This window comes from Desulfosporosinus acidiphilus SJ4, from assembly GCF_000255115.2.
Lineage (GTDB): Bacteria > Bacillota > Desulfitobacteriia > Desulfitobacteriales > Desulfitobacteriaceae > Desulfosporosinus > Desulfosporosinus acidiphilus.
This window is the reverse complement of the sequence record NC_018068.1, coordinates 3974765-4090107: the sequence shown is the minus strand read 5'-3', so window position 1 is coordinate 4090107 and position 115343 is coordinate 3974765. Positions and strand designations below refer to the sequence as shown.

The following is a 115343-nucleotide window of genomic DNA, read 5'->3' as shown; positions in this document are numbered from 1 at the left end:
TGGCGAAATTCACCGCTGCATGTTGTACACCAGGTGTGCCTTTGAGCTTTTTCTCAATCGTTAAGGCACAGTTGGCGCAGGTCATACCGCTGACTTTAAACTGTTGCTTTCCTTCATTGCCATCAGTAGAAGCACCGTAACCTAGGTCCTTAATTTTGGCGAGGATTTCTTCTTCTTTCACAACACTAGGATCAATATCTATAGAAAGTTTTTCTGAGGCAAAGTTTACAGCTGCTGTTTTAACCCCAGGCATTTTCTTAAGTCCCTTTTCGATCGTTAAGGCACAGTTAGCACACGTCATACCTGAAATCTTAAACAGTTGTTGTTGTTTAGAAGATACAGTTGTTACAGCACTTTCAATTTCTTTATCCACAGGAGCAGTACTGCTTGAATCCTTGTTTGCTGGCACATTTTCCGCATTATCCATAGAATATCCCGCGTCCTCGATCACTGCCCGAATATCTGCTAGCGTAACTTGGGACGGGTTATAATTAAACGTGGCTTGGGAATTTTCTAGGGACACTTGGACTCGTTCGACACTCGGGAGTTTTTCCAAGGCTTTCGTCACATGCTTGACGCAGTGTTCACACGTCATGCCTTGGACGTTAATGATCTTATCCTCCCGACTTACTTTTTCAGCCATCATTAATCCTCCTCCTAAATCGAGAGGTTTTATCGAATCATTCGAAAAATAGTTTGAAGTACCTCGTCGATCACCTGCTCGTCCCCTGTCTCAAGTTGTTCTTTGATGCAGGATTTCATATGTTTTTCCAAAAGTAGACGTGATACGCCGTCTAGAGCCGATTGTGCGGAAGAGATCTGGTTAAGAACATCGTCACAATAAGCGTGACGCTCGATCATTCCCTTGATCCCCCGAATTTGTCCTTCAATTTTGTTCATTCGGGTCACTAGTGCTTTAATCGTTTTATCATCATGTGGGCTCGTTCGGTTTTCCGGGTTTCCTCCTTGATGTTGGCAGACAGCGCACGATGGAGTTCCCGCTGTGGTTCCAGCAGTAGTACCTGTTGTTGCTGGAGCAGGTGTTTGTGAAGGGGCTGACGCATTTGGTTGTTGGGTATTACAACCAATTAAAACAAACACTGTAAGAATACATACAATTATGATGATTGTTTTATTACTTTGCCTCATAATAAAACATACTTTAAACTTTATTTTTTGTATAAATCATCTAATTATTCTCAAATGAAAATATTTTCGATTATCCATGAAGCATTAACAATTAACTTGGAAATTAACTTCTAGTTGGTCATTAGTATAAGAAAAGCGGAAGTTAGGATAAGGTGCAAACGTCAAGACTTCCTATGAGGATACCTAAATACCTAAGTTTAGAAGAATCCGTTAGAGTTTTCATTCAAAGTGAAAAGTCACCTAGAGATCACTGAATCATTACAATTTTTCTCAATTGTTCTTTGCGTTTATCCTAGCTTTCAAGTCAAAATGATCTCACTTTCAGCGAAATATAAACACAAGTTAATTCTGGCGAGTTGAATACCAGATACAAAAGTTAAGTTGACATAAAAAGGAGGCTTATTTGTGTTTTCCACAAATAAGCCTCCTTCGGCGAAAACACTGAATTTTCTTCACATAGCCAACATAATAGCAGTAATTATTCCTATGAAAATTCCACCTACTACTTCTGATGGGTTATGATCAAGAACCTCTTTTAGCGGAATATCACTTGTTTTTAGCTTATTCCCTATGTTCCCACGACTATTTTGTAACGTCGAGGTAAGTTTATTTAAAACAATCGCATGTTGACCAGATTGTCTACGAACACCTGCGGTATCATACATTACAATTAGCGTTATTGAAAAACTAATTGCAAAATATGGATCACCCCAACCATATTCGAATAAACAACCAGTAGTTAAACCTACCATAAGGGCGGTGTGTGAACTAGGCATTCCTCTGGGTTGAAAAACTGCCTTCCAATCCCAAATTCTATTACGCCAATAATTTATTGGTACTTTTATGATTTGAGCGAATATCGCTGAAAACAAAGCGGAAAATAGTAAAACATTGCTGTGCAACAAGCTCTAATTCTCCCATCTGAAAATAAATAATTAAGTGAGTTCACTTGAGCGCTAAGCCTTGATAGGTATGAGATAAGCATAAAAATCTTTGACGTTTCACAGTTCGATCTAAAATAGTCTCTACAGATTCGTCGATCCCTTCTTCTATTATCCTGCAAGAAGGTCTGAAGTATTGTTTTTGCTAAATATAGCTACTTCATCTTATAAGAAAAACGAAATTCGTATAGGAAAAGACATACTAACGTCAAAAGTCCGCTTACAGTTAGACTCATGACCATGGTGCTCGGGGGATGAAGGCGCAGATAAATTGGGCTAAGGGCCAAGAGAATTAAAAGGAAAAACTCAGCGATGCCTATTAAAAGCTGACTCTTTTTACTCTTATTTTTCCCTATGATGTAACCAAGCACCGCATAAAAAGATAGTGCTGCAATGAGAAATCCTTGGCTTGGTGCTTGAAAGGGAGTGAGATTTTCAAAAATACTGATACTATAACCTCTAAAAATAAGTCGAAACAAAGAGTCTATAATTGTCCCCCCCAACCAAGCCAGTGCTAAAGGAAATACATGGGTCCATTGTTTGGTCGTGAACCGAAGTAGCCCTCCTGCAATGATAAAAACTCCTACGATAAAGAGGTGCGTCCCAAGAGCATTGATCATTTGCATCACAGAGACTAGAAAATAAGGTGAAGAACCGGCTAACCAATTCACCACAAGGTTATCAGACGGACCCACCTCATAAGCCACAAAATCTTGTATTAACCCCATAAAGACTATAAATAGGATTAAGAAGATAAGACCACCGATCGTGACGATGAGGCGCCGTTTGCCAAGCGACAAATAACGTTCAGGTAATCGTTGCATCTGGGTATATAACCAATTTCCCATCCTCTCATGATTATTGTATAAAAGATAGAAAGCAAGGACTAATACAGCAGCTATAACTCCTAAAAGAAGAGCATAGCGGTGAATGATGGGGAGAAGAGTTTCCCAACGACTCCCTAGTAATCTTCCAACCGTAACCCATACTGACACCCATATAACAGCTCCAAGATAAGCAAAGAATGCAAAACTCTTGTAACTTAAACGGGTTAATCCAGCGATATAACCCGACAAATGGCGAACTCCCGGGATAAAATAACCAATGGTTAAGAGCTTGCCACCGTGTCGATGATACCAATCGAATGCTTTTTCTAAGCGCTGGCTCCCGGCGTGTTTTTTGAGGTGATGCATAACTTTTTGCTGGAACAATCTTCCCAGAAAATAGGCAATTGTAATCCCAGTAATACTTCCACTTGCCGCAGATAACACGGCTAAAATAGGATTTAGTTTTCCTTCATAGGTCAAAAAACCAATAAATACCATTAACGTTTCATCGGGAATCGGTATTCCTAAAATCGAAATTCCCAAAATGAAATAAAGACCTAGATATCCGTAGTGCGCAACATAAGACATGAGAATTGCAGAACTCATAATCGCTCCTTTATTTTAGGTTTTATTTCGGGTTTGTTTTCGGTGACTACGTTCTTTGAGATAGACCCAACAGGTTACCGTCGCAACTCCTAAACCCATAAAAACGATTCCAAGAAGAATAATAATACCCACTAGAGGAAGATTCAAAACCGAAACAAGGAGTAGAGCGAATATAAACCACTGACTTAAAGCGGGATATTCTAGTAATTGTGCTGAAAAGATATCTTTTCCGATATAGTCTAGTACGGGTAGTATTCCCAATAGGGTGGCTCCTGTTGCAATTATTAAAACTAAAATAGCAAACGGAATGCCAATGACCGTCAAAGAAAGAGTAATGATTAGCCCGAGAATAATAAGGGATGCAGCTATTCCGATACTCAACAGTCTTAAAGGTGAGACTGTTAATAGGTTTTCCCCTTGTTTTAAACGGTTTCGGAATAAAAATCCTAGTCCGGTAAGAAGAACGATACCTAAAATGCTGATTATCAATCGGGCGAACCAAAGTCCTAAAATCATAGCTAAGCCTATAAATAACTCATTCATAAACTTTGTGTTAAAGTTGAGTCGAACGATACCAGTTTTCACAATAACATTGGAAGGGTTAATAACCTGTCCTCCTAAGTCGATCACCAGATCAGTCTGAGCCGTAGGTTCGAGATAGACATCCCCATTGATGACTAAAACGATATCTTTGACGGACCCAGCTATATGGGCGTCTGTACTTAGAGCGAAAACTGATTCAACAGTATGTCCAGCCGGAACCATTAACGGGGTACTACCACCAAATTGTGACGATATTTCATCAGCCAGCACATTACCGGGAAAGAGAAGAAGCAAAGCGATGATTAAAACGATACTGAATCTATATTTAGTCTTCATTGGAACACCTCGTTGAATTCAAAGTCGCTGATTAAATTTTTTATGACGAGCGTACCCATAGTTATTCCGATCACTGAGAGAATTCCTAAAGAAAGCATGAGCCAAGGGGATACAACGGTAAGCAAGGTCATTAAAGATCGCCAGAATACGGTACCAGTGGCGTAAATTAGATAAAAAACACTGAAAAAAGTATGTGTAAGAACTATTAGAAGCGGACTTGCAAGAAGAATTAAAAGGATACTTGTAAACCATTGATTTTTAGCAGTTCTATGCTTTTCTGCTAGAATACTCATGATTATCTTATCTGTTAAATCCAGCGGAACGGGAATACTTTCAATACTCAGTTTTGTCGCTTCACGTAAAAGAGTCAGCTCATTCATTGTGTTTCGGCAATCCGTGCACTCATCTAAATGTGCTTGCATATCTTGGTATTCGCTCGTTGAAAGCTCCCTGTCCAAGTATTCTGATATCCTTTCCATACATTGCAGGCATTCCATGGTAGCCCCTCCTTCTTTACTCCTCAGACACGATTCTTTTCAGATGTATTCTTGCAGTATGGATTCGTGATTTAACGGTTCCAAGCGGAATTTTTAGGATAGTGGCAATTTCTTGGTAGTTATAGCCTTGCCAATCGACCAGAAGGATGAGTTCGCGTTCTACCGGACTTAACTTACGGAGAGCTTCCCGAAGATCAATGTCACGATCCCAGTGGTTACATGAGGGCGGCATAATCGATTCAATCTGAGAATCAGGTACAGTATCTAATTTTTTGGTTTTGATTCGATCCAGGCAAACAGACGTTATAACTTTCTTAAACCAAACCGGAAACGTATGGGCATCCTTTAAATGATGGATTGATCGGTATACCTTTAAAAAGATTTCTTGAGATGCATCCTCCGCCTCCGACTTATCATGGAGAAAAGCAAATGCGGTACGGTACACGTAAGCACTGTAGTTCATGACAAGTCGGTTAAAAGCTTCTGGATTACTAGCCAGAACCTGCTCAATCAGTAAAATGTCGAGTCCCGCCACAGCATTTTTTTCTCTCCTATCTTCAAAAATAACTTATTAGAAGTTTACCATTTTTTTTGCTAAGCTGTATTTAGAGATTCATATACAGTACGAGACCTTGCAAAGAATCCATGTTGTATAAATTTTCCACTCTCTACTGCTTTAATAGCAGAGCTCTCTTTTCTTGAAGAAAACTGATGATAGCCGGTAGAATCGAGATTAAAATAATGGCTAGAATAACAAAACTAAAATTGTTTCTAACCACGGGTAGGTTACCGAACAGATAGCCACACATGAGAATAATAGCAACCCATCCTATTCCGCCAATCAAGTTATATGAGAGAAAACGCAAATACTTCATCTTTCCTATACCGGCAACAAAAGGCGCAAATGTACGGATTACCGGGATAAACCTCGCGATGATTATGGTTTTACCCCCATGTTTATGATAGAACTGTTGAGTTCGTTCTAAATTTTCCTTCTTAAAGAGGCGAGTATTGCTTTGGCTAAACGCCTTAGGACCAACCCAATGACCAATTTGATAATTTACGGTATCTCCCAAGATTGCTGCGGAGCCAAGAATTATAAAAAGTAAGACAAGATTAAAGGAACCACTGGCAGCAAAGGCACCCGCAACAAATAGTAACGAATCTCCAGGGAGAAATGGTGTAACAACCAACCCAGTTTCAAGAAAAACTAGGGCGAAGAGTATCAAATATGTCCACAGGCCATAACTTTGAATGACCGCACCTAAATTCTTGTCTAAGTGTAAAAAGAGATCGACCAACACTTTGATGAAATCCATGATATTCCTCCTTAAAACCCTTATGATTAAACTCTCTAATTATAAAGACGACTTTCTAAGGAAAAAGTTCATGGAATAAATAACGATTTTTTATGGGCGTGAACTTTTTTGGCATTCCCTCGTCCTATCAATGTAGACAGTTTTTATCACGATAATGACAGGAGGAAAATAACCCAATGAATTCATTTGATCTTTTTGGCTACCATTTAATCAATCAGTGGGCAGGCCATCATCCAGTGTTGGATAAACTGATGGCTTTCTTTGCCCAATATGCTTTAGAGCTTTATGCAGTGTTATTTTTACTTGCATGGTTTACTTTGCCCAAGTCAGATTCAAATAAGCGTCACGCCCTAGTTGTTGCAGGTTTTTCCGGTGTATTAGCTTTGGTCATTAATGTGATTATCGGTCAGTTTTTCTTTCGACCTCGCCCCTTTGTAATACTACAAAAAGGAACCTTTACCCAACTAATTCCCCACTCCCTAGATACTTCATTTCCTAGTGATCATACTTCAGGGAGTTTCGGCTTTGCTGCTGGATCATGGAGAGAAGCATCCACATGGGTAAGATGGACTTTTACGATCTTAGCAATTATTGTTCCTATTGCACGAGTTTATACAGGAGTGCATTGGCCCACCGATGTCCTTGCGAGTGTTGTGATTGGTATTGTGAGCGCTAAGATCATGTGGCTTATGAATTACTATTTAAAACCAATAACAAACCTTGGACTAAGGATTTTCCATTATGGAAACTATGTTAAAGCGTCAGAATAACACATGCTAACACGGCATCCAGAAAGACCCCTGACTAATTCACCGAATTATCAGGGGTCTTTCTCTCATTAAGTTGAACTATTACTTATTTATTGCGGACAATTTCTTTGTACTTTAGAATAGAAAGTTTTGCTACTTCATAAATCCAGCGACCTAATTTTTTAAGGAACGGCCACCATTTAAGGCGCAATACCCAAAGTATCCAGCCTAAGATCAATACTAGAAATAGGCCAATAGCTAAGACAAGCGAAGAATATTCTTTATAGGTTGAACTAAGGAATAACTGTGCCGCAGCCCAATATCGATCGATTATTTGATTAGGCGGAGACGGCAATTCAACGATCTCTAAATAATTCTCATCATCTGTTATATGAACACGAATATAATGGTATTCGCTGCCTTCACTTAGAAGTTCAGCTCCGGCTCCTCCAGTAATAATGTACCTAACGTTTCCTCTTACAAAGCTGAAAAAGCTATGAATGTGCGACAAGAAAACAGTATCAACCTTATACTTAGTCATCAAGTCTTCAAACTTTTTGGCTTCGGCTTTGTCGTTGAATGCATGGTCTATATCACTTGTACCACTTAATTTGTTCATCAATTTTTGCAATACGCCAGTTTTTTGTGACTCTGGATAGGTATTCGGCGTAACATTGGCTCGGGGATCAGTGGGAGGAATGTGGGAAACAACGAAAATGCGTTTATCCTGCGCATTTTGAAGGTCTGCTTCAAGCCAACGATATTGTTCAGGAGAGATAGCCGTTTTTTCTGTCCACCCTCTTGAACTGTCCAAAAAGATAAAGTGATTCTTCAAATAGTCAAAGGAATAGTAAGCAGGGCCAAAAAGCTCTGTATATATTGGCAGACCGTTCTCACGGATGTCGTGATTTCCTAACGTTGTATAGAGTGGAACTTGAAGCTTGGAAACAGTTTCGTAAAAAAGCCTATACCTATTCGGTTCTCCTCCGTAGACGAGATCGCCGTTGTCTACAACAAAGGCAGGTTTAATAGCGTTTACTTGGTCGATAATGTTAGAAAACGTACCATAGCCGTTTCTATTATCCCCTAGCATGATCACTTCAGGATTCTCTTGAGCACTAAGTTCAAATTTAATGGTTTTGAGCTGGTTCGCCTGAAGGTCTACCGTAAATGAAATCGTGTGCGGGTCAATAGCCTTAAGGTTTCCGATTTGGTCACGGGTCTTTATCATAGCAGGGTTCACGTTTTCTAATCTGATGCCATATGACTTTTTTATTCCACTCTTAAATGAAACGACTGGGGTTGGCGAAAGAGATCGAAGCAGTAAACTTTCTTGGTTAGAGTTATCTGCGATTTTCCCTTTTACAAACCCTCCCTCGATGCTAACCATATTACCATTCCAGTCATAAGTGGAAACAGACGTATAGGGATCGAAGGACAACGGTAAGGGTACGAAACCCTGCTGTACCTTGAAATTCTTGTAGCTATGTAAGATAAAGGCACTTGTAACCCCTAACCCTATTACAAGCAATATTAGGACCAACCATTTCTTTCGCATTTATCCACCTTCCACGGTTTTGCATTTAGGTAATTATAACCATTTTGTTTAACAATTACCCTGAAATGGGAATTACCCCTTGAAAACATAACGTTTTTCATTCAGCAAATATAGATTAATATCTTTAAATAATATTAAAATGTTTCTCTGTAACTCAAAGACGTTGGGCAGGCGTTAAGCGTTTACTATTCACCGTGCTAGCCCAGCATAACTGCTCATTCTGCGCTAAACCTATGCTATTTTGAGTTTTCCACTCCAGAACTGAACCCCTTAGATCAATGTCTAAGGGGCTCAGTTTTGGAGTGGAAAATCAAAAATCGCATTAAGAATCGCAGAAATTTAGCAGATTTCTAGCATAGTAATTCGCACGATTTTAACACAAAAATAGCCAGATTTCATGTTTCCTGGCTATTTTTTTATCTTTTAACCTGTTTGTTTTTTATGGCTCCCCTTTCTGGAGCCAGTCAAGTAGATTGAGATGGCGGATACCTGCAAAATTTCTTCCGGGACCAATATCGTCAAGCGTCAAGAGAATCTTTGGATAATTGTCCGCAATTTTCTCCAAAGGTTCCAGTTCGCGATTCAAAGTGCTTTCATCGAGTACCGTGGCAGCTACCTGGTAGTAGGTTCTTCCATTCATGTCGCTGGCAACAAAGTCAACCTCTTTTTCGTAAAGTTTGCCGATATTGACCTTGGACCCGCGCCTGAGTAGCTCTAGGTATACCACGTTTTCAATCATGTGACCAAGGTCGGATGATGAAGTCGAAAGTAACAAGTTACGGATACCGGAGTCTACAAGATAGTATTTGCCCAGTGTTTTCAGATGCTGCTTGCCCTTGATGTCGTAACGCTCAACTTTATAGAAAATATAGCTGTCCGTCAGGGCACGCAGGTAATGTTCTACAGTGTTGACCGAAATCTTCCGTCCACTTGAGTTAATAGTATCACTGATTTTTTTAGTAGAGATAGGGCTTCCGACGCTTGCAGCGACAAATTTTATTATGTTTTCCAAAAGAGAAACATCGGTTATACCTTCTCGTTTAGCGACATCCTTTAACAAAATCGTGCTGTAGATACCGTCTAAATACGGTATAACGACCTTATCACTGCGTTCTATTATGGCAACATAAGGGAAAGAGCCGAATCGTAGATAATCGTTAAAGTTTTCCCGTATAGTTTTTCCAGCACTACTAGTGGATTCACAATACTCTTTAAAAGACAAGGGAAGCATATCAATAGTAACGTAGCGTCCAGAAAGCAGCGTCGCTAGCTCACCTGAAAGCATGTAAGCGTTTGATCCGGTAATATAGACATCCACATTTGGTTTAATGAAAAGGCTGTTTACAGCCTTCTCAAAGGATTTACAGTTTTGCACCTCATCAATAAAAACATAAGTATTTTTATCCTTGCACAGACGCTCCTTCACGTAGTCGTATAACGCTTTGTAATTCAATAGTTCTTCATGTTCGACGTCTTCAAGATTAATCGAAACAATCTGCTCTTCGGAAACGCCTGTAGATTTTAGATAGTCAATATACAAGGTAAATAGAGTGGATTTTCCGCAGCGCCGAACGCCGGTTACCACCTTGATTATTTGCTTCTCGCGTCCGGAGATAAGCTGATTTAGATACTCTTGGCGTTGAATCACGTTAAACACCTCGTTTCATAACCTGAGTATATACCAAATACTTACAATAGTCAAACTTTTTTCTACATACAGAAAAAAGTTTGACTATTGATATAGTTTTTTCTCTTTAGACAAATAATGTCCTATTTTTACAAACTTCCAGCATCTCCGAGTCCTTTGAAAGCGAAAACATGAATAGGTAGATTTTAGCAATATTTCAGCATAGAAAGAGTAGATTTTTAGCACTGTGAATCGCAAAATTTTAGCAAAAATACTTTCTAGAAATAAATAATTCCACTGCTAATTCTCTGCTGAATCGATGTTAAAAATCTGCTATTTTAAACTGCAACTCGCTAATTGCAAGGGATTTAGCCTTTTAGTTTGTGCTAATTTAATGCTGATTTTCTGCTAAAACTAGTGCTAAAACTAAATTTCCACTCCAGAACTGAACCCCTTAGATCAATGTCAGAGTCCTTTAATTTATTGTTGCCCACAGTGTTGTGTTGCGATTACGTTATTCTTTAACTCAATATCCTAGGTTTTTCCCCCAGAAACGACTGATATTTGGCTTCCATGGCCTTACTCATACGAACGTGAACATTTAACCAGAGTAAACCACTACTGGCGTAGTGTAAAGAAAACAGCACGATTAATTGTAAGAGTTTTAGCCCATATTGTAGAGATCAAGACCATTGACGCCGGGTGTGTATCTGCACAGGGGTGAGAACTTTTTTTTCAGCCATCGTACCTAGAGAACTTATTCAACATAATAAGACTCATAGTTAGAGATAATACGTAGGGTAGTATCTTAGAAACGTGACCACAAATTTCCAATTTGGGTGTCGAAAGAGAGGCATCGCTTAAAGTGTGATCCTAAACACCGAAAAAGGAGGGCAAAGGAAATTCACAAATGGTGGAAAATAATTGCGTCGCTTGTTGGCTTTGTTGTCTTAATTAGCTTACCGTTCCTCTATAATATAAGGAAATCAGGCACAGGACCTGTCATAAATCTGAATACTCCAGCTATCCAGAAATTAGCGGTTAAGCAGTGTGTCGAGCCTGCGAATTGGATGTTGGCAAATCATATGATTCTGTTGAACCAATGGAGAGATGAAGCCGTGCGCAAGGGTAAAACGGTTTATATTAATAGTCAAGGGAAGTCATTCGAAAATAGTCTTCAAACGTGCTTGAACTGTCATTATAATCCGGCCTTAAAAACGTCTGATCAATTCTGTGTTTCGTGCCATGATCATACAGCCGTAAATCCTAACTGTTGGATTTGCCATATTTTGCCGAAGGGCGCTACATAATAATTAGACTGGGCTGACGAATTAGAGGCAGCCCAGTCATTTTTTTGTCTTTCATTGTAGTGATCAGAATTTATAACGCCCAAATCTGGGTGTTAACCTTACAAACGGTGAAGTCGCGACATCGGATCAGGCCGTAGCTATTGCCAAAGCTTATACGCAAAAACTTAACCAGGATGTTGTTTTCCAATGGGTATGAAGCAGAGTTCAAGGATGCTAAGACAGGGGCCAAAGCCTATGAGGTCATGATTTAAGAATGGAGGACAAATTATCGCTGAAATGGGTCCGAATATTATGTGAAATACCAAATGCGGAGCTATGAATTGGGGCAACACTGGAGCTGCCACGGTCAGTGAGGATCAGGCCACAAAGAGCGCTCAAGAGTTCGTTACAGAAATGGGTCAAGGATATTGGATTGGACAACCGGAACTAGCCCTTGGGTACTATGAATATATGGTTCAAAAAGATGGCAAAGATTATGCAGAACTTGACGTTAATGGATATACAGGCCAAGTGTGGTTTGAAAACTGGCACGGTCCGATACTAAATACAGTTGAAGTGAAGTAAAAGAAAGACTGCCAGCAGAAACAAGACAAGGGCAGAGGCTCCTTAGAGAGTCACTGCCCCTTTTATTTTTTGCTGTTCTTAAGTATCGAACATTTCATTTGTTATTATTACCTATAAAGAACGGTTGTCATCATCCCTCCTCCCGATTTGGACATGTTGTTGGTCATATGGTGCGGTATGTGGCAGTGTAAAGGCCATTGACCGGGGTTGTTGGCTAAGAACTCAATATCCCAAGTATCCCCTGAAGCGACTAGTATATTGTTTTTCAATAGTCGTTGACCGGGAGAAATTGTGTTTCCATCAGAAGCGGTGACATAGAATTGATGGCCGTGGAGATGGATGGGGTGGGCGGTTTCCATGGCATTACTCAAACGAATGCGAACATTCTCACCTGTACAGACTTCTAGTGGCTTGGTGTTTGGAAAACATCGCCCATTAATTGTGAAAAAATTGTAGTCCATATTGTGGGGATCGAGATCATAGACGCCGGGTGTGTATCCACGCATGGGCTGTTTGTCGACATGGAACTCTTGAAACATTAGGAAGTAATCACGATGAATCCTGCCTAGTTCGTTTGGTTCTAAAATAATCAGCCCGCCTTGAAGACCCATCATTTCTTGACGCATCGCATCCATATGAGCGTGATACATGTGAGTACCGGGAGGGTTAGTAACCTGGAATTGATAATCGAAATAGTTTCCGGGTCCAATCTCAGGGCTACTTGTCATACCAGGGGCGCCATCCATGACGTTTGGAACATCTAAACCATGCCAATGCACGCTAGTGGATTCGGGAAGCCTGTTGTAGACACGAATATTGACATAGTCTCCTGTATGAACATGGATGGTTGGTCCAGGAGTACTACCATTATATCCCCAAGCGTTGATGTAGAGCCCTGGAAGAATCTCCCGTTGTACGGGTTGGGCGATTAGTTCAAAGTATTTTACTCCGTTTTTCATGATAAAGGGTATGCTTGGTAGATCTGGCGAGATCACCATTTCGCTTCACATCCTTTGCATTTTGGAAAGTATATGCTTGCAGATGAGAATAGGTTAACGTGAAGTGATCACCAATTTGGTCCTCATTCATGGAATTTTATACTTGTGGAGTATATCTAAGGTGAATGCTAGAGATTTGAGATTGTTCCTTGCAAGTGACAGAAAGAAAGGAGGATTTTATTCAGATGTCAATTGCAGGGTTTTGTATTCTTAAATTATCCTCTCCTGAAATTATAAGACATTGTAATTGAAGTGCTGAATCTGAGCTCTGGATGCTCAGAACGGGGACTTCATATGGGGTGAATCATGTTTAGAACATGTAGGGCTTACACCTTTTGCCCGAATCCGTTGTTTTCCAAAGTGAATACTACAATGTCCCCTTAGTAGTTTGCACCTTTGAAGCGAGCCGACTAATTTTTTAATTGGGTCCTTTATTCATGAGAAATTCACAACTTTTTCATGAGAAGATCGTATCGCAGAGATAGACTAAGGACATAGAAAATCAGCAAAATCAAAAGAAGCAAAGCAAAAAAATAAAAAATTAAATTAGGGGGATTAAACAATGAAAAAAATTAGTAAAAAAATTACAGCAATCGTCGGAACCGCAACGTTAGCCGTAGGGCTTATGGCTTTACCAGCTCTAGCTGGAACGACTCAGCAACAAGGCAGTGGATGGGTTGGTCAAATGCAAGGATTCATGCAGCAAACCTTTACGCCAGGACAACATCAAGCTTTAATGAATTCAACGGCCATGCAAAATCTCCATAATTCAGCGGGGATGCAAAAGGCAATGCAAACGGGAGATGTTAAGGCGATGCAAGATCTTATGAATTCAGATCCGAATGTTAAGGCTCAAATTGGGCAAGAAAATATTGATAAGATGAATCAATTCATGAGCAATTCCGGAGGGAACATGATGACCAACGGAAGTGGGAATTCTAATTTTGGAAGCTCGACGATGAACGGAAGTGGGTCAGTAAATATAGGTAGCAACATGATGAATTTCTAACATTGGAAATAGGTGAATCTTAGATGGGATTTGTCATTGCCTTAGTTAAGTCAAAGTCCTAAAGATCATATTCAAGTATAAAAGGGAGGGATTATATGTTTGGTTGTTGTGGACATTCGAATAAAAGCCACTCTGAGGGAAAGACCTTAAATCCTCAAGATGGGATTGTATTAAAGATTGAGGGAATGACTTGTGGCCACTGCAAGAGTTCTGTTGAGAAGGCGTTATTGAAAGTTCCTGGAGTTACTCAAGCAGAAGTGGATTTAGCTCACAAACAAGCGGTGGTGATTGGAAACGCAGACAGCTCATTGCTGGCAAAGTCCGTTCATGAGGCTGGTTACAAGGTCATCAATAATTAGCAAGAAAGTATTTTTCAGAGAGCGTTGCTGAATTGAGGGGATCCAGACATTGTGCAACTAACTAGGGTTAATTGCAGGTTAATTGTAGTTTTGGTTGATAAATTAAGGGGGAATAAATTTAAATGATCAACTAAAGTGCTGAGGATAGTCCTCAGCACTTTTTGCAGAACGATTCTTTAGCATTCTCTTAAATTAGACATGGACATCTTCTTGGATTAAGAAATATCTTTGAATTATTTCCTTGATCAAACAATTACGATAAAGATTATTTTCTTTATTCATAAGAAATTCATAAGAAATTCATAGCTAAGTCGCATTAATCTAATATCATCTGAGATGTAATGTAAGATATTAGCTTGTGAAGAGGGGTATTTAGAGAAAAACTCTAGATATAGAAAAGAGGAGGGAATTAGGTGTCAAGATTTTATTCTAATAGGTTTGTTGCTTCGCTAGCAATTACTGCACTCACAGTAGCTTCGGGATTAACACCTTCAGTAGTTATGGCAAGCGAGGGGAATGCAAAACCTACATACAATGTACTGACAACCCAAAGCTTAGTAAATACTCTTACACGTCTTGGAGGGTTTGACAGGTATGACACAGCAGTTGAGATTGCAGATTATGGTTGGCAGTCAGCAAGCACAGCCGTGTTAGCGCCATCTGGAGACAGGAACATGGTGGACGCTCTCGCCTCGTCAAGTCTAGCTAAAGCTGTTGATGGACCAATCCTACTTACCGATCAAAACTCTGTCCCTTCTGCCACAATGACAGAATTGAAAAAACTGGGAGTAACAAAGGTTTATATGGTTAGCGGTACAGCAGTCATCTCGACGAAAGTGGAAAGTTCCCTATCCGCAGCGGGTATTCAATCCATTCGACTGGGTGGAAACGATCGCTATGAAACGGCCGTAAATATCGCCAAGGAAATCCAAAAAATCAAACCCTATCAAGAAATGGTCGTTACAAACTCTTATTCCAATGCCGATGCCATTTCAATTGCTCCAATCGCGGCAGCCAAAGGTATCCCGATTCTATTGGTTGACAAAGATTCTGTTCCGACAGTTGTGTCTGATTTCATTAAGTCATCAGGAATAACCAAGACTTATGTCATAGGTGGTACGGCAGTTGTATCTGACTCAGTAAAGGATGCCCTTCCTAATGCCATGAGGCTCGGTGGGAATGATCGATTTGAGACAAACACAGAAGTGTTGAAACAATTCGAAAACCTTATAGTCGGCGGTACCATGTTCTTCGCTAATGGGAGTGATACAAGCCTCATAGACTCGCTGACAGGTGCTCCTATGGCGGCTAAATTGGGCGGTGCGATTGTGCTGGCAAATAAAGAAGCCGTTCCAGACGGTACTAAAGGGTTTATCCAGACAGACATAGTTCTAAAGAATCCTGGAATTCTTGGAGGAACATCTGTAATGTCGGACTCGCCTGTTCAAAGTTTAGGATATGCTCAGCCCGATCAGTCGGTCATTCTCAACGGGGCCGTTGAATTGACTACTCCCGATGCAACCTATAAAGATGAAGCAGTAAACGGAAACATTCTTGTCGATGCAGATAACGAAACATTGCAAAATGTCCATGTCAAGGGGACGGTTTTTGTCGATCCGGGCAAGGGCGGCACGGCGACTCTAGAGGGTGTGCAAGCAGATAGAATTGTCATCTTATCGGGCGCAGACCACAGTATTTACTTAAAGGGAACTCAATCAGATAACCTAGTTGTATCAAGTTCCTCCGACGCCCATGTCGTGGCTGAAACTGGAACGACTATCGGATCGACCTTAGTTCAATCCGATGCCATCGTTGAATCAGAGAGTGGGTCGAACGTAGGTTTATTATCTGCACAGTCACGCTTAGCCGAACAAATTAACGTACAACTTCAAGGAACATTTTCAAACGATGTTGATCTTAGCGGGAGTGTAAAACTTATTGCAGCAACCGACGCAGTTATTCCTACTGTTAGAGTGGCTGGAGCAATGACTCCCGATTCAATTCAGTTAGCAGGTCAGTTCCCAAGTGTATCAATTAGTGATAACTCGTCTATCACCGTGCTCTCAGGCAAAGTTGGAAAATTAGAGACAAAGGGAACATCGAGCATTGTCGTGAAAAGTGGTGCAGAAATCACAAATTTAGTTTCTAACGGAGGGACTATTAATGTAAGTGGCGGTGGTACTGTTAACGGTAAAACTACTACGAATACTCCTACTGAATTAGGTTCTATCCCATCTACACCATTTGCAACTTCAGGGGGAAGTGGAACGTCTGTTGGCCGGGATAGAGATACTCCTCAAACAGTCCAACCCGTTATCACCGGACCTCTCAGAGCAGGGGACACCACGATTTCGGGAACTGCTGAAGCTGGGGCAACGGTAAGCATCGAGAGAAACGGAACTGAAATTGGCACAGCGACAGCTGATGGAACCACAGGTGCTTACACCGTAACCTTAAACGATGGAGTAACTTTGTCCACAAACGACACGCTTTCAATAACAGCTACAGCGCCTGGCAAGACCGAGAGTAACGTAACGAGTGTCACAGTATCTGCAGTACCAGCCCTAACCCAAACAACGCCACCGGCAATCACTGGAACCGTTAGAGCCGGAGATACTACCATTACAGGAACGGCTGAAGTTGGGGCAGTTGTGAGTGTCAAGAGAAGTGGAGTCGAAATTGGCACAGCGACAGTCGATGGAACCACAGGCGCTTACACAGTGACCTTAAACGATGGAGTAACCTTGTCCACAAACGACACGCTTTCGATAACAGCCACAGCGCCCGGCAAGACCGAGAGTAACGTAACGAGTGTCACAGTATCTGCAGTACCAGCCCTAACCCAAACAACGCCACCGGCAATCACTGGAACCGTTAGAGCCGGAGATACTACCATTACCGGAACGGCTGAAGTTTGGGCAGTTGTGAACGTCAAGAGAAGTGGAATCGAAATTGGCGCAGCGACAGCCGATGGAACCACAGGCGCTTACACAGTGACCTTAAACGATGGAGTAACCTTGTCCACAAACGACACGCTTTCGATAACAGCCACAGCGCCCAGCAAGACCGAGAGTAACACAACGAGTGTCACGGTAGCAGCAGCGTTAGTCCAGACAACAGCACCGGCAGTGACGGGAACGGTGGGCGCAGGAGAAACTATGATCTCGGGAACTGCTGAAACCGGGGCAACCGTGAGCGTCAAGAGAAGCGGTATCGAAATTGGCGCAGCGATAGCTGATGGAACTACGGGCGACTACATGTTGAAGTTAAACAATGGGGTAACTCTGGTCGAAAACGACGTACTTTCTATCACTGCCACAGCACCAGGTAAAGTCGAGAGCAGTGCAACGAGTGTCACTGTAGCCGCTGCTCTTTACCCAACAACAACACCGACAGTAACGGGAATGGTCAGGGCTGGAGACATTATGATTTCCGGAACGACTGATCCAGAAGCAAAGGTATGCATCATGCGAGGTGAAACGGTAATCGGTACGGCTACAGCCGCTGGAACAGGCGTCTATACAGTGACCTTAGACGGCGGAGTAAACCTAGCGGAAGATGACGTGCTTTCGATAATTGCCAAAGCACCAGACAAGGCTATGAGTGAGGTTGTGAGTGTCACAGTAGCCGAATCCCTGATCCAAACACAAACAACGCCACCAGCAATCACCGGAACGGTCAGAGTAACAGATACCACCATTGCAGGAACTGCTGAAGCTGGGTCAACGGTGAGCGTCAAGAGAGGTGGGATCGAAATTGGCACAGCGACAGCTGATGGAACCACAGGTGCTTACACATTATCCTTAAACAATGGAGTAACCTTGTCTGCAAACGACGAACTTTCGATAACAGCTACAGCACCCGGTAAGACCGATAGTAACGCGCTGATTATAACTGTAGAGTCATAAGGAAGATATTGAATTGGGTCAGCTTTCAAAGGCTGGCCCTTTTGTGTAACGGGCAGTTCTAAAGGCCTTCTTCATGAGAAATTCATAACTTTTTCATGAGTTAATCGTATCTGATTTATAAACTAAACATAGAGATTTACCCCACATTGATAATGATAGTTTCTTATGGTCTTAAGGGAAGACCTTAAACCGCCCTTCCAAATCAAAATTAATTACAGGGGCGCGGTAGATGAAAAAGAGTAAGCAATGCAAAAAAGATAACTTGGATTTAGTTTGTACAGAGACATAATTGTCTTGCAGGGTTCAGGATGTGTAATAGTGAGTTCGGTAAAAGAAGAAAAGCTAAGGAAAAAAATGATAGTTAATTTAAGATGTAAAGGGGATAGACGATTGAAGGTAAAAGTACTTGTTATTGCTCTAATTATTATTTTAGGGGCTGGTGTTTGGTGGGGCCTCAAATCGGCTGTGGCCACACAAAATCAAGGAAAGCAAGGTGCCAATGCGACCGGTACCAATACACCAGATTCCCCCAATTCTTCGACTGGAAGCTCGTGGAGTGCGCCTCGGCTTGATAATCAAGGTGGGGTTGAGGTCGCTGTAACTTGGGAAAAAGAAGGTTCCGATTCCTCAATGCTTAAATTTGCAGTAACGATGAACAATCATATGATTGATTTAAGCGATTTTGATTATTCAAGGAACACCGAACTAAAAATTAGTGGTACCACTGTTCCAGCTGTTGTTAAAGTCTTAAACAACGGTGGGGGAGGGCACCATGTTACGGCTGAATTGGGAGTACAAAGTACAGATTTAAGCAAATTGAAATCTGGCAGTCAGTTTGAACTTGGCATTAAGAATTTAGCCAATGTTCCAATGCGTAACTTCACCTGGGCTTACTAAAACCGAGAGAGGGGTGAAATATTGACCATATCGCTATTGGCAATTGCTTTTGCTGCGGGAATTCTTTCTTTTCTCTCACCTTGCATCATTCCTATGTTAGGAGTCTATTTTTCTTTAATTACAGGACTGAGTTCCGATCAACTTAAAGAGACGGCTATGGACGCTCTCATGCACCGTCGAGTAGTAAAGAATACTCTAGCTTTTATCGGCGGTTTTGCTCTGGTGTTTACCGCCGCCGGAGCCGCAGCGGGAGAGCTAGGTGCAATTCTCAGCAAGTGGCAGTTTGTGCTTAATATTTTAGGTGGTACGGTTGTCCTTATATTAGCGCTTAAGCTTTTAGGTGTTTTTAAGTTGTCGTTCCTCGCCAAATTACATTGGGAACCAGCTTTTTACGAAAAGCTGAGGAATAAGGCCAAACACAACGCTTGGTCATCCTTTATCGTCGGTTTATTGTTTGCCGTTGCTTGTTCCCATTGCATTGGGCCGACACTTTACTCTATTCTGGCGTTAGCAGGAACCACCCAAAATCCTTTCAGCGGAATGCTTGTTATGTTTGTTTTTTCCTTAGGGCTGGCTATTCCATATATGATCGCAGGGTTATCATTTAACTGGATTATGAAGAGTCTGCAGAAGATTCGTCATTGGCAATTTGCAGTCGAACGTCTAGCAGGCCTCCTAATGCTCTATATTTCTTACGTAATTTATGCGGACAAGTTGACTCAATTGACGGGTTATTTAGCCAAAGTCTTGCCTCGACTGCCTCTAGGCATGTGAAGTTTTTATCGTTTAGCGGGTTTGGTAAAAAAAATAAATTGCGTTGGGAGGAACCTTAAATGTTACAATTTATTAGTCAATATTGGTGGATAGTCTTGTTAGTTGCGATAATGTTCTTTATGCATCGGCCAGGAGGAGCTGGTTGTTGTGGCGGTGGAAAGAAACACGGGCACCGGCACGATAGTCTTGAGAAAGATCCACAGAATAAAAACATTGGGCATACGGGTTGTTGCGGCGGCCATAAAAGCAAATAGGCTTAAAAGTATGTTATAAAAAAGAGATTTTTTCTTATGGATAATGTATAGGGTAGGGGACTATCATACCTTGCTCAGGCTTTTGCTTTATCTTCACATCGGGGCTCCAGTATAGAGCATTAAAGAAATGCAAACTTCACAGTATGAGGGAGATAAACAAGTGATTGCCAAAACGGAGGTCTTAATTTCTATCTTGTTGTTTTTTGCCATTGCCATCTTAGTCGGTATCCTAATTGTTGGCCTAAAAAGGAATAAGCAGTTCGCAAGAGCGGTTCACAATAGATCTGAATCCAGGAAAAGAGGAAAAACATGTAAAAATCTTTCTCATGTGCAGGCCATAAATCAGGAAAAACGACGACTTCGTCAGATGCTGCTAGAGGGCGAGATCCGAGTGGATACATATAGACGGCTTTTGGCTGAAATTAAATAGATTACGTAAAGTGTGTTTTAGTGAGAAACAAGAATGTTAAAAAACTGCCAGGTTATTTTTATAGGGGCAGTTGTAGTTCTGCGTGATATTTTCGGTGTTTAGCACTACAAGTGCGGTTTAAGCTGAATACAGGGACTTCAGGTAAGGACTCTCACCAACATGACATTACAAGAAACCAACTTTTCAAGAAGTGGGCGTGCAATTAGTATTATGTATATTGATTCTGAGAGTATTCAGTAAGGGACAAATGCTTACAAGAACCTCAATTAAGAAGAAGGACCCTGATTCTCAATTCAGGGTCCTTCTTTACCGCGTAGGGCGATTACAACCATTAGCCAAGAGCAAGGGTGTCCACCGGAGATAGAATCTTAACCATTATAAGGGGAGACTATGCTGCCCATTGAGGAATGGAAATTACCGGATTCTAGCAATCAGATTTACCTCGCCGCTTGGGATTGGGATGCCATCTTGCGGCATTCATCGGCACACTTACGGCACATATCTGCACATTTCTGACAATGGGTGTCTTTCATTTTGGCGCATTCGGTAGCACAAGCATCACAGATTGTGGCACAAGTTGCACACAATTGAGCGGAAAAATCACTGTTTCTGGACATGTATTGGGATGACATGGAACAGATATCAGCACAATCCCTAAGTGTTCGGATACACCGGATGCGGGCTTCCACATCAGGTTCGTTAAAACAGGCAGTGTAACATTCCTCACATGCTTGCATACAGGCGTTACATGCATCAATACAAGCTTGAATTGATGCAGTGGCATTAGTCACAATAGGCATTTAATGATCCTCCATTTCTAACTATAATTTTAATCTTATTTATCTTCTTCAATCATAGGGAAAATATACAGAATCAGTAGTTACTTACGGCACATATCTGTACATTTTTGGCAATGGTGTCTTTCATTTTAGCATATTCGGTAGCACAGGCATCGTAGATTTTGCACCACGAATTGTAAAAATTTTAAGTGAAGGGAACATTGGCAATTCAGGGAGCTTTGGTGGGGGCTTTTATTGAAATCAGGTGCCTGCAGATAATAAGTTAAGGCAAATTATTAGAGTGAAAAGTCTCTTCATAGGAAATTCATAAATTTTTCATAGGTCCTTCATAAGAGAGTTCTAAACTATAAATAGATTCGAAATACAAGAACTTAAATTTCTTAGAAGGAGGATTTATCATGGGAATATTTGTTCGCTTAAAACAGCTATTCGAGGCAAAAGTAGATAAGAGCCTTGATCGGGCTGAAGACCCTGGGGAGATGCTTGATTTCAGTTTGCGAAAAATGGAGGATGCTCTTCAAAGAATAGTTCAAAATACCGTTCAGTTAACGACTTCTAAGAAAAGAGTTGAGATGCAAAGAGATGAACAAATTCAAATGGCTACAAATTATCAGAAACATGCGGAAAAAGCACTAGCATTGGGACAAGAGGATTTAGCCAGAGAAGCTCTTAACCGCAAGGCTGAAGCAGAAGAGCGGATTCAGGAATTAGAGAACCAGCTTTCTGAGATGGATCATCAGCTTACGGCCACTATTAATAACCAAGAAGAATTGAAACATAAAATATCAAACTTTCGTAGTAAAAAGGAAGAACTAAAAGCAGTTTATAACGCGTCTCAAGTGCAGCTTAAGGTCAAAGAAATGATGACATCTGTCGGTTCTGAAGCGGATGAAGTAGGAAAAACCATCGAGCGAGCAGAAAGTAAAATATATGATATGCAGGCTAGAGTGAAGGCTATCGATGAGTTAACTGAGCAAGGGGTAATTTCCGAGGCCTTTGACTCGAAAACCGATGATATGGAACGTAGATTCAGAAAGTTAAGCAAAGATTCCAAAGTTGAAGAAGAATTAACTCTATTGAGAAAGAAATTGGCTTCAAACAATTAAGTAAAAGGGAGGAATATTATGTGTGGCGGTGGTCGTAATTGGATGTACGGGTTTGGTGGCGGATGTGGTGGAGGTACTTTTGGCATACCACACCAACGTTCATATAATACTGAAGGATATAGTGACAGAGAGCTAATTCGACGTGAAGTAAATATACTTTATGCTCAGGGAACGATTGGCAGAGACCAGTATTATACTGTATTGGATCAAATGGAGCGAGGGCTATTTACTTTAGATGATTTGGCACATTTGAGGGAAACAACTAGGCAACGAGAATCCATCAAAGAAACACCAAAAATAGAACACTCAACGACAGTGGATTTATCAGAAATTAAAAATCTAGAATCAAAAAAGGCGGAACTATCAACAGCTAAACAACAAATTAACACATTAATTACAGAAATTAAACAAAGCTATGACCAACTAGCGAATCAGATGAAGCTTGAGGAGAGATTCGCTGAAGAATCTATTGCTCTTGATGAACAAAAAGCAAGAGATCACCTGATGCATCGCCAAGAACTAATGGAACAATCAAGTCATTTAGAGATACGAATTAAGGAACTGGCATCCGATCTGAAACAGCTCGAAGCTCTTGAAATTAAAGTGGAAGCAAAGATATTGGAACGCAAGGCGCTAGCGCAGCGAGAAAAAATAAAGAATCTTGAGTCTGAACTTAGTTAATAGAAAATTTCAAGAGTATTAAGGCCTGGATGCTGAGCTAATTCTGCTCAGGGAAGTAACGTCTATGATGGTGGTAATGAAATGATGGGAGGCTAGAGTAGTAAAAGGTAATGTGTGGTAAACAGACTGCAAAAGTTCAGGTATTTAATGCTTGTCGGAAGGTTACTGATCCAAACATTATTTAGCGTTCGCCCATAAAAAGTATTTCCGTTCAAAGGCTCAAAACCATAATTGGTTTGAGCCTTTCATTATACTAGGCTGTACTCGACAAGAATGGAAGTAAATAGATGAAAGGGGGATTATTATGGATAAGGAAACGATATTGACACGTAAACGGTATAATAGAACAGCACTTTTCTATGACTGGATGGATAGTATGATTAAGTCGGATTTGCGTCGCGAGTTGTTAAGTGGTGTAAAAGGAAAGGTACTAGAAGTTGGAGTGGGAACCGGCAAGAATCTTGAATTCTATCCTTCAGAATGTGAAGTCACGGGTATTGACATAAGCCCGGGGATGTTGGATAAGGCAAAACCACGTGCTAGAGAGGCAAAGGCGTACGTTGAGCTTAAGGAGATGGATGCGCAGCAGCTAAGCTTTCGTGACAATAGTTTCGACACAGTAATAGCTACGTGTGTCTTTTGCTCTGTGCCGGATCCAATTAAAGGTTTGCGAGAAATCAGACGGGTTTGTAAACTTGGAGGTAAGATTATTCTTTTAGAACATGTCCGAAGTGATCATCAATTGTTGGGGAAACTAATGGATTTGATGGATCCTTTGATGGTGAGAATGATGGGGCCACACATTAATCGTCGGACTGTAGAAAATGTAAAAGCTGCTGGGTTGCATATCGGCGACGTTATTGATCAGAAACCAAAGATCCTTAAACTGATCCTAGCTACACCATAAAGCGTCAACACAATGATGGATCTACTGGAAGAATGGGTAGTAAATTTAGTTTATCCGGTAGAGATCAAAATTAGGTTGTATTTATAAATTAAGGGACATTGATTTCTTTATCAGTGTCCCTTAATTTATAGTTGCCCACAGCGTTGTTTAACAATATTCCAGGCATACCCATAAGCGACTAATACTTGGTTACCAATAGCTTTACTTAAACGAATGCCAAACATTCCATGGTGTAAACCACTACCGACAGAGTGTAATGAAAACAAAGTCATTAATTGTAAAAGTTATAGTCCGTTATTGTGGAGATCAAGATCACAGAAGGCAGGTGCGTATCCGTACAGAGGCTGAGAACTTATTTGTAGGCCATCGCATCTAGAAAGCTAATTCCACATAATAGGCCTCATAGTCAGAGATAATATGTAAAGTAAGGAAATATAAGCGCTGAGACATTAATTTCTATTGTGGGTTTAGAAAGAGAGGCATCGACTAATGACTAAGTGTGAACCTAAATACGAGGAGGCTAATGGATAATGCACAAATGGGGAAAAATCATTGCGTCACTTGTTGTCTTTGTTGCTATAGTCAGCTTACCGTTCCTCTATAACATAAGGAAATCAGGCAAGGGACCTGTAATAAATCTGAATACTCCAGCTATCCAGAAATTAGCGGTTAAGCAGTGTGTTGAGCCTGCAGAGTGGATGAAGGCTAATCATATGATTCTGCTGAACCAATGGAGAGATGAAGCCGTACGCAAAGGCAAAAGGGTATATATTAATAGTCAAGGCAAGTCATTCGAAAATAATCTTCAAACGTGCTTAAATTGTCATTATGATCCGGCTTTAAAAACATCTGATCAGTTCTGTGTTTCATGCCATGATCATACAGCCGTGAATCCTAACTGTTGGATTTGCCATATTTTACCGAAGGGCGCTACATAATAAAAATGACTGGGCTAACGAATGAGAGTCAGCCCAGTCATTTTTTTGTCTTTCATTGTGGTGAACAGTAGCCTGAACGAATTCAAACCTTCAAAGAAAAAGGTAAATTCATGAGAAATTCATAACTCATTCACAGCATAGTCGTATTGATTCAATATACTTTGACCATAGACAAGGTTGCATCATTAAAATCTAAAATGACATAAGAAAATAGAGGTTATCTTGGTGTTCTTGTCGAAAAGCAAACCATAAATCATAAATGGCAAGAATTACATAGCAGTAGCTGTTATTTCGGCACTGGGCGGAGTATGGTAGTGTAGACCGGAGAATTGAACTTATTAAGGAAATGGAGTGTTGCTAAGACATGGATAAAAAGATAGATACCTCAAAGTCTGTCATAAGTTACGGGATAAGAATTAAATTACTCTTAGGCTTTTTGGTTGTACTGCTACTAACGTTGCTTGTTGGGGGTGTGGGCTATTTCGGCGTTTATAAGATCAATGCGGGAGCGGAAGATCTAGGCGGGCATTGGTTAAAAGCAACAACGTCCTTGGCGCAAGTGGTTGAGGATACAGAAGACACTCGGCGTACTCTTTTGATAGGATTTACGATGCGTGCCAATGCAAAAATGTTACAGGACGAAAAAGCTCAATTCATGAACTTTAAAACCAAATGGGAAAGTGATTTTGCCCAGTATAATAAATATGTAACAAGTGGAGATGGAAAAGCACGAAGTCAAACCATGCAGAAATCCTTTAGCATGTATATGACAGATGCTGATGAAGTATGGAAACTGATAGCGGAAGGTAAGGATGATGAGGCCCGTTCCATAATAATGGATAAGAGCAAAGCAAGTTTTGACCAGGTGATCAAAGATATGAATGCTCAAATGAATTTTCAGGATCAAGGAGGGGCTCAAGCCGTTGTAGATGCGCGGACTACAGATAGTTCTGTTTTGAGGTTCCTGATTATATTTGTTTTAATGGCCTTGATTGTGGGGGCGGGTTTGGCAATTATGCTGGCACGACATATTAGCCGTCCTCTAACTGAGGTGACGAAGGTTGCTCAGTCAGTGGCTGATGGGGACTTAAACGTTAAAATGCCTGATATTAAAAATAAAGACGAAATTGGTGTTTTAGCCCAAGCGGTTAGTGCGATGGTCCATTCGTTGCGAGAGGTTATTAGAGAAGTATTAACTCAGTCTGAGAGTATTGCGGCAACTAGCCAAGAATTATCGGCTGCTTCAGAGGAAGCGACAGCTGCCAGTGGACAAATATCTGAAACTCTAGCTCAACTTGCGTCCGGGGCAACGGATCAAGCAATATCAGTCAGAGATACCAGTAGGGTCATTGAACAGCTGTCAGCTAATGCGCTGCAGGTGGCGGAAAATGCTGGGGTGGTTAACCAAAGGAGTGGAAAGGCAGCGCAGGCTGCTAACCTAGGAGCGCTTCAAGCCGAAAATGCCGTGAACAAAATCGAACAAATCCGACAAGCGTCTGTTCATACAGCCGAAGCCGTTTTCCAGTTGGGAGATCAATCCAAACAGATCGGGCAAATTGTGGATGTCATCAAAGGAATCGCAGAGCAAACCAATTTACTGGCTCTTAATGCAGCGATTGAGGCTGCACGGGCGGGCGAACAAGGGAGAGGATTTGCTGTAGTTGCTGAAGAGGTCCGTAAGTTGGCGGAGCAATCATCGATTTCCACAGTTCAGATCGCAACCCTAATTGATAATATCCAGCGTGAGACGGAACGTGCGGTAGGACTGATGGAGAATAGTAAAGGTGATGTGGTTGCGGGAGTAGAAGCTGTGAATTTGGCAGGTCATTCCTTCCGAACCATAGTAGAAGAAGTTAACACTGTCGTAGAGCAAATTCATCAGGTTTCGGAAGCATCTCACCAAATGGCCACAGGTACAACCCATGCGGTCCAATCAGTGGAAAGTATTGGTGTGATAGCTGAGCAGACTGCAGCAAGTGCAGAAGAGGTTTCCGCTGTGTCGGAGGAACAAGCCGCCACAATGGAAACGGTGAGCCAATCAGCTGAAGCCCTGGCAAAGCTTGGCGAAAGTTTATTACATCTTGTCTCAAAATTTAGGCTGTAGATTTTTCAATTAAAGCGGGCTCCTTAAGTAAAATATTGATAGTGCTAGAAAGCAAATGTTTAGATGATTTTCCATTCTTCAAAGTGTTAATTTGAATTATTTAATTAGATATCTCTACAAGGATGAATAAAGATAGTCAAAATAGTGAGAGAGGGAAGAGGTATGAACATATTCATGGACATTAACGTGTGGTACTTAAAAGGAACCATGAAACTGATTCTCTGCATACGATCATGAAGGGTTTCTCAACTCGCCCAAGGGGAGATTTATCCTCGCTTAGAAAGTTGATACGACAGAATTTAATGTTTATTTTAGTCCTTCTCCTTTTACTGATTGTTTTTGGAATCTCATTATATCTTGGTTCAAGACAAGTATATAATGAAGAAGAACAATGGAGAGGTCAAAAAACAATGGCTGAAGTGAATTCCGGGAAAACGAATATAAGCAATTATTTTTCTGATCTTCAGCGGGATTTGGACTTTACCATAGCGTTGCCTGAACTAAAAGATTATTACTCACAAAATTTTGCCCCATCAAAGAAAATGGAGGCAGAGCATGTACTAACGGGTTTCTTGGAGGGTAAACAATTTTATCAGATGACGGTGATGAATGCTTCGGAGCTTGAGATGCTACAAGTAAACAGTAAAACGGAAAATTTACTTTCCTGGACTAATGGTTTAAGTAACAGTGATGTACATAGGAATCTATTCCAAAAGTCCATGAAATTGCAGAAAGGTCAAGCATCTCTTTCTCCAGTATATTTTGCAACAGAAAAAGAAGGATCTGATTTAAGGAAAAGGGTTGTAATGACCTTAGCTATGCCGTTAATGGATGATCAAGCATTAAAAGGTGTATTGTTCATTGATCTTGATTTATCAAACGTTTTTAAGATTCTCCCTAATACTCAATTATTTATTCAAACGAATGATGGATTGGACATATTTGTGAATCAAACAGATGGGAGCTTGGATATTAAGAAAATTAGCTATCCATTAAACGACAGTTCTAATTGGTATCCGGTAAATGAAATGGAAAGGATTCATTATTCAAGGGTTAATATCTTTGACCAACAACCATTTATCCTCGCGGAATACCATCAGTTACCTTTATTGAAAGTAACCTTAGGTAAATTAGTATATATGTTCGAAGCTTTACTCCTCTTATTTTTGAGCTTAGTTATGTATAGCATCTTCATGAATTTTTCAATTTTCAAAAAGTTATTTAGTACACAAAAGGCGATTGTTTTTTCTCTCGCAACACTTGCAGAAGGACGCGATCCAGAGACTGGGATGCATTTAGAAAGGTCAAGAGATTATGCCATAATTTTAGCTCAGCAATTAAGGACACATAAGCAGTACGAAAAAATCATAACTAGCGAGTTTATAGATAATCTCTATTATGCAGCCACACTCCATGACATAGGAAAAGTTGCTATACCTGATGCTATTTTGCTGAAAAATGGTAAATTGACAGATGAAGAGTATACCGAAATGAAGAAACATGTTCTAACGGGTAAAAATATCCTTAAAGAAACGATTGATAAATATGATCTGACAGAGTCTTTCCTCGAAATGGGGATGAATATTTGTGCTTATCACCATGAAAAGTTTAATGGGAAAGGATATCCTGAAGGGTTAAAAGGTCAAGAGATCCCCATAGAAGCTAGGATATTTGCTCTCTGCGATGCGTACGATGCAATTCGTTCTAAAAGGTCTTATAAAGAAGGTCTATCTCATCAAGAGGCTAAAGATAGAATTGTAGCGGATAAAAATCAGCATTTTGATCCGGAAGTTGTTGAAGCATTTTTAGAATGTGAGGAAAAACTTGTAGTCATCACATAACAAGAGAGTGTGATTTTAAAAAATGATTATATCGTGGCTGTTTTTAGCATTGGTGTTTGTTGGAATAATTTGTGTAGCTTCATTACATTTCTTAGCTACGCCACTTTTTAATAATATACTTGTGCATTGTATCACTCTGGGAGCTTTGATTGGGACAGTAAACTTTATTGCGGTCGATTTGTTTTACAGAAGGATTGAAAAATTAAAAGATATCAATCGGCAATTAAGATCAAAGCTTATGACTGATTCTTTGACGGGCCTCTTCAATCGCAGGGCGTTCGATATCGATATGAAAAATGTAGAACACAATGGTGTATTGTCACTAATATTCATTGACATTGATAATTTTAGGAATTTTAACAATCAGTTTGGACATGATGTTGGAGATGCGATTCTCATAAAAGTAGGTCAGACTATTCAATCTTGTGTCCGTGCGACTGATCGAGTTTATAGATACGGTGGAGAGGAAATAGTTTTGCTGCTAATAGACTGTGATAAAAAGGACGCCATAACGTTGGCCGAAAAGATCAGAACTGAAATTAGTCGATTGGCTAACACTCCATATCCCCAAATTACAGTATCCCTTGGGGTTTCGAGTTATCCCGACGATGCGAGTAATATTCACGATGTTGTAGTGGCCTCCGATAAAGCACTCTTAATGGCTAAACAAAGCGGTAAGAATTGTGCTATCGCTTATTAATATTTTTTGAAAATAAGATTTTTCTGATGATCCAGTAGGCTCTTTAATAATTCTATTATTTCCTAATTGAAAAAGGGCTCCAGATCAAATATCTAAGCCCGAATTCATGAGAAATTCATATTAAAGAGGTACACTAAAGATATAACAATACAGCATAAAACAAATTGATGCTGTTAAACAATATTTAGGGAGGAATGAATTAAAGAAAAATGAAAGTGGTATTGCTGTTCCCGAAGTAATATGAGGAATGGTAGCAAAACAAAGACATTGCCAATGATTGATTTCGTGAACATATTTTTAGTTGATTCTAAACTACTTATACTTAGACAAAATTTAAAGAAAAAGCTAATTTGAATGTAGGAGAATGAGGGTTATGAATAAGAAAATAAGATCAGTTCTAATTGTAGGTTTAATCTCGACTGCTACATTAGTCCTTGCCGGTTGTAGCAGTCAAAGCAATGGTATGATGAATACCAGCAATATGACCCAATATATGACCAGCAATCCCTCGGCTATGGTTGATATTTTAAGCTCACCTGATACGCGTCAGTCTATGGTGAAAATCATGGGGTCATCTCAAATGTTACCTGTGATGACAGATGTGATGAAGGACAGCAATGTCCAAAAGAATATGATTGGTTTCATGGGGAGCAGCCAAAACCAGGATGCAATGGTAAGTATTATGTCTAATCCGTCTATGTATAAGCCTATGGTACAGATCATGGCTGATCCTCGGATGAAAACGACCTTTGAAACCATGCTAAAAGATCCAGCCCTACAACCTCTTGTTAAGGAAGCACTTGGTTCAAAATAAGTTTTTGGGGATATGATAAGATCAATTGTTATTAATTTTATTATTCTAACTGCAGGCTAAAGTCTAACGTCAGGCTAAAGCAATACTTGAAAATAAAAGTGGCCGAGGATCTATTCCTCTGCCACTTTTATCTCTTTAGGAAGTTGGACAATAAATTCAGTATCTTGACCGACTTTACTTTGCACAGTGATGGTGCCTTTATGGAGGTTTGTAATCTGCTGGACTAGGGCTAGACCAATTCCTGTTCCTCCGGTTTCCCGGGTACGGGATTTATCGGCGCGGTAGAATCGCTCGAAGATATAAGGCAGATCTTTTTCCGGAATGCCGGGGCCTGTGTTTTTAATAGCGATTACCGCAGAATCCGGTGTTGATGTAAGCCTAACGATCACTTTACCGCTATCATTTGAGTACCGATAGGCGTTGTGAATGAGATTGTAAAAGAGCCTGGTTAAAAGCCGCCCGTCTCCCGATATAGTCGCAGGCTCCGGCGAAGCGTTCCAATTCAGGGCTAATTGCTTTTCTTGGATCAGCGGATAAAGGCTATTAATCACTTTTTCTAGCAAATGATTCAAGTCTACTGGTTCGAAGATGGGTGTTAAAGTACCCATTTCCGCCACATTTAAGTCTTTTAGGTCACTGGATAAGTCAACTAAACGGTCAATTTCCTCATGAATGGAGGTGAGGTTCTCCGGGCTGGCCGGCAGAACGTTATCCTGAAAGGCTTCAATAAAACTCTTGATGGAAGTTAAAGGAGTACGGAGCTCATGGGCGATGTCGGCTGTGAATTGTTTGCGCAGGGTTTCTTGCCGCTCCAAGCTGTCGGCCATGATATTAAAGGCATTCGCTAATTGTCCAACTTCATCACGTGATCGTGTCGAAACTCGTTCTTTGAGATGTCCTTGTCCTATTCGTTCCGCAGCTCGGGTTAAGCTCTGAAGAGGAGCAACAAGGCGGCGGCTTGTGAAGTAACTGAGGATCATCCCCAATAATAGGGCCAAGCCTCCGGCAAATAAAAGCGAACGAAATACTGAGGATTGGAAGAGGACATCTTGAGGATTTAGAATTTGAGCTGTGGACGGGTAGCGAACTAGAGCTGTTGCTATAACTCCATTTGCTCCGGAAATTGGGAGAGTTTTCGTTTTCCAACTCATAATGCCCGATGAGCCCATCATACCCATCATTCCCGCATTACCTTGTCCCTGCATCATTGATCCCATAGAATCATTTAAGGTGGCAATGAGTCGGCCATTGGGATCGCTCAATGTTACCGTCGTGCCAGCCGGAAGGGTATTGCTGATTTCTTCTAAAGAGGCAGAATCCCAAGAACCCTTACTCAGATAGAGGGCGCTTAGGCGTGAAGGCAGCTGCTCTATAGTATTCTCATTCGTCGTAGTCAGATAGTTACTAAATTGTTGCTGAAAGACAAATTCAACGGCTAGCATGCTAAGGGTAACGGTAATCAGCGCGATGATGATTGTGGACAAAAATAGTTTTTTGCGCATCTTACAGCTCCGGATTGGGATTGAACTTATAGCCCACTCCGTAAACAGTGAGAATAATACGCGGGTCACTTGGGGAAAGCTCGATTTTTTGCCGGATTTTTTTAATATGAGCATCAATCACGCGATCATCTCCTTCAAAGTCATGTCCTTGAACAATTTCAACCAGCTGTCCACGGGAGTATACCCGTCCAGGATGCTTAGCCAAGGCCCCCAGAATCTTAAACTCGGTTGGAGTGAGTGGAACTACTTGATCATGAAGGCGAACCTCATGTTGAATATTGTCTATAGTCAGACCGTTGTTATAGGAAATCATGTCTGCAAGTGGAGTGGTTTCGTTATTCACCCGACGTAAAACAGCACGAACCCGAGCGACTACTTCGCGTGGGCTGAAGGGTTTGGTAATGTAATCATCTGCACCGATGCCCAAGCCTTGAATACGGTCTTCTTCTTCGACTTTTGCCGTGAGCATTATGATAGGGACGGAGGATATTTTACGGATTTCACGACAAATCTCTATACCGGACATACCGGGAAGCATCAAATCGAGGATAATTAGATCGTAAGTGTTCTCCTTAAATAGCGTCAGAGCAATTAGCCCGTTAAGGGCGGTAGTTACTTGGAAGCCTTCTTGTTGTAGGTAGGCTTTAAGAACTGTGATGATTTTCTTTTCATCATCAACGAGTAAGATTCTCATCAAGAAACAAACTCCTTTTCTGTTTATTGGGAATATGGTACATGGTACATCATTGTAACAAAGAAACCAACAGTGAATGTATCGTACTTGAGTAATTACTTATTACCGTTTCCATTAGAACCATAACCGCCCATCATGCCATATCCTCCGCCGTATCCACTAGAACCGTAACCGCCCATCATACCATAACCTCCACCGTTTCCGTTAGCGCCGTAGCCACCCATCATTCCGTAGCCTCCACCGTTTACGTTAGCACCGTAGCCGCCCATCATACCGTTGCCTCCACCATTTCCATTAGTACCGTAACCACCCATTCCATAACCTCCGGCGAATCCATTAGAACCTGGCGTAATTACGTTATTTGGCCTACTGTCACTTGAAGATGGTGATGTGCTTGTGGCTTGTCTTGTTGTTGGCGAACTATTATTAATCGCGCTGCTTCCGTCGGTATCAGTGCCAGTGCCTGTTCCTAGATTGGCGGTTTTATTAACGGAATTTGATAAAACGGTATTTTGTCCGACAGGTTTGGTGGCATATGACCCAGAGTTCATAGCGAACACAGTACCTGAAAGGGCAATTATACTAGCTATTGAGAGTCCTACAATCCATTTTGTCTTATTCATCATTTTTCCTCCTCTAATTATAACCTTGCTTCATGTCTCAAGTATAGAAAATCAATTCGATTTTGCTGTGAATGAGTTATGAATTTCTGATGAATTTCAAGAGTCTTTCACTATTTGTGTGTAAAAGACTCTTGTATGAATTTAAGGCATCATATTATGACTCTCGGAGCCTGAGCTAGCAGGCATATTATCTTGCTTGGGTATGGGGAACGAGGGTGTAATGTTCTTTGGAGAACTGCTGGGCATTGGGTAACCGGTAGGTGGCGAGGTGTTAGTCATATTGGGTGAACTCGGATTATGACTTGTACTTGGACTAGAACTTTGACTTTGACCCGAACTCGGAGTCGGACTTGGATTCAAACTCGCTTTTTGGGTACCATTAGAAGGCATATTTTGGCCAGTCATCGGAGTTTCCATCGCGTTGGGTGTCTCTTGAGGTGTCTCGCTTTGAGGATTTATTGTTACACATTCTTTAGGGAAAAGTGAGTTTAAGGTAGTATTTGCCTCTGTCAACATATGAAGAGTGTTGTTATTACCTGAACCTTTTGGATTGACAACGAACCCTTTAGCCATTAAACCCTTATACACTAGATAATTGTTCACACTCATTCCTAGGTTTTGAGCGGTTTTTTGTGTGGTTTCATCTGTCGTGCTTACCATCAAGTCGGAAGAAATATTTTTCTCAATCATGAGGCGTCTAATAGAGTCACGGAGTTTGGCTTGATCAACGATATCTGCCTGACGGTTGTTAAGGGGGATAATGCTTGCCATGACCGGTTTTTTGCCTTGTTTAAAGCCTCCCTGAGTATTGGCCTGATCTACCATTAGGGCAACAGATGTATAAATGTCTTTTCCTTGAAGCTCAAGCTCAGATGGTGAAATTTGAGTTCCTTGATTTAAATCAATCACCTTAAGAACTTTGGCATCAGAGTTAACCAAAAGTTCCTTACTATTATTTATATCCATTACAACAGCTGCTACGGCGGTATTGACGCCGGAGACAATGTTAAATACACTTACACCCAAAACGAGAAGCAGCATAGCTGCAATCGAAGCTATTTTTAGGAAGCTTGGACTAATAGCTTTCCGTATAGGCAGATCCACTTCCATAACTTGTCCGAGAAGGGGAGCAGCAAGCGGTGTTTTGATATTCAGATAGTCCCCGTATTCAGTGTAAAGAATAGTGTTTTTTTTGGAGGTCTTCATGACAATGCCTCTAGTTTTGGCCATTACGCTAACCCCTTTCGCGTAGTTATCGAGTCTATTTGTGTAAAGTTTTTTAAAGATCTGAATTCAGGATCGGATAGGATTAGAACTGTGGCAATCAGATATTTGCGCCCTCTTTCCAGGACTTTGCGTTTTACTCCGGTAAGAAGCTCTAACTCTTTGAGAGGCAAGCACTTATTCTTGGTTAGGTATTGCAGCAAATCGGGTTGAGAACATAGTTTTTGGGCCACTTTATATAGTGTTGCTTTACTGTCACGGTGTTTAGGGGAGACTTCCACTAAATTTTCTAAGGTTATTCCATATTCGGCTAAAACGATTATATAGCTCTTAACCGTCTCGGCAAAATCATTATGCTGTTCTTTCTCTTTATATATATCCAAAGACGCTTCGGAAGCATAATGGTGATCGATGTCGTTGTCAGACTCTGAAGGGGTAAGCGAGAGTAATTGATGTTTTGACTCTTTGCGAAAGTAATCGATTAATCGTCGTGTTATGATAGTTTTAGCAAACCCGTAGAACGAGGCACCCTGGACAGGGTCATAGTCATCAATTGCTTCATTAAAAGCTACTAAGGCGATGCTTAGTTCTTCATCATGTCCCCAAGTTAGATACCGCTTACATAAATTTGAGCTGATTTTCAAGATCAATGGTTTGTGATTTTCAATAAATTCTTCTCTAGCAAGTTTGTTTCCCTTTTTAGCTGCTTGTAAAGTCTGCTGAATTGTTTGTTCTTGCACTTCAACCCCTCCACCTAGTAGAAAGTTTCGTAAAGATATCTTGGATTTTAGGGGGTACCTTAAAAAAATTTAGTTTAAAAAAGATGTAAACCTACCCCCCGAGAATCGGAAGGGACTGCGAATACTATGGTGACAACAGGAGGTGAGAGACAAACGGAAAATTAAACTGGATTTCAAGGGCGTTGAATTTTAATATTATCTAAATCTTGTTAAGAAAGGATTGAATTGTAGCATGCAAAAGAAAGCATTAGTGGCGACTTTATCAATGGCTTTAGTATTAGGGGTGGCGGGGATCGTGAATGCTGCTACCACGGGGAGCAATTCCCACAACACATTGTCGCAACCTTCCAGCGCAACTTCATATATGACTCCTAGCAATGTCACAAGTCCAGGAGATTTGCAGGGAACAACTCCGAAGACTAACCAGACAAACCCTAGTAATCCAACGAGTGCTAACGAACCCAATAATCAGCTACAAAACATGCCGGGGTATACTCAAATGCAGACGATGCCTATGAGTACTCCAATCGCTACCAACGAACCCAATAATCAAATACAAAACATGCCCGGTTATACTCAAATGCAGACAAAGTCTGTGAGTACTCCCATGAATGGACCAATGAATAATTCACAAAGCCAGCAAGTAATGAGTGGAACATACAGGTCTAATAAGGTGAATGCTTCTAGCACAACTCAACAATCGGGTCAATATTCAAGAGTCAGAACCATGATGGGTTCCACTGGAAGAATGGGAAGGTAAATAAGATTACAGAAGCACAAAAGGGAACTGAAGTATTGCACTTAGTTCCCTTTTGTGTTTTTCGAAAAATGATAGATTAAACCTTTGGTTCTTAATCTTGTTAACTTACAAGTAGTCTTTATCGATTCTGAGCTTGTTTAATCAGGGACTTAAGTTGAGCAGAGTTGGGTCCATTGGGATCTTGGTTCAGGGCAGTTTGCCACATTCGGATGGCTGAAGCATTGTCTTTTTTATACTCATACAGAAATACGCCATAATTATTCAAAGCGGGAGTGAAATTTGGATTTATGCTTAAGGCCTTTTGGTAACTTTGTTCAGCTAGATCAAATTGTTGACTATAATAGGCAGCTGTCGCCATATCGGTTATGACATTGAGGTCTTGTTTATTCTTGAGAACAACTTGATAATTTTTTACTGCCTGACTATAATCCTCTTTTGCTTCGTTCGGAGCATTATTTCGGGCAGCGGTTCCTAAATCATAATAAGCATCTCCCAAATCTTGCTGCAAACCGATATCATTAGGGCTTGATTTCAGTTGTTGGGTTAGAGTATCTACACGGTTCCTGGCATTAGTGTAGTCACTGTTGCTAGAAGTCGACGAAAGGGGTGTTGAACTACTATTATTGGAAAAGAATCCATAGGCCCCAGCCCCAATTAAACATGCGGCGAGCAAGACTACTATAATAACGGTTTTTAATTTTTGGGTTTTCTTTGTGTCATTCATGGCACGCCCTCCCGAAAAAAATCTTTTAGGAGATATACATATAATCTCCTAAAACTGCAATTTTATTTAAATTAATTAACGTGTTGATCTGTAACTGATTCGCGCACTCGATTTCGCGAGTGCGCAAAGCTGTTAAAAATAAATTATCTAATAACCTCTGGCCGCTAACCTCTGACATCCGAATTTTACATCCGCATTACCATACGGACAGTAAAGCTGAGGGAGTTTAAAATACCGAAGAGCAAAATGACACCCATATGCGGTAATGAAACTGATAAGGTTTTACTTACACCATAGTTCTTTTGGCGTTTCAATAAGTTGTATACATGGAGCTAAGAGTTCCGGCAATTACTAAGATATACTGCATAATTTGAGTCGTCAGGTCGGCAACGAATGATGTTGATCCTTTAATATGCACCCCGAAAGGCCCCATAAAAGTATTGTAGGTAGCTTTTCCTTCCACCAGAAGATGCTTAGATTATCTAGGAATTTTCCTAAAGTCATAATATCTTCCATAGTAAGAGTAAGAGTAAGAGAACCGCGAATCTATAAATAAACCCTCAAGCAAATAACCAATTCCGCCAAAGTCTAGATTTTGTACTTTTAACCAATAATAATTTTCCCGTACATACCTTTTGCAGCATGACCTGGGTATTGGCATAAATAGTAAAACTCACCGTTATTACTCGCCGTAAACGAAACCTGGGCCGACGGATATTGATTAGTAGCGGCTTCCGGAATCGGAGGGATAAAGCTACCCGGGTAAACCCCTCCTTGCATCATCGACATATAAGCATAAGGAGGGGGTGCGGCTGTTAACTCGACTCCATGAGGCATACCGGTATCCTCATTGATTAGCTCCATCGTTACTTTTGCTCCTTGAGGGATTTTTAGGGTTGGATTTATTAATCCGCCAATAACGAATTTACCATCGGCTTCTTCTGGTCCGCCAAACATAACAATGTTCACAGCTGTGCCAGTATAGGTTATTGTATTCGCGCTTTTGTCGACTGTGGCGTTGGTTAAGGAGGTCTCCATATCCTTTGCCGCACTATTATCATCTTTAATGTTTTGACCGTAATTACTGCCATTGCCGTAGCCAAAACCGCCCATCATACCGTAACCCCCCATCATGCCATAGCCTCCGCTGTATCCATTAGCCCCGTAACCGCCCATCATGCCATAGCCTCCGCTGTATCCATTAGCCCCGTAACCGCCCATCATGCCATAGCCTCCGCTGTATCCATTAGCCCCGTAACCGCCCATCATGCCATAGCCTCCGCTGTATCCATTAGCCCCGTAACCGCCCATCATGCCATAGCCTCCGCTGTATCCATTAGCCCCGTAACCGCCCATCATGCCGTAACCTCCGCCGTATCCGTTAGCCCCGTAACCCCCCATCATGCCATACTCTCCATCGTAACCATAAGAACCCGGATTAGTAACGTCATTTGAATTGTTGTCAACTGTAGATTGTGATGTATTAGCAGCTGTTTCTGGATTGGGAGTTTTATAAACGGCGAGTGATATACCAGGAGTTTGTCCGACTGATTGGGTGGCAACTGACCCAGAGTTCATCGCGAATACCGTACCTGAAAGCGCAATCACGCTTGCTAATGAGAGTCCTACAATCCATTTTGTCTTCATTATGTTTCCTCCTTGAAATTCAATTTTGAATATGTTTAACTCCAAATCTGTCTTTATGTCTCAAAGTATAAAGAATCAATACGATTTTGCTGTGAATGAGTTGTGAATTTCTGATGAATTTCTTAAAGATATCTTGATAACAACCAAAACCTTCCGTTGACATCAGTTGGCAAGGAAGGTTTTTGGTTGTTATCAATGTGATTTTGTACTAAGGGCTTGCTTAACCAAGAGCTGAAAAGGGTTTAATATTTTTCTAAAAGTATTTCTTATATCTTAGTCAGGATAAATCTCTTCTGATTGGAAAAAATGAAATAAGCACTTGATAGATATCAGAGGATGTCCCTTTAACTCAAAATTAGCCCAATATTTCAAATAAAGCTTGATGAATTAAAAAAGGAAGGTGATTAGTAATGTTTAAAAATCGAAGGATTATAGCTGCAATTATTATTTTTGTTGGCATCCTTACTATACCTTTCCTTTATAATTGGGGGAAAAGCAATAAAGGGCCGGAAATAAATACTGGGACTATCCATCAACTTGCTACTAAGCAATGTATCGAACCAGCAGAGTGGATGAGGGCTAATCATATGAAATTACTCGATCAATGGAGGAATGAATACGTACGTGAGGGTAAGACAGTTTATGTAAATAGTCAGGGAAAATCATTTAAAATTGGTATTGATACGTGCTTGAACTGTCATTATAACCCGGCCTTAAGTCCCTCTGATCAATTTTGTGTTAAATGTCATGATTATGCATCAGTAAAGCCGACTTGTTGGAGTTGTCATCCTTGGCCAAATGGGTCAACGAAGTGAACTGACCCTGCAGATAATCACATCGATTATTCAGTAAAATCCGAGTCTAGAGACGTACCAAATAAAATGCCTCCTTCTCTGGTGCATTATTTGGTACGTTAATTAGGCGAGCGAGGTTGTCTTCATTTGAAGGCAGCCTATTTATTTTGACTTAAGTCCGAATATGCCTCGTCTGACCATGCTCGGATTATAGAAGTAATTTGTAAACCAAAATTACCCTTTTTGTAAAACTGCTATAAAAAAGCAGGGCACACTTACCCTGCTGGCTGAAAATATTATATATTTGGCAGTTATTACAATGCTTGCGCTATAAGTTAATTATTGTTTGGGTATTGAGATAGTCATAACTGCTACGGTCTTAGCGTTACTATCCTTAAGAGGAATATAGACATTCTGATACCCACTGCTTAAGGTGCTGGTGGTGGTACCACTTTTCAGAACGTCGCCAACAGCGGCAGGGGTGGCATACCCTCCTAGAACTCTTTGACCGGTGTTTTGTTGGATTACGCTGGAAGAGATTCTCTGATTGCCGACGAAAATGGACACACCCATTGTATTTGGGAACAACGCAGCGACATCATCAACCATCTTAAATTTTCCGTTTTCAGTATAAGCACCTTTACTCAATGTGTTTCCGGATAATTTCCAGTCACCGGGATACTTTTTGTTAAGTATATCATTGGTTTTAGTTTCCACGTTAGCCTGACTTACTTTGTCTCTTGGTTGAGCAGGAGTTTCAGCTGGATGATCTTGCGGATTTAAAGATGTGCCCGTCTGAGGTGTCGTTGGAATTACAGGTTTATTGGCACAACCGGCAAGAGAGAACATTAACAACATAATGGTTACGAAGATATAAAATTTCTTCAACACTTTCTCTTTCAACATATTCCCACCTTTGTTCGTAAAATTATACTGATACATTCGTTAATATTGCCAAAAAGATCTAACAATAGTTACATTTCAACATGAAACAAGTGACCAATTTGGATGATTATGAGGAGTATACTACACTATCTATTATTAAAATGCTGAAAATTGTTTATAGTATTTTTTGAACCTTACCAAATAGTATAAGTTTCGGGTGGTAAGCCGACACAATATTCCGAACCCAATCATCAGATAATCGCCGATCTTGGAAAGCAGTGCCCCATAGGGAACTAATTTCCGTACTGAGCTCAGCGTAAACGCCAAAACAAAGAAAGGAATTGAAAACCCGGCAATGTAGGCCAGAATCAAAGCCAACCTTACGGAGGGCTGGTTAGCACTCATGACCAAAACCGACGCCAGTATGGGCCTTATACACGGCGTCCACCCGGCAGCGAAACTAATACCAACTAAAACGGAACAGCCATAGCCCACTCTCGTTTGGCGGTATTCCCACTTCTTCTCCATCATCAGCCATTTGGGGTTTAGTAATCCGCTCAGGGACAGTCCCATGAGAATGACAATTCCGCCTCCAATAATTCGTAACAAAGTTCGATGGGTGATAAAGACTTGCCCGAGCACGGTCGCCGACAACCCAAGCGCTAAAAAGACCATCGAAAACCCAATCACGAAGAAAAGCGTGTGGGTCAACGCCTTTAACCGGTGAGCCAAGAGCTGTTTTTCGTTCCTAGAAAAAGTAATTCAGGAAATATAGGAAATATACGATGGATACAGTGGTAGACAACACGGGGAAACAAAAGAAAGCAACCCCGCAATAAAAGCCAGCCAAAGAGTCGGGTGGATACCTGTGTTGATTCCGGACGCATACCGAGCAGCAAACCAAACGTACACCATAACGATTGCAAACACGCCCACTGCACCTACGATGGTCCAGAGGCGTCGCCCTTGCATGAAAATCCTCCTCATTTGAGCACATAGTTAGATTTCAGCCTAGTATCGTTGTGAAAACATACTTCCGCAATAACTTAGCACTTACTTTAGGAAGCATAAGAATGAAGACCAGGCAAGAAATAATTTACTCCAAAGAAAGTAAATAACACGGCCAAAAATCCGAAGACAGCCATCCAAGCAGCTCTTTTTCCTTTCCAGCCATACATTAAGCGCGCGTGCAAATATCCCGCGTAAATAATCCAAGTAATTAGTGACCAAGTCTCTTTAGGGTCCCAAGACCAATAGGTACCCCAAGCGTAATTTGCCCAAATTGCTCCCGTGATGATACAAAGCGTCAGAAGTGGGAAAGCAAACCCGACTATTTTATAGGATAATTCATCAAGAACTTGCAAGGAAGGAATTCTTGATGAGTTATGGGAGGACTTTGCGAGCGTTTGACATTTTAGCAAGTACATTAACCCTAATCCAAAAGAGATTGCAAAAGCCCCATAGGCAAACATAGCAGTAACTACATGGAACGTTAACCACTGGCTCTTGAGAGCAGGAGGAATCGCTTGGACAAGACGTTCCTCTGGTCCCATTGACATTATGATAAACATTATCAACAAGAAAGGTACTGGCATCACAAATGATCCTAAATACTTAATCTTAAATCGTAATTCCGTGAACAAATAGACAGCGACTATCCCCCAACAAAACGTTAAGATAAATTCATACCCATTTGAAAGGGGTGGGCGTTGTGCGATAATCATTCTTACAACAATCGCCGCAGTGTTACCGATTAGCCCTATAAACGTAATAATAGTAGCAAAATACCCGAACATTTCGTCTTTGCTGCCTAAATAAACCCAATACAACACCATGCTAATAATATAAGCTGCTAACATAAGGTAAAACATGGATGTTTCCAATCCTTGCAAGCCCATAAACGACCTCCTTGTACTTTAGAGCGCAAATGATATGCGCAAAAAGCTGAACTACTTTGAATGATTGATATTTTCCTTAACCATACTTACTAAATTCTCGAACTCATCTTTAACTCTAGAAACGTATTTGCCGGAAGCAGCCCCAAAAAATAATTTACCCCGAGCCCCGTTCTGGGTTATTATTCCTGAAACCACCATCGGCTGCCAATGGAAAGCTAGTAGCAAACCGCCTACCAAAAGAAAACAACCAAGCCAAATTAGCCATACCCCTGGGTCTTTCTTAACTTGCAGTCCTGTAAAACCGGAGTTCCCCTCAAAAGTTACCTTATATGAACCCTGAATATCCGCTGTCTGCCCAGTGGTCAGTTGTCCGCTTTGGATCGGTTGTAGTCCAGTACCTTTATACACCTGATAATGAATGCCAGGATTACGACTGTCCTTACTCATGTCAGCAACAATCAAATACAGATCCGTACCAGGAGCCTGAAAGTAGTTTTGCCCCTGGTTCTGTAAGATGACTTTACTTTTCTGCCCCTTAATGTCAGCGGTGAGGCGTGCACCATTAGTAAAATTAGATTGATAGAATGTCACGCCTTGGTAACTAAAAGGATGATTAACCGAAAGTGTTTGTCTAGCTACTTCTTTACCTTTAACTATGATGCTTAAATCTGTGTACCAATTATCCCTGTCTCCGTTAGGCAAAGTGCGATCCTGTGCTGAGTTAATAAAAATATTAAAATCCTGGGTGATCCGACCTTTACTGACCTGAATTGATTGGATGGGAACCATAGTTCCCTCGCCGGCCATAAAATAGCCTATAAAACCAAAGGCGCTCCCTAATAATGCCCCAATTACTAAAACAACAAAAGCAAGATGGGTAATAAAAGAGCCCCAATAACCCCAACGATGTTTTACACCATGAAAGCCCCAACCCTCATCGCTTTCCTGGGTTTTTAATAGATAGCCCTTACCTTCAAGAACCTTTTCAACTGAATGGCGAAGGGAAGCTGTTTCTCCCATAATTTCTACTCCGATTTTTTGTGGAACATTGGTGGTCTTAAAAGGGATCTGTGGTTTAAACGTAAGATTCCAGATCCCACTAAATCTTTGAATACTACAAACGATCAAATTCAGGCAAAGCAATCCCAAAATTAACCGAAACCAAGGAGTACTAAAAAGATGGGTAAATCCTAGGGTTTGCCATATCCTACCTACAGCCTTGGCCTTTTCGGGATCTTGAGCTTCTTGTGGGATAAGGGTACCAATTCCTGAGATAATTGCAATTGACCCTAAAAGAGCCAGTCCAGTTTTCATAGAACTAAAAAATGTCCAGAGCTTGTCCGTCACATTTGGCGACTCTTCCGTCATTATTTGAACCTCCATGCCTTTTAAAGATGCATTGTATTCCTTAAACAAAAAATATCAATCAATTCAAATTTCTTTGATATATGAAGCCACCCCAAAAAGGGTGTCCTTTTGTTTCCCCGTTTTAAAGGTTTCCTAAGTAAGCCGCCCATATTTAAAATGAACGCACCCGATTTCGCGAGTGCGCTTAAATTTAACCTAAAATTGCTATTAGTCGTACCTAATCTGGCCTGGCCTCCGACTTCTGATTTCCGAATCTACATACGCATTGCCATTCTTACTGTAAAGGTAAGGAAGTTTAGGATACCGAAGAGCAAGATGACAAGTAAATACGGCATGGAGACGGATAAGGCTTTACTTACACCATAGTTCCGTTTGGCAATTCTATAAGCCGCGTACATGGAACCGAGAGTTCCGACGATGACTAAGAAGTATTGCATTATTTGAATTGTTGGGTCAGCAATGAATGAGGTTGACCCTTCAACATGCACCCCGAACAGCCCCATAAAAGTATAGTAAGTTGCTTTCCCTTCAGCCAGAAGATGGAACAAGTTATGGGCCATGTGGGAAGCAAGGTCAAGTGGAATGACTGCATAGCCAAAACGCGCAAAGGCATTACGTAGAGTCTCACCGGTTGAACGCTTAGAAACTGCGGTGGCTGCGAACAGTAATAATACCGGAGTAGTCATAGCAAAGATAAAGAGGATCGTAAAGGCGATATTTTCATTACCAATACCCAAGGTCAGCTCTACCCACTTGAGGAAGGACGGGTATAAGTCTAACATAGTAATGTTTTGGACAAACACAATTCCGACGATGACAATCGCTAAGAAAGACTCTTCAAAATGTGCCTTAGTCATCGACCAAAATTCACTGGTCGGTTTACGGGGGGTTAAGCGGATCGAATCATTTGGGCAGCTTTTAATGCAGCTACCACAGAGATTACAATTGGCGTTGTTTTCCATAGTCATCGGAAACTCAAACATCGGACAACCAGGGGCTTTAGCACTTCCCTTATAACAATCTTTCGTTTTGCAGGTTTTACAGGTTTCTTTGTCAGCCCGGAGTTCTAACATACCAGCCCGGGAATAGTTGCCGGACAAACTACCAAGAAAACATAGATAACGACACCAGGTGCGGCGTTCAAAGAGCAAAGCGGTTACCATTACGCCACCTAAGATAAGTAGTAAGAGGGTTCCAGATCCTCGGGGAGATTCTACAATCCCCCAAATGTGATCCGACCAGGTGATAAAGATGAAAGTAATATCGATGATCCAGAGACCGTTCTTGCGGATAAAGTTCGGAACCTTAAGGTTAGCCCCAAATAACTTTTGGGTGAGATCGCTCACCCAGGCAAAAGGGCAAATTCCACACCAAAACCGACCCAGCAGAAAGAAGAAAAAAGGGATTAATGGCCACCAAAGAACCCAAGTGGCGGCGGAACCAAAGTTTTCGCCGACGCTGGTTGGACCTGCTAAAGTTTCGAACATGATTAATCCAAAAACTAAAACAGTAATCCATTGGAAGATTCTTGGATATAAAGGACTTTTAAAAAAGCGTTTGAGTATAGGAATATTGAGTAAGTTTATGGGCTGTTTTTTAGAAGACATTACAATGAACCTCAACTTTCTTGCTTAGTTTTTCTTTTTCTTTAAGATTGCAGCGAGTATTCCAGCGATCACAACAACACCGGCGACACTACCAATAAGAACGAAATTCGGTCCGGATTTACCGACCGTTATTGGGAAATTAACAGTGCTTTCACCCAAAGGAGAAGTAATAGTAATAGCTTGGTTCCATTGCCCGGGTTGGTTAAACATCATCCCTTCCATCATGTAAGAACCAGAGGCCATAGCCATGCCACCCATGTTAGATTGTTCTTGCATAGGCGTGCCACCCTGCTTGTTCATTCCGGAAGACATGTCCATCCCAGCCATGTTACCGCCATTACCAGCATTACTACCCATCATTGTTGATGGCATCATCATTACTTTGGCACCAGTCACTGGTTGTCCGGTAGCCTTATTTGTAATGATCATAGTCATGGTTCCTGCTTGATTAGCCATAAGGTTTTCTGGGTTGGTTTGCATAGTTACATGGTAAGGGCCAGTGTCTTGTTCAAGTCCTGCAGATGCTGCTAGAGCATTTGTAGCAAACAAGAAAGTTAAGAGTATAAGGGATAGGGAAAGAAGGATTTTCTTCATTTGTTTTGTTGGGTAATTCATTTAACACACTCCTGTAAAAATTATTGACGAACAATCAGCTTGCAAAAGCAATGCCAAGTTGCGATTAGTTTGTGATTATGATGTAATAAAGAAAAAGTCGAGAAGTGATTAGTCAGGATACAAGTGCACTTCCGACGTTTATGAAAAAATTTATTGATGCTCTTCAAAAGTCTTGAAAGGGTACTTCGAAATTTTCTTAAGAGGTCGATAATTGACAATGGTGTGGGATAAAACACAGTGTAGTGTGTCTTATCCCACACCAGCTTCTAATACCAAAGTTCCTTAGACGTAGAAGTGAGACTGAAATTTTTTGGGATGTTACTCTCGCAAGCGTTGAGAATGCTCTTTCTGTGTTTGATCACGGCTAAAGACCGAACATCCTTAATATGTAACATTTCAAGGGAGTGGGGAAAGTGCGTCGGATTTTAGTGGCTGATGACGAAGCAAATATGCGCTGGGTTCTAGAACGGGCCTTGACAAAAGCTGGTTACGAAGTGGAAACAGTGGAGGATGGACAACTCGCCATAGATTGTGCATTGGCTGAACGTCCGGATCTTGTCCTTGTGGATTTGAAAATGCCGAAGATTGACGGCTTAAGCGTCCTGCACACGTTGAAAGAGTATTATCCAGATTTACTATTGGTAATGATGACTGCACACGGAAACACCTCCACAGCAGTTGAAGCCATGAAGGCTGGAGCTCAGGATTATTTGATGAAACCGTTTGATATAGATGAACTGTTGATTACGGTTGCCAAGGCCTTTGAAGTAGAAAGCTTGCGTGAGCAAGTGGATTATTTGAAAGGAGAAGCTCAAAATGGTGGTTGGCAGTTGGTGGGGAATAGTGTGAAGATGCAAACCGTTAAACATCTAGTTGAACGTGTTGCTCCAACGCCTGCAACTGTACTTATTCAAGGTGAGTCGGGCACGGGAAAAGAACTGGTGGCCAACGCCATTCATACCCTAAGCCCGCGTGTTGGTGGACCTTTTATTCGGGTGAATTGTGCAGCATTGACAGAGACCCTATTGGAAAGTGAACTGTTTGGACACGAGAAAGGAGCTTTTACGGGGGCCAATGCCCGCAAGACAGGTCGGTTTGAACTAGCCGACAGTGGGACGCTCTTCCTTGATGAGATCGGCGAGTTGTCATTCAACGTTCAAGCCAAATTGTTGCGGGTACTCCAGGAGCGGACGTTCGAGCGAGTGGGTGGAGAAAAAACCATTAAGGTGGACGTGAGGATTATTGCGGCGACGAATCGAGATTTACTCAAGGAGGCTCAAGAAGGACGCTTTCGAGAGGATTTATATTACAGGCTTAATGTGTTTCCAATCTTCGTGCCCCCCCTACGGGAACGTCGGGAGGATATTCCTGGCTTGTCCGAATATTTCTTGGAAAAACTTAGGACTTATGGGGGAAGCAAGACCCTTACCCCAGAAGTCTTATCTCAGCTCATGACCTATACTTGGCCGGGAAATGTACGCGAACTGGAAAATGTCGTGGAACGTATGGTCATAATTTCTCTAGGGGCAGTGATTGGGATGGATAGTTTACCCCTCTTGGACACTTCTTCAAAGTCGGCAAAGAACCCTGAATCTTTTGTATTACCGCCAGAAGGGGTTTCCCTCGAAGAGATTGAGAAATCCTTCCTTCAGCAAGCCATGGAACAAACGGGGGGAAACCAAAGTCAGGCGGCAAAACGCTTAGGGCTTTCTCGGCATGCCTTTTTTTACCGTCTGGAAAAATACGGAATAGATTCTCACTGGGGTATTTAGAAAGGAGGTTAGCTTATGTTGAATCACGAATTCCCCAATCAAAATCAAGCTCGAACGCTGTTTGACCTCATCGCGATCGGACTTATTGTGGCGATTTTGACGGCAATTCATTATACGAATTACCATTATGAAACCAATTACCACATTCTATTGCAATTCGCGTACTACCTTCCGGTGATCTATGCAGCCATGCGTTTTGGTCCAACTGGGGGAATCCTATCAGGCTTGCTAATTACTCTCCTCATCTTACCGTTTATGACGCATTTTCATGCCATGAATCCATCCGCCATTTATACGCAATGGGTAGAAATCTGCTTAATCAATGTCATCGGCTGGTTGACAGGATTTTTAACTGGACAGGAACGAAGGGCAAAACGCAAATATCATATCGCCTTAACTGTTCAAAAGGAACTAGTAGAGAAGTTAAAGCAAGAAGGTTCGGAACGCGAACGATTAGAGGGCGAAATCCGACAAACTGAGCGATTAACGGCGCTGGGGCATATGAGTGCCGGGCTAGCTCATGAAATACGCAATCCCTTGGGGATTATGAAAGTGAGTATTCAACTCCTAGCTCAGGAAAAAAGCGACGATGGAGTCGTTTCGGAATACTGCAGGGTGATGCTGGAAGAGTGTGAACGGCTAAATCGCTTGGTGAGCGAGTTTCTGACCTTTGCCCGTCCGAGGGAACCAGTACGAGAGCTGGTCACTTTAGGAAAACTCTTGGACGAAGGAGTTACCTTGATCCAACCCGCCCTGCGGCAACACAATATTGAGTTAATGCAAGCACGTAGCCAGGTTAACGATCAAGAGGTTGAAGTGGACCCAGATCAGATGAAGCAAGTGATCCTGAATATCTTGCTTAATGCCATTGATGCTCAGAGAGAAGGTGGTGTTATCCGACTAGAGGGAGTTCAACAGAAAGGTTTTGTAGGTTTCGTCGTCAGTGACGAGGGACCCGGTATTTTGCCAGACGCCATGCCCTATATTTATGACCCGTTTTTTACGACAAAGGAAAAAGGGACCGGATTGGGCTTATCCGTTGTGCATCGCATTCTTGATCAGCATGGGGGGAAGATATCCGCTGAGAATCGGAGAGAACGAGGGGTTCAGCTAGAGATATTGCTGCCTTTAAGTTCTGAACGAGGAATGCATGAGGCCATCACAATTAGCGGCTTACGTAGCCGTTAAAAAGTGGGGTATAAGTCGCATCTATGATGGTAAGTAACGAAGGCAGTAGAGGTCTGGGCTTGCGAAAAGGGGTTTGAGAAAGTTGAGGTTTATGAGTCAAAATTTACTTTGGAAAAAGTGGAGCAGCCGTTGCGGTATTTGAAATTTGCTCTCGAACATAAGAACAAACTGTTCACTCAGATTATGATCGTAACGACATATATGGATATGGCGCTCAAGACATTGTTTAGAATAACCGCTTAGTTACAAAGTAATATCCAAGCCATGTTTTAAAATAGAGTTTAAAAATAGCATATAAATAGTACTTACTTATTAAGTTAATTTGTTGTGTATATTGTGACTTATATACAATGCTGCTTTATAGAGGTAAAATATTATTATTTGAGAAAGGAGAAAAATATGTTTGCCATGTATGGTAATATAGTTAAAAAATAAGTCAGTAGGTTTTTAAGAAATAATGCAAAGCCTTTGAGGCCACTACGTGCCATTGATTTATTCAAAATTCTTTTCAGTATTGAATTGGACCTTAGCATAGCATGAGATGACATTGACAATTGTGATCGATCGATTTGTCTGGATATTGATGGATGCAAGGTGGAAGATATCCCTCTAAAAACCTCTGAAGAAGATTATTTACCTTACCACAAAAATACCTATTTATGGGTGAATCAATGGGATTATGGAGAAGAAAGAGATTGCAGATTTTCATCTCACCTGTTAAGGACAACGATTCAGCTACACCTAAGTGTTTTTAAAGGAGGCACGATGCTTGATTTACATCACAGGTGATACACACCGTGAAATAGACATAACTAAGCTTAATACAGTAAAATTCCCTAAACAAGCTACAATGACAAAGAACGATTTTGTCATTGTGGCGGGAGATTTTGGAATTGGGTGGGATAACAGCAATGAGGATTTATATTGGAAAAATTGGCTGACGAATAGAAATTTCACTACTCTTTTCGTAGATGGGAACCATGAAAATTACGATTTTCTTGATTCTCTACCTGTTTCAGAGTGGAATGGTGGAAAGGTTCATTTTATTAACGATAGTATTATTCATTTAATGAGGGGTCAGGTTTATACTATTGAAGGTAATAAACTATTTGCTTTTGGTGGGGCAGATTCAATAGATAAAGGGCGTAGAATTGCAGGTAAGACATGGTGGAAGAGAGAAATGCCTTCCATTGCAGAATATCAAGAAGGAATGATTAATTTAGAAAAGAATAATTGGCAAGTCGATTATGTAATTACTCACGATTGTTCTCAAAATGTATTTGAGAAATTGATGGCAGGGTTATGGACGAAAGGTTTAACAGATATCAACATGTATTTTCAAGTTTTAGAAGAGAAATTAGACTATAGGCAATGGTATTTCGGTCATTATCACGATGATAGACAAGTTGATCAAAAACATAGGCTATTGTATGAACAAGTTTTAAAGCTTTAATTGAAGACTGAAAAGAAAATCATCCTTCACTAATTTTTAAAGGTGATGGTCAAAAAAGGCTTTATCGAAAATTCGCTGGCGTCTGACATCGACCGGAAGCCAGTTAGCGACTTGCCAATTAAACTTTTAACCCAGGAAGAACAGAGTGAAATCTCTAAAATTGCTTTGTCAAAAAGAGAAACAGCCCAAAGAGACTTCATGATCATTATGTATTAGAAGTGGGCATAGAGAAACATATGCTTGACGAATGCTACGTCAAATCATATGTTTCACACGACGAAGTCTATCTAAAAATTCCATTAGGCATAAATCGATTCAGATTCGAGTACCGCGAGTTTCTCAAGAGTATAGAGAATGGTGAACCTCTTAAAACAATTCTTTTAGTAAAAATTTTACATTAAGATAAAAATATATTAAAATATCTTGAATGATATTATTATAAGTGAGAGTGAATAGAGTGCCTTTGGATTTCTTTTCCCCAAAAAGAAAGAACTATGATGCTTACGCTTTAAAGACGACTAGCTTACACTGAGCTGGTCTTTTTTATTGTTTATTTTTGCTAGTATTTTATAAATCGTCAATAAAGTTAAGTATTATTATAACTTAAAACTGGAGGTGAACTATATCACTAATACTTTAGATTTTACGTTAGTTCATAACATTCATCAGGTTTTTTAAACAAGGGTAAAATGGCTGAATAGGTGTTTGCGGTGGGAGGTCTGGGAGGAAATGAAAGCATTGATAAACCAGTTAGACAGTATTTTTAAGAAAAACCCATTAGGCGAAAAGGTATTGATAGTCCCTAAATTTTCTGCGGGTAGGCAGTTAATAGATGGCTGTACCAAAAGTGGGTTAAAGCCGTTGAACCTCAAAATAATGACTTTGTCAGGCCTGGCAGAAGAAGTTTGCAAGCAAATGCTTTTTAGGAGTAAGCGCTCAATTATACCGACTGCATTGGGCCAAGAGCTGTTCATCGGAATTTTAAAGAATTTAAGCGATACGGGCAAACTAACATACTTTAACTGTTTGGAGGTGACGCCTGGGGTCAGTAGGGTCATCTACAACGCAATTAACGAGTTAAAGATGCAAGAACTGACGATGGACAAAGTTTCACCGACCAAGTTTGTTAACACTGCTAAAGGAGAAGATATTCTACACATATGGGCAGAATACGAAAAGGAGCTTCAGAGCCGAGGTTTTTTAGACCTATCGGACCTCTACACTGAAGCCATCACCCCAAAAATGAGTGCAACATCACGCACATATATTGTTCTATCAAACCTTAAGCTAACTTCACTCGAAAGAGACTTTTTAGAGTTGCTTACCAAACGTGATTATGAAGTTTTTCACTTGCCCCGACCAAAGGGCATTGCAGCGTATGCTCCTTTAGAAAACAATATCCTACCTGTTGAAAAGGATATTAGTGCACTTAATAAGTTGCTATGGTTGTATGATCTGCCGAATGCATCAGCCAACCAGCAAGTATTACCGGTGGAGTTATTCAGATCTTACGGGGAATCGAACGAACTGAATGAAGTACTAAGAAAGATAAAGAAACGGGAACTTCCGTTTGACCAAACCGCGATTTATTATACAACCGAAGGTCCTTATGCCCCTTTGACATTTACCCTGACACAGGAATTGAACTTACCTGTAACATTCGGATCGGGCATAAATATCCGCTTTACAAGTCCTGGACGACTGTATCACGGACTCCTGACCTGGGCAGAAAACGGATTTCGTGTGTCCGATTTTATCCCCTTGCTCTTAAACGGAGGACTCAACCTCTCCGATCAAGATGCTCCATCAAAGTTATCCATTATACGATTGCTAAGGAATAGTAGCATTGGATGGGGGAAGGAACGATACGCTACGGAGTTGGAAAAAGCAATATCTCTGTTGGAACAAGAAATTGAAGACACGGGTAAGCAGGTACGGGACAGTGATTCCTTCATGCAAAGTAAATTGCTAAGTCTTAAATGGCTGAAAGAATTTTTCGTCGATATATTTGACTTGTTTCCAGAACCGAATTTAGTGGGCAACTTCTCTTATGGCAAATTTGCTGGATGGCTTCTTAAGTTGATGCATAACTTTAGTTTAGTTAAAAACATTGCTGATGGTGATGCAAAGAAAGTTATATGTGAACATTTACTCATGATTAGAGACTGGTTTCAAGAAGGCATGGAACTTAAAGAAATCTACAGTAGGCTTTCAGTCATAAGTGAAAAACAGGTCAACGCTTCGAACCCTAAACCCGGTTATTTGCATGTAGACCACTACCGTGCGGGTATATATATTGATCGACCTCATGTTTTTGTTGTCGGGCTCGATGCAAACCGTTTCCCAGGATCAAGAATAGAAGATCCCATTCTGTTAGATGTAGAACGCGAGAATTTAGGTTATGAACTCCCGCTACGAGGTCTTAGATATAAAGAAAAGACTTATGATTTAGTCCAATTCTTAGGCACAGTTTCTGGATCACTTACCGCCAGTTATACGGCGTTTGATACAGCCGAAAACAGAGTAGTCTTTCCGGCGGCTGTTCTTTTGCAACTGTACCGTTTGCTAACGGGTGATGAGACCCAAGACTATAGCGACCTCATAAAATCTCTGGGTGAAAGAAAAGGTTTTATCCCATACGAGCCCGAGGAAGCTTTGGGGGCGACGGAATGGTGGTTATACCAACTTACTTCTGGAAAGAAATTAGATTTAACTTCAATAAAATCACTTTATCCTGCTCTTTATAACGGATTACAAGCGGACATAAAAAAACAAGGGGTCGGCTTAACTGTGCATGATGGGTTAGTTAAAATTGACGGTGCGATGTTAGACCCGACTGTAAATCATAATCTTATTTTGTCTTGTAGCGAACTTGAAACTCTCGCTAAATGTCCCTATTCGTATTTTCTACGCTATGTCTTAAGGGTCGTACCTCGGGAAGAACTAACGTATGATCCGAATAGATGGCTCGACAGTAAAACTAAAGGGAGCTTGTTCCATGCAATTTTTTATAAATTCTATAGAGAACTACAAGAATTGGGTGCTAAGCCGGGGTTGGTCAAACATCAAAATTATCTATTTGAACTTGCCGATGAACTTATTACACTACAGAGGTCGGAAGTACCACCGCCAAATGAGTTAGTTTTTGAGCAGGATCGACGAAATCTACTTGATTCTTGCAGAGTGTTTTTAAGATCTGAAGAAGTTGAGGCACAAAACTCTCACCCCGAGTATTTCGAATTAACATTTGGTATGTCGGGAGATAATGCTGGACTTGGTGAAGTGGAAGCAATATCAATTACCATGCCAAATGGGGGAAGATTTTATTTAAAAGGTAAGATTGACAGGGTAGACAAAACGTCTGCTGGTTACAAAGTTTGGGATTATAAGACGGGCAGTACCTATGGATACTCAGACAGGGAGCATTTCAAGGGGGGCAGGCAGCTGCAACATGCTTTATATCCTCTTGCTGTGGAGCAGATCTTTCTACAAAAAGGAATTTCCTCTAACCCGAAGGTAATTGAAAGCGGGTATATCTTCCCAACTGTCAAAGGCGAAGGTAAACGAGTCCTTCGGAGTCAAGTAAAACGGGATAGTTTTTACGAGATTCTTGATCAACTTCTTGTGTTACTTACCCAAGGAATTTATGTCATGACAGAAGATGATAATGATTGCACGTTCTGCGATTACGCTGAAGCTTGTAACCGATCATCACGGGAGCCGCAAAGTCTTCAGAAAATGATGGTTGACGCTTTTAGGAGGTTAAGAAGTTATGCCTAAAAACAAGCCTTCCGATCTTCTTGAAAGAAGAAAAATTGAAAAAAGTCTTCAAATTAATTACGTAGTAGAAGCTGGTGCGGGAGCAGGAAAAACTACTTGTCTGATTCGGCGTATGTTAAGTTTAGTAAAGAGTGGCGCAATAACAGTAGGGCAAATGTCAGCGATTACATTCACTCGCAAGGCTGCAACCGAACTGAGGGAGCGTTTTCAAACAGAGCTCGAAGAAGCTTGTCGGACAGAACAAGTTTCTGAGGTTAAAGAAAGATTACAACAAGCGCTCATCGATTTAGACGAGAGCTTTTTAGGTACAATACATTCTTTCTGTGCTTCTCTATTACGGGAAAGGTCTGTTGAAGCTGGGCTGGACCCGGAATTTGAGGAATTGAATTCTATTGAAGAAACTCAATTACAGGACAATGTGTGGGAGAGTTATCTCCTAAATGTTAAGTTTGATTCTCCTCAACTTCTAGACAGTCTGAATAATATTGGAATCAAGGTCACCGAGTTAAAACCAGCCTTCGGTTACTTAAGTCAGTATCCCGATGTATTAATGGCATATACAGAAGTACTAAAGCCTGACATAAAGCAAGCTTTTGAAAGGCTGACGCTTCTCGTTAAACGAGCAAAACAAACTCTCCCTTCTCAAGAACCTGAAAAGGGCTGGGACAGTCTTCAAAAAGCGATCTTAAAAGCTAATAGGCAGCTTGAATATTTCGACCTCACTATAGAATCTAATATGATCTCTTTGCTTAAAATCTTTGATAGGCAGTTTAAAGTAACTCAAAAGGGCTGGAATACAGCGGGGGAGGCAAAACAGTTCCGGGATGAATTTAATAATTTTGCCGAAGGGAATGTTACTCCTCTCATGCAAACATGGCGAGAATACTGTCACCACATCCTCATTGAATTTATTATCCCTGCAGTACGCTTGTACGAACAAGAAAGGTTCAAACGATCAACCTTGAATTTTCAGGATCTGTTACTCATTACGAGAAACATGCTTCGTGACCACCCGCAGGTAAGAACTTATTTTCAGGGCAAATACCCACGCATATTGGTTGACGAATTTCAGGATACTGACCCTCTACAAGCAGAGATATTGTTCTATTTAACCGGTCAAGATACTGACGAAAAAGATTGGCGCAAACTTATACCTAAAAGAGGTGCGCTTTTCGTGGTAGGTGATCAGAAACAGTCAATTTACCGGTTCCGTAGGGCAGACATTGAGACCTACAACCTTGTAAAGCGGCTTATCGTAGCTGGTGGCGGAGAAGTATTAAAGCTTACTTCCAATTTTCGTTCGGTTGAAGCGCTTGGAGATTTTCTGAATCCAATCTTTAGAAGGATCTTCCCAGAACTTGAAAGTCCCTATCAAGCTGAATTTAGCCCGCTACAAGCCTTAAGACCGAATGGGAATGCAGCAGTTGGGGTTCGTATACTGAACATCCCTGAGGAGTATACCAATAAAGATGAGATTTTCTCTGCGGATGCTGACTTAATTGCCCGCTACATACGTCATTCACTGGATAAGGGCATTTCCCAAATTCAACCGGACTGTCATTCAAGTGGTGAACAGACCCTAAAGGCCGAGCCGAGAGATTTTTTGATTCTTCTCCGGTTTAAGGACAGCATGGATTGTTATGCACGGGCTTTGGAGAAACATGGAATTCCCTTTGGTATTACTGGTGCAAGTTCGTTAAAGAACTCAAGAGAGCTGATAGAACTATATAAGCTGGTAAGGGTATTAGACGACCCAGATAATCAAGTATTGTTGATTGGAGTTCTAAAAGGGATGTTCTTTGGGATAAGCGACGATGATCTCTATCAAATCAAAAGGGCTGGAGGGAATTTTAACATCTTTAGCCCCATCCCAGAGGAAATTGATACAGAGTTGACACATAAGTATGGCAACGCGCTTAATAAGCTAAGAGATTACTTTAACTTGATTGGACAGTCAATGCCTACCGTTGTTTTGAGCAAAATTATTGCTGACATTGGCCTTGTTCCATTTACAATAGGCATAAATGGGAGTCAAAGTCGCTGTGCGTATCTTTATCAAGCTGTTGAACTTTTACGTCATGCAGAAAGAAGTGGTAAGACCCGTTTTGATCAGATGGTTATAGTTCTGGGGTCACTATTATCCGCGTCGAATGAAGAGGAATTGAACTTATCTGCTAAGGAAGAAAACGTAGTACGTCTGATGAACCTGCATAAAGCTAAAGGGTTAGAAGCACCGGTTGTTTTTTTGGCGCAACCGTATAAGAAAGTGCCGGAACGGGTAGAGATTCATATCCGACGACAAGGGCAAGAGCCCGTGGGATATTTTGCATTCACCCGCCAGAAGGGATTTCAGACAGAGTGTCTTGCCCAACCTTTGGGGTGGGAAGATTACAAAGACGATGAGTTAAGGTATCTCAGTGCGGAGGAAGACCGACTCGTATATGTTGCGGCAACACGTAGCAAAAATTTGCTAATTGTGAGTCGAAGTCTTAAAGATAAGGATATGAGGAAAAACCCTTGGGCTTTACTGCTCGAAGGGGCAGCTGAAGAACTAATAGTACCGGAACAAGCCGTTAAACTGTTGGACAAGGAAGATCTCACGGTAGAGTTCAAGCCTCAGCATTTCATAGAAGCAAATGAACACTTTCACGATTGGATTGCCAATTCATCAATACCAACTTATCGTACGGAATCACCCACTGGACTAAAACGAAATTTGTTTACTCATGAAATAAAAAGGGGAAGTGGTGGAGGAATTTCGTGGGGTTTAGTGATCCACAAAGTTTTCGAGGAACTTGTTAAAGGAGAAGATGAGTTAGATCGAATCATTCTGATGGCTCTTCAAGAAAATGGTGAGCCACCAGACAGAAAAGACGAAGTGATTCAAGTAGTAGAATCCTTTAGGAAATCGGATTTGTGGAAGAGAATCGTTAAGGCAGATATAAGGTATACGGAAGTACCGTTCTCGTTGAAAGTTACACCAAACGATCCGTTTTTTGCACAGCTAACTATGGAGAAAGAAGACGCCATAGCGGTTGTTCTTTCCGGAGTCATAGATTTAGTCTTTAAAGAACATGAGAGTTGGGTGATCGTAGATTACAAAGCTGACAGGGTACAAGACGTTAGTGATTTAAGTACTATAATTGAGTATTACTCACAGCAAGTCAAGACGTATTGTCATGTTTGGGAAGACATTACTGGAGAAAATTGTAGTGGAGAAATTTACTTTATTGATAAAGAACAAGTAATGAGTGTTTGTTGAAGAGACATTTGATATTTACAGGTATCAATTTTAGCCAAAATTCATATATTGACCTAGCTTATCCAATGTATTAAAAAGATTCTTCAATTAACATTGAGAAAAAATTCTTAAACCTATTTTTTCTGCTTTATTTTATTGAAACGAGTCTTTTATTGTGAGCTATAAGACACATAACGCTGAATTAATCTAGGGGGGATTTTCAAACAGTGATTAACAGCTTTTTAGAAACTACGCGCTTCGGGCTAGCGTAGTTTTTTTATTGGTAAAAGTCTAATAACTAGGTGGAAAGGAAAAAGAGCAAAAGCTCGTGTACTGCCGGGGAATAATAACCTACCAAAGGTAGCCCTTACGAATCTACAATCGACCTTGTTCAATTACCTAAGTAAGTGTTAACGATTTGATTTGACTTGGTTTTCAACAAGTTACATGAGTAATCATTCCTACTATGCGAGCAAGACAAGAAAGGGATATCATCTGAGGTGTGTCCTCCCGTCTAATTTTTCATAAAGTAAAAACGCCTGTAGTTGTAGTTTATACATAGCAACAGGCGCTTTTATATCCCTATTATTGTGTTAAGTGATGATTCGGTGAAGTAAAATAATTGCATTATATTGCAATAAATCAATAAGGGTCACCGTTTCAGGTCTTCCTTCTTGCCAGCCATTAGTTCTACTCCTTCGTAACTATAACAAGCCAACAATCGAGTGGCTGTTACGTCGGAAAAGTAGCTAAGTAAATCCGAAAAATTGGCGCTCGAACTCCTGTACTGTACCTTAATGCACTCCATTACAAGCAAGGTAAATGCACAAACTTTAGCTCTAGGGTTTACTGGTTTTCACGTCACTTTAGGAGCTCAAAGTTCATGTGTGTATAATTCAGGGAAATAAGTAACTGTCCCCAAAACAAAAAAGAGGGAGTGTAATGTAGCTAAGATCCATACCATAATTTACATTCCCGATAAACGTAAATCATGACTTAAAAGAGTTTATCATCAAAGAAATCATCCAACTTCACCTTGAGTCCTATTGTGATTTTCTCAAGGTTAACAATGGAGATATTTCTTCTTCCATTTTCAACGCTGTTAATATATGTTCTATCAAGTTCAGAAATATATGCTAATTGCTCTTGTGTAATATCACGTATTTTTCTTAACTCTTTAATTCTTTGACCTACAGCGATTTTAATGTCCATTCATCAACACTCCACAAGATCATGATTTGGTTTAGTTTATACGGAATGATGACTATATATCAACGGACTATATGTCACGTTAACCCTAGTGGTGTACTTTGAGGGGATATTCTATAGTGGGATAAGTGTAGCCAATCTCTTGGAGAGTCGCAATGCTCTGTGCCGTCTACAATCCTTTGTGCGTTTAATAAATTTTTACGAAAATTGCTAGGTTCATTGTATAATCTGGCTCTTTATGTTTTTTCTTGGGTTAATTCCACAATCCTAGGAGGAAATGGAGGAAAGATGTGGAAACAATAAAGCGGATAATTAATCTGGATATTGAGAAAACCGCTCTCTCCCTTGAGAAATGTGAATCTTTATTTGAAACTTGAATTTTATTTGGATTAATAATTTGCAGCACAGGGAACGTTGGAGTTCTATATACAAAAACTTAGATATTTTGGACACGACATTTACTGTGCGAATTTTCTAGCATGGCGTTAGCTAATTAGTAGCAACAGAAATAAGCGTAGAAATAGCTAAGGATGTGAAATGATGGCAACAAGAAATTTCGATAAGAAGAATATAATTCTACTTAAAATTAATGAATGCGAACTTAATTCATTTCTTGTTGACATGGATATTGACGATTTTGGCAACCCCATATACATGCTAGATGAATTATCGAGAGCTATTATAAATACTATACCAGAATATGTCTTTGCTCATTACGAGAATCCTAGTATTCCCCAAAATGACACAGTTGATAAGTTGCGCGAGGCCGCTAAATGTATTTATAAGATAAAAGAATATGAACTAATGAGAAAATACTACTTAGAACAAGATAAAAGTGTTCTAAATGAGATACAAAAATCAAAGAATGCAACACGAGGAGAGTTTGGAGAATTATTATTGCATTTGATTTTAAGGGATTTCAAGGGAACAGTACCTCTTATATCCAAAGTGTTTTTCAAAGATTCACATGGTGTCCCTGCTCATGGGTTTGATTCTGTGCATATATCACCAAATGAAAGCACTCTCTGGCTAGGCGAAAGTAAATTTTACACTGATGGTAAAAGAGGTATCAAGGAATTACTAGGTGACTTATCAAATCATTTCAAAAAAGATTATTTAGACGAACAGTTTATTATTGTTAAGAAAAATCTTGAAAACAACAATATTCCACAAAGAGATGAATGGATTAAAAAGTTATGTTCCTGTAATAAGCTGAGTGATAAAATCAACATTGTGAACATTCCTTTGTTATGTACATATACACATGATGTTTATAAACTATACTCTGATATGAATGACCGGAAAGCAACAGTTTATCACGAAAATAATATCCGGCAATTAAAGAAATATTTTGATGATAATAATGATCATCCCCTAAAGAGTCGCCTAAATATAGTACTCTTGCTTTTCCCTGTTAAAAGCAAAAAAGAACTAATGATTAAACTCCATGAAAGACTGTGGCATATGCAAAGTATGTGAGGTGTATAAATGGAATCTATATTTAATAAAATTGACAATTCGAAGATTCTTGATTATGAGGATAGCTTTGATATAGCCAATCAATGCGCAAAATTACTATTTTCTGATTCAAGTGCAGATCAAAGTGAGGTTCGTAGAGTTGTTATTCATGTGTTGGATAACTGGGGGAAGGTATGTAAGGACACTTACCCCTTATGGGCAGATATTATTGAATCCTTAGGATTTTACCCTTACATTGAAAAAAACAAGGAGAATCTTTCACTTAGTTCTTTTGCTGACCATATTAGGGGAAAATACTATCAGTCTGAATTTTTGGGCGATACATACCTACATAAAGAACAAAAAAGGCTCTCTGATTATATTTTGTCGGGAAAAAATGTTATCGCTAGTGCTCCTACAAGCTTTGGCAAAAGCCTATTAATAGAAGAGGTAGTAGCTTCAAATAAGTATAAGAACATTGTAATTATACAACCTACGCTTGCATTACTTGATGAGACCCGATTAAAGATGCTAAAGTACAATGGTCGGTATAAAATGATTCTTAGAACATCTCAGCCGCCTTCTAAAGACAAGGGAAATATTTTTTTGCTTACGGCTGAACGGGTAATGGAATACGAGGAACTCCCACATATTGACTTTTTAATAATTGATGAATTTTATAAATTAAGCCTTAGAAGAGTAGATGATCGAGCTAACACCTTAAACAATGCGTTTTTAAAAATTGTAAATAAATATAATTGTAAATTTTATTTTCTTGGTCCAAATATTGATGCTATTTCGAATGGTTTTGCCGAAAAATATAATGCTGTATTTTATAAGTCTGATTTTTCGTTAGTTGACTGCAATGTGATTAATTTATATAGTAAAATAAATTGGACAACATCAGATCAGCAGAATGATAAACAGAAAATAAAACTATTATGTAACCTACTGGATAGTCTTAAAGATGAACAAACCTTAATATATTGTTCTACCCCTGCAAGAGCTAGGCGATTTGCGAAGGCTTACTTAGACCATCTTATAGAAAGTAGTGATTTGACTCAAAATTCACTTCCATTAATAGAATGGATAGATAAGAATATCTCGTCAAAATGGAGTTTATCAAAGGGTCTGCAGCAAAAAATAGCTATTCATGATGGTTCGTTACAAAGGCATATTGCAACATCTATTATTCGGTATTTTAACGAAGGAAAGTTGCGCTGTATTTTTTGCACTTCTACTATTATAGAAGGAGTTAATACAAGTGCAAAAAACGTGGTTTTGTTTGACGGTAAAAAGGGTGGTAAGGATATTGACTTCTTTGATTATAGCAATATAAAAGGTCGTTCGGGACGCTTAATGGTACATTACATAGGTAAAATATTTAATTTCTGTGTGCCTCCTGAGAAGGAAACTATCGTTATTGATATACCTTTTCATGAGCAAGACCCTAACATTATTACTGATGAAATCCTTGTCAATATACCATCTACTGATGTAAAAAACGATACTTTTGAAAGGTATAAAGAGCTCCATAGCATTATGCCAGAATTATTAGAAATAATTAAACGTAATGGTGTTTCAATTTATGGGCAAATGAACATCTACTATGCATTAGAAAGAGATATTAATACTTCGATGTATTACAATATTGCATGGTCTCAAGCTCCAAATTGGGATAAATTATGTTATGTTTTAGGTCTTGCGGAAAAGAATCTGTTTGATTTTGAGAGTAGACATGGTGTAGTTTCAGTAAAGCAGCTTGTAAGGTATATCAATCAGTATAGAAAGAATAAAAGTATAATGGACATTGTAGATGAAATTTACCAGAGTAAGTTAAAAAGAGTAAAGCAAGTAACGGATGAGAGAAAGATAAAGTATTTTGATGAAGCCATTGAACAGGCTTTTCACATATATAGGCATTGGTTTCAGTTTACAGTTCCAAAGGCACTGAGTGTTGTTGATAGTCTGCAAAGGTTTGTGTGTAAACGACACCGAAAACATGCGGGCTCTTATAGTTACTTCGTCCAACAGTTAGAAAATGATTTTATTCGAGAAAATCTATCTATTCTTGTTGAACTTGGAGTGCCCTCTAGCACTATAAGATTTCTAGAATCGAAGATTCCTGAAACTTTAGATGAGGATGGTGTTATTCAATATATTAAAAGTCAACAAAGCGTATTGGCCCGGAGCTTGATTGAATATGAAAGAGAGAAACTGAAGCAGTGCTTTTGACATCTCATTTCTTGCAGTTATTCTATTGACCTGGAAATTCCCAACAAATAGTAGGAAAAGTAATGCCGAAAAATTAACCTTAATAAAGGGTTTTATTTTCTAATATAGGGCAAAAAAAGGGAAATTGTTTTAATGAACTTGTCATTAGTGAATTATCGAACCCAAGTCCAATAAATGCAGATAAGCAGGGGCTTTAGAAACATGGTATCATATAAGATGAATGTGACTATTTTGCATAATACATATGATTTGGAAGGTGTAAAAAGTGAGTTTTGATATTGTTAGAGGTAAGATTTCAAAACCAGAACAGACTAAACAACTAATAGAACAAGTTTCAAAATATATGGTTGAACAAAATGATGAAGGTACGCTATATTTAGGATATCCATTGACAGCAAGCAGTGATTCAGCTGTAACTATTGATGCATTATTAGTTACAGTCAATAGAGGGATGACGGCATTTATTTTTGGAGATAGCTCTGAGTCTGAAGACATTTTAATGGAACAACAAGATTCTTTATATTACCATATCGATTATTACCTGAAAAAATATAATAATTTGAGAGAAGGAAGAAATTTAGCCTTTTCTCCCATCGTTATCACTATATTACCTACAAAAATTGATGTTCATAATACTCAGTACTATTTTATTACTAATAATGAGGTTGTTGAATCTATTAAAGGATTAAAGGCATTTAATAATTCGTTATATCGAAGATTATGTGAAGTGCTTCAAAAGGTATCAGAAATTAAGCCAAGGAAGAAACGTAATAATGTTAAGTCGAATTCTTCATATGGAGGAATTATAAAAAAGATAGAAAAAGAAATTGCTAATTTGGATCAATGGCAAAAAAAAGCTGCATTTGAAATACCTGAGGGGCCACAGAGAATCAGAGGATTAGCTGGCTCTGGAAAAACAATAGTATTAGCATTAAAAGCAGCATATCTTCACACGCAGTATCCAGATATGAAAATTGCAGTTACTTTTTTTACGAGGTCATTACATCAACAATATATAAATTTGATTTCTGATTTTGTAAAAGAGCTTTCTGGTGAAAAAGTTGAATGGGAAAATCTTGATATATTGCATGCATGGGGAAGCAATTCCGAAAAAGGAATTTATTCAAAAGTAGCTAGAAATGTTAATATTACTCCATATAGTTTGACGTCAGCCATGAATAAGTTTGGTAGAGAAACTGCCTTTAGTGGAGCATGTAATGAATTACTAGGTTTTATTAATAGTGAATACAAACCAACATATGACGCAGTTTTAATTGATGAAGCACAAGACATGCCGAGTGAATTTTTCAAATTGGTATATCGTGATACGAAAGAACCCAAAAGGATAGTATGGGCGTATGATGAATTGCAAAATTTATCAGAAGTAGAAATGCCTTCGCTTGAAGAAATGTTTGGAATAGATGAAGCTGGTAATCTGAAAATTAATATAGATAATCAAGAGGATGAAGCAAAACGAGATATCATTCTACCTATTTGCTATAGAAATCCACCCTGGATGTTAACATTAGCTCATGCCCTAGGATTTGGAATATATCACAAACCTATTGTTCAGATGTTTGATACATTGAAAATTTGGACGGAAATAGGTTATACAGTTAAAAGCGGAAAATTGAAGCCAAATAATTCTGTAAAACTAGCAAGAAAGAATGCAGCAACTCCTGAGTATTTTGAAGATTTGCTAAAGAAGGAAGATAGCATAATAGTTAAAAATTTTGTTGCGAATGAAAAACAATATTTATGGGTTGCAGAAGAAATATTTAAAAATATTCATGACGACGAATTAGATCCGGATGACATTTTAGTTATATTTCCAGATACTTATTTTGCCAAAAGGGACTATAAAAACTTTGAGAAATATTTAAACCAGAAAAATATTAATTCAGTTTTGGCAGGGGTTACCACTGAAAGAGATATCTTTAGGGAGAGCGGATGTATTACTTGTTCCCATATTTATAGAGCAAAAGGAAATGAGTCTCCTATGGTATATATTTTAAATTCAAATTTTTGTGCAACTGGAATGGAATTAATTAAATTAAGGAATATAATCTTTACCGCAGTTACAAGATCAAGAGCGTGGGTTCGTATTTGCGGAGTGGGAGAAGATATGGATGTCCTTGAAAATGAAATAAATAAATGTATAGATAATGACTTTGAATTGGTATTTAAAATTCCAACAGCTGAGCAAATGGAAAGAACACGAAGATTAAATAGAGAGCGTAGTACTGAAGAAAAAGAAAAGGTAACAAAAGCTAAAACAAGTGTTAGTGAATTAATAGAACAGTTAGAGAGAGGCGAACTAGATCCCGAATTAATTCCAGAATTAAAGACTCTTCTAAATGTCATAAATAAGAGAAGTTAATAGTATGAAAAAACAGCGAAATTCATCTGTAAACCAAATAGAAACACAAATCAATACTACATTAGATGCTCTTAATTCAAGGAAACTGCTTTATACGTTTAACTATATTTATAAAAAAGAAAGAGAGAACAACAAATGGATTCTCTCGTGGAGTAATCACGAATCTGGCAAATTTAATACAGGAGAGTACTTTCTTAAATTAGAACAATATAAAAAAATTATAAGAAATAATAGCTATTTATGTATTTTATATGATGGTTCACTAATTCGAGTTAGTTATACTTTCCAAAATAATATTTTGCTAGGTCATAATTTACTTTGGTGGCCTGCCCCATATGCTTATCCAAATGTTACTATAGACGATTTTTCGCCTTCTGAATTAATGGAAGAATTTCTAAATGATTTAACATGGCATGAAGTTTTAAATATGCGTAGTCCAGTAAGAATTGATTTTGATCCAAAGGTAGCTAGTGAAATTCACCCAGCAACTCATATTCATATGCAGCATAAGGATTGTAGGATGTATGTGGAAAAGCCATTATGTTTCAATAGGTTTATTAATTTTATACTCAAAAATAATTATCCAAATCTCAGATTTGACTTTGATGATTACGACTATATTTATTTCGAGCTACCGTCCAATTTGGAAACATTTGATGTTTCAAATTCAGGGATTATTATTTGATTTTCCTTAACTACTCTAAAGATATAACGTTATTGTAGCCCGTCACTCTTACCAGTTTTTTTGAATTGATTAGTTCAGTAAGTTTGGCATTAATTTAGAGAAATAAGCAAAAAATAACATTGGGTATACACCCAAAAAATGGGGAAATGATATTAAGCGGAGTGAGAAATGATTTAACCTTTGTGCTGGAAATTACTTTGTACGGCTAGTGATTGAGGTCGATAGATCGTGGTGCTTCGAAGCCCATCAGTTAGACGGACTTTTGAGCAATTGCTCAACATATTGTCTCTCAGAGAACTAAGGGTAGACAATTTCCCTTGCGGTTGCTAGCTAATTTATTGCCGTAGAAGGAGCTAAGTAATATGCAAGTCGTGCCAAAAAATGCTGCGGATTAGATATTCATAAGAAGATAATCGTTGCTTGCAGCATTATCTCGGAAGGAAAGAAAATCGAGAGTTTGGCATCATGGCGGAAGATATTCTATTGTTAGTGAGTGGGTCAAGAGCAAGAAATGTTCCCATGTTGCCTTAGAGAGTACGGATTTATAAGTGATTAATGTTGACTATCACCAAAAACTGTGGTATTTTTTATAAGATGTAAATAACGAGCATTTCGAACATTAAGAACATCGTGTTAACATTTATACTGGTAGTCCCACCACATTTGAAGTTCGAGGAACGAGGTTCGAATGGTGGAAAAGATTCTTAACGTGAAGGGCAAAATTCTAGCTTTATAGTGCTCGAACCACGAACATTAAATATCGATTGGGGCGATTAGCTCAGCGGTAGAGCGCATCCTTCACACGGATGAGGCCATTGGTTCGAGACCAATATCGCCCACCAGATTTACTGGTGACTGGCTTTTTTTTGTCTCCGGTAATGGATGCCGTTGTTAAATTGTACCTATAGTTTACTACGCGTTTACAAAAGGATTATTTAGTAGTATCCTCTCTTCGAGGATACTTTTTTCGTACTATCAGAAAGTATAACCTTTGGTTGTATACTGCAAGAAGAGCTAATTCGTGCGAAGACAGTGTCTTCGTCTTCTAGCATAAGTGCAACTAACCTGCCGCTTTCGCAGGAGGCTTAGCGCCAGCTAAGTTTTGTTTAATTTTAGATTACCAATTATTCCGTTTCTCCTCCGATTCTCATCGTAACTCTCACAGAAAACGCAATGGGGATTTATCATTCGTTAAATACCTTTGCTTAGTTCGAAGTTATGATGATTAAGTGAAAGGCAGGGTGATATAATGAAGGAAGATTTAGATCACATTGAAGAACCGGATCAATCTGTTGCAGATAATCCATTTATAGAAACTTATATTTTCTCTGCCAACGAATCCGGAAGGTTGAAGAAAATATGGACTTGGTTTTGTATAGTTTCTTTTTTAATTGGAACAAGCGTATCGATTATAAACTTTTTTAGAAAATAGATTGTAAGCTCCAATGGCTTTCTTTTTTGATCGGCTATTTGTCTATAATAAAATTGGAAATGGTAAACCATAGAAATGAGAACATATTACTTAAATTGAGGTGTCCTATGACCTTTTCTTTGACGTTAGGTCCACGTCTTCAATCGGTAGCATCACTAGTTCCTTTGGGAGCCAGGCTCGGCGATATAGGGACGGATCATGCTTATTTGCCTATCGCTCTTGTGGAGGGACGAAAAATTACTCAAGCTGTTGCTGTTGATGTTCACGAAGGGCCTTTTCAATCTGCCTTGGCTGCGGTTAAGTTGCGGCGATTAGAAGAGGTTATCGACGTAAGGTTTGGAGATGGCCTGAAGCCCCTCAAAGCTGGGGAGGTAGATGTACTTACCCTGGCCGGAATGGGTGGAAAAACCATGCTGGAAATATTTAAAGCTCGACCTGAGGTATTAGACTTCGTGACGGACTTGATTGTTCAACCTCAAGGAGGGGAAGGAGCGGTACGCTTGTCGCTCTTAAACAGCAGGTGGTTATTAAAGACTGAACAGCTTATAAAGGAAGAAGAACGCATCTACACTGTAATGGCTTTTTCCAGAGAGGAAGGCTGTAATTTAGCTGATTTAACGCTCATGAAAGATGTCTGGTATCAGCGGTTATCCTCTCGAATTTTAGAAGGAACCAGGTCGGCAGAGTATCAGACGATTATAGATAAGTTGGTCTGGCATTTCGGTCCTTTGATCTTAGAGGAACATTCGAATCTTTTGCAAGAAAATCTTGCTGATTACTGTGTAATGCTTAAGAGACGGTTAGAACAAATGAAACAATCCAATAAATCGGAAACTCTTGAAAGAATTAAAGAAGTATCTGAGGAGTTGGCTTTGGTGGAGGGAATCATAGAATGGCAGTAACAATAGGTCAAGTTGCCCAACTTATAGAGAAACTTGCCCCAAAATTTTGGGCTGAAGAATGGGATAACGTTGGACTTTTGGTGGGGTCCGGCTCAGCGCAGGTTGAACGGATTTTAATAGCGTTAGATGGAACTTTAGAAGTTGTCGAGGAGGCAAGGGAATTTGGAGCTCAACTTATTATTGCGCATCATCCGATTATGTTTCGGCCGTTGAAAAATTTAAGATCGGACAATGCGGCGGCAAAGATTCCCCTGCTTTTACTCAACCACCAGATTGGCTATTATGCGGTACATACAAATCTCGATCAGTCGAGGCTGTCTTCAAGCTTTACCTTAGGGGAGATCTTAGACTTAAAAGAAATAAAGCTGCTTGAAGAGAAAGTGTCAGAAGGCACTAAAAATCTCCAATCAAACATAATTCCATCTAATCTTCCAGATGAGGCCCGAGGGTATGGAGTTATTGGCTACTTAGAGCGCCCGGAAAAATTGGAGATTGTCTGGCAGAACTTTTTAGAACGGTTAAAGAAGTCTAATATCTATGCTCATCCTTATGATTTGACTGGGGTACGATTAGCCGGGTCGCTTCAGAAAGAAATACGCAAAGTGGCCATCGTCAACGGAAGCGGAGGACGATTCGTACCCAAAGCACTGTTTAAAGGAGTGGATTTGCTGATTACAGGAGATGTTGACCATCATGCTGTTCTTGATGCTCTTGAAGGAGGAATGGCAGTGGGAGATCTTGGCCATTTTCTAAGCGAGGCTCCTATGCTTCAAGCATTAAACTATTATTTATCCTCGGAAAGAGCATTGCAACGTGTCGAATTTAAAGTAAGTAAATCTAATTCGTCACCCTGGCGTTAACAGCCGGGTTTTTTTAACTTTAACTAGCTATATCGAAATGAATTAAAGTTTAGAATTACTAAAAAAAATTTGTGAATGTGATAATAAATACTTGACACTGAAACAGTAATCATGTATTGTAGGTATATAAAAAATAATCAGAAAATACAATTTAAAGGAAAATTCCACCCGAATTTTGAATTGTTTCAAACCTGAGATGTTTTAGAATAGTTTGCGAAAGGGGTTGATGAGCATTATGAATCGTGCAGAAGTTCTCCGCATGGAACGAGAAAAGGTTTTAACTAATTTTAAAGAAGATAATGCAAATCGTGCTAAATGGTTGGCTGCCTTAATGGACATTGACGATGAGATAGAAGAAATGGAAAAGAACCAAAACTCTCCATTTGACCAAAACTGATTTTTTTAGTAAGATAACTGAGCGAAGTAAACTAGATGATCGCGGGGGCAAGGACTGAAAAGTCGCCTCTGAGGAAAGTCCGAGCTCCATAGGGCAAGGTGCTGGGTAACGCCCAGTGGGGGTGACCCCAAGGAAAGTGCAACAGAGATATACCGCCCATTCTTCTAATGAAGAATGGGTAAGGGTGGAAAGGCGAGGTAAGAGCTCACCGGCAGTCAGGTGACTGGCTGGCCATGTAAACCCCACCTGGAGCAAGACTGAATAGGGGAACGATGAACGGCCCGTTTATGTTCCCGGGTAAGGTCGCTAGAGGCTGTCGGTAACGGCAGTTCGAGATAGATGATCATCGCCTCCTTTGGAGGGACAGAACTCGGCTTATAGGTTTACTTCGCTTATCTTATGGGAAACTGGAGGTGTAGTTATACATAGCCGTTTCCCATCAAATTTTAAATAATAAGGGAATGTTTAAATGCTGAGTCTATTGGCTCAAGTTCACAAAAGAGAGTAATTATCCTGCGGAACGTTTTTTTAGACGTTCCGCTTTTATATTAAGAATTGAATCAATTTACGTGAATATCGGCAAATTAGACAGAAGTTTTATCCCAATCCCCTGCTAAGATCGCCAGTTTATAAGTAGGGGTTACTCTTACGATTTATCTGGTAGGTGTAGTATAAATTTCTTTGCTTGCGAGAAAACTTGAATTGTTATATAAGCCAACTTGTAGTTATGAATGAACTCTTTACTAGGTAGGGAGTGAGCAAGGCTGATAATGATATAGTGAGGGAGTACTTTAATGGGTCTTATTTCAGAAGTTTCTCCAATGGTCGTGGCCTTAGTTTCTATCATCTTGGGGGCAACTGGACAATTTCTATTTCGATTAGGTATGCTAGCCTATGGTAAAGTAACAGTTACCGGGATTTGGCGTCAACTGGGAGCCATTATTTTTACACCGGCCATTTTCTTAGGATTTTTGTGCTTTGGTTTAAGTTCTTTTCTATGGCTTGTTGTAATCTCCAGGTGGGAGTTAAGCTATGCCTACCCTTTGGTATCTTTAGGGTATGTTTTGGTCATCATTTATGGTACATTTATACTCCATGAGCACCTTACATTGCCTAAAATTTTAGGAAGTATTCTTATTTTAGCGGGAATTAGTGTGTTTGGGTTGTGGACTGCTTAAAAATAAAGCAATTCAAAGTTAAAAGTCTTAGGTATTTGGAGTGCAAGAAAGTTCTTAATAAGAAAGCCCTTGCATCAGAATAAAAAAGAGCAAATATTGTCGAAAATGAAAGTTGCAAGAGAAATACGAATAGGATAAGATAGTCTAAACCCTAAGCATATTCGGAGACATAAGACTAGAAAAGGGGCGTGTGTTGGATGCAATTCAAAGATTTTGGGCGCGGAGCACGGATCGAGTTATCCAAAATGGCCAAACTGCTAGGAATGAAGTTTATCGGGTATAATCCAAAGGATCAACAGGTATCCCTTGAGATTCACGGCAAAGGAGTTACTTATCCCTTAGAGGAATTTATCCAGCAATACGAAAGAATCTGCCCTATTACCTAATCGTAACTTGTTTAGGCATAATTAAGAGGAGCTTTTCTCATTTCATGTGAGAAAGCTCCTCTTTTCAGTGCTATCAGATCCCTATTCCCCCTGTGAGGTATCATTTATCTAGGGAGAATTTATCCAATCGTGAGACTCCCACTTCTATAAGTGGGAGTGGTTCCCGGTCTCTGCTTCGGTGTAGGTAGAGTCCCCCACCGAAGCCCCGATGTTCAGCTTTAGCTGAACGAGTTCACTGTTGCTTTGTTATTGCTTTTGATAGAAAAAGGAGGAAACAGCCTTGAGACCAAGGTTTTTCATCCCAAAGAGGTGTTCCGTGCTGCCGGTAAAAAGGATGCCTCCCGGTCTTAAAGCTTCTGTGAATTTTGTATAAAGCAATTCTTTTGCTTCATCCGTGAAATATATGACCACATTGCGACAGGCAATAAAGTCAAATCCTGACTGGAAACGATCCGTTAAAAGGTTCTGATGTTGGAAGGTGACAAGTCGTTTTACATTTTCCTTGATTTGATACCCTTTGTCAGATGGGGTAAAATATTTTTGCAGAAATTCCGGGGGAGTACTGGCAAAATCATTTTGCTTGTAAAGGCCTTCTTTAGCTTGGTTTAGTACATTGATGTCAATGTCAGTCCCTAAGACGGTGAATTTGGCATTAGGGAAGTATTCAAGGAATGTCATTGCTAAGGAATAGGGCTCTTGTCCGCTCGAACATCCTGCACTCCAAAGTTTTAGCGGGCTTTTGCTTTGAAGAAGCTGTGGTATAATAGAATCTTTAAGGGTTTTCCACTGGTTCGCGTCTCGGAAAAATTGAGAAACGTTAATGGTTAGATGTTTAAAGAAGGCGTCATATAAGACTTGATTCGAATTTAAGGCTTTAAAGAAATCGGGGAAGGTTGTATAGCCGTGGGAATTCATGAAGCTGAGAATTCGACGCTGCATTTGATTTTGCTTATAAAATTTAAGGTCAAGTCCACTTTTGGGATGGAAGGCTTTAATAAAGTCTTCATAGGTATTAGAAATAGATGTTAAAGCCAATAGGGTGACACCTCTCCTCTAAAACTGAAAATTATGAAATGATTTAAGGGTTCTGACATCAAAAACGTAGTAATGAATAAAATTATAAAGCTGATACAACGAAAAGCTAAGCAAAAAGATCAACAATCAATCCGCGAATTTCATCAATCTTGGTCAATACTTCCAGGGGTTTGGCTTGTTGATCGAGAAGTTGCTTTCCTAAATCCTCCAATGCATGGTCGATTTTGGAGATTCGTGCCATGACCTTTGGACGGCCATGAAAATCCCATGAGGAATCCTCCTGCATTTTTCGACTTTGGCCGAAAGTGGAACGCAGAAACGATTTAACCATATCCCGAAAATCTTTTAAGTCACTAATAGAGAGGGATTGAGCCAGTTTTTTGCCTTGGGCTCCAAGACGATCAAGAAAGGTTTGAAGTTCAACTCGTTGGATATTTTGAGTTTGGGATAAGATTCCGCTGAAACCACTCGTGCGCTCTGAGGTGCTTTGTGAGTCAAGAGTTGGAGCGGAGGATTGATTTGCGGTTTCAATACGAATAGACATTGTCATTCTCCTTTAAGAAAGGAATATTTATGGTGCAGACACGCAGAACTTTTTTAAAAACTTTACTGGGGTTAGGGGCGGTCCTATTTCCATGGAGTATCTTTCCGGCTCGCATGGGGGAATTTGTGAAAACGGAGTTGGGGCATCCTTCTGCAGAGCTGCAGTTGCCTCCCGAGATTAAAACTAAGATTAATAAGGAAAGTAATTCAGAGAGCCTTAGGCGGACAGCAATGGACGATATAATTGTTTTATCTGCACCTGTGATGCAAGGGCGTAGAGCAGGATCGGTAGGGGAAGCTAAAGCTTCAGAGTATCTGACGTTACAATTAAGCTTGTTGGGGTTAAAGCCCATGGGAATTCCAAAAGCAGGGTTTGCGCAAGCGTTTACCATACCCCCTGTAACCGAAACCAAGGTTAACGGGCGGCTGACCTTCAGACCCGGAAGGTATAGTGACTTAAGGATTCCAAGTGCTAACCTTGTGGGAGGATTGAGGGGAGAGAAGGAGAGCGAAATAATCCTTATCTCCGCCCATTATGACCATTTGGGTATATTTGAAGGGCATCTCTATCCTGGGGCCAATGATAATGCCTCAGGCGTCGGATGTATCCTTGATGTCATTCGGAGAATTCTTCGTGAAGGAAAGATCCCAAAACGGACGATTGTGATCGCCTTTTGGAGCGCAGAAGAAATGGGATTTGTTGGGTCACAGGCGTTTGTCAATAATCCGCCGTTTCCCCTTCATCAGATCAAAGCGGTATTAAATGTTGATACAGTAGGAAATGGCGTAATGGGCGACTTTGCCCTTTGGGGTAATGGTGAAAATGTCGCTGTTAAGGCTATTCAGCAAGCAGCAGCTATATGTGGGGCGAGTGCCCCAATAACTCCAACTGCCGGACATAACAGCGACTCGGTAAGTTTTGCTGCGGCCGGTATTCCGGCGGTTACGATTATGACACGAGACTGGTTGGATAAAAATCATACACCGGAAGATACTCCGGCCATATTAAAACCGGAACAGATACATTTGGCTTCAGAAATCATCTATGAGGCTGTCCACATTCTGGCATTCTAAGGATTTCCTGTTACCGGAGCGGAATTTGCTGAAGTAGATGAAGCACCAGCGCTGGGTTCGGTAACATCATATTTGGAACGGAGTATGATTAGATCGATCCGACGGTTTCTTGATCGCCCGGCTTCAGTATCATTGGAAGCAATGGGCCGATATTCTCCATAACCTGTTGCGGAGAGGCGCTCAGGGGAAACACCATCATTCTGTAAGATCTGCACGACATTGGTGGCACGGATTACGGAAAGCTCCCAGTTGCTGGGAAATTTCGCTGTGTTAATTGGCAAATTATCCGTATGCCCTTCAACTCTGATTTGGTTAGGGGCAGCCGCCAGAACCGTGGAGATCTTCTCAAGAATATTGCGGGCATAAGGTGTGATATCAGCAGAGCCGCTTTCAAAAAGCAGTGTCTCCTGGATTCTGATCACAAGACCGCGTTCTTCAATAGAAGTAACTAAGGTTGATTGAATGTTATTATCAGAGGCAAATTTGTCTAGCTTAGCTTTAATGGCTTCTATATTCAAGTTGTCAGCATCTGTATTTCCTTGTCCGGTTTTTTGGTTGTTTTTTGTTGTGGAATTGCTAGGCTTGGTAGCGTCAATCTGAGGTGTTTTGGGGGCTACAATATTGGGCCCGGATGGGTTTGTTGACACCTGTATCCTTGAGGAACTGCCTCCGCTCAAAGCCGAATTCAAAGCCGCGGCGACTGCCTGAAACTTCTGTGCATCAACTTGGCTCATGGAATAGAGAACGACAAAGAAAATCATAAGTAACGTAATGAGGTCAGAATAGGTAAGTAGCCAACGTTCCCCGTTCTCCTTTTCTGCTTCATGTTGGCGTTTTCTACTCATCGGCTTTCACTTACTGCAGGACGGCCCGGAGCCCCTGCACCTTCGTCAGAATTCTCCTCAGTGAGAAGCATAGAGCCGACGTGGGTTTTCAATTTCTCTTTTAAAATAGACGGATTGTCGCCGGCCTGAATCGAGAGGATACCGTCTCGAACCATTTCCATTGCGGCAACTTCTGCTTTGTCTTTCATTTTAAGCTTAGTAGCAATGGGAAGCCAGAGAAGGTTAGCGGAGGAAACACCATAGAGTGTTGCGATAAAAGCAGAAGCGATTGATTCGGAAAGCGAGGAAGGATCGGTAAGATTCCCCAACACCCTGACGAGACCCATGACTGTTCCGATAATTCCCATAGTTGGTGCGTATCCGCCAGCGGCCTCAAATACGGAAATACCAATCTTGTGACGTTTCTCAAGGACTGCAATATTAGATTCCAAGATTTCCTCAGTGATCTCGGGGTCAGTTCCGTCAATAACAAGCTGCAGTCCTTGACGAGTAAAACGATCATCAACGGTCGAGAGTTCTTGTTCGAGACTGAGCAATCCCTCGCGACGGGCTTTCTCTGCGAAACGCACAAGGGCTTCATAGGCCTCAGCAGTACCAAACGTTTGGGAGGTAAAAGCAACCTTTAACCAGTAAGGCGCGTTTCTAAGATCCGAAAGCGAAAAACTTGTCAGCACCGCCCCGGCAGTTCCCCCGAAAACAATCATGGCAGCAGAAAACTGAAAAAGGGAACCTAGAGAACCGCCTTCTAAAAGATATCCGATGACTAGTGCGCCAATACCGGCGATGACTCCAATTATAGTTGATAAATCCATTTTTCTTGCCACGTACTCCTTTATACTTAGCAATGTAGAGACAAGATTAATCGTGATGGGTAAGCTTGAATAACCAGAGCCGTCCTAATTGCTTTTTATAAAGGGCTGCGACATACCTCCCTTTGCGTTTTTTATGTTTTAAGCGCATAAACTTATCTTATACTATCAGGAAAAGACAAAACCTTTCCCTATATCTATATCGACAAAATCCTCTCTAAACTTTAGCCCCACTATTTAGCAAGAACCAAATTTATAAATTTCAGCAAATTGATTACAGTGAAAGTTTTTCTCAAGTTTTAAACAGTTGTTTTCGATAAGTAAAGTAAGAATATCTATCTTGGAGTGAAGGAAATGAAGATTGACCCAACATTTATGTCGCTAGTGAGCAATGTTCAAGCAGCTAATCGCTTGAAGCAGGTCACGAACAATAGATCTACCAACCCAACAGACGACGTCGCTGTTTCAGACAAAGCTCAAGCGTTTCAGACTCTTTTGCAGAAAGCGATAGGCACTCCCGACATTCGGCAGGATCGCGTCCAAGCGCTATCGCAGCAAATTGAACGCGGCGAGTTTAAAGTGGATGCCAAAAAAATAGCGGAGAAATTACTTCCGCCTAATTTCTAGGAGCGCATATGCGAGGAGGAGAATTCCGTGTCTAAAGCACTTCAGAATTTGGAGGAAAACTTAAAACAGCAAGTTGCCTATTTCGAAGAGCTCAAAGTTTTAGAAAAGAATAAGCAAAAAGCCTTAATCGAAAATGATATTTGCAAAATTGATGAATTTACGGCCCGGGAGGAACGACTTCTTCTCCTGACTAATCGGTTGGAAGAAGACCGTCTCTTGTTTACTCAACAAATTGCCGCTGAATTAGGTCAGGAGACTAAGGACCTCACTCTGGCGGTGCTCGCAGATTGGTTTCCCGCCTTACAGGAAGTGCGCCTGGAGCTGGAACAAGAAGTAAGAGAGCTGCAAAATATTCATCGTCTTAATACCCAACTTTTAAAGCAAGCCATGAGAATAGTTGAGTTTACTGTTGGTTTGTTCACATATAAGGAAAGTCACGTATATTCGCATCCGCAGCGCAAAGATCTGGATGCCAACAAAGTGCTGCATCTCTTGGATAGGAGGATTTAACGCATGACTTCTACTTTTTTCGGCTTGGAAATAGGGCGCAGAGCGTTGAATGCACAGCAAGGTGCCTTAGATGTTACGGCCCATAACGTTTCTAATGCCAATACAACCGGATATTCGCGACAGATTGCCAATTTAACGGCAACCACCCCCTATACAATTCAAGCCCCAGGCAGGGAGGAGAGCTTAGGTTCCGGTGTAGCAATGGATACAGTGACACGTGCTCGGGACAAGTTTGTGGATCTGCAGCTTCGTAATGAAACCTCAAAACAGCAATATTGGACAAATCGGGAAACAAATTTGACCAGTATTCAAAGTGCTATGAATGAAGCTTCAAGTTCGGGTTCGGGTTCGGGTTTAAGTTCAGATATGAACAGTTTTTGGTCTGCGTGGAGTGATCTTTCTTCAGATCCTCAAAATTCCGGATCTCGTGCCGTTGTTCAGGAAACGGCTGTAACTCTGACAGATACTTTCCATTCTATTTATAATCAACTCAAAACAGAGCAAAGTAACATTGATACGGACATCCAAGATCAAGTGGGCCAGATTAACACCTATGCCAAGCAGATTGCTGCCCTCACACAGCAAATCCAGGAAGCACAAAGTACGGGTGACAATCCGAATGACCTCATGGACAACCGAGATAATCTTATAGACAATTTATCTAAAATTGTATCCGTTAACGTGAAAGAATCAACGGACAGCGCTAATCCGAAGGTAACAGATTTTGAATTGGATATTGGAAGTGGTTCACAAGTACTTGTTAGTAATGATAAGGCATATCAGTTAAAGACTTCATCAAGTGTGCCAACAAACACTTCAACAGACAATCCATCCATCGGAGGGAATTCTTTCACCAATATTACGTGGGATGCTTCTTATTATCTTCCGGATGGAACGTCGTCTTTAATTGGTTCTTCTGATCCCGGTTATGCTCAGGCGGGTACCTCTCCTAGCCTGGGGGCACAAACAGGTACTCTTCAATCAGATATCGATATCCGCAACACTGACCTGCCAACTTTAGTAGGAAAGTATAATAGCTTAGCTAGCGGAATAGTTTCGGCTGTTAATGCTATTTATACTCAGGCGGGGACGCCGACACCAACTGATAATTTTTTTGATAGTACTGGTACTACTGCCAGCACCATAGCTTTGGAAAGCGGTGGAAGTTACCCGGTTGACCCCTCTTCAGACACTAATATTAATAATATTGTAGCAGGGATTTCGGGTTCAGGCGATGGTACTGTCGCTTCTGAAATTGCCAATTTAGCGACAGGGTGGCCCATGATGCCCGCAAGCAGTGGTGTTAACCTTTCTTCCCTGCAATCTACTTATGGAACTTCCTTAGGGAGTTATTATGATGCTGCTGTTTCCGGATTTGGGGTAAAAGTTCAAGAAGCATCCGGAATGAAAAACGGAGAGGATGCTTTGGTTACTAATCTGACGAATCAGAGAGATGCAGTATCAGGTGTATCGATTGATGAAGAAATGACCAATATGATCCAATATCAAAAGAGTTATACCGCAGCTGCAAGGGTGGTTACGACCATAGACGATATGCTTAACACTATTGTGACGGGCTTAGGAATAACGAGATAAGATAAGTAAGGTTCTGTAATTGAGTAGTAAAAAATCACTTGTCAGAGGATAATAAAAAATCCTAGCGCTTAAAAGGAGGGAGCATTTTGCGAGTAACCAGTGGTATGATGTCAAGAAATTTTCTTCAAAATCTCAATGGATCTCAAGAAAATTTATTAATTTTACAAAATCAGCTGTCTTCAGGACTTCGTATTCTAGAACCCTCGGATGATCCGTCAGGGGCAAACAAGGTATTAGGGTACAAAACTAGTTTGTCTATGCTTACACAAACTCAGACCAATGTGACCCAAGCTTCGTCATTCATGGGCACGACGGATTCAACCTTGTCCGACGTACAGTCAATGCTTCAACGAGCCTATGAACTGGCTGTACAAGGTGCTAATGATACTAACTCATCAACTTCCCGGGAGGATATCGCCACAGAAGTAGATCAAATAACAAAGCAGATCGGAACTCTTGCTAATACAAAATTTGGCGATAGATATATTTTTAATGGTACTGCGACGGACCAATTGCCGGTTGATTCTACAGGTACACACTTTTCTGCTTCTTACAATCCGATCCAATTAGATATTGGCAATGGATCCATGGTCAATATCTCAGTTAATGGGAAGGGAGTATTTGAGACATCTTCCAGTACGCCCAACGGATTGCTCTCCAGTACTGCGTATGATCCATCGAGTGGTACTGCTCCCACTACTGGTCAAACAGGCATTTTGGATACTTTGAGCTATGAATTAAGGTTCGGTGACTCTTCTTCTATCTCTGCTACCGTCGACAAGATTTCCGCTTGTCTTGATAATATTTCAAACGTTCGTGCTGCCTTAGGTGCTAATGTGAATCGAGTAACAGCGATATCGAACCAACTGGATACTTCAAAAAATAATTTAACGTCGGACATCTCTACCACACAGAACATAGATATGGCGGGAGCTATCTCTGATTTCCAATCCCAACAAAATACCTTTGAGGCCGCCCTGTCTGTTGGGGCCAAGATTATTCCGCCGTCATTAGTTGATTTTCTCAAATAAAAGTTGTAATACGAGACTGAGGTGATCAAAATATGATTGATCTTCGAATCCAACAACAATTTGGAACAATTGGGCTCGATATTACTCCTTTTCATTATGACCTGAGTATTACGCATGCGGATTTGGAGATTCAACAGAAGCCAGCGGAAATTTCCCTGCAACAACCGGCAGCGACTTTGGAAATTGATAATACCCCAGCGCGAGAATCGCTGGGGTATTATGGTATCGCGGCACAAAAGCAGGTGAATGACCAAGAGGCAAAAGAGGCGTGTGATAAGGGGATATCCCGTATTGTCTCCGAAGGGGATCAATTTAGGGATCTAAGTAATAAAGCATCGGTGGCGAAGATAGTTACCAAAGATGATGAGCCGCAGCAAAAGAAGATTCAAATTGCCTGCATTCGGCCGATTCAGATAACGGTGACCGAGAATCCAGTTGAATGTCAGGTAGAGACAGGCGGAGTATCGGTCTCTGCGACTATGGGAACTATACAAGGAGAATTGCAATATGGGTCTGCTCATGCTTATATGGAACAGAATCCCTATATACAGTTCTATACAGTAGGCTCCATCTACGATGGAAGTAAGTAATAAATTCCCTATTGGGAAAGGCTTAAGTGGAGGTCTAAGAAATGAATAATAATGTCTACTATTTTGCCCAAGGTTTGCCAGGTTTTGAAGACTTAAGAAGGTTCCGCCTTGTTGAGGAGGAAGGAGTTCCCTTTGCTCGACTGATTTCTGTTGAGGAAGAAAGAATTGGATTTATCCTCATTCGACCAGCACTGCTATTCCCTGATTACGGTGTGGAAGTTGATGATAAAAGTGCAGAGACCTTGAAGCTTAATCCGGCGGCAAACGAGGCAGGAAGCGCTAACACTAACTTAGATGAAAAACAAAATATCAATGTAGATATTTGGGCAATAGTAACCATGAATAAAGAGGATTTCGCACAGAACACGGTTAATTTAAGGGCCCCAATACTGTTAAATAATATTCACAAGGTAGGGATTCAGCTTATCTTGATGGATGAAAAATATCTCACCAAGCAACCGCTGATTAAGGATAAGTCATTTAGTCAGGAACAGGAAGGAGCGGTTGGTTAAATGCTGGTTCTTACACGAAAACTGAATGAGACGATAAAAATTGGCGATGACATTGAAATCACGGTTGTGGCGATATCTGGAGATACTGTGCGAATCGGAATTGAAGCGCCACGGGAAGTTCGGGTTCTAAGAAGTGAGGTTTACGGAGAGATTCAGAGACAGAACCGCGAAGCGGTGACTGGGGAAGAATTTAGCCAGGCACTTAAAATTTTAAAAGATTTTAAAATCATTAAAAAAGAAAATAGTTAAGAAGAAAATTATGTATTAATAGTTCATATTTCTATTTCTATTCTGGAAGAAGGATAATTAAGATGTCTAATGATTCATTTCCCCAATTGAATATAGGAATCATAAAACCAATAGGTGTTATTGTACCATTTGTTATTGATGGTTATATACATGCTTTTCGTGAATTAAACCATAAGGAGTTATGATAAAATATACAGTGCTCCAGACTTTGTTTTGGCTTATGGATTCATGACTCAGGGAAAAGATAATCAATATGTTTTCAGGCAAAATCAAGATTCATTGGTTTCTTTATGTTATGACAACCCCATATCCCAGAGATCAAATTCCCTAGCTTTTGTCGGAAGCTTATAATGAAAAATTTGAGTTTCCCAACCCTGTAATTAATCAATTTATACATGAAGTTATTTAAATTAAATCACATCACATCAATTGGAACTTCCGGTCTTAGCAATTTACCAACAAGAATTGATAGTAAAGTTAAAAGGTAGATATGGAACAGAAGAACAACAAAATTGAAAAAGAGGAAACCAAGTATGAAGGAACATTAAATTTTAATCTCGCTATATTAATCCCACCTAGTTGCAAAGTTATTTTAGAAATCGATTGTTTCTGCTTAAGATATTTGTTTCTTTGACATTAAAAGTTCACAACGCATGTTGGATTCAAAAGACTATAGAGGTGATAACTTTAGTGATAACTATAAGCTTGTGTATGATCGTCAAAAATGAGGAAAGATTAATTAAACGTTGCCTGGAATGTGTAAAAGATTTTGTCGATGAGATTATCATTGTCGATACCGGTTCAACCGATAGAACTAAGGAAATAGCAGGTGATTATACCTCAAGGATATACGATTTCGAATGGATAGACGATTTTGCTGCCGCAAGAAACTTCTGTTTTTCCAAGGCTACTATGGATTATATTTACAATGCCGATGCCGACGAAGTTATTGACAAAGAAAATATTGAAAAATTCTTTTTTTTAAAAAATACTCTTAACCCCGATGTTGACATAGTAGAGATGCAATATACCAATCAATTAGAAAAGGGCAGTACGTATAATTTTGACACTGAGAATCGACCCAAACTATTTAAAAGGCTAAGGACTTTTCGCTGGATTGATCCGATTCATGAAGTCATTAATTGTAGTAATAATGTTATAACCAGTGATATTAAAATAATTCATAAACCTGAGGATAGTCACTCTCAAAGAGATCTTTCTATATTTATCAAATGTACGGGTAATGGTCAGGTATTAAATTCAAGATTGCATATGATGTACGCCAGGGAATTATTTATTTGCGGTAATGATGAGGACTTTTATAAGGCTTTTGCTTATTTTAATATGTCTTTAATGTCGGATAGTTTGAAGCCCGAGGATAAAAGACTGTCTTGCTGTGTTTTGGCTAGGTATTATCACTTGAAATCAGATGTTCATAACTTCTTTAAGGTGATAACCAAAACCTTGAATGGAATTGTTAGCTCGGAGTTATGTTGTGAATTAGGCAGTTATTACATGACTTTGGAGGATTACGAAGAAGCTTTATATTGGTATTATTTGGCTTCTAGTTCTGCAAGCGCAGATTTGAACATTGATTATATGAACTTTATACCAAATGTTCAAATGTGTCAGTGTTTTATTAAATTAGGGAATTTAACGGAGGCATTACAGCATAATACATTAGCGGGATTTTATAAACCTAATCATCCGGCTGTTTTAGCGAATATGCAGAATTTAAACAAGTTATCTTAAACAAGCCCACCGAAGAGGTAGGTTTGTTTGTTTTAAATAACCACTTGGGTTTTCTTATTAGTGTAACTAAGCCTGTTATCCAACCAAGATAAAATGAAAAGAATACGGGACAATTAATAGTTAGCGAAAAGTTAAGAAAAACGGAGATAATTTAAATTTATACTAATATTTTAGCCTAAAACACCCTTTATAAAGCACTGGGATTATCCGATAAATTAAATGTAACTGCTTTACTTTAGTCGACGAGGAAGCGGAAGATTAAATTCTCACACGGATGTGAGAAAATCAAATTCATGGAGGGAAAAACAATGTTTATTAATTCTAACATGGGCAGCTTGACTGCACAAAACAATTTAAACAGAACTGAGAACGCACTTCAAAGCTCACTTGCAAAGCTGTCTTCAGGCTATCGTATCAACTCGGCTGCTGACGATGCTGCAGGCTTAGCTATTTCTCAAAAGATGCAAGCTCAAATCAATGGTTTGAATCAAGCCAACAGAAACGCGCAGGACGGGATTTCTCTTATTCAAACTGCTGAAGGTGCCATGGGCCAAACTCAAGCGATTCTTCAACGGATGAGAGAACTTGCAGTACAGTCCGCCAATGACACGAACACAACTACAGACCGTGGTCAAATCGCCCTTGAAGTAAAAGCTCTGCAATCTGAAATTACCAGAATTGCTTCTACAACGCAATTCAACACTAAAAATTTGCTCACAGGAAGTTTGTCTAGCGCTAAACTCCAAATAGGGTCTAATAGTGGTCAAACTATTACGGTCGCAATATCCAATATGTCTGCAACTGCACTGTCGGTAGCTGCAGCTACGGTTTCAGTCTCTTCTCAAACCGGTGCCAGCGGTGCAATTGGAGCAATCAGTAAAGCAATTGACACTGTTTCTTCAGCTCGGGCAAAACTTGGGGCATTACAAAATCGTCTCAACTATACAATGAACAACTTGACAACAGCATCACAAAATTTAACTGCTGCTAATTCTCAAATTACAAACGTAGATATGGCTGCTGAAATGTCCAGCTTTACTCAAAACCAAGTTCTGGCTCAAGCCGGAACCGCTATGTTGGCTCAGGCAAACCAAACCCCTCAAACGATTCTCAAACTTTTACAATAGTATCTCAAAATACAAGTCTTTTTCAAGAGAGCCGGTCGGCGGTCAGCCGGTCGGCCTCTTTTGTTTAAGATTAAAATTGTTTCACAGAGTTTGAGTAGGAGGGACTAACGTGGTTAATCCGATCCAGCCCAATAATGAGGTTATAGTTGCGCCTGTAGAAGTGTTTCCTGGACAGAAGTCTGATAATACACAGGAAGTATTAGTGCCTATTGTCGATCGAAAGCAAGAGGTCCCGTCAGCTCGCGAAGAAATTCCGCGAGAAAGTATCGAAAAAACGGCGGAAAAGCTTAATCGTATGATGGGGATTATTGATAAGAATATGAAATTTGTCATTGATGAGAAGACTCATAAAGTTTCAGTAAAGGTTGTAAACAGCAAAACAGGCGAAATCCTGGGAGAGGTGCCACCCGAGAGTATTATGGACTTATTGGGATCTTTCACTAATTTGGCGGGTTTGCTGCTTAATCAATACACTTAGAAAGGATGTGATTGCAATGTCTGTTAGTTCAACTTCGACTTCAACTGCGTTAACAGGTTTGTCTGGGTATGATTTTTCCGGTGTAATATCGGCAATGATGCAAAATTATGATCTTCCAGAAACTCAAATGCAAACCCAAGAAAGTACTCTGCAATCTCAGCAATCTGCCTGGCAGGCTATAAACACCAGCTTATCCGCCTTGAACGATACTATCACGGCACTGCAGTCTGCTGATACTTGGGATGCCACAACCGCTACATCCAGCAATACAAGCGCAGTGACGGCAACCGGAGGAAGCGGAGCCATGGCGGGTAATTATACCGTCAATGTAACTCAAACTGCCAAAGCAGAGAATGTTGTCACCAAGGTTATGCAAAATACTAATTTGTCAAGCAATAACTGGAGTTTTCAGATAGGTGTCGGTACCAATCCCCTTCAAAATGTTACTATTAGCAGTCAGACACCCACTTTAACCGATATTGTCAATGCAATCAACAGTGCACAAGCGGGAGTAACCGCAACCCTTATTCAGATTGATTCAAACAATGATTACCGAATTTCAATCACAGCTAATCAGACCGGGGCGAACAATTATGTCAAATTTTCCGACCCTAATGGTGCAATATCCAACTTAGGCATAACCCTTGATTCTACCACCGGACAGGTTGCTGCTTCGGATGATTTTACGGGAAATCTAAGCGCAATGACTTCTGCTCAAGGAGGAATAACCCAAGATTCACAGGATGCTAGCTTTACGATGAATGGTATCAGCATTTCTAGTGCATCGAATACTGTAACTTCGGCAATTCAGGGTGTAACTTTAAACTTGCTTGCCGGAGGCAGTTCAACAGTGTCCGTAGCTGCGGATTCTTCGGTAGCTCAGAAAGCAGTGCAATCTTTCGTGGATGCCTATAATTCTACTCAAAGTTTAATTGCCAGTGATCTCAATTATGACACAACGACTAAGACTGCGGGGGCTTTATTCGGGGATGCCCAGCTTGAAGATATTCAGTCACGGCTTAGACAAATGATGGGCAGTACATTTTTAAATCAAACGTCTCCTGACAATCTTTTAAGCACAGTTGGTATTTCAACCTCAAGTGATAATTTTGGGGAAAGTGCAGCTTTGACCTTTGATACGTCAAAATTCGCACAAGCCTATGCTGCTAATCCTCAAAGTGTGGCAAATCTTTTTAGTGCTCCTTATAACGGAGTAACACCATCGAATGGCCTGGGTGGGACTGCTATTCAAGGGCTGGGGAATACCCTGTCTGCCTATCTCAATCCGTTAATTGAATACGGCGGAACTCTATCTGAAATAAATACCAATTATTCTAACCAGATTTCGAATCTTGAGACTCAGATCAGCGATTTTCAAGAGCAATCAACCAACTATCAAAACATGTTAAATGCCAAGTTTACAAATTTAGAGACTATATTATCTAAGTTGAATTCCCAAGGAACTTGGTTGACAAACCAGATCAATTCATTGCCAAGTTATAGTTCATCAAGCAGTTCTAAATAATTCACTTAAACTCGAAGGAGGATCGCTCTATCATGCATAGTACATCAACCAATCCTTATAGTGCCTATAGACAAACCTCGGTGGCAACTGCTTCTCCGGATAAATTATTATTAATGCTATTTGATGGAGCGATTCGTTTCCTTATTCAGGCCCGCGTTGCTATGGAAGAAAAAAATCATGAAGCAACGAACAAGTGGCTGCAGAAACTTCAAGATATTTTTATGGAACTAAATTTGTCGCTGGATATGAAACAAGGGGAAGTCTCTGTAAATTTAAGGAAGCTTTATGAATTCTATCAGAACGAAGTGCTCATGGCGAATGTCGAAAAAAGTGTTGAACGTCTTCAACCGGTCGAAGATTTTTTGAGAAGTTTTCGAGAAACGTGGGCAGAGGCCGCAAGGATAGTGAATCAACAACATAACGAACTGGGGAAAAGATAATAATGCGAAAGATTAAAAATTCTGCGCATAATGCAGAATTATTTCTTACTCTAGATTATATTCGTGAACTATTTATACGGAATGAGGATAGTCAGGCTCTCCAAGAGATCGAGCACGTTTTGCAGGGACTGGAGAATATTGCCCAAAAAAAGTCTGCTCTAATGCAAAAGACCTTCCAGCAATTACTGATACAATCTATAAAATGTTTGGAAACAAAAGATTATGTTCGGCTTACCGACATATTGATCTATGAAATAAAACCATTATTAATGACTAACGAGGTTGATTGATATGACTTTTTTTGAAAAAAACTTAGCCTATCTTATCTCTCAAGGTTTCGAAGAAAAGGTTTTGGACCCATATGAACCTTCCTCAGTTAGTCTTATAAAAGGCAAATCGGGGTACTACACGGCAACGAAACTTACCGAAGGACAAGAGATTCTCTTGCATAGTGCTTATGATCCGTTGGGAGAAGCCTCAGTATTGATCGATGAAGGAGATACCGCTTCTTATCAATCAATTTTTCTCTTTGGTTTAGGCTTAGGTTATCATCTGATTAAGTTATTGGATCAAACTCCAAAATCAACTCTTATTTTCGTCTTAGAGACGGATTGGGATATTGTGAAAGCAGCTATGAAAGTCATTGATTTTGAGGAGATTTTATCAACAGGTAGAGTAGTTTTGGCTTTTGGCAAACCATTGGAAATCAAGGCGATTTTGGACAGGCTTTTTGTTATGGGAGAAGTAATACTTAAATTACAGAGAACTGGTTTCTTATATTTTCCTCCAAAATACCGTGTAGAGTTACCATCTGTACAAGAAATGCGAAATCTAGTACTTGAAGAGGTACAATATCATCATCATGCATTAGGGAAGAATTTAGGTTGGCCTGTTCAAGGCTTAACGAACCTGGTAAAACATTTACCTTACCTCATCAAGTCACCAACTCTCAACCGGATTTTTGATACATGGCATAAACCAGTGGTAATAGTTTTGGCGGGACCATCATTAAACAAGAATATTGCGGTGCTTAAAGAATGGCAAGATCGAGTAACGATTTTTTGCGTGAATACGGTGTTTAATAAATTATTGGACTTTGGGATTATCCCGGATGCTACATTTAGTTTGGATCGAACCCCTACTATTCCGGAGAAACATTATATGCGGGATGAACCCATTCCGGATTCTATTGTCTTTGTCGCTAACCCGGTTGTTGATTCGCGCAGTGCAAGTGCGTTTAAGCATCATCTTTTTATCTTCAGTTCAGCAGAATCCTTTGAGCACGAGTTGGCTAACGATTTGGGGAGCGGCGTTTTGTCTATGGGATTGTCAGTAACCCACTTTGCCTTTGCTTTTGCCTATCATATTGGTGCCCCGGCCATAATCTTAATTGGTCAGGATTTAGCTTTTGGCGAAGAAGGACGAACTCATAGTTCGGGAAGTGTTTACGACAAAGTTAAAGTGGATATAGAAAAGGAATTAGAAATTGTTTATCTAGAAGGCTATTATGGGGAAAAGGTTCCATCGCAAGTGACATGGAGAATGTTTAGAGATTGGTATGAAATATTCTTGGAACGCTACCCGACTTTACTTATTAATGCCACTGAGGGCGGGGTCAGGATTAAGGGTACTGTTCAAATGACTTTGCAGGAAGCTATGGAAGAATATGTTGGTATAGATTCGACTGAGAAAGATTCTTTTGTAGATTGGCTTGCAAGTGTTTCTCAGGATATCCTGTACGACGATCGAATTGAAACGATCAAAACCTCGTTTATGTCACGCATTAAGAAGCTTAGTATAGCTGAACAGGTTTATACAAGAGCTGCGAACATGTACAGTTTTATAGAAGATGCTAATATGTCTACCGAAATTAAAAAAAGATACTTAAACCAAATGTATCAGACGGCTTACGATATTCTCACAGATGAATGGATATACTCCCTGTTCAGACCTGAATATATCAGCAGGATGGGAGCTTATATCAACTTAAATAATGGCTCAATGGATGACCATGATGAGGAAATGATAATTAAAAAGGCTATATTATTGCAGGAAATGTTTAAGGATTTAACAACTTTTTTAAATAAACTTAAGAAGATATTGGAAGATAAAGTGCCGGAGCTGGACCAAGAGGAAAAGCTCAGTTAAGCATAATAATATAGATAAGATTATTATTAAAGTTTTAGAATAGATTATTTGATTATTGAGAAGGCAGAAAGGAGTTCGGGCAGTGTTTAAAGGAAAACGAATCTTAATCACCGGTGGAACAGGGACAGTAGGACGATCATTGCTAAAAACGTTGCTTGCTGAAAGCCCAGAAGTGATTCGCATCTATAGCCGGGATGAGTTTAAACAATTTGAATTGCAGCAACAATATCGAGGAACTTCTAATCTTCGCTTCTTATTAGGGGATGTAAGAGACTATTCTCGGCTGCTGCGAGCCTTTGAGGGAATAGATTATATATTTCATACTGCAGCTTTGAAACATGTACCAGCATGTGAATACAATCCTTTTGAAGCGGTTCAGACTAATATTGTCGGTACGCAAAATGTCATACAGGCTGCCTTGGAATCGAGAGTACAGAAAGTCATCTTTACAAGTACGGATAAGGCAATCAGCCCTACAAATGCGATGGGGGCTACGAAGTTGATGGCGGAGCGTTTAATTGTTGCGGCTGAATACCAAAAAGGGTCCGCCTCGACAGTTTTCTCGGCAGTGCGTTTTGGCAATGTCATGGGTTCCAGGGGATCGGTGATTCCACTATTTGTGGAGCAAATACTAAAGCAACGCAGAATAACCTTGACTTCGCCGGATATGAGTCGCTTCATGATGACCGTCTCTGAAGCGACTCGTTTAACCATGGAAGCTATGCAACTTGCCGGCGGCGGTGAAGTATTTGTTTTTAAAATGCCTGTTGTTCGTCTAGGCGATTTTGCCGAAGTAATTATTGATCTGGTTTGTGAGAGATATGGAATTAAGACAAGTGAAGTTGAAATCCAGCATATTGGACTTCGCCCCGGAGAAAAGATGTATGAAGAACTTATGACTACTGAAGAATCTAAAAATGCATATGAATACCCGCATATGTATGCTATTCCTGCTCCATTCGGCGGCAGTAGAACGGTCATGCATATGGCTTCCAAAGCCTCCGAGGGGAATTATAGCTCAGAAAAAGGACAAGTTCTTACGAACAATGAGATACGCCATTTATTAGCGGCAGAACTTTTGACTGGAGAGGATTGGCAATGAAGGCATTAGTGACCGGAGGAGCCGGGTTTATCGGTTCTTGGGTTGTTGAACAGTTACTGCAGGATGGACATGAGGTTTGGGTTTTAGACAATTTGTCAAATGGTTCAGAGGATAACCTGAACTCATCGGTTGGTCAGAGCGGATTTAAGGGTTTTGTACGCGGCGATATTAAAGATAATCATGTTCTTGAACAGTTGTTCGCAAATGGTTTTGCTGTTTGCTATCATTTAGCAGCCAGTATCAACGTCCAAGACAGTATTGATGACCCGAAAACTACCTTTGACAATGATGTTGTGGGTACCTTTAATGTACTGGAAAATTGCCGCAAACACAGAGTTAAAATGGTGTTCATGAGTACATGTATGGTTTATGATCGGGCAACAGGGGCAGCGGGGATTGATGAAACTTCACCGATCAAGCCTGCTTCTCCTTACGCAGGTTCGAAGATTGCTGGAGAAAATATGGTTCTTTCTTACTTTTTCGCTTATGGCCTGCCGGGAGCAGTCATTAGGCCGTTTAATACCTACGGCCCAAGGCAGAAGGCTTCTGGAGAAGGCGGAGTAGTCAGTATTTTTACGAATAAGGCGCTGCGAGGTGAACCGTTAAATATATACGGCAGCGGCGAACAAACAAGAGACTTATTGTATGTCGAAGATTGCGCTCGCTTTGTCGTGGCAGCAGGGCTTGATGATTCCGTGAACGGGCAAATTATTAATGCTGGTTTGGGAAGGGATATTAGCATTAATGACTTGGCTGTAAAAATTTGCGGTAATGAGAGTCAAATCCGGCATGTAGATCACATTCACCCTCAAAGCGAAATTCCGAAATTGCTTTGTAATTCCCAGAAGGCCAAAACACTGTTAAACTGGGAGCCAAGAGTGTCGCTTGAAGACGGGCTCTTAAAGATAAGGGCCTGGATGAAGGGCAACTGATACCTTGAGTATATGATTTGAATTATGGGTTTAGCAAAGAAATAAGTACTAATAACGTTCCTGTAGTAGTCTAACCCGAGAGAAGGTATGGGAGATAATGACAGAACAATTAGCTCTTTACGGTGGAAAACCTGTGCGCGATAGCCTTCTCCCGTATGGGAAACAGTGGATTAGCGAAGATGATATTAAGGCGGTCTCCGAAATTCTCCGCGGGGATTTTCTGACAACTGGGCCAGCCATCGAACAATTTGAACGTGAGGTTGCTGATTCTGCAGGAACCTCCTATGCTGTTGCTTTTGCCAACGGAACGGCTGCGTTGCATGGCGCGGTCTTTGCGGCGGGAATAGGAGAAGATGATGAAGTAATAACTACTCCAATGACCTTTGCCGCTTCAGCTAATTGCGTACTTTATCAGAAAGGGCGTCCGGTATTTGCCGATATTGACCCTATAACCGGAAATATCGATCCGACGACAATTGAGGACCTCATTACCCCAAAAACCAGAGCGATTATACCCGTTGATTATACCGGTAGACCCGTCGCTCTGGATAGAATCCGTCTTCTGGCCGAAAAATATGGTTTAATTATTATTGAGGATGCAGCCCACGCTTTTGGTGCAAGCTACAATGGTATTCCCGTTGGTTCTTCAGCAGATATGACTATGTTCAGCTTCCATCCCGTGAAGCACATAACAACGGGAGAAGGAGGCATAATTGTTACGAATTCCGACGAGTATTATGAAAAGCTGCTTATGTTCCGATCCCATGGAATTACTAAAAATCCAAGTAAATGCCGTGGAAGTGAAGGACCATGGTATCATGAAATGCAATGTCTGGGATATAATTACCGCATGACAGATATTCAGGCGGGCTTAGGAATTTCTCAACTGAAAAAAAGTGCTGCCTTCTTAAGCAGGAGAAGGCAATTGGTCAATCTATATCTGGAAGGATTCGCGTCACTAGAAGGCCTGGTTCTTCCTCCAAAGGACTTCGAAGGTGAATCCTCCTGGCATCTTTTTGTTATTCGGCTTGAATTAGAAAGACTTAAAGCGGGAAGACGGGAAATATTTGAAGCTCTCCAAGCTGAAAACATAGGAGTTAATGTGCATTATATTCCCGTTTATCATCATCCCTATTATAGAAGTCAGGATTTTCGTCCGGATTGTCCGCAAACCGAGCGGTTTTATGAACGTATTGTGACCTTGCCCCTATACCCGGCGATGAGGGATGAAGATGTTCAAGATGTTATCATGGCGGTGAATAAGGTTTGTAACTATTTCAGTAAATGTTAGGGACTATTTCTTGAGCTTTGAACTGGGGATGGTTTTTTATGATACGTTATGGGATATAGTTAGATTAAATTAGCTTGAGCTAGAGAGGTTGTAAGAATGAGAATGAAGGTTGGAATTATCATTCAGGCTAGGATGACCTCAACTAGGTTGCCGGGGAAAATTCTTTTGCCTGTAATGGGCAAAGCGCTTTTAGAGTATCAGGTTGAACGTCTTAAACGTGTTAAGCGTGCCGATGAGATAATCATCGCGACAACAATAAATGAGACAGATCAGCCAATCATCGATTTAGCCTCAAGGTTAGGTATCAAGATCTTTCGAGGATCAGAGGAAGATGTGTTGGCGCGGTATTTCGGAGCTGCAAAGGAAAACGGGTTGGAAGTTGTTGTGCGAATTACTTCGGATTGTCCGCTCATTGATCCTGCGGTTGTCAGTCTGGTCATCGATACCTATTTGAAGAATCTGGACAGTTGTGATTATGTTTCAAGTTGCTTACATAGAACTTTTCCCAGAGGGATGGATACAGAGGCTTTTCCCTTTGAAATCTTGAAAGAAACATATGAAAAAGCCGTTGATCAACCCTATAGGGAACATGTAACGCCCTATATTTATGAGCATGACGACAGATATCGTTTATTGAATGTGCCTTATCTAATGGATGCAAGCCAATATAGGTTGACAGTCGATACGCCGGAGGATTTTGTTCTTATTGAGCTTATTTTAAAGGAACTTTACCCAGGAAATCCCTTTTTTAAGTTAGAAGATGTATTGGAACTAATGAAAAATCATCCTGAATGGGCAGAGATTAATTCGCAGGTTGAGCAAAAGAAGTTGAGGTAGAAACGTCTATTATTGCGAGAATGAGATGATGATTTGTTAGTAGTTATACGTGCAGATGCTTCTCAAGTTATTGGCAGCGGACATATCATGCGTTGTCTGACCTTAGCAAGGCGATTAAAAACTCAGGGCGCCGATGTTTGCTTTATTTGCCGTGACCTTTCCGGCAATCTGTCTGAATTCATTTATAGTCAGGGGTTTGAAGTATATCTTCTTCCGCGACTTGGCGTTAACGAATTAGATTTAACCAAGACGGAGCTGCCATGGGAAGAACCTCTGCTGAAGCTTGATGCCGTGCAAACAATGAATGTAATAAAAGGCCTAAATCAAGACATTGCTAGCATAATTGTAGACCATTATAGAATTGATTATCGCTGGCAGTTATATTTTAAAGCGCAGGTTCGAAACATTATGGTCATTGATGATTTGGCTAACAGACGTCATGAATGTGATATTTTATTAGATCAAAATTATTATCCTCAGGCACAAGGGCGTTATGGAGGGCTGGTTCCTGAGACATGTTCTTTGTTTCTTGGACCACGTTATTTATTATTAAGAGATGAATTTTACCAGACCCAAAAGAACATGAGAATTAGGACTGGAAATGTCTTGAATGTTCTAATTTTTTACGGTGGCGCTGATCCGACCCACGAAACGGAAAAGTGTTTGAAAGCGCTTAGAGATAGTTTTAGACAGAAATTTGTACTACATGTGGTAACGGCGCATTCAAATTCGCAGAGAGAAATGATCAAAGAAATATGCGCATCCAAGCCAAATATACATTATCATTGTCAGGTTTCAAATATGGCTGAACTGATCAATAAGGCTGATTTAGCCTTTGGAGCGGGAGGATCGAATACTTGGGAGAGGTGTTTTCTGGGGTTGCCTTCAATCGTGACAATCACTGCCAAGAACCAATTGGAAACAACTGTTGCTCTTTCAGAACTTGGTGCAATCTGTAATCTTGGATGGTATGAAGGGGTTACCGGCGAGGCTTTAGTAAAGGCAACAAAAGAATTTATCACGGAACCGAGTAAATTAAGAGATATGGCTAATAAATCACTGGAGTTAATTGGAATCAATAATTCCTTAGGCATAGATGAATTAGTAAAGAAAATCCTTCAAGATTGACCTAAATCTTATTGTGCCGATCAAGGGAAGGGAGAGTTTTTAGGAAAATTTAAAATAAGGGAGCGAAAGCGATGCTTGAACTGGTTAAAGTTAAAGCCACAGATCTGGACAATTTAATGCATTGGCGAATGCTGCCTGATGTGACAAAATATATGTTTACTGATCCTAAGCTAACAATGAATATGCAGATCAAATGGCTTCATGATATTAGTAACGACTCAACCTGTAAACACTGGGTTATTAAGTATAGAGATACAAAAATTGGCACTGTAAATTTAACAAACATTGATTATCATAATCTAAGGTGTTCCTGGGGATATTACATAGCCGATCCTTTAATGCGAGGCAGGGGTTTCGGGAAAATTCTCGAGTATAACATTTGTGATTTTGTTTTTGAAGAATTAAAGTTTAATAAGCTTATCAGCGAAGTTTTGGCCTTTAATGAACGAGTTATTAAACTTAAAGAAACCTGTGGCTCTAAAATAGAAGGGGTACTCAGGTCCCATATAAAAAAAGAAAATACTTATTTCGATGTTGTAGTTTTGGCAATTTTGCGAGACGAGTGGCTGCAGCACAGAGAGATGATTGAATATGAGGAAATATTTATTGAGAAAATATGACTTCAAAATTGAAAGCAGTCATTAGGCTTAGAAGAATCAATCTTCAGTTTTATAAATTTATTTTGACTAAAAATGATAAGAGGTGTACTAATGTCGGCTATTGAAATTGCTGGGCGAAAGATTGGCAAGGATCATAAACCCTTTATTATTGCTGAGATGTCGGGAAATCATAATCAGTCGTTGGACCGAGCCTTGGCAATTGTAGAAGCGGCAGCAGAGGCCGGGGCTCATGCCCTAAAGATTCAAACGTATACGGCTGATACAATGACATTAGATATCGACGAAGGCGAGTTCAATATAACAAATCCGGAAAGCCTTTGGGAAGGCAGCTCGCTTTATAAGCTATATCAAAAGGCTTATACTCCGTGGGAATGGCACAAAACAATTTTTGAACGGTGCAGAGAATTAGGACTTATTTGTTTTAGCACTCCTTTTGATGAGACAGCTATTGACTTTCTGGAGTCCTTGAACAATCCTTGTTATAAGATTGCTTCCTTTGAAAATACAGATCTGACCTTAATCCGCAAAGCGGCAATGACCGGAAAGCCTTTGATAATTTCTACCGGCTTGGCAAATTTAGCGGAGTTGGAGGAAACCGTTCGATTTGCAAGGAAGAATGGGTGCCATAATTTAATTTTATTAAAGTGTACCAGTACTTATCCTGCAACGCCTGAAAATACAAATATTTCGACCATAGGCCATATGAAGCAGGCTTTTAATTGTGAAGTCGGTTTATCCGATCATACCATGGGAATTGGCGTTGCCCTGGCAAGTGTTGCCTTAGGCGCAACAGTTATTGAGAAACATTTTACGTTATCCCGTGCCGACGGTGGAGTGGATTCTGTTTTTTCACTAGAACCTGAAGAATTTAAAATGTTAGTTCAAGAGAGTGTGAGGGCCTGGCAAGCAATTGGTACGGTTTCATATGGACCAATTGCTAAAGAAAAAGATTCATTGCAGTATCGACGGTCACTATACTTTGTCAAAGATCTTAAGACTGGTGAAATAATCAATGAAGAAAATGTCCGGGCAATCAGACCTGGCTATGGTCTGCCGGTAAAATACTATGACATTATCTTAGGTAAACGTATCAACCAGAATGTAAAGAGGGGAACCCCGGTTGCTTGGAATCATATTGGATAAGGACCTATTGCAAGCTAATAAGTTACTTAATTAAAATTCGGATAAGAACGGAGACCCATAATGGAAGAACAAATTGAAGCACTTAAAACAGCTGATGAATACCTTAACAAGTTACGTAAAGGAACAGTCGATGCCGCAGTATTATTCCAAAGTGGTCAGGAGTATAAGGGCTTTCAATTCGTGACTCTTATTGCCGAGGGAATATCCTGGCTTGTTCAGGTTATTGAACTGACGCGCCAATTTCAAATTGAGGATATCCCAATAAATAACGTCATGGATATTATCAGTGAAATTAATGAAGCCATGGAAAAAAGAGATACGGTTACTATTAGTGATTTATTAGAATTTGAAGTTAGTCCAATTCTCCAGGAGTGGCAAGAAAGCATTCAAAAACTTTTGAAGTATAAAAACTAGATAAATAAGGAGTAGAAAATGGCGACTAAAACAATAACCGCTAAATCCGATAGTGCATATGACATTTCAGCGCTAGAGACTGCCTCTCCGGAAATGCTGACCTTAATGCTATATGACGGCGCACTCCGTTTTCTTCAACAAGCGCGCGGCGCCCTGGCAGAGGAAGATAAGGAGTCTGCCGCTAAGTGGTTGGGAAAGCTTCAGGATATCTTTGTTGAACTAAACACGTCACTGGATATGACTCAAGGTGAAATAGCCCAAAATATGCGAAGGCTTTATGAATTTTATCTGCAGGAAGTGACCTTAGCTCAGGTTGAAAAAAGTGCAGACCGTCTTCAAGCTGTGGAAGAATTCCTGGTTCGTTTTCGAGCTACATGGGAAGAGGCTGCACGGATATATAATACTACCAAAGGTTTGAAACAGGCAGAGAGTTCTGATGACTGAGTTCAAAGCTGGGAATGGAGGGAATGAATTAATGATGCTCTATCAAAAAAATTTTCATTTCCTGCATACTCTGGGATTTGCAGAGTGTATGCTGAAACCTCAGGAAACTTCATCCGTAAATATATATACTGGTAAAAAAGGATATCTCACTGGGGTCAAACAGGCGGAAGGCCGTGAAATCCTCCTGCATAGTGCCTATGATCCTTTAAATGAAGCTTTAAGATTAATTGCGGGGAAGGAATTTTCCAAACAGGGCTCGATTTTTGTTCTTGGCTTAGGCTTAGGCTACCATCTAGGCGAATTGGTAAATCAAACGTCTTCCGAGTTACTGATTTTTGTTCTGGAAACAGATTGGGATATCATTCGAGCGGCCATGCAAGTGATAGATTTTGAAAGGATTCTGGCTTCAGGCCGAGTTGTTTTGGTGTTTGGAAACCTTTCAGAAATCAGATCAATCTTAAATGATGTATTTAGCATAGAGGATTCTCTATTAAAACTTCTGAAAATAGATTTCTTAGATTTTCCTTCCAAGCTAAACAGTGCGGTGGAAGAGGTTCAAACGATGCACAGAATAGTGCGCGAAGTGTTGAATAGTCATTACCTCGCAATGAACGATGAAATCAACTGGATGCTACGGAGGTTAAAAAATACCATAAAACATGTTCCTTACCTGGCTCGGGCCCCGTATCCGAGTCAGTTTGCAAATGCTTGGTCTAAACCTGTGGTAATTGTTTTGGCAGGCCCGTCTTTAAGTAAAAATATCGACGTACTTAAGGAATGGCAGGATCGAGTTACTATATTTTGTGTCAACACAGTCTTTAATCGATTGCTGGATTATGGAATTATTCCAGATGCCGCCTTTAGTATCGATATTCACTCTGACCTTGCTGAGAAACATTATAAACGAAATGAACCTATTCCCAAGTCCATAGTTTTTGTAGCTAATCCAGGTGTCGATCCCCGCTGCGCGGATCTGTTTGGGAAACACCTGTTAATCTTTGGAGGCGGCGGGTATTTTCAGCATGAACTTGCCCAGGATATGGGCAGTGAGGCGTTACCCGCAGGATTATCGGTAACTCACTTCGCTTTTATAGTCGCTCGCCATCTTGGGGCGTCGCCGATTATTTTGATTGGACAAGACCTGGCTTACGGTCAGGAAGGACAGACTCATAGCCGGGGTTGTATATATGATGAGCAAAACACGATGCTTTCCCAGAATGATGATGTCCTATTTTTAGAAGGTTATGAGGGAGGAGAAGTATCCTCATGCCAAACTTGGAAATTATTTAGAGATTGGTATGAGGAATTTTTAGAGAATAACTTTTCTTTGGTAATTAACGCCACTGAGGGAGGGGCTAAAATTAAAGGAACCCGACAGCTTGCGTTAAAGGATGCCTTAAAACAATATGTGGGCCTTGAGGCTGAGAAGAAAGTTTCCTTTGGCGATTGGCTGAATTCTGTCAAACTGGGAGTTTCCGATAATGACATGATTAAAAAGATTAGAAATTCCTTTGAGTTGCGCCTTAATAAATTACGGGTTGCCGAATCAATTTGTAAGCAGGGGGTAAGACTCTATAATACAATCGAAAATCCGCAAATACCATTAGAACTTAAGAATCGACATCTTCTTGAAATGGAAGAAGAAGTAAAGAATATAATGAAAGATCGCTGGATTTTTTACACGTTCAGATCTGAATTTATACGTGGAATGTCCGCTTACTATAATATGGATACTGATTCCGAGAAGGAGCCCCCTGAGGTGGATATATTACGAAAAGCAAAATCGCTTCACGATCTGTTTGAAAATTTACGGTCGTATCTCATAGAGTTTGCTGCTGTAATAGAGAATCATCTTGATCATTAGCATACAGTAGGAGTAGTTTACTGCCCAAGGCTTTGAGCGGCCCCAAATTATTACTTGCTTAGAGTTTACGGGCCCACTAATATTAAGGGGGGGATAATTTGGATGAGACAATGACTTTAAACGATGGTCGTATTCTGCGAATTTTCAAGGCCAAGAATGGTCAACCTACTTTATCTGTAAATGATGTTTTAGTTCACAGCAGATTCGATCCTGCCAGGGAGGCTTTTTCTCTGCTTGAAAATAATAAGGCGATATATCAAGATAAAGAGAATGTGGTTGTTTATGGTTTAGCCTTTGGTTATCATGTTACTGAACTGCTTAAAAGAATTTCTTCAGATTGCCAAGTTTATGTGTTTGAAGCGGACACAGCGGTTTTATCTCAAGCAAAGACCTTGGATCTCGTTAAAGAGATGATGGATGATCGGCGCCTAAGCCTGATAGGAGGAGATCAAAGTAATTTCCTCACTGAATTTGCAGAAAAGCTTAATCTGGTGGAAAATATATTAATATATAAACCATCCCTAAGGGTTTTACCAAGAAAACAGGAAAATTTGAAAAGTGCAATTCTGGACTTTGAAGTTGGAAGAATTGCTTGGGAGCGCTTTGGGCCAATGCTTGAAAGAAATAATGACCTTAACCAAACACTTGAGCATGGTACTATCGAAGATTTTCTAAAAGGTTTTGATTTTCAAGTTAGGCCGCTAATTATCGTCTCCTCAGGACCGTCATTAGATACAAGCATCGAAGAATTAACCAAATATCGAAATCAGTTCAACCTATTTTGCGCGGGAAGTGCTCTGAGAACCCTAATGAAATACCACATAAAGCCGGATATGATTTGTATTATCGATCCTCAGGATATCGTAGCTAAACAACTTGTGGGATTTGAGAATCTTGGAGTACCGCTTTGTTTTTTAGATACGGCCTCTTTTACGGCCCTTTTGAATTATCAGGGGCCTAAATACATTTTTTATAATCAGCCGAAAGTAGGGAGCATAACGATTAATACCGGTAAGTCAGTGGCAACAGCACTTTTATCTATAGCTCTTCAAGGAAGAGCAAACCCTATTATTTTCGTTGGTCAAGATTTGGCGTTTATTGGGAAAAAACATCATACCGAAACATTTTCCGAAATTTACGGAGTAAGTAATGACGCTTCTCTTTACAGTTCCGATACAGTTCTAGGTATAAACGGTGATTTGTTGTATACAAACTCGGGCTTACTAAGTTTTAAACGATGGATCGAAAGAATTATTAAAGCTAATCCACAAGTTGTTTTTATTAATGCAAGTCAAGGGGCAAAAATTGAGGGGGCAATCGAAAGGAACTTAGGCGAAATATTTGCTAACGACGAGCTTACTGGTCCCGGAGCAAGACTCAAACAGGTTTAAGAAAGTGGTGGTGGCTTTAGATGATAAACAATGAAGTTAACAATCTATGCAGGGGTATTTGCGAGAAACTGACCCTAAACCTTGAAGGATTTAAGCAAATGCTTGAATTAACTCAACAGCTTGAAGCAAAGTCACCGGATAACGAAGTAGAACCGATCCATGAAATGTTTGAGCAGCGTCAAGTTCTAATTAATAAGGTTGATGAAGTAAATAAAGAAATTAATGTGATCCACAATCAAATAATTAATATACTTAATATCAGGAGTTTTACTCTTGAGTCACTAGAGTCCTATATTTCAGATGAGATGTATAAGAGTCTAACAACGATATATTCACAACTAAATAATGTCATTGTACAAATCGAAGCCATAGACAAGGAATATAAAGAAAAAGCTGAAATGGCCAGGGAAGCAATTAAACTTCAAATTTTACGTTTCCACAGCGCTCTCAGAAAGAATCAGATGTACCATAAAAATCACAAGCTTGCCCCAAGGTTTGTTGACAAAAAGGGTTAATTTATAGAAAACATTTTGGGATTATGATCAAGCATCCAATTTATACTGATATAAACAAATTATATGCATATAATGATCAGACATCAGCAACAAAATCAATTTAAATAAAAATATTTATTTTTGGAAATAGCAGGATGAATTGGAAAAACATCTTGCTATTTTTCTATTATATACCTGCGATAATTGTCGAATAAACTATGTACGGCTTAGTCTCATAATGCTAGAATGAATCATTAAAGAAAGATTCATGATGATTTCAAATATAAAAAATGATTCTAAAATCTATAACATTAGATAGGACTATGTTAGATGCGACTCAGAATTACCATTTTTACCCGAAAGTCCTATATTACTAAGCAAGAAAAAAAGGTTATTATTAGTTTGGACTTATCGTATTTAGGAAATTCATCAGCTTATGTGGAGGAGTATAATAAAAGATGGCGAATAAAAGTATCTAAGTTAATAATTTATATAGAAGGCGCACATATAAAAAGAACATATCTAATCCACAAGATATGTGTCGAATAAGTGATAATGTTATGAACATTTACTATGTGCCCTAGATTACCCGGTATAAAAAATAAACTGTGGAATAACGCGAAATGATTGGGGTGACAAGCATGGGCCAGGATGATGGGAAAAATCAAGGAGTCGAATTGGGAGAGTTTTTAGATTTCTACTTATTGGATTCTCAAGAGCAGATTGAAAGGCTCGGAGCAGGATTATTGCAATTAGAAAAAGAGGGCGGAAATATTGGATTGATCAACGATCTATTCCGTTCGGCACACAGCTTGAAGGGGGCTTCAGGTACAATGGGGTTTACCCCGATTGTTGAGATAACCCATGCTGCTGAGGATTTGTTGGATCGTTTGAGGCAGGGTAAAATGGAAGTTTCCTTGGAGATGATTGACCTATTGCTTGCCGTAACTGACAGAGTCAAAGCAATGTTGGAACAGGTCGAAAAACGTCAGCCTATTACCCATGGATCTGAGGATTTAGTAAATTCCATGAGAGCCTTACTCAATGGGGAAAAACCACCTGCTACGGAGAGCACAGCGGCAGTCCTCAGTCATGAGGAAGAAACTCCGGTGGATTTTGTTCCTATCGACTTTCGTTTAACGCAACAGGAAAGTGAAAAAGTGGACGAAGCCCATAACATGGGCCACGGAGTCTATCAGATTGAAGTGACGTTAGACCCCAATACACTTATGAAAGCGGTCCGAGCAGTAATGTCTACTCAACGGCTCGAAGGAATGGGCAAAGTGATAAAGCTTATTCCGAGTGTTGAAGAGTTAGAAGCCGGACAGGCAAATAGCTTTTCTATTCTGCTGGTGAGTGATGAACCTGCTGATGAGATTAAAAAAGAAGTCTTAGAAATTACCGATATAACAAATGTTACAGTATTTCCCTATCTGACTGCGGAGCCTCCAAGCAAAGAGCAAGTGCCTGCACCTAAGGAAGTCGCTGCGCCAAGTGTCTCCGAACCTCCCAAACAAACTTCAACAGTAAAATCCCCGCCGGCAGCGGCAGTTACTGGAACTGCAAGTGGAGAAGGCAGCACTCAAGTCCATACGATCCGGGTTGATACAGTTAGAATGGATAATCTCATTAACCTTGTCGGAGAAATGGTTATTACCCGGACTCGATTGGTGCAAATTGGTTTGGACCTTAAAGCCCAATACAGTACCGACAGCATGGTTAACAATTTAAATGAAGCTAATGTCTACTTGGGACGCTTGATGAATGATCTTCAGGAGAGCGTAATGCGCTTACGCATGGTGGCGATTGGCACTGTCTTTAATCGTTTTCCTAGGTTAGTGCGGGATCTTGCGAAAAAGACAGGTAAAGAAATTGATCTTGTGCTTAAGGGTGAAGACACTGAGCTTGATAAAACAGTGGTAGAAGTCATTGGGGACCCTCTTATGCATCTTATTCGAAACTCGGTGGATCATGGTATTGAGTCTCCTGAAGAACGCCGAGCGGCAGGCAAATCGGCACATGGAACTGTGACCCTTGATGCCTACCATGATGGGAACCATATCGCAATTCTGATCTCCGATGACGGAGGCGGCCTGGATCTTGACAAGATTAAAAACAAAGCAATTTCTAAAGGCTTGATCGGGGAACGAGAAGAGCTCTCTGACAATGATATTGCTAATCTTATCTTCTTGCCGGGTTTCAGTACTGCCGATAAGGTAACGGACATTTCCGGCCGGGGCGTTGGCATGGATGTTGTGAAAAAAGCTCTGAATAATCTTGGAGGAATGGTAGATATCGCGACTCGCCAAGGAAAGGGGACTACGTTCACCATTCGTCTGCCTCTGACGTTGGCGATCATTCAGGCTCTGCTTGTGGAAGTAAAGGAAGAAATTTATGCGGTTCCCTTGTCCTCTGTCTTAGAAACCCTTCTGGTCAACCGCTCGGAGATCAAAACGGTAGGCGGTCTTCAGATGGTTCAACTGCGTGGAAACACCTTGCCTTTAATTTCTTTACAGGAAAAGTTTGGTCTTCCTGATTCTGAAATTCCTAAGGATGAGGTTTTTGTCGTGGTTGTGGGCTTTGGTGACAAAGCACTGGGGCTTATTGTCGATGAGCTGCGCGGACAACAAGAAGTTGTCATTAAGTCATTGGGGGATTTTTTGAATAATCTGCCGGGAATTGCCGGCGCAACTATTCTCGGAGACGGTAAAGTTACCTTGATTCTTGATATTGGATCTCTTCTTCAAGACGTATTAGTTACGAGAAAAATCTAAGGGGGAGAATAACATGGCTGAAGAACAATTAGTAACGTTTAGTTTAGGGTCTGAGGAATTTGCTGTTGATATTATGCGTGTTCAGGAGATAATTCGTATTCCGCCGATTACTCGAGTACCTAACGCTCCGGAATATATCGAAGGCGTCATAAATTTGCGGGGGAACGTGATCCCCGTGGTAAGTTTGGCTACCCGTTTTGGAATGATTCGGACAGAAGAAACGGATTTAAGCCGGATCATTGTGCTGCAAGTCCAGTCTAAAGTCTTCGGGATTCGTGTGGATGCGGTAACTGAAGTTTTACATTTAGACAGCGAAAGCATCGAACCACCACCGCCGATTGCTGTAGGTGTAGATTCCCAATTCATTCGTGGAGTTGGAAAAACCGGTGAGCGGCTGCTCATTCTTTTAGAACTCGACCAAATTATGGGCGGAGATTAACTATGATCGAAAGTCCTAAAACACCTGTAGGAGTTCTGGTTGTTGATGATTCCCCTTTTATGCGGTTAACTCTGCAAAAAATCCTTAGTCAGAGCCCGAAAATTAAGGTTTTAGATACCGCCCGGGATGGGCGTGAAGGGATTTTAAAACTCCAGTCACTTCATCCGCAGGTGGTTACAATGGATGTCGAGATGCCTGTAATGGACGGGTTAAGGGCGTTAGAAGAGGTTATGCGCTGGCAGCCAACGCCGATAATCATCTTAAGTTCGGTAACCACTGAGGGGGCCCAAGCTACGTTAAAGGCCTTAGATCTAGGTGCTGTAGATGTTGTTGCTAAGCCAACGGGAAAACAAGGGGACGATCTGCAGGTGCTTTCACATGATTTGGTAGAGAAGGTTTTGGCAGCTGCGGAAGTAAATCTCAATCGGCTTGGACGCAAAGGGCTAACTAATAATGTAGGAGTAGCCGGAAATTTGGGGGCGGTGAATCAAACAACAGGGAGGAAAGTTGAGATTTCAGCCTCCTCGCCGGGTGCCCCTCCGCTCAAAGGGCAAATTCCGCGCCCATCGACGGCAATCAAGAGTACCGTTTTACCTAAGCATGCGGTTGAGATTGTTGCCATTGGAACGTCAACAGGCGGACCCTCCGCCTTACAAGCAGTTCTTCCGGTTTTGCCCGGAAATTTTCCGGTTCCTGTTCTGGTTGCCCAACATATGCCCGCCGGTTTTACTGGACCTCTCGCCCAGCGCTTGAACGGGCTTTGCCAGTTAAATGTCAAGGAAGGTATCCATGGAGAGGTATTAAAAGCCGGTACCGTTTATGTGGCACCTGCCGGTAAGCAATTAGAAGTCCTGCGTAAGTCAGGGCAGTTAACGCTTCAGATTGGGGATAATGCCCCTATCCCTACGCTTTATCACCCTTCCGTCGATGTCATGTTGCTTTCTCTAGCTAAGTCTGTTGGTAAAGGGACTCTTGGAGTTGTCATGACAGGGATGGGCAATGATGGGACCAGGGGAATGAAAGAAGTCAAGGCCTTAGAAGGGTTTTCTATTGTGGAATCTGAGGAGACTTGTGTTGTCTATGGCATGCCAAGATCTGTGGTCGAAGCCGGCCTTGCGGATCGAATCGTTCCATTGGGGCAGATAGGAAGGACGATTGTTGAATGCGTAATGAAGAGAGGGTAAAGGAATGAGCTTATTTGGATCAATTGATATCAGCTCTTCTGGGCTGACAGCCCAGCGATTGCGAATGGATTTGATCTCCAATAACATTGCTAATATCAATACAACGAGGACGGGTCAGTTGACTCCCGCCGGCAATCCTATTCCCTATCGACGGGAAGTAGCGGTGTTTGTCCCGCGTCCCTCGGCAACGTCCTTTTCTGATGTGCTTGGGGCGACTATGGGTGGTCAAAATTCAGGGAATGGCGTTGAAGTTTCGAGTATCAACAGCGTTTCCGAAACCCAAGACCCCTTCCGCTTAGAGTACAATCCGGATTCACCGGATGCTGCCAAGGTCGCTGAACCGGGTATCCCAGTAGGGTATGTACGAGAACCGAATGTGAATATTGTGACTGAAATGGTGGACATGATTTCAGCATCCAGGGCCTATGAAGCGAACGTGACCGCTCTCAATGTCAGTAAGTCGATGACTACAAAAGCTTTAGAAATTGGAAAGGGGTAAATATAGATGAGTATTTCCATACCTCCCATTATGTCGCCGGGAATGCTTAATCCGATTTCTCAGGTGACGGCTGGGAATAACGCTGCTTCACAGACTGGAGATGGGGCTCAAAAGGCGGGGACTGATTTTGCCAAGTTTTTAAGTGACGCTTTAGGGCAAGTCAATGCCCTACAAGTCAATGCCGACAATGCCAGTACGCAGCTTGCTACCGGTCAGATTCAAGATGTGTCCACGGCTATGGTGGCCTTGGAGAAAGCCAATCTGTCGTTATCTTTAACTGTCCAAGTGCGTGATAAAGTACTTGACGCGTACCATCAAATTATGACTATGCAAATGTGAGCTAAAACGTACTTATATATACTTATACGTATCGCTTTGTACTTTTTGATGGGTGTTAAGGAGAAAAGTGATGGAATTTAATTTTAGGAAAGGAGTGTGAAGGATGGATTATTCTTGGGCCGGGATTAAGACCTCGGTTAAGAATTTTTGGAATAAGCTTTCTCGCCCACAGAAAGTAATTACGGTGGTTGCTCCTCTATTGGTTCTGATTGCGATGATTACTTTAATCAGCTGGGCTAGCCGGCCCCAATATGTTGCTATTTTTACAAAGCTCACTGACTCCGATGCCGGAGCAATTACAACGAAACTTAAAGACCTAAAAGTTGACTATCAATTGCAAGACAACGGTGCTACAATTTTGGTTCCTCAACAGTCAGCCTCAGAAATCCGTTTAGAACTGGCTAATGCAGGACTCCCTCAAACAAGTAAATTCAGCTTTGCTTACTTGGATACCATGCACTTAGGAGAAACAGATGCAGACCGTAAACTACGGTATACCCTTGGATTGCAAAATGAGTTAGAAGATACTTTGAAAACTTTAAATGGTGTGCAAGATGCCCGGGTCCAATTGGTGATGCCGGACGACTCACTTTTTACCGATAATCAAAAAGCCACCACTGCAGCGGTAACACTCAAGCTTGCCCCGGGGACTCAACTGGGTGAAGATCAAATCCGCGCCATTGCTAATCTGATTTCCGGTTCCGTTGAAGGATTGAAGCAGACTAATGTGACGATCGTGGATACGAATGGAAATGTCCTCTCGGATATTTTGGGGAAAAGTGACAGTCCAAATCGTCTTACCCAAACTCAGTATCAACTGGAACAATCTGTGGAAAGCGATATGCAAAAATCTGTGCAAAGTATGCTGGACAGAGTTCTGGGTCCGAACGAGACAATCGTTCGCATTAATGCGGATTTGAATTTTGATCAAATTAAACGTACTAAGCAGACTTATGGTCCCGGTGCAATTGTAAGTCAGCAAAATTCTACGGAAAACACGACAAATGGCTCTGCAGCCGGCGGGACTCCGGGCTTGACAGCAAATGGGCCCCCTACCTATCAGGCGGCAACCCAAGGGGTATCCAGCTCGACAAAGTCAACAAATACTATTAATAACCAAGTTGATTCAACCCAAGAAGAGCAAGTGGTGAACCCGGGTGCAATTAAACGTCTTTCTGTGTCGGTTATGGCAGATTCGTCGGCGATTAATCAGAATCAACTGAATCAAATCAAGTCGATTGTATCATCTGCAGCTGGGATTGATTTAACTCGCGGGGATCAAATTCAAGTGGCTGCCCTCCCCTTTAATAAAACTGCCTTACAGCAAGAACAACAGGCCATGGCGAATGCGCAACAACGGCAGCAGATGATGACCTATGCCGAAATTGGTGCCGGTGTTTTATTGGGATTATTGGTAATCATCGGTTTTGCAGTTAAACGAGCAAGGAAAGCCCGGGCAAGCAGAATGTTGAGTCTGAACACTGACCAGCCGGTGACACTTGCCGATGCCGAACGCCTGCTGTCTAAGGAGATGCTGGAGCAAGAGGCAGAGGCCAAATTGGCTCAGCAACAGATAACTACAGAGGATGAAATCCTGATGCAAAAGACGAAAGAGGCTGTTGAAAAGTATTCACAAAATAACCCGGCTGAAGTGGCTCGTCTTGTTAAGACCTGGTTAGCAGAGGAGAGTTAGATAACAATGGCACAAGCGCAGCCTTTAACGGGAATCCAAAAAGCAGCGATTCTAATGATAACATTAGGTTCGCATAATTCTGCCAAGATAGTGCAGAATCTCAGTGAATTAGAAATCGAGAAATTGACATTGGAGATGTCTAATGTCGGGAAAATTACTCCAGAACAGCGTGACAATGTCGTTCAAGAATTTCATCAAATGTGTTTAGCCAATGATTATATCTCCCACGGGGGAGTAGATTACGCACGAGAAGTGTTGGAGCGGGCACTTGGTGAATCCAAAGCTCAGGAGATCATCAGCCGGCTGGCTACCAATTTAAAAATGCGCCCCTTTGACTTAGTCCGCCGAACCGACCCTAAACAGTTGTTTTCTTTTATCCAAGGTGAGCATCCGCAGACCATCGCCCTTATTATGACGCATCTTCCTGTGGATAAAGCAGCAACCTTACTGGCTAGCCTTAGCCAAGAACGGCAGGCGGATGTGGCCAAGAGGATTGCGCTTATGGGACGAACAAGCCCAGATGTACTCAAAGAAATCGAGAAGGTTCTTGAGCGAAAGATCTCTAGTTTAGCACCGACAGATTATACAAGTTCCGGCGGGATTCAAAATATTGTTGATGTTCTTAACCGCACCGATCCGGGAACAGTCAAAGTGGTCATGGATGCTTTGGAGCAAGACGATCCGGATTTAGCGGAACAAATTAAACGCCAAATGTTTGTCTTCGAAGATATTATCACTCTTGATGATCGTGGTATTCAGCTGGTATTGCGCGAAGTCGACACGAAGGATTTGGGATTGGCCTTAAAAGGGAGCAATCCGGAAGTCGTGCAGAAAGTCATGGCCAACATGTCTTCAAGGGCCGGACAGATGCTCAAAGAGGATATGGAATTCATGGGCCCTGTTCGCTTAAGAGATGTCGAAGAAGCTCAGCAGAGAATTGTGAAAGTGATACGCAAACTGGAAGAGGGTGGCGCGATAGTCATTTCAAGGGGAGGCGCAGACGAAATTGTTTACTAAAGCGGGTGTCGTAAAAAGTTGGGAGGTAGAGGTATCTTCACCTCATCTGCTGAAATGGACTCCTAGGGTTGTGCAAGCGGACACTGCTGTTAGAGAAAAAGTTAGCGGTGCTGAGACAGAACAGTATTTGGGTCAGGAGAACTTAGACCAGTCGTCTTCACCCACAGATGAAGAGCTGGAGCTTATTGCCTTCTCGTTAGACCAGGCGAAAAAAGAAGCCCTGGCTATCAAGGCTCAAGCAGAAGCTGACGCTCAAGAGATCATCAGGCAAGCAGAGACTGACGCTGAAGCAATTCGAACTCAGGCACAAAATGATATGGAACGGCTGCGCGCAGAGGTTAGGGAATCAGTCCGGGCGGAAGTATATCCTGCGGCTAAGGATCAAGGCTATCAAGCCGGTCTGGCGGAAGGCCAAGCTGAAGGAAGCCGCTTGTCGCAAAACGCTCTTATGCTGTTCCAAATGGCTCAGCATGCTTTTCAGGAAGAATATGCAAAAGTGGACGAAGAGATACTCCATTTGGCTATAAAGATTGCCGAGAGAATTGTGAGATCAAGTTTTGCCGTTGAGCCCCAGAAACTCATGAGAACGATCCAAGCTCTGATGCAGCTGCCTCAGGAACGCTACGGGTGGAAACTGCATGTATCCATAGCAGACGCAGGCTGGCTTGATGAAAATCAATTGCCTTGCCCTTTGATCCCCGATGAATCCTTAAGTCAAGGCGATTGTTACTTGGATTGTCTGGAAGGGATATTTGACGCTCGACTAAGTGCTCAATTAGATAAAATAGAGCACAGTTTACGAGAGGAGTTCAAACATGGGAGTTTGGGAATTAATGCTTCAGAAGGCGGAGGAGATTGACCCTGTCTCTGCCCAAGGAAGGGTTTCCAAAATTGTAGGACTGATGATTGAATCTGCCGGTCCGAGAGTGAGTGTGGGTGAGTACTGTCATATTCTTACTCGCGCCGGAAATGAACTTCCCGCAGAGGTAGTTGGCTTTCGTGATTCCACGGCTCTCTTAATGCCTTTAGGGGAACTTGAAGGAATTGCTCCCGGCGACCGCGTGATCCCTCAAAGGCAGAAGTTAACCGTTTCAGTAGGGTCCGGACTTTTGGGGCGAATTCTCAATGGTTTGGGACATCCCATCGATGGGCGTCCGCTTAAGACCGAAAACTCTTACCCTTTGCAAAATAAGCCGCCTAACGCCCTCTTACGTCCACGAATAACGGACGTTCTCAGTGTAGGAGTAAGAACGATTGATGGGCTGCTAACCCTTGGCCGCGGGCAACGGATGGGAATCTTTGCCGGTTCCGGTGTAGGTAAAAGCACCTTATTGGGAATGATGGCCAGAAATACCGTGGCTGATGTCAACGTTATTGCTCTGGTAGGGGAACGGGGGCGGGAATTGAGGGACTTTATTGAGAAAGATCTTGGACCCGCAGGATTAGCACGTTCTGTAATTGTTGTGGCGACATCGGATCAACCGGCATTAGTTCGCTTAAAAGCTGCTTTTACCGCTACTGCAGTGGCTGAGTTTTTTCGAGATCAAGGTAAGGATGTACTGTTAATGATGGACTCTGTAACACGCTTTGCCATGGCTCAGCGAGAAGTGGGGCTTACGGTGGGCGAACCTCCTGCAACCCGAGGATATCCGCCTTCTGTATTTGCACTTTTACCAAAACTTTTAGAGCGTTCCGGAATGGCGGAGAAGGGAAGCATCACCGGAATTTATACAGTGTTGGTGGATGGCGATGATCACAATGAGCCAATTGCCGATACTGTGCGCGGGATTCTGGATGGACATATTGTTTTAACACGGGACCTTGCCATGCAGAATCATTACCCAGCGATTGATATTTTACAGTCCGTGAGTCGGGTGATGAATGATGTTGTTAGTCCAGTTCATAAAGACTTGGCTTCAAAATTTCGGGAACATCTTGCGGTTTACCGTGATGCCAAAGATCTGATTGACATTGGAGCCTATACTTCGGGAAGCAATCCCAGGATTGATTCCGCTATTGCGTATATAGAACGGATTCAGGAGTTTACTAGGCAAGGAGTCTCAGAAAGTTCGGGATTCGAAGAGACGCTTCAGCAGCTTAACGGAATCTATGCTCTAGAGTGAATAACCCCCAAAGTTTAGAAGCGTAGCCTCTGAAAATTGGAGTTAGATACTGGACTAAAGGGGTGAAAGGAATGGCTCGATTTCGATTTCGTTTTGATGCGAGCCAGCGGTTGGCTGATCAACTGTTAGATGTGGCCAAACGAGAATTTGCTCAGGAAATGCAGCGTTTACAAGTTTGTATTGAGGCCCGTGTGACTCAACTTGGCCGCTTCAATGATGCTTTAGAGGGTCAGAGGAATGCCGGACTCCACTCTCCGGAGAAATTAGCCATTTGGCAAACGTATGTTTTTGAACAGCGACGCCGGCTCAAGGAACGCGAAGCAGAGAAGTCAGCGCAAGAAGTGATGATGGAGAAAGCGCGTTGTCGTTTAATAGAGGCGCATCGAGAAGCAGAGAAGTTTCGACGCTTGAAAGAAAAACAGTTTAAAGCATTTCAAATCAAAGAACTTATTAAGGAACAGAAGGTCTTGGATGAAACCGGTCAGATTCTTCATTGGCAACAGAAAAAATATTCGACAAAGTGTTAACGGAAGGATGAAGTTATGATCTACGTCACTCGCTTGAACGGCAAAGCTTTTGCCTTAAATTGTGACCTGATTGAAACAATGGAAGAAACCCCGGATACGGTCATAACCTTAACGGGTGGAAATAAATACGTGGTCTCAGAGAGCATCGAAGTGCTCATCGAACGTATCATTGAGTTTCGGCGTATTTGCCAGCAGTTTCCAAAAATGAGGAGTGATCAAATTAATGAATAAAAAAGTTCTGATTTTCCTGATCATCGCTCTTATCTTGGGCTTAGGAATCGGTATAGGCGGAACGGTTTTAGCTCAAAAAACGATCTTTAAAACTCAAAATACAGCTGCCGGTGTGAGTCAGCCAAAACAGACCGGCCCCCTTCTCTCCCTCGGTGAGGTCCTAATTAATTTGCAAGGCGGGGCTATTCTTAGAACAACCATTACCCTGGAAGTTACTGACGATAAGGCCTTAACTCAATTGAAAGCCGACACGGCCATCTTGAGTGACAAAGTCAACTCGGTTCTCTTAAACCGACCTCTTGCCGATGTACAAACCCCCGAGAACTTAGCTAAGCTAAAGGCTGAACTGTTAAAGAAACTTAATGAAGTGGCAGATAACAAAATAACCGATGTCTTCTTTGAAAAAATCGTTTACCAACAATAACTATACGTAGTAAAGAGGACTTAGTTCCTTTAGGAGAGGGGGAATTCGATGGGAGACATCTTATCCCAAAGTGAAATTGATGCTTTGTTAAGTGCACTGTCTGACGGGCAAGTAGATGCTGAAGAAATGCGTTCAACGGATACTACAAAAAAAGTCAGAGTCTACGATTTTAAGCGTCCCAATAAGTTTTCCAAGGATCAGATTCATTCCCTGCAAAATATCTATGAAAACTATTGCCGCGCTCTGACAAACTTCCTTTCAGGAAACTTGCATTCAGCCATTGAAAGTAAAGTTCTTTCAATTGAGCAAATCACGTACGACGAATTTATACGGTCTTTGCCAAGTCCTACTGTCATTGGAATATTCACCTTAGAACCCTTGGAGGGGACCGTTTTGATGGAAGTGAGCCCTTCACTGGCTTTCACAATCGTGGATAGAATCTTAGGCGGTCAAGGACAAGGAGCTGAAAAGAACCGGGATTTAACAGAAATTGAAAAAACACTCGTCGAACACCGCCTAACTCATATGATAAACCTGACAGAAGAGGCTTGGGGCGAAGTCTATGAATTAAAACCGCAGTTTATTGCCATGGAACCAAATCCGCAGTTTGTGCAAATTGTTGCTCCTAATGAAATGGTAATTTTAATTACCATAGAGGTTACCGTTGGAGACACTGTAGGGATGATCGAAGTTTGTCTGCCCTATTTGGTTCTTGAGCCTATCTTAGAAAAATTAAGTACTTACTTCCTATTCTCTACAAAAGCTAAGGTCAGTTCTCCCGAGCAGATTGCTGCAATTCGCAGAAAAATTGAATGGGCAAAGGTTGATGTGGTTGCGTTTTTGGGTCATTCCGAAATTCTTGTGCGGGACCTTCTCGAATTAGCTGTGGGAGATGTTATCCCCCTGCGGCAGTCCCTGGCAGAACCTCTTCCCATATATGTCGGAAAGTATATGAAATTCAAGTCTAATCCAGGACTTAACGGAGAACATCTCGCTGTTCAAATTACCGAAGTCGTAGAAGAAGGAAGGGAAGAAGATGGGGAATGAGATTCTCTCACAAGAAGAAATTAACGCCTTGCTTCAGGGGACAGCAGATCTCGATTCTAATCCAGCCCCAATGCAAGCGGAAGATTCTTTAAGTGAAATGGAGAAAGATACTCTAGGTGAAATTGCTAATATTTCAATGGGGACTGCGGCAACCACGTTATCCATGCTCTTAGGTAAAAAGGTTGACATTACCACGCCGAAAGTTGATGTGACAACCTCGGAACAGATTATGAAAGATTATCCTGTTCCTTCCGTGATTTGCAACGTCAAATATAAGGTGGGAATTGAGGGCTCTAATCTTCTGATTTTATCGCAACAAGACGGCTCAGTCATTGTCGACTTAATGATGGGGGGAGATGGAAAAAACCCAACTCCGGGATTATCGGATCTGCAAATCAGCGGAATCTCCGAAGCGATGAATCAGATGATGGGTTCTGCTGCAACCTCCATGTCGACAATGTTTAAAGCCACGGTGGACATTACGCCGCCTGATTTAATGCTCAATGATTTGGCAGCGAATAGTAATATTATTCGGGACACCTTGACTCAGGATGAACCTCTGGTTCGAATTTCTTTCCGGATGATTGTGGAAGATGTTATTGACAGTACTTTAATTCAGGTCATCCCTCTGAGTGTAGCCCAAAGGATGGTTAACAAGTTAATGTCCGCTATGAGTAGGGATGTTCCTGCAGCTGCGACCACTCAACCTGCGGCTCCTCAACAAAATGTCGCAAATCAGGTGTCCTATCAAACTCCTCCGCCGGCGCCGCCGTCTTATGAAGCCACTTATCCATCAGCCAATTACCCACCTTACGCAGGGGGACAGGCAGCAGCTCAAAACAGAATCCAGACACCGGTTCAACCGGTTCAGTTTGCACCGATACAACAGGGACAAATACCGAAGCAACCTGAAAATCTTAACTTAATTCTCGATGTACCATTACAGATTAGTGTAGAATTGGGCAGAGCGAAGAAAACCATTAAAGAGATCTTGGAAATGGGGCCAGGTTCAGTGATCGAACTTGACCGCTTAGCAGGAGAATCAGTCGATATGATAGTCAATGGCAAGCTGATCGCCAAATGTGAAGTGGTTATAGTCAATGAAACCTTTGGTATTCGTATAACCGATATTGTTCAACCTATAGAGCGTGTGAATACGCTCAAGTCATAACGTTTGGGACGATTGGGTTGTAACCACTTCATGAAACATGAAAGTGGAAGTTTGGAACAGATTAAGGAGGAAAATTAAGTGAGTTCTACTGTAATGATCGTTGACGATGCAGCTTTTATGCGTATGATGTTAAAAGATATCCTGACTAAAAATGGAGTCACCGTCGTTGGTGAAGCAGAAAATGGTGCTATCGCCGTAGAAAAGTATATGGAATTGCAGCCAAATTTAACGATTATGGACATTACCATGCCGGAAATGGACGGGCTGCAGGCTGTCAAAGAAATCATTAAACGTGACCCGAAGGCCAGAATCATCATGTGCAGTGCCATGGGCCAGCAATCCATGGTCATCGAGGCAATTCAGTCCGGAGCAAAGGATTTTGTGGTTAAACCCTTTCAAGCTGAGCGTGTCATCGAGGCTGTCACAAAGGCGTTGAAGTAGTCATGCCATCATTCAACCAAGACCTACCGCTTCCTGCAAGCGCAAGCGTTGCACCTGCGGTGCAATCCGGCAGCGCTTGGGGACTGATAGGAACTTTAATTGTTTTTCTCTTAATCTTGCTTGTGTCACTTTGGATTATCCGCCGCCTCAACCGCGCTAAGATTCAAAGTTTGAATGCCCCTTGGGCCAGAGTTCTTGACCGACAAGTGTTAGGCGGACAGCAAAGTTTGTACCTTGTCGAAATCGCGGGTCAATTACAGGTCTTGGGGGGAACAGACCATCATATCATCAAGCTCAGTGAGATTAATGATCCTGATGTGGCTGCAGAAATTTTAGAAGAAATCGCCTCACGCCCAATAGAAAAAGTTGAGGGCTGGATCATGAATATTTCTAAACTATGGCGTAAAAGACATCCTCGCAAGGGTAATATTTTCCCTGAGGAGTTAGAACGTTTGCTTGAGGAGGTTGACAAATAGTGCATTCTTCAAGCAGACTCATCGGACTTTTAGAACGCGGAATTCCTTTGTTTTTGGCTGTGGCATTCTTGATCCTGGCAACTCCGAAGAGTGTTTTCGCTGCCGGGGTTACATTGGATCTTGGAAATTCCACCTCTCAGCAATTGAGTACATCCCTGCAGCTTTTAATGACGTTAACGGTATTAAGTGTGGCTCCGGCAATACTGTTGTTGATGACGTCCTTTACGCGTATCGTTATTGTCCTATCCTTCGTCAGAAATGCTCTGGGAACCCAGCAGCTCCCTCCCAATCAAGTTCTTGTAGGGTTAGCTCTCTTTCTTTCCTTCTTTGTCATGGCTCCTACATGGAATCAAATTAATACGAATGCGATCCAACCCTATATGAAGAACCAGATTACGCAAACAGAGGCTTTAACTAAGGCTGAAGAGCCTTTAAGAGATTTTATGTTCAAACAGACTCGGGAAAAAGACTTGGAGCTTTTTGTGGGTTTAGCTAAAATGGAGCGGCCTAAAACTTACCGGGATATTCCAACGTATGTACTGATTCCTGCTTTTGTTATCAGCGAATTAAAAACGGCGTTCCAGATGGGATTTGCGATATTTATTCCGTTTATGGTTATCGATATGATTGTTTCAAGTACCCTAATGTCTATTGGTATGATGATGCTTCCTCCGATGATGATCTCCCTGCCATTTAAAATACTTTTATTTGTCCTGGTGGATGGCTGGCATTTGGTGGTACAGTCCTTGGTGACCAGTTTTAAATAAGGAAAAGGAGAGACAATGTGAGTCAGACTACGGTGCTTTATTTAGCAAAAGAGGCTTTCGGGGCAGTGATTCTTGTGGGAGGGCCAATCCTCGGTGCCAGCTTATTGGTGGGCCTTTTGGTCAGTATTTTTCAGTCCATGACTCAAATCCAGGAACAAACGCTTTCCTTTATCCCAAAGGTTATCGCGGTTGTAGTTATTCTTCTTTTATTGGGTCCGTGGATGTTATCCGTAATAACAGGTTTCACCACAAACTTACTGAATCAGTTGGTTTCCTTTGGTACAATGTAATCATTTTAAAGGTCAGTAATAGCAGGACATTTGTTACTTCGAATTTAGGCGTCGAGTTAATGATTTGCGCATCAAAATTGGGGGGAGTAATTTGAGTCTGGCGCAACTGCTCCAATGGAACCTCTCTCTATTTATACTAATTTTATCACGTTGGGCAGGAATGATTATATTAGCTCCAGTGTTTGGTGCAAGAGGTGTCCCGACGCTTATAAGACTTAGTTTGGCCGGTTGTTTTACGGTGGTAGTATATCCTTTGGTCTTTGCCACAAACCCGACTATTCCTAGTGAGATGTTGCCTTATGTTGCTGTGGTCATCAAAGAAGTTTTAGTGGGGTTAGTTATCGGATATGTCATCTATTTACTGACTGCCATTTTGCAGGGTGCCGGTCAACTCATCGATTTTCAGATGGGTTTCACTATGGGAGCAGCGATAGATCCGGTTTACGGGGCACAAAGTCCTATGATGGGTAACTTTCAAATGGTATTGGCAACGATGCTGTTACTCTCTACAAATGCCCATCATTATCTTATTGCTGCCATGGTTAAGAGCTATGCTTTTATTCCTCTTAACCCTTCAAATTTGCCTATTGATTATCACTTTTTTGTCGAGCTTGTTGCCCATGTATTTTCCTTATCCATACAAATGGGGTTGCCAGTCTTCGGGGCGTTAGTTGTCTCAGATATCGGGGTGGGTCTGCTGATGAGAACAGCTCCTCAATTTAATATTTTTTCTGTAGTTTTTCCAGTCAAGGTTATTTTCGGACTTATAATTTTATTTCTTTCAGTGTCTTTTTTTGGAGAAGCTGTCTCTCATCTCTTTAAGATGAATATGACGTGGATTCTGAATCTCTTTCAGGGGTGGAAGCAGTGAGTGAGAAAAAACATCCGGCCACTCCCAAACGCCGTCAAGAAGCCCGGAAAAAGGGCCAAATCTTTAAAAGTCAGGAAGTCATTTCTTCCTTTATGCTCTTAAGTGCTGTGGCACTTCTTAAACTCTGGCTTCCGGTGATGATACAGCGCATGGCGCAGCTTTTCCCCTATGTTTTAGGCCTTTCCTCCGAGTGGACGGAGAGTTCTATTGCCAGCCTGATGGTCAATGTCCTGTGGCTGGGAATTCAGATTGTAGGACCTATTTTAGTCACAGGTTTAGTAGTCGCTTTAGCAGCC

113 protein-coding genes, 1 tRNA gene, 1 other RNA gene and 1 pseudogene (2 of these 116 running past the window's edge) are annotated in these 115343 nt (G+C 40.9%); 85 read left to right on the top strand and 31 right to left on the bottom strand.

The window, feature by feature from the left end:
• From DESACI_RS18765 to DESACI_RS18730, 8 genes and pseudogenes are all read right to left on the bottom strand, one after another.
• Positions 1 to 646, bottom strand: partial view of a heavy metal translocating P-type ATPase gene (locus DESACI_RS18765; protein WP_014828792.1) — the 5' portion only. Its footprint begins 2063 nt before the window's first position; the window shows 646 of its 2709 coding nt (coding positions 1-646); it begins with the start codon at positions 644 to 646; its stop codon lies off the left edge, out of view.
• Positions 647 to 672: 26 nt separating this feature from the next.
• Positions 673 to 987, bottom strand: a pseudogene (locus DESACI_RS24025) (metal-sensitive transcriptional regulator); the annotation flags it as partial.
• A 614-nt stretch (positions 988 to 1601) separates the two neighbouring features.
• Positions 1602 to 2054 carry a divergent PAP2 family protein gene (locus tag DESACI_RS18755; RefSeq protein ID WP_014828790.1) on the bottom strand — a complete coding sequence of 151 codons (453 nt, stop codon included), beginning with the start codon at positions 2052 to 2054 and terminating at the stop codon, positions 1602 to 1604.
• A gap of 191 nt (positions 2055 to 2245) precedes the next feature.
• Positions 2246 to 3523 (bottom strand): DedA family protein, encoded by a 1278-nt coding sequence (locus DESACI_RS18750; RefSeq protein WP_014828789.1) that lies wholly within the window; start codon positions 3521 to 3523, stop codon positions 2246 to 2248.
• Positions 3524 to 3538: 15 nt separating this feature from the next.
• The gene (locus DESACI_RS18745) at positions 3539 to 4402 is read right to left on the bottom strand and encodes a hypothetical protein (RefSeq protein ID WP_014828788.1); all 864 of its coding nucleotides are present in this window, start codon (positions 4400 to 4402) and stop codon (positions 3539 to 3541) included.
• Entirely contained in the window at positions 4399 to 4899 is a 501-nt protein-coding gene (locus DESACI_RS18740; RefSeq protein WP_014828787.1) for an anti-sigma factor family protein, read from the bottom strand. Before DESACI_RS18740 ends, DESACI_RS18745 begins: the two co-directional genes overlap by 4 nt.
• 16 nt (positions 4900 to 4915) lie before the next feature.
• Entirely contained in the window at positions 4916 to 5434 is a 519-nt protein-coding gene (locus DESACI_RS18735; RefSeq protein ID WP_014828786.1) for an RNA polymerase sigma factor, read from the bottom strand.
• 133 nt (positions 5435 to 5567) lie between these two features.
• On the bottom strand, positions 5568 to 6218 hold the full coding sequence (locus DESACI_RS18730; RefSeq protein ID WP_014828785.1) for a DedA family protein: 651 nt from the start codon (positions 6216 to 6218) through the stop codon (positions 5568 to 5570).
• A gap of 176 nt (positions 6219 to 6394) precedes the next feature.
• Between DESACI_RS18730 and DESACI_RS18725 the strand changes: the two genes are divergently transcribed.
• Positions 6395 to 6988, top strand: a complete 594-nt coding sequence (locus DESACI_RS18725) for an undecaprenyl-diphosphatase (RefSeq protein ID WP_014828784.1) — start codon at positions 6395 to 6397, stop codon at positions 6986 to 6988.
• An 85-nt stretch (positions 6989 to 7073) separates the two neighbouring features.
• On the opposite strand, the gene DESACI_RS18720 is transcribed toward DESACI_RS18725, so the two are convergent.
• A complete protein-coding gene (locus DESACI_RS18720; RefSeq protein ID WP_014828783.1) occupies positions 7074 to 8525 on the bottom strand; it encodes a metallophosphoesterase family protein in 1452 nt (483 codons plus the stop codon).
• Positions 8526 to 8964: 439 nt separating this feature from the next.
• Positions 8965 to 10173: an ATP-binding protein gene (locus DESACI_RS18715; protein WP_014828782.1), complete on the bottom strand. Its 1209-nt coding sequence runs from the start codon at positions 10171 to 10173 to the stop codon at positions 8965 to 8967.
• A gap of 881 nt (positions 10174 to 11054) precedes the next feature.
• Here DESACI_RS18715 and dsrJ (DESACI_RS23815) point away from each other — a divergent pair.
• Positions 11055 to 11462 (top strand): sulfate reduction electron transfer complex DsrMKJOP subunit DsrJ, encoded by a 408-nt coding sequence (gene dsrJ, locus DESACI_RS23815; protein ID WP_014828781.1) that lies wholly within the window; start codon positions 11055 to 11057, stop codon positions 11460 to 11462.
• Between the two features lie 315 nt (positions 11463 to 11777).
• Complete coding sequence (locus tag DESACI_RS25290; protein WP_242833088.1) at positions 11778 to 12026, top strand: hypothetical protein; 249 nt, start codon at positions 11778 to 11780, stop codon at positions 12024 to 12026.
• Between the two features lie 107 nt (positions 12027 to 12133).
• Here DESACI_RS25290 and DESACI_RS18705 read toward each other — a convergent pair whose 3' ends face one another.
• On the bottom strand, positions 12134 to 12985 hold the full coding sequence (locus DESACI_RS18705; RefSeq protein WP_242833087.1) for a multicopper oxidase family protein: 852 nt from the start codon (positions 12983 to 12985) through the stop codon (positions 12134 to 12136).
• 601 nt (positions 12986 to 13586) lie between these two features.
• Between DESACI_RS18705 and DESACI_RS18700 the strand changes: the two genes are divergently transcribed.
• From DESACI_RS18700 to DESACI_RS18670, 7 genes are all read left to right on the top strand, one after another.
• Positions 13587 to 14033 (top strand): hypothetical protein, encoded by a 447-nt coding sequence (locus DESACI_RS18700; RefSeq protein ID WP_014828779.1) that lies wholly within the window; start codon positions 13587 to 13589, stop codon positions 14031 to 14033.
• A gap of 95 nt (positions 14034 to 14128) precedes the next feature.
• Positions 14129 to 14392, top strand: a complete 264-nt coding sequence (locus DESACI_RS18695; RefSeq protein WP_014828778.1) for a CopZ family metallochaperone — start codon at positions 14129 to 14131, stop codon at positions 14390 to 14392.
• 413 nt (positions 14393 to 14805) lie between these two features.
• Positions 14806 to 18300 carry a cell wall-binding repeat-containing protein gene (locus tag DESACI_RS18690; protein WP_014828777.1) on the top strand — a complete coding sequence of 1165 codons (3495 nt, stop codon included), beginning with the start codon at positions 14806 to 14808 and terminating at the stop codon, positions 18298 to 18300.
• A gap of 318 nt (positions 18301 to 18618) precedes the next feature.
• Entirely contained in the window at positions 18619 to 19197 is a 579-nt protein-coding gene (locus DESACI_RS18685; RefSeq protein WP_041276138.1) for a hypothetical protein, read from the top strand.
• Positions 19198 to 19218: 21 nt separating this feature from the next.
• The gene (locus DESACI_RS18680; protein ID WP_014828775.1) at positions 19219 to 19971 is read left to right on the top strand and encodes a cytochrome c biogenesis CcdA family protein; all 753 of its coding nucleotides are present in this window, start codon (positions 19219 to 19221) and stop codon (positions 19969 to 19971) included.
• Positions 19972 to 20030: 59 nt separating this feature from the next.
• The gene (locus DESACI_RS18675; protein ID WP_014828774.1) at positions 20031 to 20225 is read left to right on the top strand and encodes a hypothetical protein; all 195 of its coding nucleotides are present in this window, start codon (positions 20031 to 20033) and stop codon (positions 20223 to 20225) included.
• Positions 20226 to 20385: 160 nt separating this feature from the next.
• On the top strand, positions 20386 to 20655 hold the full coding sequence (locus DESACI_RS18670) for a hypothetical protein (RefSeq protein WP_014828773.1): 270 nt from the start codon (positions 20386 to 20388) through the stop codon (positions 20653 to 20655).
• A 437-nt stretch (positions 20656 to 21092) separates the two neighbouring features.
• Here the strand turns inward: DESACI_RS18670 and DESACI_RS18665 are convergent, their stop codons facing one another.
• Complete coding sequence (locus DESACI_RS18665) at positions 21093 to 21455, bottom strand: four-helix bundle copper-binding protein (protein ID WP_014828772.1); 363 nt, start codon at positions 21453 to 21455, stop codon at positions 21093 to 21095.
• Between the two features lie 398 nt (positions 21456 to 21853).
• Between DESACI_RS18665 and DESACI_RS18660 the strand changes: the two genes are divergently transcribed.
• The 8 genes from DESACI_RS18660 to DESACI_RS18625 all read left to right on the top strand — a co-directional run bounded on the left by DESACI_RS18660 (position 21854) and on the right by DESACI_RS18625 (position 30546).
• Entirely contained in the window at positions 21854 to 22561 is a 708-nt protein-coding gene (locus DESACI_RS18660; RefSeq protein WP_014828771.1) for a PspA/IM30 family protein, read from the top strand.
• 18 nt (positions 22562 to 22579) lie between these two features.
• Positions 22580 to 23242, top strand: a complete 663-nt coding sequence (locus tag DESACI_RS18655; RefSeq protein WP_014828770.1) for a hypothetical protein — start codon at positions 22580 to 22582, stop codon at positions 23240 to 23242.
• Between the two features lie 304 nt (positions 23243 to 23546).
• Complete coding sequence (locus DESACI_RS18650) at positions 23547 to 24149, top strand: class I SAM-dependent methyltransferase (protein WP_014828769.1); 603 nt, start codon at positions 23547 to 23549, stop codon at positions 24147 to 24149.
• A 530-nt stretch (positions 24150 to 24679) separates the two neighbouring features.
• Complete coding sequence (dsrJ, locus tag DESACI_RS18645; protein ID WP_014828768.1) at positions 24680 to 25087, top strand: sulfate reduction electron transfer complex DsrMKJOP subunit DsrJ; 408 nt, start codon at positions 24680 to 24682, stop codon at positions 25085 to 25087.
• Between the two features lie 364 nt (positions 25088 to 25451).
• Positions 25452 to 27191 carry a methyl-accepting chemotaxis protein gene (locus DESACI_RS18640; protein WP_014828767.1) on the top strand — a complete coding sequence of 580 codons (1740 nt, stop codon included), beginning with the start codon at positions 25452 to 25454 and terminating at the stop codon, positions 27189 to 27191.
• 302 nt (positions 27192 to 27493) lie between these two features.
• Entirely contained in the window at positions 27494 to 29032 is a 1539-nt protein-coding gene (locus DESACI_RS23175) for an HD domain-containing phosphohydrolase (RefSeq protein ID WP_242833086.1), read from the top strand.
• A gap of 238 nt (positions 29033 to 29270) precedes the next feature.
• A complete protein-coding gene (locus tag DESACI_RS18630; RefSeq protein WP_242833085.1) occupies positions 29271 to 29732 on the top strand; it encodes a GGDEF domain-containing protein in 462 nt (153 codons plus the stop codon).
• Positions 29733 to 30096: 364 nt separating this feature from the next.
• Entirely contained in the window at positions 30097 to 30546 is a 450-nt protein-coding gene (locus DESACI_RS18625) for a hypothetical protein (protein ID WP_148271333.1), read from the top strand.
• A 110-nt stretch (positions 30547 to 30656) separates the two neighbouring features.
• Here DESACI_RS18625 and DESACI_RS18620 read toward each other — a convergent pair whose 3' ends face one another.
• The 5 genes from DESACI_RS18620 to sigI form a co-directional block, all read right to left on the bottom strand.
• Positions 30657 to 32048 carry a sensor histidine kinase gene (locus tag DESACI_RS18620; protein ID WP_014828763.1) on the bottom strand — a complete coding sequence of 464 codons (1392 nt, stop codon included), beginning with the start codon at positions 32046 to 32048 and terminating at the stop codon, positions 30657 to 30659.
• A gap of 1 nt (position 32049) precedes the next feature.
• Entirely contained in the window at positions 32050 to 32742 is a 693-nt protein-coding gene (locus DESACI_RS18615) for a response regulator transcription factor (protein ID WP_014828762.1), read from the bottom strand.
• Between the two features lie 95 nt (positions 32743 to 32837).
• Positions 32838 to 33368 carry a hypothetical protein gene (locus DESACI_RS18610; RefSeq protein WP_174270323.1) on the bottom strand — a complete coding sequence of 177 codons (531 nt, stop codon included), beginning with the start codon at positions 33366 to 33368 and terminating at the stop codon, positions 32838 to 32840.
• A 138-nt stretch (positions 33369 to 33506) separates the two neighbouring features.
• The gene (locus tag DESACI_RS18605; RefSeq protein ID WP_014828760.1) at positions 33507 to 34595 is read right to left on the bottom strand and encodes an anti-sigma factor domain-containing protein; all 1089 of its coding nucleotides are present in this window, start codon (positions 34593 to 34595) and stop codon (positions 33507 to 33509) included.
• Positions 34595 to 35329: an RNA polymerase sigma-I factor gene (sigI, locus tag DESACI_RS18600; RefSeq protein ID WP_014828759.1), complete on the bottom strand. Its 735-nt coding sequence runs from the start codon at positions 35327 to 35329 to the stop codon at positions 34595 to 34597. Before sigI ends, DESACI_RS18605 begins: the two co-directional genes overlap by 1 nt.
• Before the next feature lie 250 nt (positions 35330 to 35579).
• Here sigI and DESACI_RS18595 point away from each other — a divergent pair, with 250 nt between their 5' ends.
• Positions 35580 to 36089: a hypothetical protein gene (locus DESACI_RS18595; protein ID WP_242833084.1), complete on the top strand. Its 510-nt coding sequence runs from the start codon at positions 35580 to 35582 to the stop codon at positions 36087 to 36089.
• A gap of 118 nt (positions 36090 to 36207) precedes the next feature.
• Here the strand turns inward: DESACI_RS18595 and DESACI_RS18590 are convergent, their stop codons facing one another.
• Both DESACI_RS18590 and DESACI_RS18585 read right to left on the bottom strand, forming a co-directional pair.
• Positions 36208 to 36813: a tetratricopeptide repeat protein gene (locus tag DESACI_RS18590; RefSeq protein ID WP_014828757.1), complete on the bottom strand. Its 606-nt coding sequence runs from the start codon at positions 36811 to 36813 to the stop codon at positions 36208 to 36210.
• Positions 36814 to 37416: 603 nt separating this feature from the next.
• Positions 37417 to 38460, bottom strand: coding sequence for a cupredoxin domain-containing protein (locus tag DESACI_RS18585; RefSeq protein ID WP_014828756.1), 1044 nt, complete (start codon positions 38458 to 38460; stop codon positions 37417 to 37419).
• A 410-nt stretch (positions 38461 to 38870) separates the two neighbouring features.
• Here DESACI_RS18585 and dsrJ (DESACI_RS18580) point away from each other — a divergent pair, with 410 nt between their 5' ends.
• Positions 38871 to 39275: a sulfate reduction electron transfer complex DsrMKJOP subunit DsrJ gene (dsrJ, locus tag DESACI_RS18580; RefSeq protein WP_014828755.1), complete on the top strand. Its 405-nt coding sequence runs from the start codon at positions 38871 to 38873 to the stop codon at positions 39273 to 39275.
• Positions 39276 to 39593: 318 nt separating this feature from the next.
• Here dsrJ (DESACI_RS18580) and DESACI_RS18575 read toward each other — a convergent pair whose 3' ends face one another.
• The 7 genes from DESACI_RS18575 to DESACI_RS18550 all read right to left on the bottom strand — a co-directional run bounded on the left by DESACI_RS18575 (position 39594) and on the right by DESACI_RS18550 (position 45627).
• Positions 39594 to 40160, bottom strand: a complete 567-nt coding sequence (locus DESACI_RS18575) for a cache domain-containing protein (RefSeq protein ID WP_041276136.1) — start codon at positions 40158 to 40160, stop codon at positions 39594 to 39596.
• Between the two features lie 135 nt (positions 40161 to 40295).
• A complete protein-coding gene (locus tag DESACI_RS18570; RefSeq protein ID WP_486598915.1) occupies positions 40296 to 40814 on the bottom strand; it encodes a cytochrome c biogenesis CcdA family protein in 519 nt (172 codons plus the stop codon).
• 87 nt (positions 40815 to 40901) lie between these two features.
• Positions 40902 to 41111 (bottom strand): cytochrome c biogenesis protein CcdA, encoded by a 210-nt coding sequence (locus DESACI_RS25880; protein ID WP_158310197.1) that lies wholly within the window; start codon positions 41109 to 41111, stop codon positions 40902 to 40904.
• Positions 41112 to 41197: 86 nt separating this feature from the next.
• Positions 41198 to 42037: a c-type cytochrome biogenesis protein CcsB gene (gene ccsB / locus DESACI_RS18565; protein ID WP_014828753.1), complete on the bottom strand. Its 840-nt coding sequence runs from the start codon at positions 42035 to 42037 to the stop codon at positions 41198 to 41200.
• Between the two features lie 51 nt (positions 42038 to 42088).
• Positions 42089 to 43405 (bottom strand): cytochrome c biogenesis ResB family protein, encoded by a 1317-nt coding sequence (locus DESACI_RS18560; RefSeq protein WP_014828752.1) that lies wholly within the window; start codon positions 43403 to 43405, stop codon positions 42089 to 42091.
• 254 nt (positions 43406 to 43659) lie between these two features.
• Positions 43660 to 45012: a 4Fe-4S binding protein gene (locus DESACI_RS18555; RefSeq protein ID WP_014828751.1), complete on the bottom strand. Its 1353-nt coding sequence runs from the start codon at positions 45010 to 45012 to the stop codon at positions 43660 to 43662.
• A 24-nt stretch (positions 45013 to 45036) separates the two neighbouring features.
• Positions 45037 to 45627: a hypothetical protein gene (locus DESACI_RS18550; RefSeq protein ID WP_014828750.1), complete on the bottom strand. Its 591-nt coding sequence runs from the start codon at positions 45625 to 45627 to the stop codon at positions 45037 to 45039.
• A gap of 413 nt (positions 45628 to 46040) precedes the next feature.
• On the opposite strand from DESACI_RS18550, the gene DESACI_RS18545 reads away from it, so the two are divergent.
• From DESACI_RS18545 to DESACI_RS18525, 6 genes are all read left to right on the top strand, one after another.
• Entirely contained in the window at positions 46041 to 47399 is a 1359-nt protein-coding gene (locus tag DESACI_RS18545) for a sigma-54-dependent transcriptional regulator (protein ID WP_014828749.1), read from the top strand.
• Positions 47400 to 47414: 15 nt separating this feature from the next.
• Positions 47415 to 48587 (top strand): ATP-binding protein, encoded by a 1173-nt coding sequence (locus tag DESACI_RS18540; protein ID WP_014828748.1) that lies wholly within the window; start codon positions 47415 to 47417, stop codon positions 48585 to 48587.
• A gap of 769 nt (positions 48588 to 49356) precedes the next feature.
• Complete coding sequence (locus DESACI_RS18535) at positions 49357 to 50040, top strand: metallophosphoesterase (RefSeq protein WP_014828747.1); 684 nt, start codon at positions 49357 to 49359, stop codon at positions 50038 to 50040.
• A 42-nt stretch (positions 50041 to 50082) separates the two neighbouring features.
• Positions 50083 to 50256 carry a hypothetical protein gene (locus DESACI_RS24620; protein WP_158310196.1) on the top strand — a complete coding sequence of 58 codons (174 nt, stop codon included), beginning with the start codon at positions 50083 to 50085 and terminating at the stop codon, positions 50254 to 50256.
• Positions 50257 to 50769: 513 nt separating this feature from the next.
• Positions 50770 to 53820 carry a PD-(D/E)XK nuclease family protein gene (locus DESACI_RS18530; RefSeq protein WP_014828746.1) on the top strand — a complete coding sequence of 1017 codons (3051 nt, stop codon included), beginning with the start codon at positions 50770 to 50772 and terminating at the stop codon, positions 53818 to 53820.
• Positions 53813 to 57082: a UvrD-helicase domain-containing protein gene (locus tag DESACI_RS18525; protein WP_014828745.1), complete on the top strand. Its 3270-nt coding sequence runs from the start codon at positions 53813 to 53815 to the stop codon at positions 57080 to 57082. The genes DESACI_RS18530 and DESACI_RS18525 overlap by 8 nt, the downstream gene beginning before the upstream one ends.
• A gap of 975 nt (positions 57083 to 58057) precedes the next feature.
• Here the strand turns inward: DESACI_RS18525 and DESACI_RS18520 are convergent.
• The gene (locus tag DESACI_RS18520; protein WP_014828744.1) at positions 58058 to 58273 is read right to left on the bottom strand and encodes a helix-turn-helix domain-containing protein; all 216 of its coding nucleotides are present in this window, start codon (positions 58271 to 58273) and stop codon (positions 58058 to 58060) included.
• Between the two features lie 534 nt (positions 58274 to 58807).
• Here DESACI_RS18520 and DESACI_RS18515 point away from each other — a divergent pair.
• From DESACI_RS18515 to DESACI_RS18470, 12 genes are all read left to right on the top strand, one after another.
• The gene (locus DESACI_RS18515; protein WP_014828743.1) at positions 58808 to 59749 is read left to right on the top strand and encodes a HamA C-terminal domain-containing protein; all 942 of its coding nucleotides are present in this window, start codon (positions 58808 to 58810) and stop codon (positions 59747 to 59749) included.
• 9 nt (positions 59750 to 59758) lie between these two features.
• The gene (locus DESACI_RS18510; protein ID WP_014828742.1) at positions 59759 to 61963 is read left to right on the top strand and encodes a DEAD/DEAH box helicase; all 2205 of its coding nucleotides are present in this window, start codon (positions 59759 to 59761) and stop codon (positions 61961 to 61963) included.
• Between the two features lie 265 nt (positions 61964 to 62228).
• Positions 62229 to 64343 carry a DEAD/DEAH box helicase gene (locus DESACI_RS18505; protein WP_014828741.1) on the top strand — a complete coding sequence of 705 codons (2115 nt, stop codon included), beginning with the start codon at positions 62229 to 62231 and terminating at the stop codon, positions 64341 to 64343.
• A 4-nt stretch (positions 64344 to 64347) separates the two neighbouring features.
• On the top strand, positions 64348 to 65028 hold the full coding sequence (locus DESACI_RS18500) for a DUF2290 domain-containing protein (protein WP_014828740.1): 681 nt from the start codon (positions 64348 to 64350) through the stop codon (positions 65026 to 65028).
• A gap of 767 nt (positions 65029 to 65795) precedes the next feature.
• Positions 65796 to 65870: transfer RNA gene (locus DESACI_RS18495), tRNA-Val, on the top strand.
• A gap of 407 nt (positions 65871 to 66277) precedes the next feature.
• Entirely contained in the window at positions 66278 to 66460 is a 183-nt protein-coding gene (locus DESACI_RS18490) for a hypothetical protein (RefSeq protein WP_014828739.1), read from the top strand.
• Positions 66461 to 66567: 107 nt separating this feature from the next.
• Complete coding sequence (locus DESACI_RS18485; RefSeq protein ID WP_014828738.1) at positions 66568 to 67362, top strand: tRNA (adenine(22)-N(1))-methyltransferase; 795 nt, start codon at positions 66568 to 66570, stop codon at positions 67360 to 67362.
• Complete coding sequence (locus DESACI_RS18480; RefSeq protein WP_014828737.1) at positions 67353 to 68222, top strand: Nif3-like dinuclear metal center hexameric protein; 870 nt, start codon at positions 67353 to 67355, stop codon at positions 68220 to 68222. Before DESACI_RS18485 ends, DESACI_RS18480 begins: the two co-directional genes overlap by 10 nt.
• 235 nt (positions 68223 to 68457) lie before the next feature.
• Entirely contained in the window at positions 68458 to 68619 is a 162-nt protein-coding gene (locus tag DESACI_RS24615; protein ID WP_162470963.1) for a hypothetical protein, read from the top strand.
• A gap of 23 nt (positions 68620 to 68642) precedes the next feature.
• An RNA gene (rnpB, locus tag DESACI_RS23325) (RNase P RNA component class A) lies at positions 68643 to 69013 on the top strand.
• A 400-nt stretch (positions 69014 to 69413) separates the two neighbouring features.
• Positions 69414 to 69797, top strand: coding sequence for an EamA family transporter (locus DESACI_RS18475; protein ID WP_014828735.1), 384 nt, complete (start codon positions 69414 to 69416; stop codon positions 69795 to 69797).
• Between the two features lie 197 nt (positions 69798 to 69994).
• Positions 69995 to 70183, top strand: a complete 189-nt coding sequence (locus DESACI_RS18470; protein WP_014828734.1) for a hypothetical protein — start codon at positions 69995 to 69997, stop codon at positions 70181 to 70183.
• 246 nt (positions 70184 to 70429) lie between these two features.
• On the opposite strand, the gene DESACI_RS18465 is transcribed toward DESACI_RS18470, so the two are convergent.
• A complete protein-coding gene (locus tag DESACI_RS18465) occupies positions 70430 to 71218 on the bottom strand; it encodes a CheR family methyltransferase (RefSeq protein ID WP_014828733.1) in 789 nt (262 codons plus the stop codon).
• 106 nt (positions 71219 to 71324) lie between these two features.
• On the bottom strand, positions 71325 to 71762 hold the full coding sequence (locus DESACI_RS18460) for a YaaR family protein (RefSeq protein WP_014828732.1): 438 nt from the start codon (positions 71760 to 71762) through the stop codon (positions 71325 to 71327).
• Positions 71763 to 71794: 32 nt separating this feature from the next.
• On the opposite strand from DESACI_RS18460, the gene DESACI_RS18455 reads away from it, so the two are divergent.
• The gene (locus tag DESACI_RS18455; protein WP_041276615.1) at positions 71795 to 72835 is read left to right on the top strand and encodes a M28 family metallopeptidase; all 1041 of its coding nucleotides are present in this window, start codon (positions 71795 to 71797) and stop codon (positions 72833 to 72835) included.
• Here the strand turns inward: DESACI_RS18455 and DESACI_RS18450 are convergent.
• Positions 72832 to 73680, bottom strand: a complete 849-nt coding sequence (locus DESACI_RS18450) for a flagellar motor protein MotB (RefSeq protein WP_014828730.1) — start codon at positions 73678 to 73680, stop codon at positions 72832 to 72834. The genes DESACI_RS18455 and DESACI_RS18450 overlap by 4 nt on opposite strands.
• Positions 73677 to 74492 (bottom strand): flagellar motor protein, encoded by an 816-nt coding sequence (locus DESACI_RS18445; RefSeq protein ID WP_014828729.1) that lies wholly within the window; start codon positions 74490 to 74492, stop codon positions 73677 to 73679. The genes DESACI_RS18450 and DESACI_RS18445 overlap by 4 nt, the downstream gene beginning before the upstream one ends.
• A 351-nt stretch (positions 74493 to 74843) precedes the next feature.
• Here DESACI_RS18445 and flgM point away from each other — a divergent pair, with 351 nt between their 5' ends.
• The 46 genes from flgM to flhB form a co-directional block, all read left to right on the top strand.
• Entirely contained in the window at positions 74844 to 75116 is a 273-nt protein-coding gene (flgM, locus tag DESACI_RS18440; RefSeq protein ID WP_014828728.1) for a flagellar biosynthesis anti-sigma factor FlgM, read from the top strand.
• A 27-nt stretch (positions 75117 to 75143) separates the two neighbouring features.
• Entirely contained in the window at positions 75144 to 75626 is a 483-nt protein-coding gene (gene flgN / locus DESACI_RS18435; protein ID WP_014828727.1) for a flagellar export chaperone FlgN, read from the top strand.
• A 3-nt stretch (positions 75627 to 75629) separates the two neighbouring features.
• Complete coding sequence (gene flgK, locus DESACI_RS18430) at positions 75630 to 77222, top strand: flagellar hook-associated protein FlgK (RefSeq protein WP_014828726.1); 1593 nt, start codon at positions 75630 to 75632, stop codon at positions 77220 to 77222.
• 86 nt (positions 77223 to 77308) lie between these two features.
• The gene (flgL, locus tag DESACI_RS18425) at positions 77309 to 78253 is read left to right on the top strand and encodes a flagellar hook-associated protein FlgL (protein WP_014828725.1); all 945 of its coding nucleotides are present in this window, start codon (positions 77309 to 77311) and stop codon (positions 78251 to 78253) included.
• Positions 78254 to 78285: 32 nt separating this feature from the next.
• On the top strand, positions 78286 to 78843 hold the full coding sequence (locus tag DESACI_RS18420) for a DUF6470 family protein (protein ID WP_014828724.1): 558 nt from the start codon (positions 78286 to 78288) through the stop codon (positions 78841 to 78843).
• A gap of 41 nt (positions 78844 to 78884) precedes the next feature.
• Positions 78885 to 79355: a flagellar assembly protein FliW gene (locus DESACI_RS18415; protein WP_014828723.1), complete on the top strand. Its 471-nt coding sequence runs from the start codon at positions 78885 to 78887 to the stop codon at positions 79353 to 79355.
• A complete protein-coding gene (gene csrA / locus DESACI_RS18410; RefSeq protein ID WP_014828722.1) occupies positions 79356 to 79604 on the top strand; it encodes a carbon storage regulator CsrA in 249 nt (82 codons plus the stop codon).
• A 711-nt stretch (positions 79605 to 80315) separates the two neighbouring features.
• Positions 80316 to 81356, top strand: a complete 1041-nt coding sequence (locus DESACI_RS18405) for a glycosyltransferase family 2 protein (RefSeq protein WP_049804079.1) — start codon at positions 80316 to 80318, stop codon at positions 81354 to 81356.
• Positions 81357 to 81664: 308 nt separating this feature from the next.
• The gene (locus tag DESACI_RS18400) at positions 81665 to 82483 is read left to right on the top strand and encodes a flagellin N-terminal helical domain-containing protein (protein ID WP_014828719.1); all 819 of its coding nucleotides are present in this window, start codon (positions 81665 to 81667) and stop codon (positions 82481 to 82483) included.
• Between the two features lie 109 nt (positions 82484 to 82592).
• On the top strand, positions 82593 to 82961 hold the full coding sequence (locus DESACI_RS18395; protein WP_014828718.1) for a flagellar protein FlaG: 369 nt from the start codon (positions 82593 to 82595) through the stop codon (positions 82959 to 82961).
• A gap of 16 nt (positions 82962 to 82977) precedes the next feature.
• Entirely contained in the window at positions 82978 to 84486 is a 1509-nt protein-coding gene (fliD, locus tag DESACI_RS18390) for a flagellar filament capping protein FliD (RefSeq protein ID WP_014828717.1), read from the top strand.
• A 32-nt stretch (positions 84487 to 84518) separates the two neighbouring features.
• On the top strand, positions 84519 to 84926 hold the full coding sequence (gene fliS / locus DESACI_RS18385) for a flagellar export chaperone FliS (RefSeq protein WP_014828716.1): 408 nt from the start codon (positions 84519 to 84521) through the stop codon (positions 84924 to 84926).
• A gap of 2 nt (positions 84927 to 84928) precedes the next feature.
• Positions 84929 to 85216, top strand: coding sequence for a hypothetical protein (locus DESACI_RS18380; protein ID WP_014828715.1), 288 nt, complete (start codon positions 84929 to 84931; stop codon positions 85214 to 85216).
• A gap of 1 nt (position 85217) precedes the next feature.
• Positions 85218 to 87074, top strand: coding sequence for a motility associated factor glycosyltransferase family protein (locus DESACI_RS18375; protein WP_014828714.1), 1857 nt, complete (start codon positions 85218 to 85220; stop codon positions 87072 to 87074).
• Positions 87075 to 87156: 82 nt separating this feature from the next.
• The gene (locus DESACI_RS18370; RefSeq protein WP_014828713.1) at positions 87157 to 88176 is read left to right on the top strand and encodes a UDP-N-acetylglucosamine 4,6-dehydratase family protein; all 1020 of its coding nucleotides are present in this window, start codon (positions 87157 to 87159) and stop codon (positions 88174 to 88176) included.
• Entirely contained in the window at positions 88173 to 89108 is a 936-nt protein-coding gene (locus DESACI_RS18365) for a dTDP-glucose 4,6-dehydratase (protein ID WP_014828712.1), read from the top strand. The genes DESACI_RS18370 and DESACI_RS18365 overlap by 4 nt, the downstream gene beginning before the upstream one ends.
• A gap of 97 nt (positions 89109 to 89205) precedes the next feature.
• The gene (gene pseC, locus DESACI_RS18360) at positions 89206 to 90399 is read left to right on the top strand and encodes a UDP-4-amino-4,6-dideoxy-N-acetyl-beta-L-altrosamine transaminase (protein ID WP_014828711.1); all 1194 of its coding nucleotides are present in this window, start codon (positions 89206 to 89208) and stop codon (positions 90397 to 90399) included.
• Positions 90400 to 90495: 96 nt separating this feature from the next.
• Positions 90496 to 91236, top strand: a complete 741-nt coding sequence (locus DESACI_RS18355; protein WP_014828710.1) for a cytidylyltransferase domain-containing protein — start codon at positions 90496 to 90498, stop codon at positions 91234 to 91236.
• Positions 91237 to 91269: 33 nt separating this feature from the next.
• Positions 91270 to 92364 carry a UDP-2,4-diacetamido-2,4,6-trideoxy-beta-L-altropyranose hydrolase gene (gene pseG, locus DESACI_RS18350; protein ID WP_014828709.1) on the top strand — a complete coding sequence of 365 codons (1095 nt, stop codon included), beginning with the start codon at positions 91270 to 91272 and terminating at the stop codon, positions 92362 to 92364.
• 71 nt (positions 92365 to 92435) lie between these two features.
• Entirely contained in the window at positions 92436 to 92984 is a 549-nt protein-coding gene (gene pseH / locus DESACI_RS18345) for a UDP-4-amino-4,6-dideoxy-N-acetyl-beta-L-altrosamine N-acetyltransferase (protein ID WP_014828708.1), read from the top strand.
• A 90-nt stretch (positions 92985 to 93074) separates the two neighbouring features.
• Positions 93075 to 94127 (top strand): pseudaminic acid synthase, encoded by a 1053-nt coding sequence (gene pseI / locus DESACI_RS18340; protein WP_014828707.1) that lies wholly within the window; start codon positions 93075 to 93077, stop codon positions 94125 to 94127.
• A 60-nt stretch (positions 94128 to 94187) separates the two neighbouring features.
• Positions 94188 to 94541 carry a DUF8042 domain-containing protein gene (locus tag DESACI_RS18335; protein ID WP_014828706.1) on the top strand — a complete coding sequence of 118 codons (354 nt, stop codon included), beginning with the start codon at positions 94188 to 94190 and terminating at the stop codon, positions 94539 to 94541.
• An 18-nt stretch (positions 94542 to 94559) separates the two neighbouring features.
• Positions 94560 to 94985, top strand: a complete 426-nt coding sequence (gene fliS / locus DESACI_RS18330; protein WP_014828705.1) for a flagellar export chaperone FliS — start codon at positions 94560 to 94562, stop codon at positions 94983 to 94985.
• Positions 94986 to 95016: 31 nt separating this feature from the next.
• Positions 95017 to 96849, top strand: coding sequence for a motility associated factor glycosyltransferase family protein (locus tag DESACI_RS18325; RefSeq protein ID WP_014828704.1), 1833 nt, complete (start codon positions 95017 to 95019; stop codon positions 96847 to 96849).
• 98 nt (positions 96850 to 96947) lie between these two features.
• The gene (locus DESACI_RS18320) at positions 96948 to 98240 is read left to right on the top strand and encodes a motility associated factor glycosyltransferase family protein (RefSeq protein WP_014828703.1); all 1293 of its coding nucleotides are present in this window, start codon (positions 96948 to 96950) and stop codon (positions 98238 to 98240) included.
• A gap of 20 nt (positions 98241 to 98260) precedes the next feature.
• Positions 98261 to 98755 carry a hypothetical protein gene (locus tag DESACI_RS18315; protein ID WP_014828702.1) on the top strand — a complete coding sequence of 165 codons (495 nt, stop codon included), beginning with the start codon at positions 98261 to 98263 and terminating at the stop codon, positions 98753 to 98755.
• 620 nt (positions 98756 to 99375) lie between these two features.
• A complete protein-coding gene (locus tag DESACI_RS18310) occupies positions 99376 to 101508 on the top strand; it encodes a chemotaxis protein CheA (protein ID WP_041276134.1) in 2133 nt (710 codons plus the stop codon).
• Positions 101509 to 101521: 13 nt separating this feature from the next.
• Positions 101522 to 101947: a chemotaxis protein CheW gene (locus tag DESACI_RS18305; RefSeq protein WP_014828699.1), complete on the top strand. Its 426-nt coding sequence runs from the start codon at positions 101522 to 101524 to the stop codon at positions 101945 to 101947.
• A gap of 2 nt (positions 101948 to 101949) precedes the next feature.
• Entirely contained in the window at positions 101950 to 103131 is a 1182-nt protein-coding gene (locus DESACI_RS18300) for a protein-glutamate methylesterase/protein-glutamine glutaminase (RefSeq protein ID WP_014828698.1), read from the top strand.
• A 4-nt stretch (positions 103132 to 103135) separates the two neighbouring features.
• Positions 103136 to 103630 (top strand): flagellar basal body rod protein FlgC, encoded by a 495-nt coding sequence (gene flgC / locus DESACI_RS18295; RefSeq protein WP_014828697.1) that lies wholly within the window; start codon positions 103136 to 103138, stop codon positions 103628 to 103630.
• Positions 103631 to 103636: 6 nt separating this feature from the next.
• Positions 103637 to 103969, top strand: a complete 333-nt coding sequence (gene fliE / locus DESACI_RS18290) for a flagellar hook-basal body complex protein FliE (RefSeq protein WP_014828696.1) — start codon at positions 103637 to 103639, stop codon at positions 103967 to 103969.
• A gap of 103 nt (positions 103970 to 104072) precedes the next feature.
• Positions 104073 to 105662 (top strand): flagellar basal-body MS-ring/collar protein FliF, encoded by a 1590-nt coding sequence (fliF, locus tag DESACI_RS18285; RefSeq protein WP_014828695.1) that lies wholly within the window; start codon positions 104073 to 104075, stop codon positions 105660 to 105662.
• Positions 105663 to 105668: 6 nt separating this feature from the next.
• Complete coding sequence (gene fliG / locus DESACI_RS18280; protein ID WP_014828694.1) at positions 105669 to 106679, top strand: flagellar motor switch protein FliG; 1011 nt, start codon at positions 105669 to 105671, stop codon at positions 106677 to 106679.
• Positions 106669 to 107538, top strand: a complete 870-nt coding sequence (locus DESACI_RS18275; protein WP_014828693.1) for a FliH/SctL family protein — start codon at positions 106669 to 106671, stop codon at positions 107536 to 107538. The genes fliG and DESACI_RS18275 overlap by 11 nt, the downstream gene beginning before the upstream one ends.
• Positions 107495 to 108802, top strand: coding sequence for a flagellar protein export ATPase FliI (gene fliI, locus DESACI_RS18270; protein WP_014828692.1), 1308 nt, complete (start codon positions 107495 to 107497; stop codon positions 108800 to 108802). The genes DESACI_RS18275 and fliI overlap by 44 nt, the downstream gene beginning before the upstream one ends.
• A gap of 71 nt (positions 108803 to 108873) precedes the next feature.
• Positions 108874 to 109329 (top strand): flagellar FliJ family protein, encoded by a 456-nt coding sequence (locus DESACI_RS18265; RefSeq protein ID WP_014828691.1) that lies wholly within the window; start codon positions 108874 to 108876, stop codon positions 109327 to 109329.
• A gap of 15 nt (positions 109330 to 109344) precedes the next feature.
• Positions 109345 to 109560, top strand: a complete 216-nt coding sequence (locus DESACI_RS18260) for a flagellar FlbD family protein (protein ID WP_014828690.1) — start codon at positions 109345 to 109347, stop codon at positions 109558 to 109560.
• Positions 109553 to 109984, top strand: coding sequence for a flagellar basal body-associated FliL family protein (locus tag DESACI_RS18255; RefSeq protein WP_014828689.1), 432 nt, complete (start codon positions 109553 to 109555; stop codon positions 109982 to 109984). The genes DESACI_RS18260 and DESACI_RS18255 overlap by 8 nt, the downstream gene beginning before the upstream one ends.
• Positions 109985 to 110032: 48 nt before the next feature.
• Entirely contained in the window at positions 110033 to 111031 is a 999-nt protein-coding gene (fliM, locus tag DESACI_RS18250; RefSeq protein WP_014828688.1) for a flagellar motor switch protein FliM, read from the top strand.
• Positions 111021 to 112202, top strand: a complete 1182-nt coding sequence (gene fliY, locus DESACI_RS18245; protein WP_014828687.1) for a flagellar motor switch phosphatase FliY — start codon at positions 111021 to 111023, stop codon at positions 112200 to 112202. Before fliM ends, fliY begins: the two co-directional genes overlap by 11 nt.
• 93 nt (positions 112203 to 112295) lie before the next feature.
• Complete coding sequence (locus DESACI_RS18240; protein ID WP_427846755.1) at positions 112296 to 112643, top strand: response regulator; 348 nt, start codon at positions 112296 to 112298, stop codon at positions 112641 to 112643.
• Positions 112644 to 112645: 2 nt separating this feature from the next.
• Positions 112646 to 113119, top strand: coding sequence for a flagellar biosynthetic protein FliO (locus tag DESACI_RS18235; protein ID WP_014828685.1), 474 nt, complete (start codon positions 112646 to 112648; stop codon positions 113117 to 113119).
• Between the two features lie 41 nt (positions 113120 to 113160).
• A complete protein-coding gene (fliP, locus tag DESACI_RS18230; protein ID WP_242833201.1) occupies positions 113161 to 113886 on the top strand; it encodes a flagellar type III secretion system pore protein FliP in 726 nt (241 codons plus the stop codon).
• Between the two features lie 17 nt (positions 113887 to 113903).
• The gene (gene fliQ, locus DESACI_RS18225; RefSeq protein WP_014828683.1) at positions 113904 to 114176 is read left to right on the top strand and encodes a flagellar biosynthesis protein FliQ; all 273 of its coding nucleotides are present in this window, start codon (positions 113904 to 113906) and stop codon (positions 114174 to 114176) included.
• A 91-nt stretch (positions 114177 to 114267) separates the two neighbouring features.
• Complete coding sequence (gene fliR, locus DESACI_RS18220; RefSeq protein WP_014828682.1) at positions 114268 to 115047, top strand: flagellar biosynthetic protein FliR; 780 nt, start codon at positions 114268 to 114270, stop codon at positions 115045 to 115047.
• Positions 115044 to 115343, top strand: partial view of a flagellar biosynthesis protein FlhB gene (flhB, locus tag DESACI_RS18215; protein WP_014828681.1) — the start only. It continues 750 nt past the right edge of the window; only the first 300 of its 1050 coding nucleotides appear in the window; it begins with the start codon at positions 115044 to 115046; the stop codon falls past the right edge of the window. The genes fliR and flhB overlap by 4 nt, the downstream gene beginning before the upstream one ends.

Excerpts from the sequence above, each read along its gene's own strand:
- DESACI_RS18750 (WP_014828789.1), bottom strand. The coding sequence starts at position 3,523 with ATGAGTTCTGCAATTCTCATGTCTTATGTTGCGCACTACGGATATCTA.
- DESACI_RS18745 (WP_014828788.1), bottom strand. The coding sequence starts at position 4,402 with ATGAAGACTAAATATAGATTCAGTATCGTTTTAATCATCGCTTTGCTT.
- DESACI_RS18740 (WP_014828787.1), bottom strand. The coding sequence starts at position 4,899 with ATGGAATGCCTGCAATGTATGGAAAGGATATCAGAATACTTGGACAGG.
- DESACI_RS18730 (WP_014828785.1), bottom strand. The coding sequence starts at position 6,218 with ATGGATTTCATCAAAGTGTTGGTCGATCTCTTTTTACACTTAGACAAG.
- DESACI_RS18725 (WP_014828784.1), top strand. The coding sequence starts at position 6,395 with ATGAATTCATTTGATCTTTTTGGCTACCATTTAATCAATCAGTGGGCA.
- DESACI_RS18720 (WP_014828783.1), bottom strand. The coding sequence starts at position 8,525 with ATGCGAAAGAAATGGTTGGTCCTAATATTGCTTGTAATAGGGTTAGGG.
- DESACI_RS25290 (WP_242833088.1), top strand. The coding sequence starts at position 11,778 with ATGAATTGGGGCAACACTGGAGCTGCCACGGTCAGTGAGGATCAGGCC.
- DESACI_RS18705 (WP_242833087.1), bottom strand. The coding sequence starts at position 12,985 with ATGAAAAACGGAGTAAAATACTTTGAACTAATCGCCCAACCCGTACAA.
- DESACI_RS18700 (WP_014828779.1), top strand. The coding sequence starts at position 13,587 with ATGAAAAAAATTAGTAAAAAAATTACAGCAATCGTCGGAACCGCAACG.
- DESACI_RS18695 (WP_014828778.1), top strand. The coding sequence starts at position 14,129 with ATGTTTGGTTGTTGTGGACATTCGAATAAAAGCCACTCTGAGGGAAAG.
- DESACI_RS18675 (WP_014828774.1), top strand. The coding sequence starts at position 20,031 with ATGTTACAATTTATTAGTCAATATTGGTGGATAGTCTTGTTAGTTGCG.
- DESACI_RS18665 (WP_014828772.1), bottom strand. The coding sequence starts at position 21,455 with ATGCCTATTGTGACTAATGCCACTGCATCAATTCAAGCTTGTATTGAT.
- DESACI_RS18660 (WP_014828771.1), top strand. The coding sequence starts at position 21,854 with ATGGGAATATTTGTTCGCTTAAAACAGCTATTCGAGGCAAAAGTAGAT.
- DESACI_RS18655 (WP_014828770.1), top strand. The coding sequence starts at position 22,580 with ATGTGTGGCGGTGGTCGTAATTGGATGTACGGGTTTGGTGGCGGATGT.
- DESACI_RS18650 (WP_014828769.1), top strand. The coding sequence starts at position 23,547 with ATGGATAAGGAAACGATATTGACACGTAAACGGTATAATAGAACAGCA.
- dsrJ (WP_014828768.1), top strand. The coding sequence starts at position 24,680 with ATGCACAAATGGGGAAAAATCATTGCGTCACTTGTTGTCTTTGTTGCT.
- DESACI_RS18640 (WP_014828767.1), top strand. The coding sequence starts at position 25,452 with ATGGATAAAAAGATAGATACCTCAAAGTCTGTCATAAGTTACGGGATA.
- DESACI_RS23175 (WP_242833086.1), top strand. The coding sequence starts at position 27,494 with ATGTTTATTTTAGTCCTTCTCCTTTTACTGATTGTTTTTGGAATCTCA.
- DESACI_RS18630 (WP_242833085.1), top strand. The coding sequence starts at position 29,271 with ATGACTGATTCTTTGACGGGCCTCTTCAATCGCAGGGCGTTCGATATC.
- DESACI_RS18625 (WP_148271333.1), top strand. The coding sequence starts at position 30,097 with ATGAGGGTTATGAATAAGAAAATAAGATCAGTTCTAATTGTAGGTTTA.
- DESACI_RS18620 (WP_014828763.1), bottom strand. The coding sequence starts at position 32,048 with ATGCGCAAAAAACTATTTTTGTCCACAATCATCATCGCGCTGATTACC.
- DESACI_RS18615 (WP_014828762.1), bottom strand. The coding sequence starts at position 32,742 with ATGAGAATCTTACTCGTTGATGATGAAAAGAAAATCATCACAGTTCTT.
- DESACI_RS18610 (WP_174270323.1), bottom strand. The coding sequence starts at position 33,368 with ATGATGAATAAGACAAAATGGATTGTAGGACTCTCAATAGCTAGTATA.
- DESACI_RS18605 (WP_014828760.1), bottom strand. The coding sequence starts at position 34,595 with ATGGCCAAAACTAGAGGCATTGTCATGAAGACCTCCAAAAAAAACACT.
- DESACI_RS18590 (WP_014828757.1), bottom strand. The coding sequence starts at position 36,813 with ATGAATGACACAAAGAAAACCCAAAAATTAAAAACCGTTATTATAGTA.
- DESACI_RS18585 (WP_014828756.1), bottom strand. The coding sequence starts at position 38,460 with ATGAAGACAAAATGGATTGTAGGACTCTCATTAGCAAGCGTGATTGCG.
- dsrJ (WP_014828755.1), top strand. The coding sequence starts at position 38,871 with ATGTTTAAAAATCGAAGGATTATAGCTGCAATTATTATTTTTGTTGGC.
- DESACI_RS18575 (WP_041276136.1), bottom strand. The coding sequence starts at position 40,160 with ATGTTGAAAGAGAAAGTGTTGAAGAAATTTTATATCTTCGTAACCATT.
- DESACI_RS18570 (WP_486598915.1), bottom strand. The coding sequence starts at position 40,814 with ATGGTCTTTTTAGCGCTTGGGTTGTCGGCGACCGTGCTCGGGCAAGTC.
- DESACI_RS25880 (WP_158310197.1), bottom strand. The coding sequence starts at position 41,111 with ATGCAAGGGCGACGCCTCTGGACCATCGTAGGTGCAGTGGGCGTGTTT.
- ccsB (WP_014828753.1), bottom strand. The coding sequence starts at position 42,037 with ATGGGCTTGCAAGGATTGGAAACATCCATGTTTTACCTTATGTTAGCA.
- DESACI_RS18560 (WP_014828752.1), bottom strand. The coding sequence starts at position 43,405 with ATGACGGAAGAGTCGCCAAATGTGACGGACAAGCTCTGGACATTTTTT.
- DESACI_RS18555 (WP_014828751.1), bottom strand. The coding sequence starts at position 45,012 with ATGTCTTCTAAAAAACAGCCCATAAACTTACTCAATATTCCTATACTC.
- DESACI_RS18550 (WP_014828750.1), bottom strand. The coding sequence starts at position 45,627 with ATGAATTACCCAACAAAACAAATGAAGAAAATCCTTCTTTCCCTATCC.
- DESACI_RS18540 (WP_014828748.1), top strand. The coding sequence starts at position 47,415 with ATGTTGAATCACGAATTCCCCAATCAAAATCAAGCTCGAACGCTGTTT.
- DESACI_RS18530 (WP_014828746.1), top strand. The coding sequence starts at position 50,770 with ATGAAAGCATTGATAAACCAGTTAGACAGTATTTTTAAGAAAAACCCA.
- DESACI_RS18525 (WP_014828745.1), top strand. The coding sequence starts at position 53,813 with ATGCCTAAAAACAAGCCTTCCGATCTTCTTGAAAGAAGAAAAATTGAA.
- DESACI_RS18520 (WP_014828744.1), bottom strand. The coding sequence starts at position 58,273 with ATGGACATTAAAATCGCTGTAGGTCAAAGAATTAAAGAGTTAAGAAAA.
- DESACI_RS18515 (WP_014828743.1), top strand. The coding sequence starts at position 58,808 with ATGATGGCAACAAGAAATTTCGATAAGAAGAATATAATTCTACTTAAA.
- DESACI_RS18510 (WP_014828742.1), top strand. The coding sequence starts at position 59,759 with ATGGAATCTATATTTAATAAAATTGACAATTCGAAGATTCTTGATTAT.
- DESACI_RS18500 (WP_014828740.1), top strand. The coding sequence starts at position 64,348 with ATGAAAAAACAGCGAAATTCATCTGTAAACCAAATAGAAACACAAATC.
- DESACI_RS18490 (WP_014828739.1), top strand. The coding sequence starts at position 66,278 with ATGAAGGAAGATTTAGATCACATTGAAGAACCGGATCAATCTGTTGCA.
- DESACI_RS18485 (WP_014828738.1), top strand. The coding sequence starts at position 66,568 with ATGACCTTTTCTTTGACGTTAGGTCCACGTCTTCAATCGGTAGCATCA.
- DESACI_RS18480 (WP_014828737.1), top strand. The coding sequence starts at position 67,353 with ATGGCAGTAACAATAGGTCAAGTTGCCCAACTTATAGAGAAACTTGCC.
- DESACI_RS24615 (WP_162470963.1), top strand. The coding sequence starts at position 68,458 with ATGAATCGTGCAGAAGTTCTCCGCATGGAACGAGAAAAGGTTTTAACT.
- DESACI_RS18475 (WP_014828735.1), top strand. The coding sequence starts at position 69,414 with ATGGGTCTTATTTCAGAAGTTTCTCCAATGGTCGTGGCCTTAGTTTCT.
- DESACI_RS18470 (WP_014828734.1), top strand. The coding sequence starts at position 69,995 with ATGCAATTCAAAGATTTTGGGCGCGGAGCACGGATCGAGTTATCCAAA.
- DESACI_RS18460 (WP_014828732.1), bottom strand. The coding sequence starts at position 71,762 with ATGTCTATTCGTATTGAAACCGCAAATCAATCCTCCGCTCCAACTCTT.
- DESACI_RS18450 (WP_014828730.1), bottom strand. The coding sequence starts at position 73,680 with ATGAGTAGAAAACGCCAACATGAAGCAGAAAAGGAGAACGGGGAACGT.
- DESACI_RS18445 (WP_014828729.1), bottom strand. The coding sequence starts at position 74,492 with ATGGATTTATCAACTATAATTGGAGTCATCGCCGGTATTGGCGCACTA.
- flgM (WP_014828728.1), top strand. The coding sequence starts at position 74,844 with ATGAAGATTGACCCAACATTTATGTCGCTAGTGAGCAATGTTCAAGCA.
- flgK (WP_014828726.1), top strand. The coding sequence starts at position 75,630 with ATGACTTCTACTTTTTTCGGCTTGGAAATAGGGCGCAGAGCGTTGAAT.
- DESACI_RS18420 (WP_014828724.1), top strand. The coding sequence starts at position 78,286 with ATGATTGATCTTCGAATCCAACAACAATTTGGAACAATTGGGCTCGAT.
- DESACI_RS18415 (WP_014828723.1), top strand. The coding sequence starts at position 78,885 with ATGAATAATAATGTCTACTATTTTGCCCAAGGTTTGCCAGGTTTTGAA.
- csrA (WP_014828722.1), top strand. The coding sequence starts at position 79,356 with ATGCTGGTTCTTACACGAAAACTGAATGAGACGATAAAAATTGGCGAT.
- DESACI_RS18405 (WP_049804079.1), top strand. The coding sequence starts at position 80,316 with ATGATCGTCAAAAATGAGGAAAGATTAATTAAACGTTGCCTGGAATGT.
- DESACI_RS18400 (WP_014828719.1), top strand. The coding sequence starts at position 81,665 with ATGTTTATTAATTCTAACATGGGCAGCTTGACTGCACAAAACAATTTA.
- fliD (WP_014828717.1), top strand. The coding sequence starts at position 82,978 with ATGTCTGTTAGTTCAACTTCGACTTCAACTGCGTTAACAGGTTTGTCT.
- fliS (WP_014828716.1), top strand. The coding sequence starts at position 84,519 with ATGCATAGTACATCAACCAATCCTTATAGTGCCTATAGACAAACCTCG.
- DESACI_RS18380 (WP_014828715.1), top strand. The coding sequence starts at position 84,929 with ATGCGAAAGATTAAAAATTCTGCGCATAATGCAGAATTATTTCTTACT.
- DESACI_RS18375 (WP_014828714.1), top strand. The coding sequence starts at position 85,218 with ATGACTTTTTTTGAAAAAAACTTAGCCTATCTTATCTCTCAAGGTTTC.
- DESACI_RS18365 (WP_014828712.1), top strand. The coding sequence starts at position 88,173 with ATGAAGGCATTAGTGACCGGAGGAGCCGGGTTTATCGGTTCTTGGGTT.
- pseC (WP_014828711.1), top strand. The coding sequence starts at position 89,206 with ATGACAGAACAATTAGCTCTTTACGGTGGAAAACCTGTGCGCGATAGC.
- DESACI_RS18355 (WP_014828710.1), top strand. The coding sequence starts at position 90,496 with ATGAGAATGAAGGTTGGAATTATCATTCAGGCTAGGATGACCTCAACT.
- pseH (WP_014828708.1), top strand. The coding sequence starts at position 92,436 with ATGCTTGAACTGGTTAAAGTTAAAGCCACAGATCTGGACAATTTAATG.
- pseI (WP_014828707.1), top strand. The coding sequence starts at position 93,075 with ATGTCGGCTATTGAAATTGCTGGGCGAAAGATTGGCAAGGATCATAAA.
- DESACI_RS18335 (WP_014828706.1), top strand. The coding sequence starts at position 94,188 with ATGGAAGAACAAATTGAAGCACTTAAAACAGCTGATGAATACCTTAAC.
- fliS (WP_014828705.1), top strand. The coding sequence starts at position 94,560 with ATGGCGACTAAAACAATAACCGCTAAATCCGATAGTGCATATGACATT.
- DESACI_RS18325 (WP_014828704.1), top strand. The coding sequence starts at position 95,017 with ATGATGCTCTATCAAAAAAATTTTCATTTCCTGCATACTCTGGGATTT.
- DESACI_RS18315 (WP_014828702.1), top strand. The coding sequence starts at position 98,261 with ATGATAAACAATGAAGTTAACAATCTATGCAGGGGTATTTGCGAGAAA.
- DESACI_RS18310 (WP_041276134.1), top strand. The coding sequence starts at position 99,376 with ATGGGCCAGGATGATGGGAAAAATCAAGGAGTCGAATTGGGAGAGTTT.
- DESACI_RS18305 (WP_014828699.1), top strand. The coding sequence starts at position 101,522 with ATGGCTGAAGAACAATTAGTAACGTTTAGTTTAGGGTCTGAGGAATTT.
- DESACI_RS18300 (WP_014828698.1), top strand. The coding sequence starts at position 101,950 with ATGATCGAAAGTCCTAAAACACCTGTAGGAGTTCTGGTTGTTGATGAT.
- flgC (WP_014828697.1), top strand. The coding sequence starts at position 103,136 with ATGAGCTTATTTGGATCAATTGATATCAGCTCTTCTGGGCTGACAGCC.
- fliE (WP_014828696.1), top strand. The coding sequence starts at position 103,637 with ATGAGTATTTCCATACCTCCCATTATGTCGCCGGGAATGCTTAATCCG.
- fliF (WP_014828695.1), top strand. The coding sequence starts at position 104,073 with ATGGATTATTCTTGGGCCGGGATTAAGACCTCGGTTAAGAATTTTTGG.
- fliG (WP_014828694.1), top strand. The coding sequence starts at position 105,669 with ATGGCACAAGCGCAGCCTTTAACGGGAATCCAAAAAGCAGCGATTCTA.
- fliI (WP_014828692.1), top strand. The coding sequence starts at position 107,495 with ATGGGAGTTTGGGAATTAATGCTTCAGAAGGCGGAGGAGATTGACCCT.
- DESACI_RS18265 (WP_014828691.1), top strand. The coding sequence starts at position 108,874 with ATGGCTCGATTTCGATTTCGTTTTGATGCGAGCCAGCGGTTGGCTGAT.
- DESACI_RS18260 (WP_014828690.1), top strand. The coding sequence starts at position 109,345 with ATGATCTACGTCACTCGCTTGAACGGCAAAGCTTTTGCCTTAAATTGT.
- DESACI_RS18255 (WP_014828689.1), top strand. The coding sequence starts at position 109,553 with ATGAATAAAAAAGTTCTGATTTTCCTGATCATCGCTCTTATCTTGGGC.
- fliM (WP_014828688.1), top strand. The coding sequence starts at position 110,033 with ATGGGAGACATCTTATCCCAAAGTGAAATTGATGCTTTGTTAAGTGCA.
- fliY (WP_014828687.1), top strand. The coding sequence starts at position 111,021 with ATGGGGAATGAGATTCTCTCACAAGAAGAAATTAACGCCTTGCTTCAG.
- DESACI_RS18240 (WP_427846755.1), top strand. The coding sequence starts at position 112,296 with ATGATCGTTGACGATGCAGCTTTTATGCGTATGATGTTAAAAGATATC.
- DESACI_RS18235 (WP_014828685.1), top strand. The coding sequence starts at position 112,646 with ATGCCATCATTCAACCAAGACCTACCGCTTCCTGCAAGCGCAAGCGTT.